Consider the following 115343-nt stretch of genomic DNA (forward strand, 5'->3'; position numbering starts at 1 on the left):
ACAAGCGTATGGCCCATGGCGAGACCCCACCCCAACCCCTCCCCTGAAGGGGAGGGGCTTGCGTTGGTTCGACGCAATGTCTCGCAGTCTAAAAGAAATGGCGTCAGTCCCCATTAGGAACCGACGCCTTTTTCACAGCCGGGTGATGCGCCTGTTACTTGCCGCCACGCTGACGGCACTGGTCATACTGACCCTTTTTGCAGATCGGATAGCTCTTGAGCGGCGCCGGGGCTGGATAGGCCTGGGACGGGCTTGGTGCCTGCTGGAACACGACCGGCGCGCCCGGGGCGGGCGGGGCGGCCATCGGCGGCTGGGCGGGCTGATAGCCACCGGCGGTCATCGTGCCGGCGGTCGCGGCGGCATTGGCCTGCATCGATCCCGACGTGTCGGTCTGGGTCTGCGTCGTGGTCGTATCGGTCGAGGCACCGGCCTGCATCCCCGCCTGGGCGGTGGTGTCGGTCTGGGTCTGCTGGGCGAGAGCGGGCGCCGCCATCAGAGCGGTGGCGGCCAGAAAAACGAGCTTCATGCGAATCTCCTGTTCAGAAGCGCAAGTGCGTTAGCGCGTGGGGCAGAACGTCCCATGCCGCACTTGGCTCCCTCGTTTCGCTTGCGACCCGATCCTGACAGGCTTTTCAGGATGTTGGCTCACCCCCCCGCGTCGAGCGAATAGCCCGCCGAGCGAACGGTCCGGATGATGTCGGGCCGGTCGCCGATATTGATCGCCTTGCGCAGGCGGCGGATATGCACGTCGACCGTCCGGCTCTCGATATCCGAGTCATGACCCCATACCGCGTCGAGCAGCCGCTCGCGCGAGAAGACCCAGCCCGGATGCTCCAGGAAATGCTTGAGCAGGCGGAATTCGGTCGGGCCGAGCGAGACGACTTCGCCGGCACGGCGGACCTTGTGGCCGACCGTATCCATCTCGATATCGGCATAGGTCAGCGCCTCGCCCGCCAGCGCCGGGCGGACACGGCGCAGCACCGCGCCGACACGCGCGACCAGTTCGCGCGGGGAGAAGGGCTTGGTGACATAATCGTCCGCGCCCGTCTCCAGCCCGCGCACCCGGTCCTCTTCCTCGCCGCGCGCGGTCAGCATGATGATCGGCACGTTCGCCGTCTCGGCCGAGCGGCGCAGGCGGCGGCAGACCTCGATGCCCGAAATCCCCTCGACCATCCAGTCGAGCAGGACGATGTCGGGCGTGCTCTCCCGCGCCAGCAGCAATGCCTCCTCGCCGTCGACCGTATGGGTGACGTCGAAATCCTCGCGCTTGAAATGGAAGACGAGCAGTTCCGCGAGCGCGGCGTCGTCCTCGACCAGCAACATCTTTACCCGTGCCATCGTGCCTGTTCCCTCAAGAAGGCCATGTGCCGCCGCGGTCCCGCTCACCCATCTGGGTGCCGGTGGCGGCGAAATAGACCATTTCCGCGACGTTCGTCGCATGGTCACCGATCCGTTCGAGATTCTTGGCGATGAACAGCAGGTGCGCGACCTGTCCGATCGTCTTGGGATTCTCGACCATATGGGTGACGAGCGTGCGGAAGATGGAATCGTAGAAATCGTCGAGCGCGTTATCGCTGTCGCGGACCCGGATTGCCGCCTCGGCATCGCGTGCGGCAAAGGCGTCGAGCACGTCATGCACCATCGCCGAGGCGATCTTGGCCATGGCGGGCAGGATCGAGACGGGCTCGATCCGGTCCTCGCTCTCGATCATCGGCACGCGCTTGGCGATGTTCTTGGCATAGTCGCCGATGCGCTCGACGACGCTGGCGATCTTCAGCGCCGCCACAACCTCGCGCAGGTCGTTGGCCATCGGCGCGCGCAGGGCGATGGTACGTACCGCCAGCCGCTCGACCTCCGCCTCGATCAGGTCGATCGCCTTGTCGTCCTCGCGAACCTTGCGCGCCAGTTCCAGGTCGGAGCGTTGCAGCGCCTTGATGGCGTTGGCGATCGCCTCCTCGGCCAATCCGCCCATCTGGCTGATCAGCCCGCGCAGGCGGCCGATATCGTTGTCGAAGGCTTTTACGGTGTGGTCCATGATCCTCGTCCTCAGCCGTAACGGCCGGTAATATAGTCCTTCGTCCGCTCTTCCTTCGGGTTGGTGAAGATGTCGGACGTCTTGCCGTACTCGACCAAGGTGCCGAGGTGGAAAAAGGCGGTACGCTGCGAGACGCGGGCGGCCTGCTGCATGTTGTGGGTGACGATCGCGATGGCGTAGCGGCCGCGCAGGTCGTGGATCAGCTCCTCGATCCGCGCGGTCGCGATCGGATCGAGCGCGCTGCACGGTTCGTCCATCAGGATGACCTCCGGGTCGACCGCGATGGCGCGCGCGATGCACAGCCGCTGCTGCTGGCCGCCCGACAGCGCGGTGCCGCTTTCCGACAGACGGTCCTTCACCTCGTTCCACAGGCCCGCACGGGTCAGCGAGCGCTCGACGATGGCGTCCATTTCGCTTCGCGACGTCGCCAGGCCATGGATGCGCGGGCCATAGGCGACATTCTCGTAGATCGACTTGGGGAAGGGATTGGGTTTCTGGAACACCATACCGACACGGGCGCGCAGCTGCACCACGTCCATCTCGGGCGCATAGATATCCTGCCCGTCCAGACGGACATCGCCGGTGACGCGCGCCGACGGGATGGTGTCGTTCATCCGGTTGAGCGTGCGCAGGAAGGTTGACTTGCCGCAGCCCGACGGGCCGATAAAGGCGATGACATGATCCATGTCGACATCGATCGAGATGTCGTGGATCGCCTGCTTGGCGCCGTAAGACACGCTGACGTTGCGCGCGGTTATCTTGGGGGTACTCACCAGCGTGTCTCGAACCGATTGCGGAGGTAGATGGCCAGCCCGTTCATCGCGAGCAGGAAGACGAGAAGGACGATGATCGCGGCCGAGGTCTTCTCGATGAAGCCGCGGTCGACCTGATCCGACCACAGGAAGATCTGGACCGGCAACACGGTCGCCGGATCGGTCAGCCCGCGCGGGGGCGCGGCGATGAAGGCGCGCATCCCGATCATCAACAGCGGCGCGGTCTCACCCAGCGCGCGGGCCATGCCGATGATCGTGCCGGTCAGGATGCCCGGCAGGGCGAGCGGCAGGACATGGTGGAAGATCACCTGCACCCGCGACGCACCGATGGCGAGCGCGGCATCGCGGATCGAGGGCGGCACCGCCTTGATCGCGTTGCGCCCCGCGATGACGATCACCGGCATGGTCATCAGCGCGAGCGTCAGGCCGCCGACCAGCGGGGCCGAGCGCGGCAGGCCGAAGGTGCCGAGGAACACCGCGAGCCCGAGAAGGCCGAAGATGATGGAGGGGACCGCCGCCAGATTGTTGATCGACACCTCGATCATGTCGGTCCAGCGGTTCTTCGGCGCGATCTCTTCGAGATAGAGGGCGGCCAGCACCCCGATGGGGAAGGCCAGCGCCAGCGTGACCAGCATGGTCAGCAGCGATCCCTTCGCCGCGCCCCAGATGCCGACCCGCGTCGGATCGGTGGCGTCGGCATCGCGCAGGAAGCCCATGTCCCAGCCGGTCGATAGAATGCCGCGCGCCTGCAACCGCGCGACGACGCGCTCGGCCTCGGGCGTGCCGATACCCTTGGCGGCGACGTCGTAGCGGCTGGCGACCGGTAGTTGGAAGTGGACGGTGCGACGGAGCAGGCCCGGGTCAGCCTTGATCGCGTCGCGCAAGACGAGCCAGGCGCCGGGCGACAGAAGGTCCGTTCCCATCGGGCCGAAGGCGGTCGTCGCGGCGGTATCGACGGCATTTTCCAGCCCGGCCCCGGCCAGCGCCAGATCGGCCCCGCGCCCCTTCAGCCGCGCGGGCTCGACCGGCAGTTCGGCGGCCGCGAGGTTGACCGGCATGGCCACGCGTGTCTCGGTAAAGCCGCGAAGTCCCTGCGCCAGCATGGTGATCAGCAGGAAGGCAAGGAATGCCGCCGACAGTGCGACCGCCGCCGCGCCCAGCCGTCGGAAGCGACGCTCGGCGGCATAGCGCCGACGCAGGCGACGGGCCATGGCGGGGCTGTTCCAGCCAGCGGCCGACGGCGGGGCGGGCGGCTTATTCATAGCTTTCCCGGTACCGCTTCACCACGTTGAGCGCGACGATGTTAAGCAACAGCGTGATGAGGAACAGGGTCAGGCCCAGCGCGAAGGCGGCCAGCGTCTTGGGGCTGTCGAACTCGGCCTCGCCGGTCAGCAGGTCGACGATCTGGCGCGTGACGGTGGTCGTGCTGGCAAAGGGATTGGCGGTCAGCGTGGCGACGCCGCTCGCCGCCATGACGACGATCATCGTCTCGCCGATCGCGCGGCTGACCGCCAACAGCACGCCGCCGACCACGCCGGGCAGGGCGGCGGGCAGCATGACGCGGGTGATCGTCTCGGACGGGGTGGCCCCCATCGCCAGGCTGCCGTCGCGCATCGAATTGGGTACGGCGGCTAGGCTGTCATCGGCCATGGACGAGACAAAGGGGATGATCATCACCCCCATCACCAGACCGGCGGCCAAAGCACTTTCGGATGACGCCCAGTCGATGCCGATCGAGACCGCGAACTGCCGGACGGCAGGGGCCACGGTCAGCGCGGCGAAATAACCATAGACGACGGTCGGAATGCCCGCGAGCACTTCCAGAACGGGCTTCATGATCCGGCGCGCGCGCGGGGCGGCATATTGGGTCAGATAGATGGCGCTCATCAGGCCGAACGGGATGGCGACCGCCATGGCGATGACCGCGCCGATGAAGAAGGTGCCCCAGAACAGCGGCACTGCGCCGAGCGATGCGCCGGGATGGCGCGGATCGATCGACTGGGGGCTCCAATGCGTGCCGAACAGGAAGTCGGTGACCGGCACGACCGAGAAGAACCGTCCCGCCTCATACAGCAGGGAGGCGACGATCCCGGCGGTGGTCAGGATCGCGATCAGCGACGCGCCCAGCAGCAGCCCGAGTACGACGCGCTCGATCCGGGTTCGTGCCGAAAATTCGGGGTGCACATGCAGATAGGCATAGGCCCCGCCCGCCAGCGCCAGCAACAGGACGATTGCTGTGGCGATCCAGTCGATCCGTGCCTGCGCGGCGTGATAGGCGGGCGAGAGCGTCCGTGACAGCGTATGGAAGGCACCTTGCGCCTGCCCGGCCGCCAGCGCCCGCGCCTCGGACAGGATCGCTGCCCGTTCGAAGCCGGGCGGGGGAAGCTGCGCGGCCGCCGGGGCATGGAGCACCATGTCGGTGACGAGCGCGGGGGAGGTGGCGGCCCAGATGGCGAGGAAGATCAGCGGGGGCGCGGCCGTCCATAGCGCGACATACCAGCCATAATGATGCGGCAGCGAACTGGCCCGCGTTCCCGACCGCCGCCGGAAACCGAGCGCATGCATCCGCGTCGAGGCCCAGGCGATGATGCCCAGCCCGACCGTCAGGACGAGAAGGACGACGCCGTTCATGACGGCAGGCTCGCGGGATCGAGCGTGATTTCGCGGGCAATGATCGCGCGCGACCGGGCCTGGATCGCTTCGGGCGAAGCGATCAGGCCGCGACGCACCAGCGGACCGTCCTTGCCCCAATTATCGGCATAAAGCCGCAGGAAGGCGCGCAGCCCCGGAATGGCATCGAGATGCGCCTTCTTTGCGTAGATATAGAGTGGGCGCGATCCCGGATAGCGGTCGGCGGCGATGGCGTCATAGGTCGGCTTCACGCCGTTGATCGTCACGCCGTCGACCGTCTGGCGATTTTCCTCGAGATAGGAATAGCCGAAGACGCCGAGCGCATCCGGATTGGCCTGAAGCTTCTGGACGATCAGATTGTCGTTCTCGCCCGCATCGATATAGGCGCCGTCTTCGCGGACGCGGGTGCAGAACAGGCGATGCGCTTCGGGATCGCGGGCCGCCAGCGCGGGCGCGCCCGGCTCGACCGCGTCGCATCCTTTGGCCAGGATCAGTTCTGCCAGCGCATCGCGCGTACCGCTGGTCGCGGGCGGGCCATAGACCTGGATGGGGATGGTGGGCAGCGCGGGATTGACGTCGGCCCAGGTGCGCGCGGCGTTGGGCTTGCCGCCGGGGTGCGCCGCGAGCGCGCGGTAGATGTCGACCGAGGTCAGCGCCATATGCGGTCCGCGCTTGGATTCGGCGAAGGCGATGCCGTCGATGCCGATCTGGATTTCCAGCAGCTCGGCCGCGCCATGTGCCGCACAGTCGCGATACTCGCTGGCCTTCATGCGGCGCGAGGCGTCTTCCAGATCGGGATGCCCCGCGCCGATCCCGGCGCAGAACAGCTTCATGCCCGCACCCGTGCCCGTCGATTCTATGACCGGCGCCTTGGCGTCGGGATCGGCCGCAACGAAGCGCTCGGCGATGATCGTGGTGAAGGGATAGACGGTCGACGAGCCCACGGCGGTAATCTGGTCCCGTACGCCCGCGCCGCCGCCATTGGCCTGATCGTGGCAGGCCGCCAGCGCGAACATCGCGGCGAGAAGGCAGGGCAGGCGCATCGAGATCCTTGGCAACACCGGAACGGGTGCGAACCGGCGCTGCCACGCTCGCCATACCTCCGTGTGACATTTTTATTGTACTTTTGTGACAGCGGTCTCGAAAGCGTTCTTTTCCGGTGGCTTCAATGCGGGCAGGCGGACCGTCACGGTCGTCCCGACGCCGACCTCGCTGACGATTTCCAGCTTTCCGCGATGCCGCTCGACGATGTGCTTCACGATGGCGAGGCCCAGGCCCGTGCCACCTATGCTGCGGCTGCGCCCCGAGTCGACGCGATAGAAACGCTCGGTCAGGCGCGGCAAATGGCTGGCGGCGATGCCTTCGCCCCGATCGGCGACGCTCAGGCGCAGCATCGGCCCGTCGCGATCCAGCCTGACCCGCACCGGTGTCTCGGCCTTTCCGTATTTCATCGCATTGCCGATCAGATTGTGCAGCATCTGCGACAATTGCGCCCGGTCACCCGCAACCGGCGGGAGGTCGTCGGCCAGTTCGCAGGCAATGTCGTCGGCCCTTGGCGAACCGGAGTCGAGGAACTCTTCCCACACCTGGTCGACCAGTTCGGCCATATCGACGGGCTGGGCGGGCAGGCGATATTTGTCCGCCTCGATCCGGCTGAGCGAGATCAGATCCTCGACCAGCCGCTGCATCCGCCGCGCCTCGTCGAACATCACCTTCAGGAAGCGCGCGCGAATTTCCGCATCCTCGCCTGCCTCGTCGCCCAGGGTTTCGATGAACCCCAGGATCGACGCCAGCGGCGTACGCAGCTCGTGGCTGGCATTGGCCACGAAGTCGACGCGCATCCGCTCGGCCGCGTCATGTGCGGTCTGGTCGATCAGGTGGACGATGCGCTGGCCGCTCGTGGTATCGGCGACGCGCATTTCCCAGCGCTGTTCGAGTGACCCGAGCCCGACAAGCGAGATTGGATGATCGGGATCGGTTGCGCCTTCCTTGGTCAGCAGCCGATCGGCGGCCGCCGGATGGCGGATGGCGATGCGGGCATCCTCGCCGACGATATGCGTGCCGAGCAGTCCGCGCGCCGAGCGATTGGCCAGGATCACACGTCCGCCCTCGATCAGCAGAACCGGCTCGATGATCGCATCCAACGCTTCTTCGAGCAAAGGGGAAAGCCCGTCATGACCCTCCTCGGCGGTGACATCGTCCCCGGCTTCGGTCGGCACGCCCTCACTGGCGACCAAGGCGGCCGCGATCCCGCCGACCAGCGCAATGATCGCGGGCGCGGGGCCTGCCGTCAGGAACACAACGGCGGCAGCCACCACGACCACGACGATGGCCCATAAAGTGCGAATGCCGAATCCCATGGCATGTCGATGTAGCGGCGCACGCGCGCGCTGTCTGCAACGCTGAGTGGCGGACCTGCCCGGACCCGTCTTCCAATTTTGGGAAGCGACTGCGGTCGCACAGGTTCTTGTGACAAGACGACGAATATGGGAGATCGCTTCGTCATGGACGATACGCCCTCCAAACCCGGCCCCGCATCCGACTCCGCGCCCGAAGCGCAGGCCGATGCGGCCGCCTCCAGCGTGACCAGCCGCCGGATGCTGATGCTGGGCGCGGTCGGGGCGAGCACGGTCATCGCCGTTCGCCCGGCGCTGGCCCAGACGACCGCCTCGGTGCTGAACTGTCAGATCCCGGTGCCCGGTCCGGGCGACGCGGGAAAATACATCGACCGGAACGGCAATGTCGTCAATCCCGGGCCACTGGGACCGTTGGGGGCGCTGTTCGGCGGGCCTTACCCGCCACCGTCGCGACCCTTTACCGGCGAGGAAGTGCGCAATGCGCTGTACAAGGGCATGTCGCTGCCCGGCACCACTTATTATTCCAATGACGCCTATCTCAAATATATCAGGAAGTTGAGCGGCGGCCAGAGTGGCTATACCTGTTTCCTGTCCGTCCAGAACCCCAGGACCTGATCCCGTGGCCGATCCGCGCTACCGCGCGGCGGCAGCGGCTTTGCTGATCGTCGAGCCGCTGGATATCTTCACGGCCGTTTTCCACCGTCCCTCCGGCGTCACCCATCTGCTGAACGAACCGGCGCCCCAGATATTGGAGGCCCTGGCCCGCGAACCTTTGGACAGGAATGCGCTGCTCGCCCGGCTGGCACGGAGTTACGATCTGGGTGACATAGACGGTACAGCGGTGATGGACGCCCGTCTGGGCGAATTGGAGGCGGCCGGATTGGTCGACCGGATGTGAGGCATCAGATCATCTTGCGGGTCGGGCCAGTCGGCTTCCGGGTGGGGTCCGACTGGCAGGCGCCGATCGCAGCGCTGGATGCGCTGTATCGCGACTATCCGCGATCCGGATTCGCCGACTACAACGTCCGGCTGGAGGCCGTATCGCCCTGGCGGCGCTGGGTGTGGCCATCCGTTCGGGTGGCTGGGGATTACTGGCTGGCTGACGCTTCGCCATTGCCGTTGACGCAAGGGCTGCTGGCAGCCGAGATGGGCATGAACCTGCAGGTGGCGCTCGGGCATCGTCGCCACCTGCTGCTCCATGCCGCCGTGGTCGCCCGTGGGGATCGGGCGATCCTCATGAGCGGCGTGTCGGGGGCGGGCAAGTCGACGTTGGCGTTGATGCTGTCGCAGCGGGGCTGGCGTTTCCTGGGCGACGAATTCGCGATGATCGATCCGGATACCGGGTTGGCATATCCCTTTCCCCGACCGGTCAGCCTGAAGAACGAGAGCCTTGCACTCATTCCCGAAGGCTATCGCGTCGGGCCTTTGCTCACGGGGACGCCTAAGGGCGATGTGCGCCATGTCGCGCCACCTGCGGCTGCCGTTGCGGCCATGGAAGAACCTGCACAGCCTGCGCTGCTGATCTTTCCGCGCTTCGGTTTTCCTTCTGCCCTGAGCGGCCTGGCACCGACCGAAACCTTCATGCGATTGACGCAAGCATCGACCAATTATGTCGCCATGGGGGAGACCGGGTTCCGGGCATTGACCCGGTTGCGGGCGCAGGTGCCGGCGGTGGCGCTCGATTATCCCGATGGCGAAGCGGGTGTCGCCGCCGTCGAAGCCCTTTGGGAGGCTCTGTGACGGCAGTCGATATGCTGGTCGCGCTGCTGCGTGATCCCGCGCAGGCGGCGATGGTCGATCTGGCGCATTGGACCGAGGTACTGGCCGTTGCGCGGGCGGAGACGCTGGCGGGAACCCTGGCGCATCGGCTGGACGGTATGCCGCTCCCCGATATGGTCGACGGGGCGCTGGCGGAGGCGCGCGTCGATGCCGCCGAAGCGCGACGGACGGCGCTGTGGGAGGCCAATCGCGTCGCACTGGCGCTGCGGCCGCTGGGGCACCCGGTCATCCTGCTGAAAGGCACCGCCTTCGCCGCCGCCGGGCTGGCAGCGGGGCAGGGGCGCGGCATCGGTGACTGCGACATCCTGCTGCCCAAGGCGCTGCTGGGCCATGCCGAAAAGCTGCTGATCGATGCCGGGTGGGAATGGATGAAGTCCGATCCCTATGACGATCTCTATTATCGCAAATGGATGCATGAGCTTCCCCCGCTGGTCCATGGCGAGCGGGGCCGGATGGTCGATGTGCATCACACCATCCTCCCGCCGACGGCGGGGCCGAAACCGGATGCGCAGGCACTGATCGCCGGTGCGGAGCCTTTGGACGGAGGTTTGGCGATATTGTGCCATACGGACATGATCGTCCACGCGGCGACGCATCTGTTTGCCGACGGCGAACTGGCCGGTGGGCTGCGCAACCTGTGGGATATCCATGCGCTGATCGAGGAGCGGGGCATGCAGGGGCTGGACGCGCGGGCGGCGCATCATGGCCTGTCGTCCGCCGTCGATCGCGCGTTGCGGTTGACCCATGCGCTTTATGGCACGTCCGTTCCGCCCAAGTGGCAAAGGCTGACCATGATCGATCGCCTTTACCGACGCCGCATGATTGCGCGCGACGGATGGGGGCGAGAGCGGCAAAAGGCGTTACGGATGGTCTTTTATATCCGCTCGCACCTTATTCGAATGCCGCTGCCGATGCTCATCCGGCATTTGTGGATCAAGTGGCGGAAGGGGAAAGCCGCGTCAGGGTCGGGATAAGCTCGCCATAGCTGTCGATGATGGCCCCTGCTCCCAACGCCTCGACCGGCTGGCTCAGGAACCCGAACGAGCAGGCGATCACCGGTAGCCCGGCCGCACGGGCGGCCTGAACGTCGAAGATCGAATCGCCGACAAATGCGGCAGTCCCGCCGCCGCACTGCTCGACCAGCGCCCGGATGGGCTTGGGTGACGGTTTTGCGACGCCCAGCGTATCGCCGCCGATGATCGACGCGAACCGATCGGTCAGACCCAGTTCGCCCAGGATGGATCGTGCAAAGCGTTCCAGCTTGTTGGTCATGATGCCGAGCGTCACGCCGCGCGCAGCCAGTTCGTCCAGCGCCTCGATCGCGCCGGGAAAGGGCACGGTATGCACCGCCAGATGGGCCTCGTAATGGTCGAGCAACAGGCGGTGCAGCCGATCCAGCGTCTCGGCATCATACCCGCCGGTCGCGTCCAGCCCGTGTTGCAACATCGCGCGGGCACCACCCCCGATCATCGGCTTGACTGCCTCGACGGTCAGCGGCGCACGTCCGATCGAGCCCAGTGCATGGTTGACGGCGGCGGTCAGGTCGCCGCTGGTATCCAAGAGCGTACCGTCCAGGTCGAAGCCGACAATGGAGAAGGGAAAACCATGCGATGAATTGGCGTCCATATTCGGTCCCGGTGCAGTCTCCAACTGGCCTTGACCGAAAATCCATGGCAGGCGCAACCGTCATGACGAGACCGATCGCCGCCATCATCCTCGCCGCGGGCAAGGGCACCCGCATGAAGTCGGACCTGCACAAGGTCCTCCACCCCATTGCCGGGCGGCCGATGCTGCTGCACCTGATCGACAGTGTGAAGGCCCTGTCGCCCGAACGCATGGTCGTGGTGACGGGCGCCGGGCGCGAACAGGTCGAGGCGGCGGTCGCCCCGCTGGGCGTCGCCACCGCGCTTCAGGCCGAGCAGCTGGGCACCGGCCATGCGGTCGCCCAGGCGCGCGAGGCGCTGGCCGATTTCGATGGCGACGTGCTGATCCTCTACGGCGACGTTCCTCTGGTCGAGGCGCGGACCATGCGCGCGATGATCGATCGGTTGGGCGAGGCCGACGCCCCTGCCGCTGTGGTGCTGGGTTTCCGTCCGGCCGATCCCGCCGCCTATGGCCGGGTGATCGCCGACCGGGGCGGGCGGATTGCTCGGATGGTGGAGTTCAAGGACGCCGATCCTGAAGAGCGCGCCGTAACCCTCTGCAATTCCGGTTTGATGGCGGTGCGGTCGAAGGATCTGTTCGGCCTGCTCGATCGGGTCGGGAACGACAATGCGGCGGGCGAATATTACCTGCCGGATATCGTGACGCTGGCGGCCGCCGATGGTCGCCATTCCGCCGTCATCGAGACCGGCGCGGGTGAGGTCGCAGGTGTGAACAGCCGCGGCGAACTGGCGGTGGTCGAGGGGGACTGGCAGGTTCGTCGCCGCGCCCGCGCCATGGCCGAGGGCGCGACCCTGATCGCGCCCGATACGGTCTGGTTCTCGCACGATACGCGGCTGGGCCGCGACGTGGTGGTCGAGCCGCATGTCGTGTTCGGCCCAGGGGTGCATGTGGCCGACGGCGTGACCATCCACGCCTTCAGCCATCTGGAGGGCGCGACGGTCGCCACCGGCGCGGATATCGGTCCCTATGCCCGGCTGCGCCCCGGTGCGGATGTGCGCGAGGGCGCACGGGTCGGCAATTTCGTCGAGATGAAGAAGGCCGTGCTTGGCCCCGGTGCCAAGGCCAATCACCTGACCTATCTCGGCGATGCCGAGGTGGGCGCGGGTGCGAATATCGGCGCGGGCACCATCACCTGCAATTACGACGGCTTCCTGAAGTATCGGACGGTGATCGGCGAGGGCGCTTTTATCGGCTCCAACTCGGCACTGGTTGCTCCCGTCACGATCGGCGCGGGCGCGATCGTCGGCGCGGGTTCGGTGGTGACGAGCGACGTGGAGGCCGATGCCCTCGCGCTCGTCCGTGCCGGGCGGCAGACCAAGGCGGGTTGGGCCAAGCGTTTCAGAGACATGATGACGGCCAAGAAGGCCGCGAAAAAGACTGGGGAGTAAGTAGCTTATGTGCGGTATCGTAGGAATCCTGGGCGGAGATGACGTTGCCGAGCGCCTGCTCGACGCGCTGCGTCGCCTGGAATATCGGGGCTATGACTCCGCGGGCATCGCGACGATCGACCATGGCGAGATCGAGCGCCGCCGCGCCTCGGGTAAGTTGGTCAATCTGGCCAGGGAACTGGCCGCGCATCCGCTGCCCGGCTCCATCGGTATCGCGCATACGCGCTGGGCAACCCATGGCGGTCCGACGACCAACAACGCGCACCCCCACGCCACCGATCATGTCGCGGTCGTCCACAACGGCATCATCGAGAATTTCAAGGCGTTGCGTGACGAACTGATCGGCCGGGGCCGGGTCTTTACCAGCGAAACCGATACCGAGGTGGTCGCCCATCTGGTCAGCGAGAAGGTCGAACAGGGACTCGATCCCGTCGCCGCCGTCCGAGAGGTGCTGCCGCGCCTGCACGGCGCCTTCGCGCTCGCTATCCTCTTCCGCGACCAGCCCGACATGCTGATCGGTGCGCGGCTCGGCTCGCCGCTGGTCGTCGGCTACGGCGATGACGAGACCTATCTCGGCTCCGACGCGCTGGCGCTGGCGCCGCTGACCCAGCGCATCGCCTATCTGGACGAAGGCGACTGGGTCGTCTGCACCCGCGAGGGCGCGCAGGTCTATGACCGTGACAACAACCCCGTCGACAGGCCCGTTACCCTGTCGGGCGTCACCGGCGCCCTGATCGACAAGGGCAATCACCGCCACTTCATGCAGAAGGAAATCTACGAGCAGCCGATCGTCGTCGCCCAGACGCTGCGCTCGTATCTGCAGCGGCTGGAGGGCAAGGTCGCACTGCCCATTCCCGACTTCGACCTGTCGGGTATCAAGCGCGTCACCATCGTCGCCTGCGGGACCAGCTTCTATGCCGGCATGGTCGCCAAATACTGGTTCGAGCAGTTTGCACGCGTGCCCGTCGACCTCGATGTCGCGTCCGAATTCCGCTACCGCGCGCCCGTCATGGAGCCGGGCGGATTGATGATCGTCATCAGCCAGTCCGGGGAAACCGCCGACACGCTTGCCGCGCTTCGCCATGCCAAGAATGAGGGGCAGACGATCGCAGCGGTGGTCAACGTGCCGACCAGCTCGATGGCGCGCGAGGCCGATCTGCTGCTGCCGACCCATGCCGGGCCGGAGATCGGCGTCGCCTCGACCAAGGCCTTTACCTGCCAGCTCAGCGTGCTGGCCGCGCTCGCTGCCAATCTGGCCAAGGCCAAGGGGCGGCTGTCGGCTGACGAGGAAAGGCAGATCGTCCGTCACCTGGCCGAGGCGCCTGCCGCGATCAACGGTGCGCTGGCCTATGACGAGGCGATCGAGAGCATGGCGGGTGCCGTCGCCGGCGCGCGCGACGTGCTTTATCTGGGCCGTGGCACCGACTATCCGCTGGCACTGGAAGGCGCGTTGAAGCTGAAGGAAATCAGCTATATCCACGCCGAAGGTTATGCGGCGGGCGAGATGAAACATGGTCCGATCGCGCTGATCGACGAGCATGTTCCCGTCATCGTCATCGCGCCGTCCGGCCCGTTGTTCGAAAAGACCGTCTCGAACATGCAGGAGGTTCAGGCGCGCGGTGGCAAGGTCATCCTGATCTCCGACTATGACGGGATCGAAGCGGCGGGGGACGGCTGCATCGCCACCATCACCATGCCCAAGGTCCACCCGCTGATCGCGCCGATCGTCTATGCGGTGCCGGTGCAACTGCTCGCCTATCATGTCGCAGTCGCAAAGGGCACCGATGTCGACCAGCCCCGCAATCTGGCAAAGAGCGTTACGGTCGAATAACTGACCATTTACGTCACTTTAAGCCTCTCTGGTTACCATCTGTCATTGTGTGAAGCAATGAAGACGGATGATAGCCGGATGCGTATTCTGATCGTCGATGACGAACCGGCGGTTCACGAGAGCTATGAGCTTTGCTTCTCGGAACGGAACGGAACGCTGGACGCGATGGCGGCCGAGCTGTTCGGTGAGGCAGCCGGAGAGGGCGACGACAATCTCGTCCTCGACCGGCATCATTGCCATCAAGGCCTGGAGGCGGTGGCCGCGGTCGAGCGAGCCAAGGCGGACGGTTCGCCGTTCGCGGTGGCGTTCATCGACATACGGATGCCGCCGGGCATCGACGGTCGCGAAACAGCACGACGTATCCGGGCGCTCGATCCCGAAATCCATATCGTCATCGTCACCGGATATTCCGATTTCTCTCCCGCCGAGATCGGCAAGGTGGCGGGGCCAGCCGACAAGATCTTCTACATCGCCAAGCCGTTCGAGGTGATCGAAGTCCAGCAGATGGCGCACGCGCTCTGTCGTCGCTGGGATAATGACCGCGAACTGGCGGCCGCCCGCGCGTTATTGGCTGCCCAGGTTGCGGCGCTGGAGGAAAAGACTGCCGAGCTGGAAGCGAATGAAAGCCGGGCGATGCACATCGCCATGCACGACGCCCTGACGGATGCGCCCAACCGCGTCGCGTTCCTGCGCGGCCTGACCGAGCGCGGGCGTCAGGGCGGTCCGTTCGTTACCGCCATGCTCGATCTCGACCGGTTCAAGCTGGTCAACGACACGCTTGGTCATCTTGCCGGGGACGAATTGATCCGCGAGGTTTGCGCGACGATCCAGGCCAACATGCCCGAGGGCGCGATGCTCGCCCGGCTGGGCGGCGACGAATTCGGAATCTTCTTCGATGCCGCGGACATTGATCTGGCCGTCGCCGCCTGTGACCGGATCGTGACCGCCTGCGCCTCGACTTTCAGCGTCTTCGGTCATGCGGTGCGTTGCGGCGCGTCGTGCGGCCTGGTGATGCGCCAGCCCGGCGGGGAACGCGACCCGACCGATCTCGTTCGCCAGGCCGACATGGCGCTGAACGAGGCCAAGCGTTCGGGGCGCGGCACCGTTCGGGTATTCGATGCCAGCATGGACGAAGGCATTCGCGTCCGCCGCGAGATCGAGGCAGGCTTGAGCCACGCCATCGCACGCGACGAACTCAGCCTGGCCTATCAGCCGATCGTCGGTCGGGGCAGCCTGGACATTGTCGGGTTCGAGGCATTGGTCCGCTGGAGCACGCCCGAACGCGGTGCGATCAGCCCGGCGATCTTCATCCCGCTGGCCGAGGAAAGCACCCTGATCCATGACCTGGGTGACTGGATCCTCGATCATGCACTGGCTGAGCTTCAGCATTGGCCGGGGCAATATGTCTCGGTGAATTTCAGCCCGATCCAGTTCCGCCGCTCGCATTTCGTCGGGCACGTGGTGGAGAGCGTACGCCGAGCGGGTGTCGAGCCCCAGCGGGTTCAGATCGAGATCACCGAGACGGCCATCTTCGACGATGCCGAACACGCCGCACAGACCCTTTGCGAACTGCGCGCGCTGGGCTTTCGTATCGCGCTCGACGACTTCGGCACGGGCTATTCCAGCCTCTACAATATCCGGAAATTCGCACTGGACTGCCTGAAGATCGACCGCAGCTTCATCGATGGCATGGGGCGCGAGCGCGAGTCCGCGGCGATCGTGCATTCGATCATCCATCTCGGTCGGGCATTGGGGCTGGGCGTGATCGCCGAGGGTGTCGAGACGGAGTCCCAGGCGCAAGCGCTGCGTGTTGCAGGTGCCAGCCATCTCCAGGGTTTTCTCTTCTCCAAGCCGGTTCCGGCGACAGAGGCGCGCAAACTGGCCGAAATGAAATTCATGACGCTGCAGGGCGAGGTCGAAGCAACGGCGCCGATGATGGCAGGCGCACGGCGCTGACGAAGCGAACCATGATGCGCTGGTGGCATGAACGGCGACGGCGGCCCCGATCGCTTCGTGAGACCATGGTGTCGCTTCTGACCCTGACCGGGATCGGCGGGGCGTTGGCGTTGGCCGTCCTGCTGACGCTGGTCATCTCGCCGGGCTTTGCCGAGCTGGAAGAGCGGGCGACGGATGGTTATCGCGGCCGGGCGCAGACGCTGTTGTCCGACTTCGCGGCGATAAACGAGGTCGCCGCGCGCGAACAGGCCAGTGCCGTTGCCTCGCACGGTATCGGGCCGACGGTGCCACCCCATGGCATCCTGTACCGGCGCGTGGCTGGCGAGGACGGCAACGTTCGGGGTCCTTCGACGAAAGAGGCGCGTCAGGCCGCTGCGGCACTGGATCGCCTGGAGCTTGAGGATCTGGTTAAACCAGGCGGCTCGACGCGTTTCTATCTCTCCGTCGACGGAAACATCCTGGCGGTGGGCGTGGCGGAAAGCCCGCAAGGCGATATCCAGGTCGCCGTGGCGCGGCGTCTGACCGGGCAGAATATATCCCGCCTGCTCGGGCGGCCAGTGACCCTTTCCAGCGGCGCGGTAGCCGGCAACGCGACCACCAGCCGCAGTACGCAGTTCATCGACATCGCCGTGCCCGTCTATGGACCCGAAGGGCGGCCGGTCGCCTCGGCCCGGTTCCAGGTTTCCCGCGAGGTCGTGCTGCTTGGGCGCCGCGTTCTCCTCCTGGCGGCGGCGGCATCGATCCTCTTGCTCGTGTTGCTTCTGCTGATGCTGCGCCGGGCGCTGGGGCGGTTCGTCCTCGTCCCGCTCGATCGGGTCGAGCGGCATATGCAGCGGGTCCAGGCATCGGGCGCGCTGCTGCCGTTCGAGGACGAGCAGAGCCCATGCGAAGAGTTCGGATCGCTCGGGCGCAACTTCAATGCGATGCTCAGCCAGTTGAAGGATTTGCGCGAACGCAATGAAATCCAGAGCTTCGCGCTTGGCCGTTCGGAAAGCGCCGTTGCGGTCCTGCACAATGTCCGCAACGCGCTGGCGCCTCTGGCAACGATCCTCAGTCACGGCGTCGGACAACAGGACAGCGCCCGTCGCGATCTGGTTGACCGGGCGCTTGCCGAACTGGCGCAGGGAGAGGCGGAGCCGGAAAGGCGCGCCAAGCTCGTCGCCTTCCTGTCGACCGCTTTCGACGCGGAGGCGCTGGCTCGCACCGAGGTCCGGCGGCAATTGGAAGTCGGGCGCGACGCGATGCGCCAGACGCTGGAGATCATCGGCGCGCAGCAGGCCCGGGCGCATGAGCGGCCCGCCCGCGAACGTTGCGACATCAGCGACATCGTGGCGCGCAACGCGACGATCGCACGCTACGCCCATGCCGTATCGATCAGCTTCACCTTTCCGGCGCACTCGGCCTATGTGGTGGCCAACCGCGTGATCCTGAGCCAGGTGATCGGCAACCTCTTTTCCAACGCGGTCGAAGCGATCGTTGCGACGGGGCGCGATCATGGTTCGATCACCGTCGACATTCCGCCGCCCAGCGAAGGACGGCTATCCGTCCGGATCATCGATGACGGCGAGGGGTTCGAGCCCGCCCAGGCGACGCGCCTGTTCCAGACCGGCTATTCGACCCGGACGGAGAAGTCCGGCGGGCTCGGACTGCATTGGTGCGCCAATTCCATGGCGGGGATGGGCGGAGCACTCGAACTGCGCAGCGCGGGCCGGGGCACCGGCGCGGTGGCGATCCTGACGCTCGACGCGGATGGGGAAGGGGAGCGTCAGGTCGAATTGGCGGCCTGATCGCGGGTCATAGCGGCAGTTCCGCCTGCGCCGGGCCGGACTGTACGCCGTCATCGTCGCGGGAAAGACCGGACAATGTCAGCCCCAGCAGACGGACGCCGAGCGCCACCGGCAGTTGCTGGTCCAACAGATCGAGCCCGACAGCCAGGAACTCGGCCCGGTCCTGGATCGGGTGATGCGCCGAGCGGGCTCGTGTGATGGTCCGGAAGTCGCTGTGGCGCAATTTCAATGTCACCGTGCGACCCGCAACGCCGCTCCGTTCGATCCGGGTCCAGGCGGCGTCGACCACGCGCTCCAGCGCGGCCCGCAGTCCGTCGCGATCAGACAAGTCGGACTCGAAGGTACGTTCGGCACCGACCGATTTGGCGATGCGATGGGCGCGAACCGGCCGGTGATCGATCCCGCGCGCGGCACCATAGAGGTAATCGGCGTGGCTGCCGAAATGGCGCTGCAGGAAATCCAGGGGTCGGTCGCGCAGATCCCGTCCGGTCAGGATACCCAGCGCCTCCATCTTGCCCGCCGTGACCGGGCCGACTCCGTGGAACCGCTTCACCGGCAACCCCGCGACAAAGGTCGCGCCGTGGGTCGGCGGGATGATGCATATGCCGTTGGGCTTGTTCTGGTCCGAAGCAAGCTTGGCGATGAACTTGTTGTAGCTGACCCCGGCCGAGGCGGTCAGCCCCGTCTCCGCGCGGATGGCTTCGCGAATGGCATTGGCGATGGCGGTGGCCGAGCCAAGTGCAGCCCGGTCTTCGGTGACGTCGAGATAGGCTTCGTCGAGCGACAGCGGCTCGATCAGTTCGGTATAGCGGGCGAAGATGGCGCGGATCTGTTGGGAAACCTCGCGATACACGTCGAACCGGGGCGGCACGAAGATCAGGTCCGGACACTTCCGCAAGGCCGTCACCGAAGGCATGGCCGACCGCACGCCGAACGTCCGCGCCTCATAGCTCGCCGCCGCCACGACACCCCTTGCGCGCGATCCACATACCGCGACCGGACGTCCGAGCAGGGCGGGATCGTCGCGCTGCTCGACCGAGGCGTAGAAGGCGTCCATGTCGACATGGATGATCTTGCGGTTGGCTGGCGCTTGCTCCTGCATGATAGGCTATCGATTACAACATCTTGGATTGTCGGGCCGTTGGCTCGCGTGGAGCGAGGCTCCCCTTTGGATTGCAGCATTGTGATTGCCCGACGATTGCTCCGAAGCTAGATGATGTGCAAGAACAAACCGCGAATTCGTATTCACATCGATATCGCCGAGGTCCAGACAGCGGAGGGCAGGCTCCAGCTATTCGTGACGATCGACCGGACCGGGAAGTTCGCCTTCGTCGAGCTGCATCAGGAAGTTGGCAAGATGATCGCAGCCCAGTTCCTGCGCAACCTGGTCTCAGCCATGCTCCACACCATTCATACCGTGCTGACGGACAATGGCATCCCGTTCACCAATCACGCCCATCACAAAAATAGATTGTGATACCACCGTCACCCAATCGTCATCGCCGTAACATCGCTTCGTAACAAACCCCGGCCACGGGAGCGGGAACGACCGGCGCCGGGGGGGTGTCGGCACGACCAAGCGCCCAGGGGAAGCAACATGCACGCCATTCGTTCCGGCATCCGCGGTCTCGCGGGGGCCTCTCTCATCGCATTGGGCTTTGCCGCAAGCCCTGCGCTCGCCGCCATGAGCGATGCGAGCGCGACGGCGGGCGCGCCCGCTGCGGGGCCGATCCTGTCGGGGCGCATCTATGACGCGAACGGCGTCGCGCTGCCCGGCGCACAGGTGGTGGTCGAGGGAACGGGGGCGCAAGCCACCACCAATCTCCAGGGCGAGTTCAGCATCGTCACGCCCGAAGCGGCTGGCGACATTACGCTGCTGGTTGATTATCTCGGTCGCCCGCCCGTCACCCGCATCGTGCCCGCGGCCGAGCGGGGTCGCCCGGTCTCGCTGACGCTGCCCGCCGCCAGCGGCGAGCCGGGCGATATCGTCGTCACCGGCGCCTCGCTGCTCGACAACACCGCGCGCGCACTCAACCAGCAGCGGACCGCCGACAACACCGTCACCATCATCTCGTCGGATGCGATCGGTCGCTTTCCCGATCCCAACATCGCCGAGGCGCTCCAGCGTGCCCCCGGCGTCGGCATCGAGCGCGACCAGGGCGAGGGACGCTATATCAACGTGCGCGGTGCGCCGAGCGAATGGTCGGCGGTGTCGGTCGACGGCATCCAGATCCCCTCGGTCGACCCGACGACGCGCGCGGTCGACCTGGATACGCTGCCGTCGGACATCGTCGCGAACCTGGAAGTCACCAAGTCGCTGCTGCCCTATCAGGATGCGGACTCGATCGCGGGCGCCGTCAACATCACCACCCGCTCGCCCTTCGACCGCAAGGGCTTTGCGCTGACCGGCATGGCGGGGGCCAGCTACAACCAGTACGGCAAAGGCCATGACTATCGCGGATCCGCTGCGGTCAGCGACACGTTCGGCCCGGACCGCCAGTTCGGCCTGCTCTTCTCGGGCAGCTATTCGATGACCCATCGCCGCCCCGACAATGTCGAGAACACCTGGAGCCAGACGCCCGCCGGGCTTCGGGTCACCGAGACGCTGTTCAAGGATTACGACACCAAGCGCCAGCGGATCGCAGGGACGGGCGCGTTCGAGTGGCGCCCGTCCGACCGGACCCATGCCTGGGTGCGCGGCACCTATGCCCGGTTCGAGGATGACGAATTCCGCGACCGGATCGGCATATTGTGGAGCGACGGCACGCTGCTGGCCGGATCGACCGACCGCACCGCGACGTACCGCAACACCCGTATCGAAAAGCAGGTCCGCCACCGCAAGCAGGTAAACGAGATCTGGTCGGCGACCGCTGGCATCGAGCAGCGGTTGGGCGAGGGCACGATCCGCGCGGACGTGGCCTATAGCGAAAGCTCGCAAACCTATCCGCGCCGGGACGAGCTGTTGTTCCGCTCCACGCTGCGGCCAACTTTGTCCTATGATTTCAGCGATGCCGACCTGCCCAGCTATTCGCTGTTCACGACCAAGGAGCATCTCCAGCTCGGCACCTATGGGTTCCGCGAGAACGCCTATCGGTCGAACACGACCAAGAATGACGAACTGACGCTGGCGGTGCGTTCGGACATGCCGCTGGGCGATTTCGTCACCGTTTCGGGCGGCGGCAAATATCGCGAGCGGCATATCAATGCCGATGAAGAGCGCTTCCGCGACCGCCGCGCCTCGGCCGCACCCTCGCAGAGCCTGGCGGGGCTGTTGTCCGACCAGGACTCGCGCAACTTCGGTTACGATCTGGGCAAGCGTTTCGACACCGGGCTGGCCGACGCCTATTTCGACGCGACCAAGGCCGCCTCGGAACGCCGCCTGCCGCAGTCGCTGACCGCCGACTACACCGCCGAGGAGAAGATTCTTGGCCTGTTCGGCATGGCGAAGTACGTCAAGGACGGCACGACCCTGATCGCGGGGTTGCGCGTCGAAACCACCGATTTCGAGAGTCAGGCGCCCAGCGTCTCGCGCACCGGCGCGGTGACGACGGCGCGCGGGCATAACGGCTATGCCGACTTCTTCCCCAACCTGACGCTGCGCCAAGCCTTCACGCCCAACCTGATCCTGCGCGGAGCGCTCAGTCGCGCGATCAACCGCCCCAATTTCCCGCAGATCGCGCCGCGCGTGCTGGAGACGTCCGAGGGCAATACGGTGCGTGTCGAGTTCGGCAATCCAGACCTGAAGCCGACCCTGTCGAACAATGTTGATGCGGGCCTGGAATATTACATCCGGCCGCTGGGCGTGATCTCGGTCAACGGCTTCTACAAGGACCTGTCCGACTATCGCTACACGCTGAACACGGTCGGCGTGTATAACGGCGTGGGCGGTGCGATCCTTAGCCGTCCGATCAATGCGCGCAAGGGCGAGCTGTACGGTGTCGAGCTGAACTGGCAGCAGCATCTGAACTTCCTGCCGGGCGTGCTGAGCGGCCTGGGCGTGTTCGCCAACTATACCTATACGCAAGGCCACGCGACGTTCGACGGGGCCTATGGCGGGCGCAGCCGCTTCGCGCTGCCGGGCCAGTCGACGCATATGTGGAACGCCAGCGTCTTCTACGAGCGCGGGCCGGTCAATGTCCGGGTCGCCTATACCAAGCGTTCGGACTATCTGGACGAGATCAACGCCGACAACCCCGCGCTCGACCTGTATTGGGAGGGTCGCGGCCAGCTCGACGTGACGGGCAGCGTGCAGCTGGCGCACGGCATCAACCTGTTCGCCGAGGGCAAGAACCTGACCAACACGCCGGGTGTGCGCTATTTCGGCGAACGGTTCCGGACCTATGAATATGAAAAATTCGGCTACACCCTGTTCGGGGGTGTGCGGGTCAAGCTGTAAGGATGGGGTAGGGGGGGGCTGGACGGGGCGCTTGCCGTCCGACCCCCGCCACGGCATTTGCGATTGCCGCGCCGCTTGTGCATGGCGCTAGGGACATGTCGCAAATACAGGCTGACGGACGGACCGATGCGGCCTGCCCATCCGGGGATGTAGAATGAAGATCGCTGTTTTCGGCCTCGGCTATGTCGGAATGTCCAATGCGGTGCTGCTCGCCCAGCATAACCGCGTCGTCGCGGTCGACATTTCGGCCGAGCGCGTGGCGATGGTCAATGCGCGTACCTCGCCGATCATCGATGCCGAATTGCAGGATTTCCTGACCGGCCGCACGCTGGACCTGACGGCGACGACCGACGCTCCGCACGCGCTGGCGGGCGCAGATTACGTGATCGTCGCCACGCCGACCAATTACGATGTCGACACCGACAGTTTCAATACCTCCTCGGTCGAGGCGGTCATCACCCTCGCCAAGACCCACGCGCCGCAAGCCACCGTGGTCGTCAAATCGACCATCCCGGTCGGCTTCATCGACGATGTTCGCGCGCGGCTGGACACGAGCCAAGTCGTCTTCAGTCCCGAATTCCTGCGCGAGGGCCGCGCGCTCTACGACAATCTCCACCCCTCCCGGATCATCGTCGGCGAACAGTCGGAGCGGGCGCGCATCTTTGCCGACCTGCTGGTCCAGGGCGCGGAGAAGCAGGACATTCCCGTTCTGTTCACCGGTACCCGCGAGGCCGAAGCGATCAAGCTGTTCGCCAACACCTATCTCGCGATGCGCGTCGCCTTCTTCAACGAACTCGACAGCTATGCGATCGCCGGCGACATGGACACGCGCCAGATCATCGAGGGCGTCGGCCTCGATCCGCGCATTGGCACGCACTACAACAATCCCAGCTTCGGTTATGGCGGCTATTGCCTGCCCAAGGACACCAAGCAGCTGCTCGCCAATTACACGAGCGTGCCGCAGAATCTGATCCGCGCGATCGTCGACGCCAATCGGACCCGCAAGGATTTCCTGGCCGACCGGATCATCGCCAAGAAGCCCAAACGCGTCGGCATCTTCCGCCTGACGATGAAGGCGGGTTCGGACAATTTCCGCCAGTCCTCTATCCAGGGCATCATGAAGCGGATCAAGGCCAAGGGGATCGAAGTCGTCGTCTTCGAGCCCAGCCTGGCCGAGGACAGCTTCTTCGGCTCGAAGGTCTACCGCGATCTCGCAGCATTCAAGCATGATAGCGACGTGATCATCGCCAACCGCAACGATGCTGAACTGGCCGATGTCGCGGAAAAGCTGTTCACCCGCGACATTTTCGGGTCGGACTGACCGATCGGCCCCCCGCGGAGCGGGCGGCCTTCCAATCGATACACTCCTCCCCTTCAGGGGTGGGGCGGTTCCACAAGCGTATCGCCCGGTAGAGAGGCCCCACCCCAACCCCTCCCTGAAGGGGAGGGGCGCAGCTTCGCTCACGCCCGGTTTTCCATCACCGACAGATCCGCACCCGCTCCCAGCCGCGATATTCGGTCCAGCAGTGGCGATAGGGGCGGTACGGCCGATGATAGGGCCGATATCCATAGCCCGCATCGCGCCAGCCATAGCCTCCCTCGTACCCACCCCAGCGCGGCGGGGGAGGGGGCGGTGCGGGCGGCGGCGGTGGCGGCGGAGGTCCCCAGCCCGGAGGCGGTGGAGGCGGGGGCGGACCCCATTCCTGCGCACTGGCATTGGCACTGAAGCCCAGCGTTGCGATCGCGAGCCCGGCGACAACAATACGCGTCACTTTCATGACTGGTCCCTCCATGCCCACCACCGGGCATGACACAGATTTATAACGACCTGTGCTTCAGGAGGCTGAACGCGGTTGTTCGCTGCCGTTCAGGAAGGGCTCGCCCAGCGTAACCGCTTACCCCGTCATTGCTTCGCTGCACTCGCATTGAATGCCTAAATTTCCAACGGATTTTGTCATCTGACGGCCGAAGGCGTTCTCTAGATGAAACCGGGAAAGACCTCGGCAAACGGCCGGGCCTGGGCGCGTTGCTCGTCTGTCGGTTCGGGGCCATCGGACACGGCATCCACATCATCCTGGATGCCCGGCCTGTCCGCGTGCCCCATGTCCCTATCCATGCCGTTCGATCCTGTGCTCTTCGCAGTCCTCAAAACAGTTTCCGCACCCCCACGCGGACCGAGCGGCCGAGCGGATCGATATAGGCGGGCTGGAAGCGGTTGGGGGTCTGGCCGTTGCGGTCGGTGACGTTGATTCGGTCGTTCAGCAGATTCTCGACCGCGAAATCGACATTCAGTCCCTTGGCCCAGGGTTTCTTGATGACCTTCTCCATGCGCACGAAGCTGTAGAGGACCAGCCAGGTCCGCCCCGAAAAGCGCAGGTCGGAGGCGGCGATGTCGCTGCGGATGCGGGTCGGCCCCTGCAGGCGACCGTAAACCCCCAGATTGAACAGGCCGTAGGAGAAATGGCCGTTCAGATCGACGTCCCAGCGCGGCCGCCCGCCCGTGCCGCTGAGCGTCGCGCCGTCGAGCAGGTCGACGGCCGGGCCGGGTCTTCGCAGGGTCAGCCGATCCTCCAGCCGGTAATTGGTCGTCGCCGACAGCCATAGGGAGGGGCGCGGCTTGGGTGGAGGGGGCGGGGGTGCGGCCTTGGCGTCCGTGCCGGGCGAGGGCGGGAGAGGGGGCGGCGGGGTCTTGCCCAATGTCAGTTGCGCGTTGATGGTCAGGCGCAGCTTGCGCTCGCGCTCGAACGCCAGGTTGACCGGGCGCAGGTCGACGCTGACCAACTGGCCGAGCGCATCGCGCACGAACAGATCGGGAAAGACCCGCTGGAACGCCGGGGTCGCCCCGCCCAGCGAGGCCGCCTGGTTGGCGATCCGCGTGTCGACATAATCGGTGCTGAGCCGGATCTCCTTGTCCTTGATCGGCTGAACCGCGATGCCCAGCGTCGTGACCCGCCGCTTTTCCGGCGCCAGGTCGGGATTGCCCCCGAAGATGGCGGTGACGAGCGTGCTGCGCCCGGTAACATAGTCGAAAAAGGGCGTGTTGGGCGTCGCTAGGACCGGCGCGACCAACTGGGTGACGGCGGGCGCGGCCTGCGCGACATTGATCGAGGCGTTGAGCTGGACCGGGCGGAACGGGGTCCAGTTCAGGCCGAGATTGGAGGTGTTCAGCCGTCCGAAGTCCGACACCTGCGACACGCCCGCCATGGCGTTCAGCTGCATCTCCCCCAGAAAACCCAGCGAGCCCTCGCGCGCCGAGGCGATCGGCACATTGGCGTTGACGCTGGCCCCGCGCATCGTGCGCCCGATCCCGTCGGTGGGGAGCGACAGGTTGGAGCGCGCTTCGCTGTCGATCCGCGAATAATCGGTGGTGACGGTCAGCATCGCCTCGCCCGCGGGCATGCGGACGAGGGGGCCGTTGGCGGTCGCCTTGACCCCGATCGTGTCGGACACCACCCGGCTGCGGTTCCGGTCGCGCCGCGCGGCGGTGACGGGATCGATCGCTGCCATAGGGTCGCCGCCCGCCGCGATCGACGCTTGAAGCGCCTCCAGCGGAACCCCGATCTCGGACGTGCTGCGCGACACCATCCGGTCGTAATTGCCGGTGATCGCCCAGCTCCAGCGCCGGACATCGCCGGTCAGCGTGCCGCCCGCGTGCAGCGCCATGCTGGTCGTCCGCTGGCGCAACACGCTGTCGGGCAGATAGCGATAGAGCAGCGTGTCGTTGGCGAAGGGGAAATTCCCCAGCCCACCGGGTACGCGCAGCAGCGCGGGAGCCAGACCGTTCAGCCCCCTGGTCTGGATCGCCTCCATCGAGACCATCAGCGAGCCCGACACCGTCTTGGTCAGCGGCGAGGCGATGCTCGCTTCGCTATGGATCGTGTCGGTGAGCGGCTGGAGCGTGCGATAGGGGCCGAGATCGGTGACCCCGGCCGGGCTGTTCCCATAAGCCGCGAGCGTCCCCCGCGCGGCCGGATCGACCGGCACGCCCGCCAGCGTGATGCTCCGACCCGCCAGCATATCGAGCCGCGGGTTCACGCTGGCGCCGTTCACCCCCGTCACATTGCCGGTGGTCGCGAACAGCGTGTCGGGATCGGGCACGATGGCGCGCTGGCTCTGCGACACCGGATTTTGCCGTAGATGCGAGACGTTGAAGCTCAGGCGGCGCGGCCCGTCGATCCGCGCCGAGGTGACTTCGCTATATCGGGTGCCGCCCCCGCCCTCGGTCGTCACGCCGGGCAGGAGATGGACCGTGACCGCGCGGAATGTCTTCTTGGTGATGAAGTTCATCACCCGGACATTGGGCGGATAGCCGAAGCGTGCCGCCTCCTGTTCGGGCAGGACCTCGATCCGCTCCATCGCCTCATAGGGCAGCGACTGGAACTCGGCGAAACCCGAGACGCGCCGCCCGTTGAGCAGCATCACCGGCTCGCCCCCGCCCGACGAACTGGTCAGTGCCTTCACCTTCTTCAGCAGATCGGCCAGGTTCGTCGCGCCCAGTGCCTCCAGCGCTTGGGCATCCAGCACCGCAACCGGCGCGACCGCGCCGATGACCGAGCCGGGGATGCGCTTGCCGGTGACGGTGACTTCGGGGGAGGGCGGTTCGGAGGGCGGGGCCTCCTGCGCGTAAATGCCAACCGGCATCGCCAGACCCAGGACGATCGCCGTCCACGCCGCACTCGTATGCAGGCGCGCCCTCCCCTTGAAACGCATCGTCAAGCCACTCCCATCGCCGACGTGAATTTTTTTATACTGTGGCGATCATGTCACAATTAAGGCTGAAAACGCGGCAAGTGCCGTGTTTCGGCAGGACTGAATTCCGAAAGAACAAAGACCTTCAATCGTGACGCCATAACTGACGACGAAATAGAGATTTTCCTCCGCATATTGATTGCATGGAAGGATCACGCCCCTAAAATGGCCGATAGGAAGAAGCGCCTGCGATGAGCATGAATGCCGCCGTCAGAGTGGGCGATCCGGTCGGCCACAGTGTCAGCCAGAGCCTGTTCGGCGAGGCACAGGCCGCGCGGGCGGCCTATGCCCCTCGGCGAATGCACCCCGCCGCCCGGCTATCGCAACGCTGCGCCCGAAGATTTGCAACGGCTGCGTGTGACGGAGGCCATGCTGGAACATCCATCGATCCTGCCACGGGCGTACCCATGGTCGCTTTCAAAGGCACGACGAGCGGCGCCGACTGGATGCGGAACTTTTATCAGGGGGCGGGCAATATGCCGCCATACGCGTGATCCATCTTCACCTTATGGACCAGGTGATCCTTGCGCTTCAGCTTGGACAGGGCGGTGTCGCATTGGATCTTGTCACGAACGGATGCGGATAGGGAGTGATGCGGCATCATGCGGTGATGATCTCGATCATACTGACAACGGGGTGTTCGGGAGAGGGTATGGCGAGCAATAAGGCCGGGGTCCAGCCCATGCTGGGGGCTGTGATGCACTCCAAACCGGACGAGGTCCGGCGGTTGGCGGAACAAGGCATTGGCCTGAACGAGCGCGACCCGGCTAATCAAAGCACGCCGATGATCGCGGCGGCCGAGACGATGCAATGGGGCATGGTCGAGGTGCTGATCGATCATGGCGCCGATATCTGGGCATATGATCAATTCGGCATCACCGCCGCCCAGCAGACCGAAACCAGTCGGGTCGTCCCCGGTTCGAACGAGGACCAGGCCCGGCTGCGCGTGATCGCCAAGCTGAAGGCCCGTGGCTATCCCTTTCCGCCGCCCAAGAGCGACGAGGTGCTGGAACTCGTCAGGAAAGGCCGCTGGCCACCGGCGGGAACGCGGTCATGAGCAGAATGCAGGGCGTGGATATCCTTTGCCCGAGGGAAGGTCCGACCGGTCAATGCTGGTGCTGACGGTGCCCCCCAATGTATCGGGGATCGCTCCCAATCATGTGGTGACTCGTGGAGCGCTGCCCGGTGAGGGACAAGGCCCCCCGATATTGCCTGTCGACATGGCTGCGCTCTAACCCCGGTTCCACGCCATGCTGGAGACGCTGCGGCCGACGTGAGGAAAGGCGAGCGCCGCCCCCGTGTCGGTCAAAGCTGTGGGGCAACCGGCTCGGCGACGAGCGGGGCGGGGCCGGAAATCAAGGCCGCGCGACGGCGCAGGACGCTGTGCATCACCCGGATATAATGGTCCGCGCCGTACTCGATGGTGAAGCGCCGCGCCTGATGCAGCGTGCGGCGGGCATCCTGGGTCCGGGGCTGGGCGGCTGCGATCGCGGCGGCAAAGCCTGCCTCGTCGCCGACCGGGACCAAAGTGCCCAGCGCGCCGTGCTGCAACAGCGCGCCCATCGAGCGGCTGCAATCGGTGGCGACGATGCCGATATTGGCGGCCAGCCCCTCCAGGATGACCGCGGGCACCCCCTCATAATGCGAGGATAGCAGCAGCGTGTCGTATCCTGACAGAAGTCCCGCCGGATTGGTGACATAGCCCCGGAAATCGACCCGGTCGCCGATCCCCAGCGAGGCAGCCAGCCCCTCCAGTGCCGCACGCTCCGGCCCCTCACCGAACACGGTCAGCGTGTCGTCGGGCGCGCTGCCACGGGCAAAACCGCGCAACATCAGCGCCAGGTTCTTCTGCGCCGCCAGCCGCGCTATGGTGACGAAGCGGCGGCCTGGGCCACCTGGTCGATCACTCGCCGGCTCGCGCAAGGACAGGATATGCCCCTCGGACAGGGCCGGGTCGGGGATGATCGCGACGCGCGCGGGCGACACGCCGACGCATTGCACGATCTCCGCGCGCATCGGCTTTTCCATGCCAACGAAATGGTCGATCGCCAGCCCCTGGATGCGCAGCCATATCCGGTAGAAGACCCGGTAAAGCCAGGACGCATCGACACGATCGAGATTGTTGCTGATCTTGGCGATGATCGGCGGACAATCGCGCCCCAGTATCAGCTTCAGCATAACCGCGACGACGGCATAGGTATTGCCCGCACAAAACAGGATGTCGGGGCGCAGTGCGCGCACGACGCGCGGCAGAGTGGCGATCATCCAGATCGTCTCCCAATGCGCGATCCCCGGCCAGCGCCGGCGGGGGCTGACGAAGTCCAGATCGGCACCGACATCACGGGTCATCGCGCCGTCGGCCCGCCCCAGGAACAGCGGCGCATCGACACCACTCTCCCGCCAGCGCCGCACCAGGCGCAACGCGATCCGCTCGACCCCGCCGGGCTCGAAACTATGCAGGAAGGTCAGGACGCGCAAAGCGCCTCACGCCCTGTACAAAACCGATATCGCCCGGAATTCCCGCCCATAATTCGGCCCCGATAGCATAACCTTCGGTAAAAACGATACCCTATCGTGACGTATTCGACATGGTCGGGGGCGCCAGATACCGCTCGCCTTGCATCCGGCAGGCGGCGGGAAGATCAGCCTGCCAAGCGCCGCACAAGCATAGCTCAGCGCTCGATACCCCATCCGCAATGATTTTTGCGATGAACGCCTTGAAAAGGTACAAATATCGTCAAGCGACAAATACCCTGTCATGCAGTCCCACCGGCATCCATTATGGTAAAAAGCTATATTGTTATGGCTCCGAATTTCCTCTGATATGGACATTGTTCAGATCGTCAGCATCCAGACTATACGTACGATGCGACGTCCCCTATGGGGCAGATGAGGGACAGCCTTTACAGGGGGAATAATATATATGCCGAAATGGAAAACGTTTTTCTTAGCCGGGAGTATAACATTAACTGCGATGCTCGCAGGATGCGGGGGTGAAGGGGGTTCGAACAACGGAAACATACCCGTAATAACCGTGCCCACACCCACTCCGACGCCAAGCGCCACATCGACACCGGCCCCGACCAACACGGTTCCGGTCGCCAATCCCGGCGCCAATCAGAATGTTCTGACCAAAACGTCCGTCACACTCGATGCCAGCGGCAGCGTCGATGCCAATGGCGACGCCTTGACGTATAAATGGGCACTCAAGTCGCGCCCGTCGGGCAGCGCCGCGGTCCTGTCGTCCGCGACGGACGCAAAGCCGACCTTCACGGCCGATGTCGCCGGGACCTATATCGCGACCTTGATCGTGAACGACGGCAAGGTCGACAGCGCGCCTGTCGATGTCACGATCACCGCAACCGTTGCCAATGCGGCACCCGTGGCCAATGCGGGACCGGATCAGAACGTCAAAAACGGCACGCTGGTCACGCTCGACGGCAGCGCCAGCAGCGATGCCAATGGCGATGCCCTCACTTATCAGTGGACCATGGATGCCCGTCCTTCGGGCAGCGCGGCGGTCCTGTCGTCCGCCACGGCCGCAAAGCCGACCTTCACGGCCGATGTCGCGGGCAATTATGTCCTGTCGCTGATCGTCAGCGACGGCGCGCTGAAAAGCGTGGCCGACAGCGTGACGATCACGTCGAGCCGGGCGAACGCCGCGCCGGTTGCCAATGCAGGAAAGGACCAGAATGTCCTGACCGGGGCGACGGTCACGCTGGACGGACGCGGCAGCAGCGACGCCAATGGCGACACGCTGAAATATGACTGGAACCTGACGTCAAAGCCTGCCGGAAGCAGCGCGGCCCTGTCGACGAACGCGCAGGCGGTCACCAACTTCGTCGCCGACAAGGCGGGGACCTATGTCGCCACGCTGGTCGTCAATGACGGCATTGTCGACAGTGCTCCCGTCACGGTGGCGATCACCGCGGTGGCGCCGACCCTGTCGCTGTACCGCGTCGACATCTTCTCCAATGAGCTGCTGAAGCTGCCTTATACCAGCTCCGCATCGATGCAGAAGTCGCAGACCTGCACGGGGTCGGGCTGCGCGACCACCGTCACCGTCGACAAGTTCCGGTTCGTTGCCAATGGCGGCAACTTCACCATCCAGAATCTGACGGCGGTCAACCTGACCACGGGTTCGAGGGTGGCGGCCTCCTTTGCAGGCCTGCAAAACGGCACGGTGATAGCGAACGGACAGACGGTCAATTTCAGCCTCGAGTCCGATTTCACAAGGGGGCAGAGCGTCAACCTGCGCTATGAGTTCACGATCAAGGAAACGGGTGACAAATTCTCCTATACGGTCGAGCTGAAGACCAACTGATCGCCGCAAGGCTATCGGATCAGGGCGGGGGTTACCCCGCCCTGACTTTATAGGGGCATGGGATCATCTCTGTCTCGCGCCGGAACGGTCCGGCGCTCGCCGGAACATCCCGAGCCGACCGGGGCGGAACCGCGCCTCTATCCGATTTCGACCATGCCTATGGGCCTGACGGGGAACAGGCGACGCGCAACCGCCCGCGCCATTTCTCCTTGCCTTTGCCCGTAAAGCGACCCACCCGCGCGTGGTATGAGCACGGGACAACAATGGGGACAGGCGCGGGGGCAGGGCGGCGTCCTGCTGGTGCTGACGCTGGTCGCGCTGGTGGTACGGGCGCGAACCTTTGGAAATCCGGTCATCGGCTTCGACGAGCAATTCTATCTGCTGGTCGGCGAGCGCATGCTCCACGGGGCTTGGCCCTATATCGATATTTTCGACCGCAAGCCGATCGGGCTGTTCCTGCTATATGCGGGGGCGCGGTGGCTGGGCGGCCTGTTCGGAGAGGCCGGGTTCCTCGCCTATAAGCTGGTCGCGACCGGCTTCGTCATCGCCACTGCCTTCGGCATCCAGCGGGTGGCGCGCCGCTTCACGGGGCCGGGCGCTGCGGTCGCGGCGGCGATCCTCTATATCCTCTGGCTGAACCTGATGGAGGGAGAAGGGGGACAGTCGCCCGTCTTCTACAACGCGCTGATGCTGATCGCCGCGAGCGCAGTTATGCGCGTGGTCGAGCGGCAGGGGCGGCTGTTACCGTGCGGCTTGGCGGCGATGGCGTCGGTCGGCGTCGCGCTCCAGATCAAATATTCGGTGCTGCCCGAGGGTGTCGTCTTTGGCTGCATCCTGTTGTGGCAGGGCTGGCGCGCGCGGGCGGCACCGGTGCGGCTGGTGGGTCTTGCGCTGATCTGGGTCTCGCTGGCCTTGCTGCCGACCCTGATGGCGTTTGGTGTCTACGCCGCAGCGGGACAGGGGCAAGCCTGGCTTTTCGCCAATTTCCTGTCGGTCGGTGGACAGGCGGCGCGGCCACTGGCCGACGAGTTGGAAGGGCTGGTGACCTGCCTTGGCATCTTGTCGCCGCTATTGCTGGTGATCGGCTTCGGGCGGCCGTGGCGGCATGTCCCGGCAGAGCAGCGCGAGGGGTTTCATTTCCTGCTCCTCTGGCTGGCGGTCGCGAGTGCGGCGGTGCTGCTCTATGGTCGCTTCGGCAGCCCGCATTATGCGCTGCCCATTATCTTACCCGCCGTGCTGGTCGCCGCGCCCGCGCTGGCCCGCTGGCGGCGCGGTGGGACGGTGGCGTTCGTCCTCGCGATCTTCGCGGCGGGGCAGATCGTGCTGGCGTTGAGCGAGCGGACCAAGGGCGGCGCGGCCGAGGCGAACGCGGTCGCTCAGGCCGCCACCCCGGCGCGCGGATGCCTCTATGTCTATGACGGCTATCCGGCGCTCTACATGCTGACGCATAGCTGCCTGCCTTCGAAATGGGTGTTCCCCGGCCATCTGAACACGCAGGACGAGGCCAGCCGCGCCGCGATCGGCGTTGATCCGGTCGCCGAGATCCGCCGTATCCTGGCGACGCGGCCCGGCGCGATTGTCGACGACTATCCCCGCTTCGCCTTCGGCAACCGCGCGACGCGGGCCGTGCTGCACGAGGTGCTGGCGCGCGACTATCATCTTGCGGCCTGTAGCCCCACTGGGCCGAGCCGTGTGCGGCTTGTCTATCGGCCGGGGCCAGGCAGGGTTCCGGATGATTGCCCAAGCGCCAGCACGCTGGCCGCGATCCCATAAAAAATCCCCGCCAGCGTGGCTGGCGGGGACAGGCATTGCATCGCGTCTCGGATCAGAAGTTCGTCGTGACCGAAAACTGGATGTAACGACCGTAGATGTCGTAGAAATTGACCGGCGAATTCTGCCAGCCGTTGATCGAATAGGTCAGGGCACCGCCCCGCGCCGGGATGATCGGCGGGTCCTTGTCCAGCAGGTTGTTGATCGTCACGCCCAGCGTCATCCGCTTGGCGATGTTCACGTTCGCCGCCAGGTCGAAATAGCTATAATTGGGGATACGTGCGAACGTCTTCTGGGCCTGGGTGCGCAGCGTGCCGCTCTCGGTGGCCGAGATATAGCGCCAGTTCAGCGAGAGCTGGAACAGGCCTTCCGCGCCCGTAAAGGTGCCGCGCAGATTGTGACGCCACTTCGGAATGGGGTTGCCCACGCCGTCACCGAAATAGCCGACACTGCCCGACTGGTTGGCGACCGACGCCGCGCTGGTCACGAGACCGCCGTTGAAGTCGGTGGCGAAGGTGCCCGAGGCGACCGGCAGGTCATAATGCGCCTGGAAGTCATAGCCGGTCGTGCCGGTCTGGTTCGGCACGTTGAGCACCATCGAGCTGACGAAGCCTGAATTCGGGTTGTTGATGCTGCCGAACAGCTTGCCTTGGCCATTGCGTACGAACTGCTGACACGAGATCCTGTTCAGTTCGGTGGGGTCCTTGGCATAGCCGAGGCAGTTGGCATAGACGCTGTCCTGGTCCAGATCGACGATCTGGTTGGTGTAGCGGATCTCGTAATGATCCACCGAGAAGCTGAACCGCGGCAGGAAGCGCGGGGTCAGCACCAGGCCATAGGTCAGGGTGTTGGCGGTCTGCGGCCCCAGCTTGGGGTCCACCGCGCCGAAGCGGTAGATACAGCCTTCCTGCGGACAGTTCAGGTCGGCGCTGCCATAGGTCGATGGCTGGAAACCGGGCTGCAACGCGCAGATTTCCTTGCTGGCGACCGGGGCACCCCCGTTCGGATTGGCGCCGCAGGGGTCACGGAAGTTGATGTTGCGGCCGTAGTTGATGTTCGATGTCGCCTCGAAGACATTGGGTGCGCGCGAGGCGAAGTTGCGCGCCACGCGGAACCGGATATCGCGCGTGGGTGCCCAGGTGCCCTCCAGCTTCCAGGTGCTGAAGAAGGTCCGCGACGACGTGCTGTAGTTCGACGCGCGATACCCACCGCTGAAGCCCAGCAAATGGGTCCAGGACTGGTCCTGGACCAGGGGCAGCTGGATTTCAGTCGCCAGTTCCTTGGCCGTCTGCGTCCCCCGTGCCGAGGAGGAGGGGTTGGGTGTGTTCTGGATGATGCTGTTATAGGCGGCGCTGGTGAAGTTGGTGGCGATGTCACGCCGGATTTCCGCACCAAAGCTCACCTGCATGCCGTCGGTCGCGAGCGGTGAGCGGATACCGTAATGGCCGAGATCACCGCTGATATTGGCCTGGCCGTCCAGGAAATAGCGGACGTTCCGGGTGGGACCGTTCGGTGCCCACTGGAAGATATAGTTGTAGGAGGCCCGATCGCTGTTGCCACCCTGGAAGATGTCCAGCGGCACGCAGTTCGGATCGGTGCCGTTGACCTTCGACACGCAGGTCGGCACGCCGTTCACGTTGACGACGTTCAGCGCTTTGGCGATGTTGTCGAGCGAGGGGTCCCAGTTGCGGTTGATCGCGCTCTTGAGCAGCGCCTTGGCCCAGACGCCACCGACGTCATAATGCCAGGCTCCGCCAAAATCGCCCCGCACGCCCAGGGCTGCACGGTTGTAGAACTGCTGGTAATCGATGGTCTGGGTCGGCAGCTTCGCAAAGCGATAGCCGAAGTCGATCGGGACGGTCGCCGAAGTACCCGCTGCAGCGCCGCAAAGGGTCTGCGCCTGCTGGGCCGACATCAGCGGGTTGTTGCAGTTCAGCTGATACCCGCCATCACGCGCCTGGATTGGCGCGGTTGCCGGGCTGTAGGTGCCCTGGCTGCGGTTCTTGGTGTACATGTAGCTGCCGTACAGCTCGGCCCAGTCCGTCGCCTTGAACGACAGGAAGCCGCCCGCATTGTACCGTTCGTTGCCGCGCAGCATCTGGTAGCTGCTGTCCATCCGGTTCTGGCGATCGGTCGTCGCGTCTTGGGTGTTGTTGAAGGGCCGGAAGGTGCGGCTGCCGTCACGCGCATTGGTGAACATGGCACCGTCGTTCAACCGCTGGATCACGCCGTTGGGCGAATAGAGCGTGGTGTCGCAGCTCAGCGCGCCGTCGATACCGGCCTGAAGCAGGTGACAGGCCTGGGTCGAGCGCGACGTGTAGGGCAGGTTGTCGGTGTGGCGATAGCTGAAATAGCCCGACAGCGACAGTCGGTCGTCGAACAGGCGCGTGCCCGCCGTGACGTTGATGGTCGCGCGCCCCCCGTCATTGGTCATGCCCAGCGGATAGGCGAAGCCGCGCGACTGCGCGGTGTCGGTCACGATGTTGCGACGGTTGAGGTGATTGAAGAAGCCGTAATTGGCGTCGACCTGCACCCCCTCGAAATTCTTCTTCAGAACGAAATTGACCACGCCGGTCAGTGCGTCGGGGCCGTAAACGGCCGCGGCCCCTCCGGTCAGGACATCGACGCGCTGGATGAGCGCGGGCGGGATCGTGTTGATGTCGGCGGAGACCTGACCGCCCAGGCGCATGCCGTCGAGCAGGATCAGCGCCGCGCCGCCGGAACCACCGATATTGCGCAGGTTGATGCGTCCGGTGCCGTTGCCTTCGTCATCGGCCTGGGGCGCGTAGGGCACGACCTGCGGCAGGCGGTTCAGCACGTCCTCGACGTTGACCGCACCGCTTAACTTGATCTCCTGCGCGGAGACGGCCTGGATCGGCGCGGCCGAGGCGAGGTTCGGATTGACGATGCGCGAGCCGGTGACGACGACGTCACCCGATGCCGTATCGGCGCCCTGGGCCTGACCGCGGGCATCCGACTCAATATCCTCGCGCTCCGCATTCTTGCGGCTCTCGCTTTTGGCGGCGTCGTCCGTCGATTGCTGCGTCTGCCCCTGGTTCGACTGCGCCGCGGCCGGGACGGTGCAGATCGCCATCACTGCACTGGTGGCGAACAAAAATCCTATATTTTTCATGTACTCCCCCTTGATAAACTTGATGATTGCGCTCCGCTCGTTCAGCCGGATCGGCTTATCTTTGCCGATGTCATCGGCCGCCAATTCTGGTGAACTCACTTGACGATATTGACGGATTTACCGCCTCCCCCCCCTCAGGATAGCGAGCACGCTTGTTTAACGCTTTTACTCTAAGGGTCATGCTTGCAAGAACAGGGCATGATTTTCAATGGTACACTACCTTTGAAGGCTCACAAGAACCTGTGGCGCCACATAAAATATTGAGAAGTAATGATTTAAAAATTAAGAGAAGATGAAATACTTATTGGTACTCGAATTGATCGTCAATTGGTATGATCATAAACGGCGTTCCATTTGGGCAGATGACGGTTACGCCTGGATGATCGGACAGGGGCGTGCCCCGCGGGATGGTGCAGCTTTGGCGGCGTACCCGCACCGATCTTCCGGCCAGGCCGGGATGGTCAGGCTGCCATGGCTGGCAGCGAGACGGCTGGATCATCGCCCAATCGCGCGACACTCTCCAGCATCAGGGAGCGGCTCCGCTGGACTGCCCATTCATCGTTCTGCTCGAGCAGTAAGGCGCCGACGAGGCGTGTAACGGCCTCCTCGTCGGGAAAGATGCCGACCACGCCGGTGCGCCGCTTGATCCCAAAGTTCAGACGTTCGAGCGGATTGGTCAAGTGCAGCTTGATGCGATGCTGCGGTGGGAACGACATGTAGACCAGCACGTCCCGCCCGCCGTCGCCGTTCACACCAATCGCGATGGTGATCGCCACCAAGATGATGCGGCCCGCTTGCCGCACCTTCAGGTACGTTGCGTCCACCCAAACATAGGCCAGTCGCCCTTGATGGGCCGGTCGAGGAACGCCGGCAGTAACTGCCCTTTCGCAAGCGTGGTATGCGCAGTTCGACCGTACCGGCGCGGGTTTTCCGGTCGCGCGCCCAGTAGCCATTCCGATCCGCGAGACGATCTGCTCTTCTTGCCGGAGCCTGCACCGGTCAGGCCGCCGACGTCCATGCCCATCAAATGTTGCGCGGCAAAGCCGTTATCTTGCGCAGAAAATCTGCATCCGCGCTCTTTTCCAACAGCGCCTGCAGGTTCATCGCATCGTCGGTCATCGGAATCTCCGTCGATTGAGTGTCGCAACTCGAACCTGTTCCAAGACCGCAGATGGCCGCCCTGCAGTTACATCGCCCCACGGAGCATGACCGATAGGGCCGATCGACGCGTTGATCGAAATTAATATCCTTTTATGGAACCATTCTTAGAAGGGGCGCGGGATGATGATTTGATGCGCTTCCGATCCTTCGGTGCCGCTGCCCTTTTATTGCTCCTGTGTCTGCCCGCCATGGTCCGGGGAGAGGCACGCAGCGATCCGTGGGCAGCATGGCAATGGGCCAGCTTCACGCGGCTTGGCGATGCGGTGCGCCTGCCGCACATCACCGCGACGGCAGTCGTGCGCGCCAGCGACGGGACCATGTGGATCGGCACGCGCGGCGGTCTGATCCGCTATGACGGGCAGCGTGTCCGTAGCTTCAAGGCCTTGTCGAGCGATCCCTTTTCGCTGCCGGATAATTATGTCCGCTCGCTTTTGGCGCTGCCCGATGGCGGGCTGTTGATCGGCACCAATGTCGGAGGCCTGGCGCGTTACGAACCGGCAAGCGATCGATTTATCCGGCTGAAGGCCCGGAATGGACCGACCGGCAGCCGCATTTTCGGCTTTACCCCGGATGGATCGGGCGGGGCCTATATCGCGTCGGACGGGGGCGTTCATCACTTTATCGCCAAGGCGGATCAACTCGACGCCATGGCAGGCTTGGCGATTCGGTCGCCCGACGGCCGGCGAGAGGGCGCGTTCGCGGTGTATCGCGATGCGGATGGCACGCTTTGGGCGGGGTGCGAGGGCGGACTGTGGGTGCGACCTGCCGGGGCCGGGCGGTTCCAGGCGACATCGCTCGTGGATGCCGCGGACAGCCGTGACATCTGGTCAATCCTGCGCGATCGGCACGGGCGGCTATGGGTCGGGACAGGTTCGGACGGCGTCTACCTGTCGCATGATCGGGGCGTTACGCCACGTTTTTCACAAATCCCTGTATTGCGCGGTTCCGCCCCCCTGATCGGGCACCGAACGATCAGGGCGATCGCCGAAGACGAACGGGGGCGACTGTGGGTTGGCACCGATGGCATGGGGATCGTGCTGATCGATCCCAGCAATCATTTCTCGGTGACGGCGATCCGGCATCTGGGCGCAAACCCGATGTCCCTGCCGGGTGATACGGTGCGCGCACTGGCGCTGGACGGGGCGGGGGGCGTCTGGGCCGCGACGGAAATGGGCGCGGCGCGGACGCAGGGGCTGGGCGGTGGAACGCTGCGTATCGGATCGGCGATGCCTGATCCGCGCATGTCGCTGTCGGACGACAATGTTCGTGGGATCATGGTCGACCGGCATGATCAGGTCTGGCTGGGTCTGAGCAACGGGACCGTGGACGCGCTCGACCGAAAGGCGGGGCGGGTTCGTCGGCTGACCCTGAACGGTGAGCATGGCGGGCAGGATATCAAGGCGCTGCTGGAGTCGTCGGACGGCACTATCCTGGTCGGCGCGCGCGGGGTCGTCGCGATCGATCCGCGCAGCCTGTCCCAGCATGCATTGACCGTGAACGGGCTCGGCGACCTTCCGGTCATCTCGCTGGCCGAGACGCCCGATGTCCTGTTGATCGGCACCTACAAGGGCCTGTTCGTTCGACGGCGCAGCGACGGACAGGTGCGGGTGTTCGAACATGATGCCGCCGACCCGCACAGCCTGCCCAACAACGAAGTCATCAATATCGTCACACGGCCCGACGGCAGCGTGCTGGTGGCCACTCCCGGCGGTATCGGTCATCTCGATCTGCCAAGGGGCAAGTTCACCAATTTTTCCAGCCGGTCGCCCAGGCCGGGCAGCTTGCCGCAGGACTATGCCGGTTCGATCATTCCGGCCGGGCGCGAGATATGGGTGGGAACCTATGGCGGCGTAGCCCTTGGCCAGGCGGCGGCAGGTGGCTGGCGTTTCCGTGCGATTGGGGAAGCGCAGGGGCTGGCAGGGGACAATGTCGCGTCCCTTGTCCTCGACGCCCGGCAACGTCCCTGGGTCGCGAGTGCCGGGGGTATCTCGGTCATCGATCCGGCGAGCCGCAATGTGCGGGTCATGAGCCAGCGCGATGGATTGAGCGCCACGGCGTTCAACCAGCGGGCGGCGGCGCGCATGGCGGACGGGTCGCTGCTGTTCGGTGCTCCCGATGGGCTGATCGTCTTGCAACCCGATATCCTGCTGGGGCGGCTGAGCCGTGCCCGTCCGGGGCCGTTGATCGTCAGTTCGGCGGATATCGACGGCCATGCGCTGGCCGTGGACTCGGCCGTCAAGGCGCTGACGCTGCGCTGGGGCAAGGACGGGCGGACCCTGCGGATCGGCTTTGCGCTGGCCGATTACGATGCGCCCGAGACGATCCGCTACGGCTATCGGTTGGATGGGTTCGACGAGACGTGGATGATGGTGCCTGCGGGCACGCCTGCCAGCGCGACCTATACGAACCTTCCGGCCGGCACCTATAGCCTGGAACTCCGGGCCTATGTTCCGGGCTTGGGCGCACGGATCGTCGAGCGTCGCGTCGAGATCACCGTCGATCCGCAATGGTATGAAAGCTGGTTCGGACGGATCGGGCTGGCCATGCTGTTCGCATTGTTGCTGGGGGCGACCTTCTGGCTCATCACCACGGTCGTCCGCCGTCGCGCGCGAATGCTGGAGGCCATGGTCGAGGAGCGGACGAGCGCGCTGCGTACCGCCAATGAACAGCTCGACCGCCTGGCCAGCACCGATCCGCTGACCGGACTGGCCAATCGCCGGACCCTGATGGTCGCGCTGCAGGATGCACGTGACCAGGCGATTGCACAGGATCATCGCTTTACCTTCGCACTGATCGATATCGATCATTTCAAGCGCATCAATGACGGTTATGGCCATGGCGCGGGCGACGAAGTGCTGGTGCGGATGGCGGCTCGCCTCCTGAAGGGCGTAAAGTCGAACGATGTCGTCGCTCGCTATGGCGGCGAGGAAATCGCGATCCTTTTTCCCGGCGCAACGCTTGATGGCGCGATGGGCATCGTCGAGCGCTTGCGGCGGGAGATCGCCAGCACCCCGCTCCTGGTCGGCAGCCAGGCGATCACCGTCACGTTCAGCGCTGGCGTGACGGAGTGGCGTCCTTGCGAAGACGTGGCGGCCATGATCCGTCGCGCCGACGCTGCGCTCTACGAAGCAAAGCGCAGCGGACGGGACCGGGTCGCGCGGGCGGCCTGATCCGGAACCCGTGCAGGCCTGTCAGCATTGGATGACCATGACGACGAACGATAGCGCCGACACCACCCCATCGCTCGTCTGGAGCGGTCGTCTGGTCCGGCGAGGCGGTGCCTTTGTGCTGGAAGGTGATGACGGCAAGCATCTGGAACTGCGCCTGATGCGCGTTCCCATCGACCATGTCGGCAAGTCGGTGGCCGTGACCGGCCACCTGCTGACCCCGGATGTGATGGAGGTCGACGGCGTCCGGGCCGCGTGACCGGGCTTAATGCGCCTTCTTGCTGGGGATCAGGTGCAGCACGCCGACGATGACTGCGCCGATGACGAGGCCGACAATGGCCGAGCCGATTGCGCCGACCAGCCACTCGGCCACCGCACCGCCGACGGGCAGCGCCTCGCCCGCATGATGCGCGGTGCCGTGGATCAGATGGGGCAGGGTGGTCAGCCCGAATTCCTCCATGCCGTGGACGATGATCCCGCCACCGACCCAGACCATTGCGGCGGTGCCGACGATCGCCAGCACGCGCAGGACGACCGGCATCGCTTTGACCAGGCCACGCCCGACCGCCTGCGCGGTCGCATTGTCGCGACGGGCCAGATGCAGGCCGATATCGTCCATTTTCACAATGGCGGCGACCACGCCGTACACGCCCACCGTGATCGCGATGCCGACGAGCGCCAGGGCGATGGCCTGGGTACCGATCGACAGGTCGGGCAGTTCCGACAGGGCGATCGCCATGATCTCCGCCGACAGGATCAGGTCGGTTCGGATCGCGCCGGATACCTGGCGCTCCTCCAGCTGCCTGGCGTCGACCGGCGTGGCGTCCTCCGCCTGGGCATGATGGCCGGTCAGTGTTTCGAGGATCTTCTCGCTCGCCTCGAAGCACAGGAACGCGCCGCCCGCCATCAGGATCGGGGTGATCGCCCAGGGGGCGAAAGCGCTGAGCAGCAAGGCGGCGGGCAGCAGGAAGATCAGCTTGTTGCGCAGCGAACCCAGCGCGATCTTGCCGATGATCGGCAACTCACGTTGCGGGGCCAGCCCGACGACATAGCGCGGGGTGACGGCGGTATCGTCGATGACCACGCCCGCCGCCTTCGCGCCCGCCCGCGCCGACGCGCCCGCGACATCGTCCAACGATGCCGCCGCCAGCTTGGCGATCGCCGCGACGTCGTCCAGCAATGCGACCAGACCACCTGCCATCGACCCGTATCTCCCTAAACCCTGTTGGTCCGTGCCTAGAGGCTCCGCTTAGCCGATGCACGGGAAAATGACGGGGACGTCATGTCATCCATGCCGTATCGCGCCAGACCTCGCGCAGATGGCCAAGCAATGCGGGTACGGCCATGGGCACCCCCGCCGCCGCATGGACCGCCCAGATCCCGACCGCTGCCGAGCCTTCGTGGCCGGGCAGAACGCGGCTCAGCCGTCCATCCGCCAAGGCGTCGCCGACGTCCCATAGCGAGCGAAGCGCGATCCCCGCACCGCCAAGGACCAGTTCGCGAACCACTTCACTGGACGCAGTTTCGACACGGCTCTCGCCGTTCACCGTCGCGCCCGTCAGTCGCCAGGGAAACTGGCCCTGGGCGGCCAGCAGCGCATGGTCGGCAAGATCCGCAATGCTTCCGGGCGTCCCGGCTCTGGCGAGATAGGCCGGGCTGGCGCACAGAACCCGCCGGTTGTCGGCCAGTCGGTGGGCCGCCAATCCGGAAGGCGGCGTCGCGGTGATCCGGATCGCCAGATCGATACCGCCGTCGATCATGTCGATGAAAGTGTCGGTCAGATCGAGCCGAAGCCGTATTGCCGGATAGCGATCGAGGAACGGGGTCAGATATGGCGCGATCCACATTCGACCGAACGACGTCGGCGCACTCACGCGAAGCGGACCGGCGGGGTCGCCGTCATGCTGCGTCACCCGAGCCTCGGCCGCGCGAAGCCCGGCAATTAGCGGCGCGACCTCCGCATGAAAGGCCGCCCCGGCCGTGGTCGGGGCCAGACGGCGGGTCGTACGGTGCAGCAGCCGCACCCCCAAACGGCTCTCCAGCCGGGCGATCCGCTTCGACGCCATGGCAGGCGACAGGCGCCACAGACGCGCCGCACCCGCCAGGCTGCCCTCGCGAACGACGTCGACGAACAACGCGATATCGGGGTCCATTCGTTCCTCCAGCGATCGACAGCTGTTCGATTATCTGACTACCGGAGTAAATGGCGATGCCCTATCATGCCGGTCATAAGGCAAGAGGAGAGTTTCGATGCTTCAGGAGAGCCGCATGATCGACCGCCATGGACTGTCCGTCGCGCCTGCTCTCGTCCGTTTCCTGGAGGACCATGCCCTGCCCGGCAGCGGCGTCGATCCGGATCGTTTCTGGGCCGGGATGGCCGATATCGTCACCCGCCTTGCCCCCGAGAACGACGCCCTGCTGCGCCGTCGCGACGCGCTGCAGGTGCAGATCGATCACTGGTATCGACAAGGCGGCGCACGCGATGGAGCGGCGCAGCGGGCCTTCCTGACCGGGATCGGCTATCTGGTTCCCGAGCCCGCGCCCTTTACCATCGCGCCGAACGATGTGGACGAGGAGGTCGCGTCGCGCGCCGGGCCGCAGCTGGTCGTGCCGATGCTCAATGCGCGCTTCCTTCTCAATGCCGCCAATGCCCGCTGGGGCAGCCTGTACGACGCGCTTTATGGCACCGATGCCATCGCGCCGGTTTCGGGCGCGACCGGCTATGACCCGGAGCGCGGGGCGGCGGTGATCCGTTGGGCGCGGGGATTTCTCGACGAGGCGCTGCCGATTGCCGGTGGCTGGAACGACGTGCCCGACCTTGCCACGGCCGTCGAGCGGCTCGAAGATCCGTCGCTGTTCCGGGGGCGGAGCGAGAAGGGCTGGCTGTTCCGCCATCACGGTTTGCACATCGAGGTCGTGGTCGATCCCGCTCACCCCATCGGTCGCACCGACGCGGCCGGGATCGCGGACATCGTGCTGGAGTCGGCACTGACCACCATCTGCGACCTGGAAGACTCGATCGCGGCGGTGGATGCCGAGGACAAGGTCGCTGGCTATGCCAACTGGCTCGGCCTGATCGACGGCACGCTGTCGGCACAGGTCGAAAAGGGCGGTCGCTCCATCACGCGAACACTGGCGGCCGACCGCCAATATCGCGCGCCCGACGGCACCGCCTTCGCGCTGCCCGGACGCAGCCTGTTGTTCGTGCGCAATGTCGGCCATCTGATGACCACGCCCGCGATCCGGCTGGCGGACGGTCGCGAAGCGCCCGAGGGCATCCTCGACGCGATCGTCACCAGCCTGATCGCGGCACGGCGGGAAGGCTCGATCTATATCGTCAAGCCCAAGATGCACGGGCCGGAGGAAGCCGCTTTTGCCGACCGCCTGTTCGACGCGGTCGAGGACATGCTGGGCCTTGCCCGGCATCGCATCAAGATCGGTGTGATGGACGAGGAGCGGCGCACATCGGCCAATCTGGCCGCCTGTATCCATGTCGTGAAAGACCGGATCGTCTTTATCAATACGGGCTTTCTCGACCGTACTGGCGATGAAATCCATACCGCGATGCTGGGCGGCCCGGTGGTGCGAAAGGCAGCGATGAAGGAATGCGACTGGATCGCGGCCTATGAGGATCGCAACGTCCAGATCGGGCTGGCCTGCGGTTTTTCGGGCCGCGCGCAGATCGGCAAGGGCATGTGGGCGGCCCCAGACCGGATGGCCGACATGCTCGCGCAAAAGGGTGCGCATCCGCGATCGGGCGCCTCGACCGCCTGGGTGCCATCGCCGACCGCGGCTACCCTGCATGCCACCCATTATCACCGGATCGACGTCGCCGCCCGTCAGGCCGCAAGGGCCGCCGAGCCTGTCGCATCGCTCGAACGGCTGCTCACGCCGCCTATTGCCAAGGCACCCGACTGGTCGGCCGAAGAGGTCGCGGCCGAACTCGACAATAATGCGCAAGGGCTGCTCGGCTATGTCGTGCGATGGATCGATCAGGGAGTGGGGTGTTCCAAGGTCCCCGACATCCACGATATCGGCCTGATGGAGGACCGGGCGACGCTGCGCATCTCGTCGCAGCATATCGCCAACTGGCTGCATCACGGCATCGTCACCGCCGATCAGGTCGAGGAAGCACTGGCGCGCATGGCGGCCAAGGTCGATGCGCAGAATGCGGGCGATCCGCTCTACCGGCCGATGACGAAGGACGGCCTGGCGATGCAGGCGGCCCGCGCGCTGATCTTCGAGGGGGTGGCGCAACCCAATGGCTATACCGAGCCGCTGCTCCACCGCTATCGTGCGAAGGCCAAGTCAAAGGAGACGGCCTGATGCCGCTTCACGCGTTGGAAGATCGTCACCCCGTCGTCCACGATACCGCCTGGATCGCCCCCTCGGCCGACGTCATCGGCGAGGTCGTGCTGGGCGAACAGGTCAGCCTGTGGTTCGGGGCGGTGATCCGCGCCGATAACGGCCCGGTCCAGGTCGGCGCGCGGACGAATATCCAGGACGGCGCGGTCCTTCATTCGGATCCCGGCAGCCCGCTGACCATCGGGGCGGATTGTACCGTCGGGCACCGGGCGATCCTGCACGGCTGCACCGTCGGTGAGGGGTGTCTGATCGGCATGGGGGCTATCGTGCTGAACGATGCGGTGATCGGGGCGGGGTCACTGGTCGGCGCAGGCGCGCTGGTCACGGAGGGAAAGGCGTTTCCACCCGGCAGCCTGATCGTCGGTGCGCCAGCGCGCGCCGTCCAAGCGCTGGATCCCGACCAGATCGCGCGGCTGCGTGCCTCCGCCACCGGCTATGCCGAACGCGGTCGGCTTTATGCCGCAGGGCTGACGCGGCTGGACGCGGATCGGCCGGGCGAAGACGTTGACGCGCGGACGGGACCTGCCTAGCCAAAGGGGGTGACGCCGCCCACCATCCTGATCGTCGAGGACGATCCCGCCCTTCGGACCCTGACCGCACGCGCGCTTCAGGAGAACGGTTTCGCCGTGAAGCTGGCCAATGCCGCGCCGGAAATGTGGCAGGCGCTGGAGGTCGGGCAGATCGACCTGATCCTGCTCGACATCATGCTGCCCGGGACCAGCGGCATCGACCTGTGCCGCCAGGTGCGCCAGAAAAGCGCGGTTCCCATCATCTTCATCAGCGCCAAGGGCAGCGAGGTCGACCGGGTCGTCGGGCTTGAACTGGGCGCGGACGATTATCTGGCCAAGCCCTTCGGGACCCGCGAGCTGGTCGCGCGCATCCGCGCCGTCCTGCGTCGCGGTGGGCTGGAGAACACGCCGGGCGAGCGCGAGGCCGGGATATTGGGCTTTGACGGCTGGACCGCGAACCTTCCGCGCCGCGAGCTGATGTCGCCCTCGGGCGCGCAGGTCGAGTTGACGGGGGCGGAATTCGACCTGCTCGTCGCCTTTCTGGACAATGCGCAGCGCGTCGTCGCGCGCGAACGGCTGATTGAATTGTCGCGGGCGCGGATCGGGGACAGCCCCGACCGCAGCATCGACGTGCTGGTCAGCCGCCTGCGCCGGAAGCTGTCGGGGGCGGGCGGGGCCGCACCGATCGTCACGGTGCGTGGCGTCGGCTATATGCTGAACGTGCCGGTAGAGCGGCGGTGATCCGCCCTTCGGTCGGCCTGCTCGGGCGGATCGTCGCGATCCTGCTGCTGGCGGTCACGATCGAGTTCGCGGTTTCGACCTATCTCTACGAACGCGCCAGCCATGTCCTGGTACGTGACGACGAAGCCCGGCGTCTGGCCGGGCATCTGATCGTCGCCCGTCGCGTCCTGAACGAACGGCCAGCTGGCGAACGCCCCGAGGTGGCGGGTGAGTTGACCACCGATCGCTATATCGTCAGCTGGTCGTCCTCCGCGCCACCGCGGCCGAAGATCGCCCCGGCGATGGACAGTATGCAGCGCCAGATCGTCGACTGGGAGCCGTCGCTGGCGGCAACCGACATCCATTTGCGGCTGACTTCGCCTGGGCGGACCTCGGTCGTGTCGGGTGATCTGCGACTGGATGACGGATCGCTGCTCAGCTTTCGGATGCGCGAGGGTGTCCGGACACTCGATCTCGCACTCGGTCGGGTGTTGCTCGCGCTGATCCCGGCGATCGCGCTGATGCTGCTCAGCGGTGCGCTGATCGGGCGTATCCTGCACCCCTTGCGGATGCTGGCGCGCGCCGCCGACAAGCTGGGTCGGGGGCAAGGCGGGCAGGGGGCGGCGCTGATCGTGCCGGAGCGCGGGCCGGGCGAGGTTCGCCACGTGACCCGAGCCTTCAACCGGATGCAGGCGCGCATCGGACGACTGATCGACGAACGCACCCGCGCGCTGGCGGCGGTCGGGCATGACCTTCGCACCCCGCTGGCCCGCCTGCGCCTGCGTGCGGACTCGATCCGCGACGACGAGGTGCGCGAGGCGATCGGCACGGACATCGAGGAGATGGAGGCGATGGTCTCCTCGCTCCTCGCCTTTCTGGGCGGGGACGGGGATGTCGAGCAGCCCGAGCTGACCGACCTGGCGATCCTGTGCGCCAATCTGGCCGACGACGCCGCCGATCATGGCCGCGACGTCCGTTATGTCGGGCCGGACCATTTCGATTGCCGCCTGCGCCGTTTCGGCATGAAGCGCGCCCTGACCAACCTGGTCGAGAATGCGCTGCATTATGGCGAGCACGCGGTCATCACCTTGCGCGCCGATCCGGGTGATGATGTTCGCATCCGGGTCGAGGACGACGGACCCGGCATTCCCGACGAATCGCTGGAACTGGTGCTGGAGCCATTTGTGCGGCTGGACACCGCGCGTCGCCGCGACACGGTGGGATTTGGTCTAGGATTGTCGATCGTCGCCCGCGTGGTCGCCGCCGAGGGCGGCGAGCTGACCCTCGCCAACCGGCCCGAAGGCGGGCTTTGCGCAGAAATTCGCCTCCCGCATTGCCGGACATGATTTGTCACGCACTCGCTGCACGGCAGCAAAGAAGAGGGCGTATATCCTGAACCAAGAGGCACGGTCGGTCCCCATCAAGCGGGGCGGCCTTCCTCTGACGAGTTCAGGCAAGTTCAGTCGGGAGAATGACCGATGACGATGGAGTTCGATTTGACCGCACTGGAATTGCAGGGCGCCCTGCTGGTGCTCGCGGTGATCATCACCTTCGCCGCGATCGAGGGCTGGAAGGCCCGCTAGCCCGCTTTACCGGTTTCGCAAGGGCTCCTCTGCCGTCCCCTCCGGCATGGGCCTGACCGGAAAGGAGCAGGCGGCCCGGCTCAGCGCCAGGTCGCCTGCTCTACGATTTCCAGCCGACCGCGGATTGTGTTGACCAACTGGCTCGCCGAATAGGGCTTGGTCAGCAACGCCGCATCCATATTCGCCGCCTCGGCCGCCATGCCGCCGTCACCTGTCGCAAAGATGATCGACAGGGTCGGCCGCAACTGCCGTGCCCGTCCCGCCAGTTCCACGCCTGACTCGCCCGGCAGGTTCAGGTCCGTCACCAGAACATCGATCTGCGCCGTCTGAAGCGCGGTCATCGCTTCCTCGGCCGTGACAGCGTGAACCACCACGAAGCCCGCATCCTGAAGCGTCTCGGCCGTGTTGGCGCGGATCAGGTCATCATCCTCGACCAGCAGGATCGTACGGCCATCGTGCAGGGGCTGCGCGGCCGGCTCGTTCGTCGCCTGCGCCTCCCGCGACGCCACGGAAATCTCGGCCTTCGGCATCTGACGCTGCCGCTGATTGGCGAGCACATGCCGGAACTTCCGGGCGAGCGCCTCGCGGGTATAGGGCTTGGACAGCAGCTCGACACCCTTGTCCAGCCGCCCGCCATGGACGATCGAATTCTCGGTATAGCCCGAGGTAAAGAGGACCGCGATGTCGGGGAGGCGCTCGCGGGCCTTGCGGGCCAGTTCCGGACTCTTCAGCGTGCCGGGCATCACGACGTCGGTGAACAGGATGTCGATCGGAATGCCGCTTTCGATGACGCTGAGCGCGCTTTGCGCATCGACTGCCTTCAGGACCCGGTAGCCCAGGTCGGACAGCAGCTCGACGACGGTGGCGCGCACCTCGGCATCGTCCTCGACGACCAGCACGGTTTCGGTGCCGCCGGTGACGGGGCCGGTGTCGACCGCGACCTCGACGTCTTCGGCCTCCATCGCACGCGGCAGATAGAGCTTGATCGTGGTGCCGTGGCCGACCTCGGAATAGATTTTCACATGGCCGCCCGACTGTTTGACGAAGCCATAGACCATCGACAGGCCCAGACCCGATCCCTTGCCCTCGCTCTTGGTCGAGAAGAAGGGTTCGAAGACCTTCTGGATGATATCAGCGGACATGCCGCTGCCGGTGTCGGACACGGCGAGCATGACATATTGGCCCGGCGTCACTTCGTCATGGGTGCGAGCATAATCGTCGTCGAGATGGGCGTTGCCGAGCTCGATGGTCAGCCTGCCCTGGCCGTCCATCGCATCGCGCGCATTGATCGCCAGGTTCAACAGCGCATTCTCGATCTGGGCCGGATCGATGAAGGTGTTCCACAGCCCGCCACCGACGATGGTCTCGATCTCCACGCCCTCGCCGATCGCGCGGCGGAGCATGTCGTCCATGCCCTGGACGAAGCGGGTAACGTTGACGACCTTCGGCTCCAGCGCCTGGCGCCGCCCGAAGGCGAGAAGTTGCGAGGCCAGCTTCGAGCCGCGCGACACGCCCGCCATGGCATTGGCGACCCGCTGTTCGGCGCGACTGTTGCCCGCAACGTCCTTGCCCAGCAGCTGGAGATTGCCCGACACGACCTGAAGCAGGTTGTTGAAGTCGTGTGCGACCCCGCCGGTCAGCTTGCCGATCGTCTCCATCTTCTGCGCCTGGGCGAGCTTCATCTCGGCCTGACGCCGCTCCGCGATCTCCTCGATCACACGGGTTTCCAGCGTCTCGTTCAGCTGGCGAAGTTGGGCTTCGGCTCGCTCGCGGTGATGGACCTGACGGGCAAGCAGGGTGGCCTGATCGCGCAGGGCCTGTTCGGCGGCCCGCTGGTCGGTGATGTCGGTATGGACGCCGACCCATTCGATCAACTCGCCATCGGCGGCAATGATCGGCAGCCCCCGGATCGCGAACGTCCGCCACTCCCCGTCATGGCGACGGACGCGATGTTCGTGGATGAACATCCCCTTGGCGGCAACCGCCTCGTTCCACGCTACGACCGAGGCGGCGGCGTCGTCCGGGTGGACCGCATTCGACCAGCCGAAGCCCTGATATTCGTCGAACGTCTGTCCGGTGATCGCAGCCCAGCCGGGCTGTTCGCCGAGCATGCGACCATCGGCGCTATTGGTCCACAGCACACCATGCACCGCGTCCATCGCCGCGCGGAACCGCCGGTTGCTACGCTCGATCTCCTCGGCATAGCGGGCGCGCTCGTCGATGTCGAAGACCAGGATATGGAAACCCATCACCTCGCCATTGTCGTCGCGGCGCGGGAGGTAGCGGGTTTCGGCCCGGCGTCGGCTGCCGTCGCGGTGATGCAGGTGGACATCGGCGACGATGGCCTCCCCGGCCAGCGCCCGTTCGATCAACGGGCGACGCTCGGCATAATCCTCTTCGGTCAGTACGTCGCTGAGCCGCTGGCCCAGCATACCTTCCGGATCGGTGCCCAGAAACACGCGGTAATAGTCATTGGCGAAGCGATAGCGTTCGTCGCGATCGACAAAGGCAACCAGCACGGGCAGTGAGTCCGTGATGATGCGCAGTTCCGCCTCGCTCTCCGCCAGCCGTCGTTCGGCTGCCACACGGCCTGTATTCTCGACGACGGTGCACATCACGCCGCCGACCTTGCCGCATTCGAGGTAGACGGGGGTATAATAGAGGTCGAACACGACCTCCTCCTCGACGCCCGCGCGCGTGACGACCAGCGCCTGGTCGCGATAGGCAATGTCCTCTCCGCGAAAGCCACGGTCCAGGATGTCGCGGTTCCAGTCCCAGATCTCGGGCCATATGTCCGGAACCAGCCCGCCAAACGCCTCCGGGTGGCGAGGCCCGGCGATGCTGCGATAGGCATCGTTATAGATCATGACATGATCCGGCCCCCACATCAGGACCTTCGCGATCGGTGAATGGACGATATTGGCGACCGTCGTACGCAGCACGGTCGGCCAGTGGCCGATCGCCCCCAGCGGGCTTGTCGACCAGTCGCTCTCCCGCACGCGCTGGCCGCATTCGCCACCGCCGACCAGCCATGTGCCCACATCCGATATCGGTCCGTCGGTCCGCATCCGCTCGATCGCGGCGAGCAGCAGTGCCTGTTCGTCGGGAAAATCTCCCGCATCCACGGCTTCGGCGACATATCGTTCGAGCTGGGGCGGCAGCGACAGCATTCGCGACAGGGGAGTCATCATGGATTGACGCATGGGTAAGCCGTACGGTCAAGTCAATTGGCGACGACGCCGATCGCGTTGATTTGTATCACTTTGCCTATCATGGCGGTCATGACTGCGGGGTATAGGGCTGGGGATGGTGCGGCTCGAGGATCAGGGTCGATCTTTCGACCCGCCAGCTTTTCAAGCGCGACAGGAAGTTCATGCCCAACACATCGGTTTCGCCGAACGCGGGCGAGACGACCACCGGCACCTTGTCCGCGCGGATGGTGCCGATGCGCAGCGAGTCGACGCGCGCCGTCTCCGCCCGGATCATGCCATTGGCGGTGTTGAGCACGACCGGAAAGGCGGGCATGGTGGGTTCCAGGCCAGCCGCCCGTGCCGTTGCACTGGACAGGGCGGTCAGCGTCGCGCCACTATCGACCAGCATCCGCCGGTTGATGCCGTTCACGGTGACGCGTGCCCAGAAATGACCGTCCGGCGCCATGCGGATCCGAACCGTGTCGCCGACGACGCTCTGGTCCTGCAAATTCAGGATCTGCATCGCGCGCTGGATATAGGGATCGAATTGCTGGCGTTGTTGCAGCAGGACGAACACCAAGCCGCCCAGCAAGAGCCAGGACAGCAGGCTGATCGCTACCCGCAATATCGGCACGCGGCGCGCGATGATCCCCGCCAGCACCACGGCAAGGACGACGGCCAGCAGGGGTAGGGGGACGCCCAGATCGGCAAACATTGCAGTTCCATTCCTTCGTCCCCTCCATATGGGAAGGACCAAGGCCGGGAGATAGGGGCGCCCGTCTTTACCGTTGCTGACCGTGCGGGATCAGCTCTGTTCGGTCATTCCCACTTCGGCTGCGCTGAACCGGCGGCCGCCATACCACCGGCGAAAACTACCATCGGGTTGGCGGAAATAACGGGAGCCTTCATGAAGAACTGGTGAGCCCAAAGACCGATAGGCTGCCCAGATTCCATAGACCATGGCAACCAGCGCCAGGACCTTGATCCACTCCATCGACTCGCCCTTTTTCTGTTATCTGTCGAGGCTCGCTGTTGTCGTGGTCAATATCAAGCAAATACGTCGCTGCATCGCAGTAGGTTTATGCTGCGATGCCGTGGTCAATCGCCCATGGGGCGGCTGAGCCAGGGAGAATTCTTCCAGCCGAAGCGGCTTGGCCGTTCTGCCGCTTGGGTGATGCCGATCCGCGGCGCGACGACGACCGGCGCAGCGTTCGGCGTTCCGGTCAGCGCGAATGGTGCTTCCAAAAGCGACGCGCCATCCAGCCTGAGGTCTATACCAAGCGCGCTGCACAATTTGCCTGGCCCCGAACAAAGCTGCTTCGTGGCAGGCCGAGAACCACGCCGTCCGTACATGACGTCCAAGCCATGTAGGGGCTCCAACGCGCGGATCAGGACCGCGCTGCCCGAAGCACCGCATACGACATTCAGGCAATGATGGAGCCCATAGATCCGGTAGACATAAGCGTGGCCGACCGGTCCGAACATCGCCGCATTCCGCGCCGTTCGCCCCGCAAAGCTGTGCGAGGCGGGGTCGGCGGTATCATAGGCTTCCGTCTCGACGATCATCCCGCCCACGCCATCGACGGTCAGCATCACGCCGATGAGGGCGCGCGCCACGTCTTCCACGTCGTGTTGGTAAAAGCCGAGGGGAAGCGGTGTCATTTCTCTCCAGCGCGCAAACCGTACCAGAGCGGCTCCTTCGCCAGCAACTCGCTGAGCCGCAGTACTGCCCCATCACGAACGATGGCCGTATCGCGCCAGTCGATGACGCCGCCGTCATCCATCAGCGGCTCCAGCCGCAGACCAAAGACGCAGGTCAGGACAGCGTCGTCATGCCGCCGCTCGAAGGCGATGACCCGGTCGCGACCATGCCCGGTGACGGTGAGCGGATGATAGGTGCCGTGCGTGAACAGGTCGGGATGCTGGCGGCGCAGGCCTAGCAGATCGGCGATGAGCTTCTGTTTCGGCGCGTCCCCCTCGGTCAATGCCGCCGCGCGCGCGCGGTAGTCGACGGGGCGGCGATTGTCGGGGTCGACCAGGCTGAGGTCGGCGAACTCGGTCCCCTGATAACAGTCCGGCACACCCGGTACGGTATAGCGCAGCGCGACTTGGACGAGCGAATTCGCACCGGCGGCCGGACCGATGCGACGGAGAAGTACGGTCATTCCCTCTCGGAAAGCCATCCCTTCGTCGCCGTCGATCAACGTCTTCGCCAGCTGGTTGCAGCGCGCCTCATAGTCGGTGTCGGGGGCTTCCCAGGACGAACGGAGCTTGGCCTCACGCAGCGCCTTTTCCTGCCACGCGGCGATCCGCTCGGCAAAGTCGCCCAGTTGGTCCGGATCAGGCCAGGCCCCGACCAGCGTCTGGATCAGCATGTACCAGTCGGCCGGATCGACCCCTTCAGCGAGGTCCAGCGTCTGCATCCGCCACGCCTCGACCTGACGTCGCCAATCCTCCGGCATCGCGCTCAGGACCGCCAGCCGGGCGCGGACATCCTCGCCGCGCTTATGGTCATGGGTAGCGGTGGTCAGCATCGCCAGCGGAAAGCGCTCGGCGCGGCCCTTCATCCGGTCATGAAAGGCTACGATCGGCAGGCTGAACCGGCCCGCATCGAAGCCGACATCGTTTCGCGAGAGCAGGGTCGCATGGCGATAAAAGGCGGTATCCTCAACCGCCTTGGCCGCGATGGGGGCTGAAAGCTGCTGAAAACGCCTGACCGCTTCGCTCCGCGCTTCCCGGTCGCCGGGGCCGGAACCCGCCAGCCATTCCAGTATCTGATCGACGACGAAGGCCTCGCCCGGCGGCAGCAGCGGCTCGACTCGATTGCGCGCCATCTGGCGGATGGCTTCGTCCGACGAAGGCGCATCGGGGCCATAGGTTCGATAGACCGGAAAGACCCAGAGCAGACGCTCGATCGCCCGGCGCAGCATCGGGGTGGTGATCGCCCCCTCCAAATCCACGGTGGCGGCGGTCAGCGCCGCAAAGGCCGCGACACACTGGTCCAGCTGTCCGGCGAACTGCCAGGCAAGCAGGTCCTGCCGCGCCTGAAGCTCTTCGGGTGCGAACTGGTCCGAACGGCCGCTCAACTGTGCCCAGAGTTCGGCAAGCGGCCTTGTGCCCTCGGGCGCATGGAGCAGAGCTGATACCTCCTCCATGAAGTCGTAACCGCTGGTGCCGTCGACACCCCAATCCTCCCCCATCGGCTCATCCGCGGCCAGGATCTTTTCGACGACGATATAGGCGCGGTTGCCATCTTCGCGCGCCATCGCGTCGAAGCGCGCGCGCAGCTTGCGGCAATAACCGATCGGGTCGGTCAGTCCGTCGACATGGTCGATCCGGACGCCATCGATCAGCCCTTGCTCGTAAAGCCGGAAATAAAGGGCATGGGTTTCCTCGAAGACCTGATCGTCCTCGACGCGCAGGCCCGCCAGATCGTTGATCGTGAAGAAGCGCCGCCAGTTGAGTTCGTCATTCGACACCCGCCACGACGCCAGGCGATAGTGCTGGCGGTCCAGCAAAGCCGCAAGCTGCTGCGTTTCGGCCCCATCCTGGTCCTCATCACGGACCGGCAGGCGATGCTCGCCATAGGCCACGATCTCGGCGCGGCCGTCACGACGTTCGACGACGATCTGGCCGTCCGCCAGCACCTTGTTCAACGGGTCGCCCAGGATCGGCAGGACGAGCCTGCGCGACCAGTCGATATCGAAAAAGCGTGCGAAGCGGCTGGCCTCGCCTTTGGCCAGCACGTCGTTCCACCAGCCATTGCCGCCGCCCGCCACGCCCATATGGTTGGGTACGATGTCGATGATCACGCCCATGCCGCGTGTCCGGGCGGCCTCGGCAAGGGACCGGAAAGCTTCTTCGCCGCCCAGTTCCGGGTTGATCCGTGTCGGGTCGATCACGTCGTATCCGTGCATCGAGCCAGCCGCCGCCGTCGTGATCGGGGAGGCATAGACATGGCTGATCCCAAGCTGGTCCAGATACGGCAGCAGGGCTTCCGCTCGGGCGAAGGGAAAATCCTTATGAAACTGAAAGCGATAGGTGGCGCGCGGCGTCATGGGCGACGTCCTTCGATAAAGGGGGGTCAGCGGGCGTTGAGAACGGCGATGCGCGCCGCGACCTCGGGCGTGGCGAGCGATCGATCGAGCGTATCGGCCAGGCGACGACGCCAATTCGGGTGCTCGTCGATGGTGCCGGGGAGATTGGGCTGCTCGTCCAGTCCCAGCAGATCCTCGACGGGTATGATCGCCAGCGGACACGGCGTGCCCGCGACGGCGGCGATGGCGGCATCGACCACGGTGGCGGGTTCGTCCGGCTTCGGGGCACCGTTGCCCACCGCCTGCCACAGCGCCGTCCGTTCCCGAGCGCGGTTGGCGCTATCCTCTGGCGAGACAGGCCGCCCGGCGATGCGGGCGCGCCATTCCAGATCGCGGCCCTTCCACCAACCGGCGATGGTCGGGATATCATGGGTCGCGGTCATCGCGATTGCCTGCTCGCTCCAGGTATCGGGCGGAAGGAATGCGCCGTCCGCATTCCGCTCGAACGGCAGGACGCGCATCCCGAGCATCCCGACCTTTGCCATGGTATCGCGAAAGCCGGGCGGCACGGTGCCGAGGTCTTCCCCGATCACGATCGCCCCTCGCCCCTGATTGGCGCGCTGCGCCTCGATCCGCAGGATGCGCAGCATGTCCGCAAAGGGCATGGCCAGATAGGCGCCCTGATCGGCCGGAGCGCCGTCCGGCACGACCCAGAGGCGGCACAGCCCAAGCGCATGGTCTATCCGTATCCCGCCCGCATGCGCGAAGACAGCGCGTAGCGTATCGATGAACGGCGCGAAGCCTTGCCGTCGCAGCGCGAACGGCGACAGGGCGGTGATACCCCAATTCTGTCCATCGGGACCGAGCGGATCGGGCGGGGCACCGATCGACAGCCCGGTCAGCAACTCGCCGCGTCTGTTCCAGCCGTCCGCGCCGTTCATGGCGACGCCGATGGCCAGGTCGGCGATCAGCCCGATCCCCATGCCATTGTCCCGTGCCGTGTCCGCCGCATCGCGAAGCGCTTGGTCGGCCCACCATTGGGCAAAGGCGTAGAAGCGGATGGAGTCTTCGCGTTCGGCGGCGAAACGGGCGACCGCTTCGCTCGCCGGGTCACGATACTCTTCCGGCCAGTCGGGCCAGCCGCTCGCCCGGTCCCGGGCATGGAAATAGGCGTGCAGCGCATCGAACCGCGCCTGCGCCTCCAGCCGTTCGCCGGCCTCCTGCCGCCAGCGCTCGAAGGCTTGGCTTTGCTCATCGTCAAGTTGATCGTAAACGATACGAAGGTCCCGCATCCGGTCCGGTGCGGCACTGGGCCAGTCGATCAAGGCAGGGGAGGCAGCCACTGGCTCGCCAGCAGGGGCCAGCCAGACATTGCGGAACAAGCGGCTGGACGGGGCATAGGGGCTGAAGCGTCCGGCGTCGGCGGGAAACAGCGCGTGGACGGGGCTGATCGCCAGAGCGGCGGCACCGGCTCGGCCCAGCGCTTTGGCGGCGCTGGCTAGGCTGGCGAAGTCGCCAAAGGCACCGGCTCCTTCCCGCAATGATGGGATCTGGACGGCGCTGCCCCAATGCTTTCCCGGCGGTGGGGTCGGGCAGCGCGGCGGTGCGATAGCGACCGTCCATTGCCGCTCGCCCTGTTCCAGTCGGTGATAACCCGGCTGGTTAATGGCGGGCAGCATCCGGCCCCGGATCGTGATCGAGGCCGTTTGGCCGCCTTCCAGGACCAGTAGCGCGGTGCCGTCACGGCAGGTGTCGGGAAGGGGGACTTCCTCGCCCAGTTCACCCGAGACGAACACCGTCTCGCCGACATCGGTGTCGAGCCGATCCAGGATCGCCGCCAGCGCCTCGTCGGAGACGGTCTGGTCGCGCCCCTGGGCGTCCTGCCACCGGCGAGACAATCCGGCGGCCTCGGCACGGGCGTGGAGATCGCTCATTCGGCGATCCATGCGGCGAAGCGATCGCCTTCCCGGTAGATCAACTGGCCTTCCTCTCCCACGATCGCCTCGGGTGCATCGCCCAGGTCAATCAGGATGGTCAGCGCCGCACCATCGGCCATGCGCCAGCGCGCCTTGACCCGTCCGGGTCCAGTCACATCGGCCGCCAGCCCCACCGTCCCCTTCAGGCGAGGCATGATATGCACGTGCCTCAGCGCCAGCAGGTCGCGATATAGGGCACGCCACTCCCCGGCCTGGGGACCAGGCTTGGGAATCGATGCGTCGAAGGTGCTGCGGGCATTGGGGTCGGGAATGCCTTTACGTGCTTCCTCGTCGGCAAAGGCGTCGAACTTGGCAAACTCGCGGCGCCGCCCTTCGCGAACCGCATCGGCCAATTCGTCATGGAAGTCGGTGAAGAACAGGAAGGGACTTTCACTCCCTTCGTCCTCGCCCATGAACAGAAGCGGGATTTGGGGACCGAGCAGCAGCAGCGCAGTCGCCGCGCGGAGCCGCTCGCGATCGGTCAGCCGGACCAGCCGCTCGCCCATGGCGCGATTGCCGACCTGATCGTGGTTCTGTAGAAAAGCGACAAAGGCCGTGCTGGGCAGATCCCCCGACGGCTTGCCCCGCGGCTTGCCGTCATGATTGGGCGAGCCTTCGCCCTGATAGATGAAGCCTTCCTTCAGGCAGCGTGCCAGCCGCTCTGCCGCATTATCGGCGAAGTCGCCATAATAGGCGCTGGTCTCGCCGGTCAGCAGAACGTGCAGGACATTGTGGAAGTCATCGTTCCACTGGGCGTCATAGCAACCGGCGCGCAGGCGATCGGTGTCGTTCTTCTCATTCTCCAGCACCAGATGGACATGCCGTTCGGGCAGGGCGGCGCGGATCTCGTGCGCCATACGGTCGAGAAAGCCGTCATTTTCTATGGCATGAACCGCGTCGAAGCGCAGTCCGTCGATGCGATAATCGCCGAGCCACATCAGCGCATTGTCGACGAAGAAGCGATGCACCGGATCGGCGTCCACCGCCACCGCGCCGCCCCAGGGCGTGTCGACCTCCTTGTGGAAGAAGGCGCTGGCATAGGCGTTCAGGTAATTCCCGTCCGGCCCGAAATGATTATATACCACGTCGAGAAAGACCGAGAGGCTCAGCCCATGCGCGGTGTCGACCAGCGTCTTCAACTCGGCAGGCGAGCCGTAAGGCTCGGCGACGGCATAGGGCAGGACGCCGTCATAGCCCCAGTTGCGGGTGCCGCCGAATGCGTTGACCGGCATCAGTTCGATCGCGGTGATCCCCGAGGCCGCGATGGCGGGCAGCTTCCGTCGGATGCCCTCGAAGCCACCCAGCGTCCCGGGATGGACTTCGAGCAGCACCGTTTCCTCCCACGGCCGACCGCGCCATTCGGTGGCGCTCCAGGCAAAGGCGGGGTCGACCACCACGCTCCAGCCATGGACACCGCCCGCCTGGAGCCGGGCGGCGGGGTCCGGCACAGCCAGATCCTTGTCCAGGCGGAAGCGATATCGGGTCCCCGCAGGCGCGGGAGCCGTGGCGGAAAACCACCCCTCCCCATCGCGATCCATGGTTACCGAAGGCGCGCCATCAATCTCCAGCGTCACCGCGTCACGATCCGGCGCCCAGAGGCGGAACATCGTATCCGCGCCCTCGCGCAACTCAGGACCCCAACGCGTCATGCCTCGACCGAGTCCCGCCAGGTGATGAGCACCGCACTCTGCGGCCCGACTTCGTAGCTGTCTTCGATCTCGACCTCGCCCTGTTCGGGCTTGGCGCTGTCGATCAGGACGGTGCGGGCGACATGCGGCGGGGGCAGGGTGAAGGTGATCGGATCGGGCGAGGCATTGAGCAGCAGCGACACCGCTTCAACGCCGCCATCCCCCGTCGCACTCGCCCGCCGCATCATCAGCGCGCGCCCCTCGGGATTGTCCCAATCCTCGGGGCTGAGTTGCTGGCCGCGTTCGTCCCACCATTCGATATCGTTGATGCCATGGCCGGGCGTGTCCTGCCCATAGAGGAAGCTGGGCGAGCGCAGGACGGGATAGCGGCGGCGCAATTCGGCCAGTCGCGCGGTGAAGGCGATCATGCCTTCGCCCTCGTCCGATGCGGCGGCCTTCCAGTCGAGCCAGCTGATCTCGTTATCCTGGCAATAGGCGTTGTTGTTGCCATGCTGCGTACGGCCGAACTCGTCGCCCGCCACGATCATGGGCGTGCCCAGCGAGGCGAGCAGGGTCGTCATCATCGAGCGCATCACACGGCCACGGGCCGCATTGATCCCCTCGTCATCGGTCGGACCCTCGGCCCCCCAGTTGCGGGAATAATTCTCCGAATGGCCGTCGCGATTGTCTTCCTTGTTCGCCTCGTTGTGACGCTGCTCGTACATTACGGTATCGGCCAGGGTGAAGCCGTCATGGGCGGCGAGCAGGTTCAGGCTGGCCCAGGGACGCCGCGCGCGACGGTCGAACAGGTCGCCCGAGCCCGACAGCCGCGCCGCCAGATCGCCGCGCTGCCCGGGATCACCGCGCCAGAACTTGCGCACCGTGTCGCGGTACTTGTCGTTCCACTCCGAGAAACCCGGGGGAAAATTGCCGAGCTGATAGCCGCCCGGCCCGACATCCCATGGCTCGGTCAGCAGCTTGAGCCGGCCGAGCACCGGATCCTGCCGCAGCACGTCGAAGAACGCCGCGCCCGGATCGAATCCCGTCGCTTCGCGCCCCAGCGTCAGGCCAAGGTCGAAGCGGAAGCCGTCGATCCCGAAGCTCGTCGCCCAATAGCGCAGCGAGTCCGTCACCATCTGGATGACCCGCGCTTTGGACAGGTTCAGCGTGTTACCGGTGCCGGTATCATTGATCGTATAGCGCGGCTGGTCCTGGACCAGTCGGTAATAGCTGGCATTGTCCAGCCCGCGCCACGACAGGGTCGGGCCTTTCTCCGACCCCTCGCAGGTATGGTTGTAGACGACGTCGAGCATCACCTCGATTCCCGCCTTGTGCAGCTTGTGGACCGCGCGGCGCAGTTCGTCCTGGGTGTCGGTAGCGAAATAGGCCTGTTCGGGCGCGAAGAAGCCGAGGGTGTTATAGCCCCAGTAATTGCGCAGACCCTTTTCCTGCAGGAAACGGTCCTGCGTGAAACTGTGGATCGGCAGCAGCTCGATGGCGGTGACGCCGATTCGCTTCAGATGCTTGATGACCGCTGGATGGCCAAGCCCCGCATAGGTGCCCCGCTCACGCGGAGGAACCAGTTCCATCAGCTTGGTCAGGCCCTTCACATGGGCTTCGTAGATGACCGTTTCCGACCAGGGTGTGTTCGGCTTCACGTCACGCGACCAGTCGAAATGATCGTCGACCACTACCGCCTTTGGCATGGCGGCGGCGCTGTCGCGTTTGTCGAAGCTCAAATCCTCTTTCTTCGACCGGATCTGATAGCCATGGAGTGCGTCGGTCCACTTGATCTCGCCGTGAAGCTTACGGGCATAGGGGTCGAGCAGCAGCTTGTTGGGGTTGAAGCGGTGCCCGGCCTCCGGCTCGTAACGACCATGCGCGCGGTAGCCGTAGAGCAGACCCGGCCCAACATCGGGCAGATAGCCATGCCATACCTCATCCGTGCATTCGGGCAGCGTGTAGCGCTTCAGCTCACGCTTGCCTTGCGGATCGAATATGCACAGCTCGATGCGATCGGCATTGGCGGAAAAGACGGCAAAATTCACCCCTTCGCCGTCAAAGCTGGCGCCCAGCGGATAGGCGGAGCCGGGCAGGATCTGGTCGGGCAAATCGGTCAAAGGGACTCTCCGGCAAAAGTCGAACGACTATGCGTGTGGCTGTTTCGTTGGGGTTCGGAAGCCATGGCCCGGTGGCGTTCCGCGAACGGACGCCACCGGGCCATGGGTCATGCGGACTTGGCGCGGGGTTTTCGAGCTGCCTTGGGCTTCGGCTCCGCCGCGATGGTGTGCGGCGCAGCGTCCGCCTTTTTCCGCTGCGTGGCTGGTTGGGCCGAAGTGGCTGGATCTTCCGGGGCAGCCTCGATCAGCTCGCGCTCGGCCCGTTCCCAATGGTCGCGGTCGCGGCCATGCGGTTCGCCTTCCGATTGCCAGATGCCATATGCACGCTGCCGAAGCTGTTCTTCCCGGTCGTTCATCGCCACCTCCCTATTGCAACCCGCAATTTGTGATCGCGAGCGTAACGATCCGATCGGCCATAACGCTCCCCGAAAATCGCGTTGATGCGGATCAATTGCCCGTCGGCGATTTCGCCTTCACCTGTTCGGGCGGTGTTACCGCCGACAGGGTCTGGCGCTGGCTTTCGGGATCGATCCGGCGCGTGCGCGTGAAGGGCGGCAATTCGACGCGTCCCCCGGTCTTCATCGCAGTCACGATTCCCTCGATGACCCGCAGGTCGGACAATCCTTCTTCAGCGTCCGGCTCGGGATCGCGATCGTTCAGGATGCAGTCGGAGAAATAGCGCATTTCGCCGCCAAATTGGTCGGTATGCTTGAACGTCTCGTGGCTCTGTTTGTCGCCGATGGTCAGGTTCTGTTCGATCCCCGACTGGAAGCCATAGGCGGGACTCATATGGATCGAGCCCTTCATGCCCGCGACGATCAGGCTGTCGATATTGTTCATGGCATAGCTGACCGTGAAGCTGGCCAGCTTGTCGCCCGGCATGCGCAGCACGACCGCGAAGGTATCGTCCAGATCACCCAGGCCCGCGCTCGGTTGGCGCGTGGCGACGGCACTCTCGACGGCGACTGGTTCGGCCCCGAACAGATAGCGGATGGCATTGATGGGGTAGGGGGCCATGTCGAACAGTGGCCCGGCTTCCAGCCCATGCTTGGCCCGGTGATTGTCGGGGTCGAGCTTCTGCCCGAAACAGGATGTGAAGCCGACCAGTTCGCCCAGTTCGCCGTTGCGGATCTTCTCGATCGCATCGAGCGTGCCCGGCTCGAAATGCAGGCGATAGGCCGTCATCAGCTTGGCCTTGGAACGCCGCTCGGCATCCTGGATCGCGCGCGCCTTCTCGCTCGAAATCTCCAGCGGCTTTTCGCACAGGACATGGATACCGGCGTCGAGCGCCGGAATGGCGAATTCCGCATGGCGCCAGTTGGGCGTGCCGAGATAGATGGCATCACACACGCCAGCGCTCAGCAGCTTGTCGAATTCATTATAGGAATAGACATGCTCGACGCCGTATTTCTCGGCCAGAAGCCTGCCCTTTTCCGCATCGCCGGTGACGATCGCGGTCAGCTCCGAATTGCCGGTGTGCTTGATGCCGGGCAGCATCGCCGACTGGGTGATATCGCCCGCGCCGACGACCGCATAGCGAACCTTCTTCGAACCGAAACCGAATGCCGATGCCAGGCTCATGGCCATTCTCCCAAATCTTGAAACGCCAAATCTCGTAACGGCTGCTGCAACGCGCCAATTCCGGGAAGGTCCCACGGAGATTAAATGGTTCTGGCGAGTTTTCATGCGCCTAACCTGTATCAACGGAGACGCTCCCTCGTGACTTTACCCGATCAGCATCCCGAGCCTCTTCGTGACGCCGACGGGTTTCTGGACCTCGAAAACTATGCTGCGCTGGGCGACGGGCGCAGCGTCGCGCTGAGCGGCGCGGACGGGGCGATCGACTGGTGGTGCGTGCCGAACATGGACTCCGCGCCCCTGTTCGATCGACTGCTGGACGGGGAGCGCGGCGGCACCTTCGCGATCACGCCGGTCGAGCCGTTTACCGTCGAGCGGCGCTATCGCCGGGACAGCAATGTGCTCGAGACGATCTTCATCACAGCGAGCGGCCGGGCCAAGCTGGTCGAATCGCTCAACAGCGGCCCGGCGGGGCGGCTACCCTGGGCGGAGCTGGCCCGGCGGGTGGAGGGGCTGGACGGTTTTGTCCGCTTCGCCATCACCCTGCGCTTCAGCCGCCGCGCGGATACGGTCAGCCCCTATTTCGCGCCTGCGGGTGGCCATAACGTCTTTCACGTCGACCGGGTGCTGGGCGTGTTCCGCCATTGCGGCGGCGTGACGATCGATACGGTCGAGGATGGCCTCGTCACCGGCACGGCGGCAGTGGGGCCGGGGGATCGCGCGCGGATCGCCATCATCGCGGGCGAGGACGAGCCGCTGGTCTGCCAGGATATCGAGCAGATCGACGCCCGGATCGACCTGTCGGATTTCGAATGGCGGCAATGGACGCAAGGGCTGAAGGTGCCGGAGATGCACCGTGACCGCATCCTGCGCAGCGCACTGGCGCTCAAGCTGCTGCTCTATTCACCCACGGGCGCGATCACGGCGGCGGCGACGACCTCGCTGCCGGAGGGGATCGGCGGCGAGAAGAATTACGACTATCGCTACGCCTGGGTCCGCGACGCGGGCTATACGATCAAGGCGTTCCTGCGCATCGGGGCGCATGGCGAGGCAAAGGCGGCCTTTACCTGGTTGCTCAAGCGGCTGGGTGAGGGGGATCCGCAGGTATGCTATACGCTGGACGGTCGCCCGGTCCCGGCGGAACGCGAGATCGCCGTCAGCGGCTATCGACATTCCAAACCCGTGCGCGTCGGCAATCTGGCGGGGGGGCAGCACCAGCACGGCATCTACGGCGATATTTTCGAGACGGCGAGCCGCTTCGTCGCGTGTGGCAACTTCCTCGACACCTCCAGCGCCGAGACCCTGTCGCATCTGGCGGATGCGTGTGCCGATCGCTGGCGGTTACCCGATGCAGGCATCTGGGAATTGCCCGAGGAACGGCACTACACCATGTCCAAGATCAGCTGCTGGCAGGCGCTGGCCCGTGCGGTCGAACTGGCGGACGAGGGACAGATACCGACAACCTGCCGCGACCGCTGGGCGCGCGAGCGCGATCGGATCGAGGCGTGGATCGGCGAGCACTGCTGGTCGGAGAAGCGCGGCGCTTACCTGATGCACCCCGGCAGCGATGCGCTGGACGCCAGTCTGGCGCTGGCAGTGCGGTTTCGGTTCGACGGACAGGATCGGCTGGCGCGCACGCTCGATGCACTCGACAAGGAGCTGGCGGCGGGGGCCTTCCACTATCGATATTCGGGCGTGTACAAGGAGGAGGGCTGTTTCCTGGCCTGCACCTTCTGGATGATCGAGGCCCGTGCGATCCTCGGTCAGCGCGAGGCGGCCCAGGCTGCGTTCGACGCCGCGACGGAGGCGTTGGATAGCCACGGGGCCGGGCTTTATGCCGAGATGATCGACCCGAAGACCGGGCATTATCTGGGTAACATGCCCCAGGGTCTGACCCATCTTGCGGTCATCCAGGCCGCCGCAACCCTGGCTGGCGAGCAGTTGTGATGATTGGCAGACGCGGCTTGCACTGAAGATGGCCCGCCATTGACCGTCGTGGTCGCAGATTTCCGTCCTCACCTTGCTGCGCAAACCCTGTAAACCGCAGGGATTTGCGCAGCAAATTGGTCAGCGGTCCGACTGTCGCACCTGTTTAATCCAGGTCGTTCTCGCTGACGACGACCAATGACTGCTGCATGTCGCGACCGAGCGCAGCCAGCGCCGCTTCAAGAATATCGTCGGAATAACGCTCGAACAGCTCGACCGCATCGCCCTCGGGCACGTCTCCGCTCAGCGCCTCCAGCATGTCATACTGGACCGCGAACTGATATTCATCTCCGTCCAGTTCCCCGACGAACTCGACCCGCCGGTCGGAGACATTGTCCTCGACCGTACCACTTACGACCGTCAGCGTTTCTTCCGCCATGGCATTCCTTCCCAAAAGTTGCTGCGTCGGGGACGCCGCAAACCGCGTTGGGTTCCCTGTGGTGCGGCTTATTTAACCCGCCGCCAACGCTGTTCGCGGCAACCCAGGCTGCCGAGGAGGCATCCCTCACCGACCAGCGTGCGGGCGTCGATCTGAGTAATCGTGCCCTGAACTTCGCGGCCGATATCGGGGACGTAGACGGTGCCCGACCAGCGGCCCGGCTCCTCCTCCTCGAAATCGCTGAACAGCTGCGTACCGATCAATCGCGGCGAGCCGCCCCGCGCGGCGTCCATCTTGGCCTGCTCGCTGGCCCACACGACCGTTCCGCACATCAGTTCGGCATCGGCGCCGCGTCCGCAGGGGGCAAAACGAACCTGCACGGTGTTCGACGGATTGGCCCAGGTGCCGGCGGGAACCCGCGCATCCGCCGAACCCGCTGTCATCCCGCCCATGACGGCGGCCACGATACCCGTCGCTCGCAAAAGACCTATGCTCATTGCTTGTCCTATCCCGATACAAGTCACTGTCGGAACGGGAATATGGGAAGCCGCCTGTACGAAAGCAAAACGGCCGACGGGTTGCCCCGCCGGCCGTTTAACCAAACCAGGCCCGATCGTGTTACGACGCGCGCTTGGCGAGTTCCTTGTTGATGCCCAGCGCCGCCAGCGTGGCGACTGCACCCGACAGCAGATAGGCGCCAACCGCGACCAGTCCGAAATGGCTCGACAGCAGCAGAGCGGCGAGGGGCGCGAAGCCCGCCCCGATCAGCCAGGCTAGGTCGGAGGTGATCGCCGCCCCCGTATAGCGACGCAGCGACGAAAAGCCCGAGTTGATCGCACCCGACGACTGGCCAAAGCCCAGTCCCAGCAGCAGGAAGCCCAGCACGATGTAGATCGTCTCGCCCGTGCCGCCCTGGTCCAGCAAGGTCGGAGCGAAACCTGCAAAGGCCGCAATGGCGGCGGCCGACAGGCCCAGGAGCGTGCGACGACCGACCCGGTCGGCGATCTTGCCCGACGCCAGGATCGCGATCACGCCGACGATGCTGCCCAGGATCTCGATCATCATGAAGTCCTGCGGGCGTTCCTTGTTGAACAGCACGACCCAGGACAGCGGGAACACGGTCACGATGTGGAACATCGCAAAGCTGGCGAGTGGCGCAAAGGCGCCTAGGATGACCGTGCGGCCTTCGGTGCTTAGCGTCTCACCGACCGGCGCGGGCTGAAGCTCGCGGCTTTCAAACAGGCGCTGGAACTCCGGGGTCGCGACGATGCGCAGACGGGCGAAGAGCGCCACCACGTTGATTGCGAACGCCACGAAGAACGGATAGCGCCAGCCCCAGTCGAGGAAGTCGGCGGTGCTCAGCGTCGTCAGGAAGAAGGCGAACAGGCCGTTGGCGACCAGCAGGCCGAGCGGCGCGCCCAGCTGCGGGATCATCGCATACCAGCCGCGACGACGCTCCGGCGCGTTCAGCGACAGGAGAGAGGGCAGGCCGTCCCAGGCGCCGCCCAGCGCCAGACCCTGCATGATACGGAAGATGCCGAGCAGCACGGCGGCCGAAGTGCCGATCTGCGCGTAGCCGGGCAGGAAGGCGATCGCCATGGTCGAACCACCGAGCAGGAACAGCGCGATTGTCAGCTTCACGCCGCGACCCAGATTGCGGTCGACCGCCATGAAGATGAAGGTGCCGATCGGACGTGCGATAAACGCCAGCGAGAACAGCGCGAACGAATAGAGTGTGCCGGTCAGTGCATCCACATAGGGAAAGATCAGCGACGGGAACACCAGCACCGAAGCGATGGCGTACACGAAGAAGTCGAAGAACTCCGACGTGCGCCCGATGATGACGCCGATGGCGATATCGCCCGGCGCGACGTGGTGCGGATCGCGGGCATTGACCAACTGCGCGTCCCGCTCAAGGGGCGTCGAGGTCGATGCGGTTAACTCTGCGCTCATCGGCTGCCAGTCCTGACTTCTTCCAAGTTACGGAGGCGGGCCGGTTGCGGTGCAAAAAGACCGCGCACGACCGCCATTCTGCTGCGCCTATGCCTCTTTCGGTGGCCGGGGGGGATTGGACAAACTGTCCAATGTGCGCAGGTGCAGCAAAGGCGTAGCGGCGCTCCCCATATGTCTCATTCGTCGAGCCTTGCGCGCCTGCGCCCTCTTCGCTGGGCCGCCTTGCCCCTCCTGGCCATGCTGGGGGGATGCGACGCGGTCGTGCTCAACCCTGCCGGTGACGTCGCCGTGCAGCAACGCGATCTGGTGCTGATCGCGACGGCCCTGATGCTGCTCATCATCATTCCGGTGATGGCGCTGACGGTGCTGTTCGCGTGGCGCTATCGCAAGAGCAATACCGAAGCCGAATATGATCCCGAGTTCGACCATTCGACGATGCTCGAACTGGTGATCTGGTCGGCGCCGCTGCTCATCATCATCTGCCTGGGTGCAGTAACCTGGACGAGCACCCATCTGCTCGACCCGTATCGCCCGATCGAGCGGACTGCACCGGGCCAGCCTGTTGCGGCCGGGGTCAAGCCGCTCGAGGTCCAGGTCGTTGCGCTCGACTGGAAATGGCTGTTCATCTATCCCGAACAGGGCATCGCCACGGTCAACGAACTGGCGCTGCCGGTCGACCGGCCCGTCGAGTTCCGTCTGACCGGCACGTCGGTGATGAACGCCTTTTACGTGCCCGCCATGGCCGGCATGATCTACACCATGCCCGGCATGGAGACGAAGCTGCACGCGGTCCTGAACCGCGAGGGCACGTTCAAGGGCCTTTCGTCGCACTATAGCGGCGCGGGCTTCTCGGGCATGCACTTCCCGGTCTATGCGCTGCAGTCGAACGGCTTCGACCAGTGGGTCGAGAAGGTCCGCACGTCGCAGGCCGGGCAGGGCAAGGGCAAAGGCGAGCTGACCCGCGCGGCCTTCCTCACCATCGAGAAGCCGAGTGAGTATGTCCCTGCGATGTACTACAGCGGGGTTCAGCGCGGCCTGTTCGACCGCGTCGTCAACCGCTGTGTTGCGGACAATACCCCGTGCATGTCGGATGTGATGATGCACGACCGCATGACCGGTGGCGGCGATCCGCACAAGATGAAGGTCGGCGAGGGCAATCCGCCCGTCAACAACACCGGCCCGATGCACGGGGATCGGACCAAGGGTGCGCTGGAAAAGTCGCCCGAGGAAATCGAAGTCTCGCCGCACCAGAGCCTGGAGCCGACTCCGTCGAACGGCGCGCAGGATGCCGGTGAGATGAAGAACCGCCGCATGTCCTTCCTTTCCATCCCGCAGACCCCCGGCCCGCAGACCTCTGGTCATGCCGGTGCGGGTCGCGGCTGAGGCACGCCATCATGGAAAACATCATAAAGACCATCTTCGGACGGCTATCGATCGAATCGCTGCCGATCCACGAGCCGATCGTCGTCGGCACCTTCCTGGGTGTCGCGGTCGGCGGCATCGCGGTGCTGGCGCTGATCACCAAGTTCAAGCTGTGGGGCTATCTCTGGAAGGAGTGGTTCACCACCGTCGATCACAAGCGTATCGGGATCATGTACATGATCCTGGGCATCGTGATGCTGCTGCGCGGCTTTGCCGATGCGCTGATGATGCGCGGGCAGCAGGCGATCGCGTTCGGCGACAACCAGGGCTTCCTGAACTCGCATCACTACGACCAGGTGTTCACCGCCCACGGCGTCATCATGATCTTCTTCGTGGCGATGCCGATCATCACCGGCCTGATGAACTATGTGGTGCCGCTCCAGATCGGTGCGCGCGACGTGTCCTTCCCGTATCTCAATAACTTGAGCTTCTGGATGACGGCGGGCGGCGTCGTGCTGGTCATGGCCTCGCTGTTCATCGGCGAGTTCGCGCGGACCGGCTGGCTGGCCTTCCCGCCCTTGTCGGAGCTGGACTTCAGTCCTGACGTGGGCGTCGACTATTATATCTGGGCGCTACAGGTGGCCGGTGTCGGCACGACCCTGTCGGGCATCAACCTGATCGCGACCATCATCAAGATGCGTGCGCCGGGCATGACCATGATGAAGCTGCCGGTGTTCTGCTGGACCTCGCTGTGCGCGAACGTCCTGATCGTCGCCAGCTTCCCCGTGCTGACGGCTACGCTCGTCCTGCTCTCGCTCGACCGTTATGTCGGCACCAACTTCTTCACGAACAATCTCGGCGGCAACCCGATGATGTACGTGAACCTGATCTGGATCTGGGGTCACCCGGAGGTGTACATCCTGATCCTGCCGCTGTTCGGCGTGTTCTCGGAAGTCACCTCGACCTTCTCGGGCAAGCGTCTGTTCGGCTATACCTCGATGGTCTACGCCACGATCGTCATCACGATCCTGTCGTACCTTGTCTGGCTCCACCACTTCTTCACCATGGGTTCGGGCGCCAGTGTCAACTCGTTCTTCGGCATCACCACCATGGTGATCTCGATCCCGACGGGGGCGAAGATCTTCAACTGGCTGTTCACCATGTACAAGGGACGCATCCGGTTCGAGCTGCCGATGATGTGGACCATCGCGTTCATGCTGACCTTCTCGATCGGCGGCATGACCGGCGTCCTGCTGGCCGTTCCGCCCGCCGACTTCGTGCTGCACAACTCGCTGTTCCTGATCGCGCACTTCCACAACGTCATCATCGGCGGCGTGCTGTTCGGGGCCTTTGCCGCGATCAACTACTGGTGGCCCAAGGCCTTCGGGTTCAAGCTCAACCAGTTCTGGGGCAAGGTGTCGTTCTGGCTGTGGGTCATCGGCTTCTGGGTCGCCTTCACGCCGCTCTACATCATGGGCCTGATGGGCGTGACGCGTCGCCTGCATCACTTCGACGATCCGTCGCTGCAAATCTACTTCGTCGTCGCCCTGCTCGGTGCGCTGATGATCGCGGGCGGCATCGGGGCCTTCCTGGTTCAGATCGGCGTGTCGATCTGGAAGAAGGAAGAGCTGCGCGACGTGACGGGCGATCCCTGGGACGGCCGTACGCTGGAATGGGCGACCTCGTCGCCGCCGCCGGACTATAACTTCGCGTTCACGCCCGTCATCCATGAGTTGGATGCCTGGTATGACATGAAGGACAAGAAGGCGCAGGCGCCGACCGAGGGCTATCGCCCGATCCACATGCCCAAGAACACGGGCACCGGCGTCATCATCGCCGGCCTGTCGACCGCCTTCGGCTTCGGCATGATCTGGTACATGTGGTGGTTGGCCGCGATCGCGCTGGTGGGTGTCGTCGTCGTCGCCATCTGGCACACGTTCAACTATGACCGCGATTTCTACATTCCCGTGGAAGAAGTCGTGGCTACGGAAAGCGAGCGGCGCCGTCTGCTCGGGCAGGGAGCCTGATCCATGTCGACCGACGTTCTGAGCGCCGATCCGGCCAAGAACCCGACCTATTATCTGGTCGAGGACGAGGATCATCACCACGAATCCGGTGGCTCGACCGCCATCGGTTTCTGGATGTACCTGATGAGCGACTGCCTCATCTTCGCCATCCTGTTCGCCACTTACGGTGTGCTGGGCACCAGCTATGCCGGTGGGCCGACCCCGCGGGAGATCTTCGAGCTTCCGCTGGTCGCGCTCAACACCTCGATGCTGCTGCTGTCGTCGATCACCTATGGCTTCGCCATGATCGCGATGGAGAAGAACCAGAAGTCGAACACGCTGATCTGGCTGGGCATCACCGGCCTGTTCGGTCTGGCCTTCCTGTCGATCGAGCTCTACGAATTCGCCAACCTCATCCATGAGGGCGCGGGTCCGCAGCGCTCGGCCTTCCTGTCGTCCTTCTTTACGCTGGTTGGCACGCACGGCCTGCACGTCACCTTCGGTTCGATCTGGCTGGTCACGCTGATGGTGCAGGTCGGCCGCTTCGGCCTGATCGAGGCGAACAAGCGCCGCCTGATGTGCCTGTCGATGTTCTGGCATTTCCTGGATGTCGTCTGGATCGGCGTCTTCACCTTTGTCTATCTGCTGGGAGTTCTCCGTTGAGCGCTCATCCTCCCCATGGTCATGGCGATCACGCCAATCTGGACCATGATCTTCATTCGCATGGCGACACCCATGGCCATGGTTCGCTCAAGGGCTACATGATCGGCTTCGTGCTGTCGGTGATCCTGACGGCCATCCCGTTCTGGGCGGTCATGACCGGCGCGCTGGGCGATACCCAGACGACCGCGCTGGTCATCATGGGCCTGGCCTTCGTCCAGATCGTGGTCCACATGATCTACTTCCTCCACATGAACACCAAGTCGGAGGGTGGCTGGACGATGATGGCGCTGGTGTTTACTGCCGTGCTGGTCGTCATCACGCTGAGCGGATCGATCTGGGTCATGTATCACATGAACACCAACATGATGCCGGACATGGCCGCCCAGATGGGCGGCGGCATGTAATGGCTGAGGCTGGCGTGAGCGGCGGGCGGCCCGGCCGTTCGCCACTGACGCTGGCGATCCTGACCGCGATCGGCGTGGCGCTGATCGCGGCCTTTTTTTCGCTCGGCCTGTGGCAGTTGCAGCGCCGGGTCTGGAAGCTCAACCTGATCGCGACGGTGGAGGCGAGGCTCCATGCCCCTCCCGTCGCGGCTCCCCCCACGGCCGGCGCTTCCGATGCCTATACCCGCGTGACGGCCGAGGGGCGTTTTCGCAACGACCGCGAAACCTATGTCCAGGCCGTAACCGAACGAGGGCCGGGTTTCTGGGTATTGACGCCGCTGGTCGGCCCCCGCTTTACTGTGCTGGTCAATCGCGGCTTCGTGCCCGCCGAAAAGCGGGCCGATCACAGCCGCCCTGCCGGCCCCATTCGCATCACCGGGCTGATCCGCGTTACCGAGCCGGGTGGGGCGTTCCTTCGGACGAACGATCCGGTCGCCGATCGCTGGTACTCGCGCGATGTCGCCGCCATTGCCAAGGCGAGGCGGCTTGGCACGGTCAGCCCGTATTTCATCGACGCGGACAGGACACCCAATCCCGGCGGCTATCCGGTCGGCGGGCTGACCGTCGTGGCATTCCGCAACAGCCATCTTTCCTATGCCCTGACGTGGTTTGCGCTGGCGATCCTGACGGCGGTGGGCATCGTCATTCTCTGGCGGCGGGGCCGGGAATGACCGCGGGCGATCCGCCCTTCCTGCCCTTCACCATGCGCCCGCGTGAACCCGATGCGGCCGCCGGCACCGCCAATATGCGTCAGCTTATCCACCTGCGCTGGATGGCGGTGGCGGGGCAGCTGGTGACGATCCTGTTCGTCAACCGCGTCATGGGGGTCCAGCTGCCCATCCCGGCAATGATGGGCGTGCTGGTGATGGCGGCCGCGATCAACCTGCTGAGCCATTTCCGGCTGCGCTTCCACCGCATCACGAATACAGAGCTGCTCTTCGCATTGATGTTCGACGTCGGCACGCTGACGCTTCAGCTGTTTCTGGCGGGGGGCGCGACCAATCCGTTCATTTCGCTTTATCTGATCCAGGTCGTGCTGGGCGCTGTGCTGTTGGAGACGTGGTCGGCCTGGGCGCTGGCGGGGATCACCGGCCTCTGCTTCGGGTTGCTGTCACTCCATCACCGACCGCTCGCCTTTCCGCCATGGCTGTTCGGCGACATTGCCGGGCTGCATACGCTGGGTAACTGGCTGGGCTTTGCGCTGGTCACGGGGCTGCTGATCCTGTTCGTGACCCGCATCAGCCACAATATGCGCCTGAGCGCTGCGCGATTGGCGGACCTTCGCCAGCAAGCGTCGGAGGAGGAGCATATCGTCCGCATGGGGCTGCTCGCCTCAGGCGCGGCGCACGAGTTGGGTACGCCGCTGGCCAGCCTGTCGGTGATCCTGAGCGACTGGCGGCGGGTGCCCAAGTTGCGCGACGATGCCGAACTGATGGGCGAGATTGCCGAGATGCAGGCCGAGGTGCAGCGCTGCAAGGCGATCGTAACCCGCATCCTGCAATCGGCGGGTGAGCCGCGCGGGGAGGCGGCCGAACTGTCTGAGGTCGGTCGCTTCATCGACGCCATCGTTGACGAATGGCGACAGAGCCATGCCCAGGTTGCGCTCGATTATCGGCGCACCGATGACGATGCCGCGATCGTTTCCGATCCCGCCATAAAACAGGCAGTCTGGAACGTTCTCGACAATGCAGCCGAAGCTTCGCCGCATTGGGTCGGCCTGACCGTCGCGCGCGAGGGCGGGGCGGTGGCGGTGCGCGTCACCGATCACGGGCCGGGCTTTACTGCGACGACATTGTCGCAAGTCGGTCGTCCGCAACAATCGACCAAGGGCGAGGGGCACGGCGTCGGCCTGTTCCTCGTCGCCAGCGTCGTCCGCAAACTGGGCGGTCGGGTCGAGGCGGCGAACCGCGTCGAGGGTGGCGCTGCCGTTACGCTCACCCTACCTTTAAGCATGATCGGCGTATCGGATCGGGAGTAGAGATGGACGAAGACCGTTCATTGGTGATCATCGAGGATGACGATACCTTCGCACGTACCCTGCAGCGTTCGTTCGAGCGGCGTGGCTATCGGGTGTGGGTGGCCGCCAACCCCGATGCGCTGTGTGAGGTGCTGGCCGAAACCACGCCGCGCTACGCCGTCGTCGACCTGAAACTGGGGCAGGCATCGGGCCTGGCTTGTGTGCAGACGCTGCACGCGCATGATCCGGAAATGCTGATCGTCGTGCTGACCGGCTTTGCAAGCATCGCGACGGCGGTCGAGGCCATCAAGCTCGGTGCGTGCCACTATCTGGCCAAACCGTCCAACACCGACGACATCGAGGCGGCGTTTCACAAGGCGGGCGGCGATGCCACGACCGCGATTACCGACCGGCCCAGTTCGATCAAGACGCTGGAGTGGGAGCGGATCAACGAAACCCTGGCAGAGACGAATTTCAACATATCGGAAACCGCCAGGCGTCTGGGTATGCACCGTCGCACCCTTGCGAGGAAACTGGAAAAGCGCCACGTCCCCTGACGTGGCGCTTGCCCCCGGTCAACGGCGCTTTTCGGCCGCGATCCAGTCCGCGATCTTCTTTTCCAGCACCGGCATCGGCAGCGCGCCGGTGTCGAGCACCTCGGCATGGAAGCGGCGGGGATCGAATTTCGAACCCAGCTCGGCCTTGGCCTGCGCCTTCAACCGGCTGATCGTCAGCTGGCCGATCTTATAGGCCAGCGCCTGGCCCGGAATGGCGATATAGCGTTCGACCTCGGCGGTCGCGTCGGTGCGCGCCATGGGCGAGTTGGCGAGCATATAGTCGATCGCCTGGTCGCGGGTCCAACCCTTGGCATGGATGCCGGTGTCGACGACCAGTCGCATGGCGCGCAACATCTCGTCGTTCAGGCCACCCATTCGCTGATAGGGGTCGGTTTCCATGCCCAGTTCGGGCCACAGCGTCTCGGCATAGAGCGCCCAGCCCTCGGCATAGGCGGTGTTGCCGCCGAAACGCATGAAGGCGGGTAGCGCCGCATTTTCCTGCGCCAGGCTGATCTGGAAGTGATGCCCCGGCACAGCTTCGTGCAGATAGAGCGTTTCCATCTCCCACATGTAACGGGAGGGGAGGTCATAAGTGTTGTAGTAGAAGACGCCGGGCCGTGTCCCATCCGGCGTGCCGCCCTGGTAAGAGCCACCGGCATCGGTCTTTTCCTTGAAGGCCGGAACTGGCCGGATTTCGAGCGGCGTTTTGGGAATCAGCGAGAATTGCTCGCGGATGCGCGCATCGACACGGCGGCCGATCGCCTCATAGCCCTCGCGCAATTGGCTGGCGCTCTTGGGCGCGAATTGCGGATCGGTGCGCAGGAAGGTGAAGAATTCGGGCAGGCTGCCCTTGAAGCCGACCGCCTGCTTTTGCACCTCCATCGCCTTCAGGATGCGCGCGACCTCTGACAGGCCAAGCTGATGCACGTCCTCGGCCTTGAGGGGCAGGGTGGTGTTCTGTTCGATCAGATAGGCATAGAGCGTGTCGCCGCCCGGCATCCCCGAAAGCCCGACCGTATCGCGCGCCACCGGCAGATAGGTCTCGGCCAGGAATGTCCGCATCCGCTGCTCGGCGGGCACGATGACGTCGCGAATCTGCGCGGCATAGGCCGCCTTCAACCGTGCCTGCTCGGCCGCCGGGACGGTGGCGGGGAAATTCAGGACGGGGCCGTAGAAGGTCGACTTGTCGACCGGCACGTTCAACAGATTGTCGAACTGGGCGATCATGTTGCGCACGACCAGCTTGGGCTGGACGATGCCGCTCGTCATGCCCTGGCGGAAGCGGGTGATCGCTTCGTCCAGCAGACGGGCATATTCCACGTTGCGCTTCAGGTTGTTTTCATAGTCAGTTACCGTGTTGAACGGTGCGGCACCCTGGCCTGAGGCGAATTCGGGGTAAAAGGTCTGGATGCCATAGAAGTGGTCCATCGGCCGGACGATCGTCAGTGCGACGATGGCGGGATCGAAGCCTTTCAGGGTCGTCTCGCCCTGCTGCTTGAAGACATCATAGGCAACCTGATTGGTCGGGGTCAGCCTGGCCCGGTCGATCCGGCCCAGGGCCTTGAGATCCTTTTCGGTCGCCGCCCGCTCCGCCGCGATATAGGCATCGGAAAAGAAATCGCCGATCCGGTCGGCCCGGCGCATGTCGCCGCGGAAGATGCCGCTGATCGGATTGCGCGCGAGGCTCGCTTCGTCGCTGTCATGGAAAAGCTGCTTGAGCCGGGCGTCCTCCTTGCCCTCTCCGGGTTGGGGCGCCGCGATGGGGGTGGCCTGGGCAGAGACGGTGGTGGGCGCGCTCAGCGAGAGGGCGGCTAGGACGATGGCGAGGGAGGAAGAGCGCAAGCGGATATCCCGGTGAGAGCGATGAGACGATCTTGGTAGAAAGCCCCGTTCGCACCCGCAAGCCGCTGCCGCATCAGCCCGAAAAAGAAGCGCCCCGCGATCGCCATGGGATCGCGGGGCGCCATCTGCCCAGCCTGAAGGCGCGAGCTTAGACCGAGGTCTTGCTCGTCGCCGCCTTGGCGGCGGCCGAACCGGCATTGCTGGCGGCCTTTACGACGTCGTCGAACAGCGACTTGGCGCGGTCCTTGGCAGCGTCCTTGGTCAGGCCGGCGTCTTCCAGTTCGCGCAGGCCCGTCTCGCGAGCCGCCTGCGTCGCCTGGCGAACCGTCTCGCCCAGCTTCTTGCCGAGCGGGGTAAGCAGTTCCTTTTCACGCGCCGACCGGGGGATCAGCGCCCCTGCGATGACGCCGATGACCAGTCCGCCGACGAGAATGCCGAGCGGGTTGGACTCGATCGTACGGGCGGTCTTGTGCGCCAGCTCGCCCGCTTTGTCCTTGGACGTGTGGAGCGCGGCCGCGGCCTTGTCCTTCGCGTCGTGATAGGCCTGCGACGCGGTTTCGCGCGTGTGGTCGATCTTTTCGCGGAGGGCGGTCTGCTGATCCTGGTGGGTTTCGGTGGTCATTGCGAACATCCTTCTGGGCCGTGTCGCGAGGGGGTGCCCCCCCGCGAACCAAATCAGCGCTTGCGCTTGAACAGGCGGGCGATCCGCCGACGATTGAGGAGAAGGCCTATGACAGCCACACCGCCCGCAACGGCGGCAGGGTTGCTTTTGGCGGACTCGAGGCCACATTTGGCAGCCGTGACGCCCGCCTCGCGCGCCTGTGCTGCCAGTGCCTGGGGCTCCAGTCTGGCCTGAATGCGCGATGCGGTGCCGTTCAGTCGTTCGCGTGCCTCGGCCGCGCGGATTTCCGCTTCTGCGACGGTCATGCGCCATCTCCGGACAAACGGGACTTGCCCATCATCGCCAATATACCGGCAATGATGACGACCACGCCGACGACGATCAGCGTCGCTGCGAACGGACCGACTGCCGGTGTCAGCGCGAAGATCAGGCCGACCAGCAGCGCGATCAGTGCTGAGAGGCCCAGCACCGCCGCTACCCCGAAGAAGATCGCCGCACTTCGAAATCGTCCGATCTTGTCGGTAGCGCGCGCCTTTGCCAGATCGATCTCGGCGGTGATGAACGATCGCCCATCATCGACGAGCTGCGACATCAGCGAGGTCAGCGTCTCCGGTTCGGGCGACACCGCCGTCCGCAGGGTTTCGACGACGCGGGTCACGCGGAGGCGTCAACCGACTGGCGGGTTTCGACACCCGACTGGACGATGCGAGCCAGCGCAAAGCCGAGCGCGGCGGCAATACCGATCGCCACGGCCGGGCTCTTGGTCACGAAGGCGCGGGCGTCATCGAGCAGTTCCTCGACATCCTTGTCCTTGATCGCACCCGACAGCGAGGTCACCGTGTCCGCAGCCGAACGGGCATATTGGCCATATTGGTTGCCCAGCTTCTCATCGACTTGACCGGCCGCGTCGTTCAGCAACTGCGCGACCTGATCGAGCGCCGATCCGGCCTTTGCCTTGCCATCCCCGGTCAATGCCTGAATCTTGTCGACGGCCTGCTGCTGGAACTTGGTGGCTCCCTCCTTCACCTGATGCTTGGCGTCGGCCAGACCGGCCTTGGCCTTCGAAGCGTCGGTATCCGACGCCAGCGGTGCGTTCGGGGCGGCCACTTCGGGCGCCACCGCGATGTTGGCGCCGAAACCGGGCGTCGCGGTATCAGCGGCGGGGAAGGTGCTGTCGGTGTCAGCCATCGGAAAACCCTTTCGTTACGGCCCGGACGAACGGGCGCTTTGCCTCTTAACCCCGGCGATGGAAGCGCGGTTCCATGCTTTTAGCGCAATTGCCCTTCGCACAGTCACACGATAGAGCCGCGCCGAGACCACTAGGCTGATGTAGGAGCATCGTTACGTGACCGCAATCATCGACATCCACGCGCGTCAAATCCTGGACAGCCGGGGCAATCCCACCGTCGAAGTCGACGTTCTACTGGAAGACGGCAGCTTCGGCCGGGCCGCCGTTCCCTCGGGCGCATCGACCGGCGCCCATGAAGCCGTCGAGAAGCGCGATGGCGACAAGAGCCGCTGGATGGGCAAGGGCGTCGAAGCCGCCGTCGAAGCGGTCAATGACGAAATCACCGATGCGATCCTGGGCATGGATGCCGAGGACCAGGCCGATCTTGACCGCGCCATGATCGAGCTGGACGGCACCGAGAACAAGGGCCGTCTAGGCGCCAACGCGATCCTGGGCGTCAGCCTGGCGGCCGCCAAGGCCGCGTCGGAAGCGCGCGGCCTGCCGCTCTACAAGTATGTCGGTGGCGTCTCGGCGCATCTGCTGCCGGTGCCGATGATGAACATCATCAATGGCGGCGAACACGCTGATAACCCGATCGATTTCCAAGAATTCATGATCATGCCGGTCGGCGCGGCAAACATCATGGAGGCGGTTCGCTGCGGCTCGGAAATCTTCCACACGCTGAAGAAGGCACTGCACGACAAGGGTCTGGCGACCGGCGTGGGCGACGAGGGCGGCTTTGCGCCCAACATCGCCTCGACCACCGAAGCGCTGGACTTCATCATGGCGTCGGTCGAGAAGGCCGGGTACAAGCCGGGCGACGACGTGATGATCGCGCTCGACTGCGCCGCCACCGAGTTCTTCAAGGATGGCAAGTACAATATATCGGGCGAGGGCAAGATCCTGTCGAGCCATGAGATGGCCGAGTATCTCGCCAACCTGACCCGCCAGTACCCGATCCTGTCGATCGAGGACGGCATGGCCGAGGACGACTGGGAGGGCTGGAAGGCGCTGACCGATTTGATCGGCGACAAGGTGCAGCTGGTCGGCGACGATCTGTTCGTCACCAACCCCAAGCGCCTGAAGAAGGGCATTGACGGCGGCTATGCCAATTCACTGCTGGTGAAGGTCAACCAGATCGGCACGCTGACCGAGACGCTGGAAGCCGTGTCGTTGGCGCAGCGTTCGCGCTACACCGCCGTCATGTCGCACCGTTCGGGCGAGACCGAGGACGCGACCATCGCCGACCTGGCGGTCGCCACCAACTGCGGCCAGATCAAGACGGGCAGCCTCGCGCGCTCGGACCGGCTCGCCAAGTACAACCAGCTGATCCGCATTGAGGAAGAGCTGGGTGACTCGGCGCGCTATGCCGGTCGCGATATTCTGATCCGCGCTTGAAATCGGAGGGCGTCGGTAACATTATGGCCGCTGTGACCAAGAAACCGTCGCCTTTCATCCGGACCATGCGGCGGGCCGCGCTGCCCGCCCTTGGTCTGACGATCGTTGCCTTTTTCGGCGCCTATGCGGTGCTGGGGCGCAACGGTCTGCTCGCTTATGGCGAATATCAGCGCCAGCTGGTCAAGCGCGAGCATGACTATGCCGCACTCGACAAGCGACGGACGGTGCTGAAGAACCGGGTCGCGCTGCTCGATCCCGATCATGCCAACCCGGACATGGTCGACGAGATGGTGCGCAAGGAACTGAACGTCGCCCACCCGGACGAGGTCATCGTCCCCCTGAAATAAGAAAGGGCGGCCCGGAAAGGCCGCCCTTTTCGTATCACCGACCCAGGAAGGTCAGCAGGTCGCTGGTCAGCCGATCGCCGTGCGTGACGTTCAGCCCGTGGGGTGCGCCGTCATATTCGACAAGCTGCGAATGCGCGATCCCCGCTGCCGCCGCACGACCCGCCGCATCGATCGGGACGGTCTGATCGCCGGTGCCGTGAACGATCAGCGTCGGCACGCGGAAGGCGGACAGGTCGGGACGGAAGTCCGTCTGGCTGAACGACTCGGCGCAGGCGAGGGTCGGCTTGAGCCCCGCCTGCATCGCCACGCCCGTCGCCCAGTCGAGCACGTCGTCGCTGACCGGGCTGCTGATGAAACCGACGCCGAAGAATTGCTTGAAGAAGGTGTGGCGAAGGAAGTTGGCGCGGTCGTCGCGCAGGCTCTGGCCGATCTCGTCGAACACCGACTGGTCGGTGCCATGGGGGTTGTCGTCGGTCTTGAGCATATAGGGCACGACCGACGCGATCAGCCCGGCCGCGATCACGCCCTTGCCGTCATGGCGGCTCATATAGCGCGCGACTTCACCGCCACCCATCGAGAAGCCGATGACGGCCGCCTCCTGTGCGCCCGTCGCCTCCAGCACGTCGGCGAGATCATCGGACAGCGTGTCATAATCATAACCCGACCAGGGCTGGCCCGACCGTCCGAAACCACGTCGATCATAGGCAATGGCGCGGAACCCTGCCTCGGCCAGCGCCATCATCTGGGTGTCCCACATGTCCGACGACAGCGGCCAGCCATGGAGCAGCACGACGGGACGGCCTTCGCCCCAGTCCTTGACATAGATATCCGTTCCGTCGCGGGTTTTTACATAAGGCATCGTCGGCTCCTTCGTCTGGGGCGATATGACGGGACGTGAACGGGTCGATGGGACGGCCGTTCCGTATCCCCGGCGATTGCACAGCATCGGGGGAGTCCAACAATTTCGTTGCTTTCCATGGCGACGATCGGCTGGGTAATAAAGCCATGGTCCCGCATTGCTTTAGTTACGTGATGACGTCACATTCGTGTCATTCGCGATTGAGACGGAGTGTGACGGATGCGGGGATGGCGTGGACTATTGGCGGGCACGATGCTGGCCGGACAGCTTGTGGCGGGGGCTGCCATGGCGCAGACCAGCGCGATGACCGAGAATGATCCCTATATCTGGCTGGAGGACAAGGACGGACCCAAGGCGCTTGCCTGGGTCGAGGCCGAGAATGCCAAGACCCTGCCGCGCCTTCAGAACGACCCGCGCTATCAGACCTTTTATTCCGAAGCGCTCGCCATCGCCTCGGCCAAGGATCGCATTCCGATGCCGGGCCAGATCTATGGCCGGATCGTCAATTTCTGGCGCGATGCCGATCATCCGCAGGGGCTATGGCGCTGGACGACCGAGGCCGACTACGCCTCCGCCAACCCCAAATGGACAACGCTGCTCGACCTCGACGCACTCAGCAAGGCGGAGGGCAAGAAATGGGTCTGGAAAGGCCTGTCCTGTCTCAGCCCCGAGGACCGGCTATGCCTGATCGCCCTGTCGGAGGGCGGCGAGGACGCGATAGAATATCGCGAATTCGATCTCGAAACCGGGCAGTTCGTGCCGAACGGTTTTCGTCTCTCCACCTCGAAGCAGGGGGCGGCCTGGCTTGACAAGGATACGCTGCTGGTCAGTCGTGACTGGGGGCAGGGGACGCTCACCAAGTCGAGCTATCCCTTTGTCGTGAAAATGGTGAAGCGCGGAACACCGCTGGATCAGGCAACCGAGATTTTCCGTGGCGGGCCGACTGACGAACTGGGCACCTATGCCAGCGTCCTGACCGATGCAAAGGGCAACCGGGCCGTCGTGATCGAGCGGCGGCAGACCTTCTTCGGCGGCAGCAAGCTGTTCTGGACGCCCAAGGGCGGGGCCAAGCCGATCGCCATGCCCGCACGTGCCTTTCCGGCCGGGCTGGTCGATGGCCGGGTGATCTTCCAGACGAGCGACGCCTGGGGCCAGCATCCGGCGGGATCGGTAGTCTGGGCGCCGCTGTCCGAACTGGAAGCGGGGCAAATTACGCCGCGCGCACTCTTCACGCCGACTGACCGTCAGGCGGTGGAGGGCGTTTCGACCACAAAGGATCGCGTGGTCGTCACCTATATCGACAATGTCCGGGGCCGGGCCAGCATCTTTGCTCCGACCGGCAGTGGCTGGACCGCCAGCGCCGTGCAGGTGCCCGACAATATGGCGGTCGATGTGGTCAGCACCAGCGACCGGTCGAATACCGTCTATCTGTCTACCTCGGGCTTCACGACGCCGACCGTGCTATCACGCTTCGACGCTGGCCGCCCGACCGCGCCGCAGGTGCTGAAGACACTGCCCGCTCGCTTCGACGCGACCGGCACGACGGTCCATCAATATGAGGCGACCTCGACCGACGGCACCAAGATCCCCTATTTCGTGGTCCTGCCCAAGGGCGCGAAGCTCGACGGGACGACGCCGACGCTAATGACGGCCTATGGCGGCTTCGAGATTGCCCGGCTGCCCTATTATCTCGGCTCGACCGGCAAGATCTGGACCGAGCGGGGCGGGGCGTTCGTGCTCGCCAATATCCGGGGAGGTGGCGAGTTCGGGCCGAAATGGCATGATGCAGGCCGCAAGACCAAGCGGCAGATCATCTATGACGATTTCGCCTCGGTGGCGAAGGACCTCTTCACGCGGCACATCACCAATCCGCAGAAGCTGGGCATCTATGGCGGCTCGAACGGTGGCCTGCTGATGGGGGTCGAGCTGACCCAGCATCCCGAGCTTTGGAAGGCGGTGACGATCCAGGTCCCGCTGCTCGACATGGTCCGCTATCAGAAGATCGCGGCGGGTGATTCGTGGAAGGACGAATATGGCTCGATCGACGTGCCCGAAGAGGCTGCGTTCCTGCGCAAGATTTCGCCCTATGCCAATATCCGCAAGGGTGTAGCCTATCCTGAACCCTATATCTGGACCACCACCAAGGACGATCGGGTCGGGCCGCAGCATGCGCGCAAGTTTGCCGCCCGCCTTTCCGAATATGGCATACCCTATCTTTTTTACGAGGATACGGCCGGTGGCCACTCCGGGGATGCCGACATTGCGCAAGGTGCGCGACTGAGCGCGCAGCAGATGGTATATTTCGCCCAGAAGCTGATGGACGCTCCCAGGCGATAGACGGAGGGGCCGGGCGTATCGCACGCCCGGCCTTTCCATGGCCCTATGCGGCAATTATGCTCTTGCTGCACCGCGACAGGATCGGCAAATGCAGGAGATGACCGATATGACGACGACCGAGCGCCGTCCGGCTGAACCGGCGGCAGGCGCTCCCGCCATCATCTTCGAAGCGATCGTCAAGATGCAGGCGGTGTCCGCCATGTACAATCGCGGGGAAGTGGTGCTGGCGCCCCATGTAATCTTCACCCGGCACGACGAACTTTACGTCGATGCGACGACGATCGAGCGGGACGGCAAGCCGCCGCGCGAGGAAAAGATGGGCACGTTCAAGCTCGCCGGGCTTGGCGCGCTGCGCCTCACGCCCCGGCGGTTCGCCGCCAGCGCCCTGTTCGAGCGCGATGCCGAGAAATATCAGGGTGCTGCCCTGATGATGGTCGAGCCAGGCTGATCCCGGAAGGGTCAGGCACCGTGCTGGCGATGAAGCGCGGTGCCTGACATGCGCCTCAGCGGCAGCGGACCTGGTTCTGCTCGATCGAGCGACCGGCCAAGGCACCGCCAGCCGCACCGAGCAGCGTCGCGATCGTACTGCTGCGCCCACCGACCAGATTGCCCAGGACGCCGCCTGCCGCGCCGCCGATGATCAGGCCGGTCGTGCCGTCTGAGCGACGGCAATAATAGCGGCCATCGGTTCCCGCATAGACGCGATCCTGCGGTTGCAGCACCCGCTCGCGATATTGCGAGCCATCGCGATAGTCGCCGACTGGATCGTAATAAGGTTCGGCATTGCGGTCATAGCCATCGGCCGGAACCGGCGGTGCGACCCGATAGCCACCGGGGCCAGGTGGTGGCGGGGCCGGGCGATAGCCGCCATCGTCATAGCCGCCCTGGTTCCGCTCGGACTGGTACAGGTCCACCTCCTGACGATAGATCTGATATTCCCGATCAAAACGTGCCTGCGCCGCCCGGAACCGCGCATCCTGCGCGGCGGTCTGTGCCGTCGCCGGGATGGCCGTTGCGGTAACGGCGGTGGTGATCGCCAAAATGGCCAGACGACGAAAGCCCATCTTTCCTATCCCTCCATACCCCGACAGTCGGGGAAGGCGACCGATACGGTCCCGAAAGAATATGGTTCCTGAACGGCGGTCCAAGTCGGATCGAAATCCGTTCCTTCCCTGCAAGGGGAGGGGTATAGCAGGTTGTAGGTTAGCCCGATCTCTCCAACGGGACACCCCTTCGTCAGGATTTCGGCCTGCCACCTTCGCTGCGAGGAGAGGAAGGTGGAAGCTTTCACCCCTTGGTGACGAAACTGTCCATTACCCGCTTGCGTCCGGCCTGCTCGAAATCGATTTCCAGCTTGTTACCCTCGATCGCCGCGATCGCGCCATAACCGAACTTCTGGTGGAATACGCGCTCTCCGACATTCAGGTCGTCGCGCCCCTTCTGACCCAGTCCGACGGAGGGCGAACGCGATTCGACGATCCGAGCGGGACGGGCGGGGGCCGCATTCTGCCCCGTCGCCGCCCGTTGCCAGCCCGGCCCGCGCCCGGTGCCGCGCCCGACATTGGCGAACGGATCGGCATGTTCGGACCAGTTGGCCCGCCACAGGCTTTCACCGCCGGTCATGCTCGTCTCGCTCTCGATATGCTCGGGCGGCAATTCACCGACGAAGCGGCTCGGCAGGCTGGACGTCCACTGCCCATAGATGCGGCGGTTGGCCGCATGGAGGATCACCGCCTTGCGCCGTGCGCGGGTGATCGCGACATAGGCGAGCCGCCGTTCCTCCTCCAGGCTGCGCGTGCCGCCCTCGTCGATCGCACGCTGCGACGGAAACAGGCCTTCTTCCCAGCCCGCCAGGAACACCGTATCGAACTCCAGCCCCTTGGCGGCATGGATCGTCATGATCGTCACCTCGGGCTCACGCTGGTCGCCATCGCGGTCCATGACCAGCGAGACATGCTCCAGGAACGCGCCGAGCGACTCGTAATCCTCCATCGCGCGGACGAGTTCGGACAGGTTCTCCAGCCGCCCGGCCGCCTCGGCTGATTTCTCGTTCTGGTACATGGCCGTATAGCCGCTCTCGTCCAGCAACTGCCGCGCCAGCTCCGGATGCGCCAGGTCTCGCGCCATGTCGCGCCAACGGGCGATGTCGCCGATCAGATTGCCCAGGCTCCGCCGGGCCTGCGGGGTCAGTTCATCGGTGTCGAGGATACGTGCCGAGGCGATCGTCAGCGGCAGTCCTTCAGCCCGCGCCAGTTGATGGATCTTGGCCAGCGCCTTGTCACCCAGCCCGCGCTTGGGAACATTGACGATCCGCTCGAATGCCAGATCGTCCGATGGCTGGTTGACGATGCGCAGGTAAGCGAGCGCATCGCGGATTTCGGCCCGCTCATAGAAGCGGAAGCCGCCGACGATCCGATAGGGCAGGCCGATCGCGATGAAGCGATCCTCGAATTCGCGGGTCTGGTGCGAGGCGCGGACGAGAATGGCGATATTGTCATAGGACGTACCCGACCGTCGCGCGGCTTCGATCTCCTCGCCGACCCGCCGTGCTTCCTCCGGGCCGTCCCAGACCCCCAGCACCTGAACCTTCTCGCCGACGTCCAGTTCGGTCCACAACGTCTTGCCGAGCCGCCCGCCATTGTTGGCGATCACGCCCGACGCGGCGCCCAGGATATGCGGGGTCGAGCGGTAATTCTGTTCCAGCCGGATGACCTTGGCACCAGGAAAATCCCGTTCGAAGCGCAGGATATTCTCTACCTGCGCGCCACGCCAGGAATAGATGGACTGGTCGTCGTCACCGACACAGGCGATATTCTTGCGCGCCTGGGCGAGCAGCCGCAGCCAGAGGTACTGGACGCTGTTGGTATCCTGATACTCGTCCACCATGATATAGCGAAAACGCTGCTGATACTGGTCCAGCACGTCGCGGTGCGTCTTCAGGATGGTCAGCATGTGGAGCAGCAAGTCGCCGAAGTCACAGGCGTTCACGCTGCGCAGCCGGTCCTGATATTGGCGATACAGCTCGGCGCCCTGGCCATTGGAGTAACGCTCGGCCTCGCCCGCGTCGATATCGCCGGGGACCAGGCCTTTGTTCTTCCACTCGTCGATCAGGCCACCCAAAGCGCGCGCCGGAAAGCGCTTCTCATCAATGTCCGCTGCGACGATAAGCTGCTTGAGCAGCCGTAGCTGATCGTCGGTGTCGAGGATGGTGAAATTGGACTGTAGCCCGACCAGTTCGGCATGGCGACGCAGCATCTTGGCGCCGATCGCGTGGAAGGTGCCCAGCCATGGCATCCCCTCCACCGCATCGCCGACCAGCCGCCCGACGCGCTCGCGCATTTCGCGCGCAGCCTTGTTGGTGAAGGTGACCGACAGGATCTCCGACGGCCAGGCCTTGCGCGTGTAGAGAAGGTGCGCCAGCCGTGCGGTCAGCGCCGCCGTCTTGCCCGTTCCTGCGCCCGCCAGCACCAGTACCGGCCCATCGGTGGTCAACACCGCCTCACGCTGCGCGGGATTCAACGTCCGAAGATAGGGATAGTCGGCCAGCGAAGCGGCGGGATCGGTGGGAGGCACGGTCATCGCGAACAGTTAGGGAACGTTTGCGGCGGGGGCAACCACCCGTGATTTCGGCTTGGCCCTGTTTCATCGCGGGATGCGTCATCGTGCCGTCTTTTGTGCCACGCGAAAGCGACACGTCCGTCATACCGATCTCGATCTACGCCGCAATGCCGACATCACACGCTGCCGTCGGGAGATGATGATGGACGCAGCGACGAGAAGGTCGCGGCGTTGCCAACCGCTGCCCCGGTCGCGCTGGCCAGCAAGGACTAAAAGCGTGAACGGCACTCGACCGGGCGGCTCGATCCACCGCCCGGTCGCGTTCCGATGGGAGACAGCGTGGCCCCGAAGAGACCGGGCCGCCGTCATGAAAATGTCACCGGAAAGGCGCAACGCGATTGGCCATGACATCCTATGCGCTCGCCGGTGGCCAATCCGAATCCCGCGTTTGCGGGCCGCGCCTCGATGCCGGGCTCCATCCGATGGGCCGCTGGGTGTTTACGGCCCTGCTGGTCGGTGGCCTTGCCTATGCCGGCTATAGCATTGCGGTCGACACCGCCCGCGTTGGTGAGCCGATGGCGATGGGCGTGTTCGCTTTTCTGGGGCTGGCGCTGCTGATCGCGCTGGGCTTCGAATTCGTGAACGGCTTCCACGATACCGCGAATGCCGTCGCGACCGTCATCTACACCCATTCGATGCCCGCGCCGCTGGCCGTTGTCTGGTCCGGTTTCTTCAATTTTCTGGGCGTTCTAAGCTCCACCGGGGCCGTCGCCTATTCGATCATCACGCTGTTGCCCATCGACCTGATGCTGCATGTCGGCTCGGCCGGCGGGTTCGCGATGATCTTCGCGCTGCTGCTGGCAGCCGTCCTCTGGAACCTGGCGACCTGGGCCGTCGGGCTGCCCAATTCGTCGAGCCATGCATTGATCGGCTCGATCCTGGGCGTGGGGCTCGCCAATCAGCTGCTGTCCAGCATTCCCGGCACGTCCGGCGTCGATATGGCGCAGGTTTGGAAGGTCTTGTCCGCGCTGCTGTTCAGCCCGCTGATCGGGTTTGCCGGTGCGCTGATGCTGCTGCTCGTCATGAAGCGCTTCCTGCGCGACAAGCGACTTTACCGCGAGCCGGAGGGCGACACGCCGCCGCCACGCGGCATCCGTGCGCTCCTGATCTTTACCTGCACGGCGGTCAGCTTCGCGCACGGCGGCAATGACGGACAGAAGGGCATGGGGCTGATCATGCTGATCCTGATCGGTTGCGCGCCGACCGCCTATGCACTGAACCGCACGCTGCCCGAGAGCGCCATGCCCGCCTTCGTACGCAGCGCCCAGGTCGCCGCGACCGCCTATGCCGCGCACGGTGAACAGGGCACCATTTCGGTCGATCAGGCGCGCGCAGACGTCGTCGACGGCGTCCGGAAAAAGGCGATCGATACGCCCAAGGTCTATGCGGGCCTGTCCGAACTGTCCCGCGACATTGGCGAGCGGATCGGCAATTATGGCACGTTCAGCCGCGTTCCCGCCGCCGTCGTGCCCAATCTGCGCAACGACATGTATCTGGTCCTCGACACCACCCGCATGGTGACGAAGAGCGAGACGGCCAAGCAGCGCTTCACCGCCGCCGAGATCGAGTCGCTGAACAGCTATGCCGGGTCGCTGGAGCGGGGCACCCGCTATATCCCGCTATGGGTGAAGGTCACGGTCGCCCTGGCGCTGGGCCTGGGCACGATGGTCGGCTGGCGACGCATCGTCGTGACGGTCGGCGAGCGCATCGGCAAGACGCACCTGACCTATGGCATGGGTGCCGCGGCCGAGCTGATGACGGCCGCCACGATCTTCGGTGCGGAATATATCGGCCGTCCGGTGTCGACCACCCATATCCTGACCTCCGGCGTTGCCGGGGCGTCCGTTGCCAATGGGGCGGGCCTTCAGTTCCGGACGATCCGCAACATGCTGCTCGCCTGGGTCCTGACGCTGCCGGCCGCGATGCTGCTGTCGGGCACCCTCTATTGGCTGCTGCTGCAACTAGCGCGCGTGCTGGCGGGATAAGCGGATAAGGCTTTACGCCGGGCGTCCGCTTCTGCACGAGCGAGGCATGACCCATGCCTCGCCTCCGTCGCACCGCCATATCCTGCTGGCCAGCCTGACCGGCACGGCTGTAGAGTTCTACGATTTCTATATCTATGCCACGGCGGCGGCTTTGGTGTTCGGGCCGCTATTCTTTCCGGCTTCCTCGGCGACGGCGCAGTTGCTGTTGTCCTATGCCAGCTTCGGCCTCGCCTTTGTGGCCCGACCGGTGGGTGCCATCGCCTTCGGCCATTTCGGCGACCGGGTGGGGCGGAAATCGACCCTGGTGGTCAGCCTGATGCTGATGGGCGGATCGACCGTCGCCATCGCCTTCCTGCCGACCTATGCGCAGGCCGGATGGATCGCGCCGCTGCTGCTGTGCATCGCGCGACTGGGGCAGGGGCTTGGGCTTGGCGGCGAATGGGGCGGAGCCGCCTTGCTCGCCGTGGAAAATGCCCCGCCGGGCAAGCGCAACACCTGGGGCATGTTCCCGCCGCTCGGCGCGCCGGTCGGCTTCATTCTGGCCAACGGCTTTTTCCTGATCCTTGGCCTGATCCTGACCGACGAACAATTCCGCGCCTGGGGCTGGCGCCTGCCGTTCCTGGCGAGCGCGGTATTGGTGCTGCTGGGCCTGTGGGTCCGCCTGCGCCTGACCGAGACGCTCGATTTTGCCGAAGCCAAGAAGGCCGAGGCGTTGCCACGCGTGCCGATCGCGACGCTGCTCCAGGGGCATGGCCGCGCGCTGCTGGCCGGGACGGGCGGGGTGGTGGCCTGTTTCGCGATCTTCTACCTCGCAACCGCCTTTGCGCTCGGGCATGGAACGACAGTGCTCGGTTACCCGCGCGAGGCGTTTTTGGGCATCCAGCTGGTTGCGATCCTGTTCCTGGCGCTCGGCGTCGTCGTCGCCAGCGTAATGGCCGACCGGCATGGTGCGCCCTTCATGCTGCGGCTGGGCTTTGCGGGCTGCGTCTTGGTCGGGATCGCGATGGGGCCGATGCTGGGATCGGGGTCGCTCGCGATCGTCTTCGTATGGCTGGCGGCGGCGCTGTTCGTCATGGGCTTTGCATACGGCCCGCTCGGCGGCTGGCTACCCGCGCTGTTTCCGGCCGGGGTGCGCTATACCGGCGTGTCGATGACGTTCAACCTGGGCGGGATCATCGGCGGCGCCCTCGCCCCGATCGCGGCGCAGGCGTTGACCGAGCGCGGCGGGCTGAACTTCGTCGGCGGCTATCTGGTCGCCGCCGGTCTGCTCAGCCTCGCCGGGCTCGCCCTGATGCGCGGGCGCGGTGCCTATCAGGCCTGACGGAGCAGGGTCAGCCGCGCCTTGCCGTGAACGCGCGAGGCGTCGACGGTGAAGCCCGCAATCTCGACGTCTTCCTGCTTGGCCGTCTCGATGCTGACCCAGGTGCCGGCACCCACCCAGCCGAGCCGGGCCAGCTTGTCGAGCGCGACGCTGCCCGCACCCGTCGCATAGGGCGGATCCATCAGGATCAGATCGAGCGGCGCGCGCGCAGGCCCCAACGCCATCACCGACGAGGCGCGGACATCGCCCTTGGCCTCCAGTCTGGCGAGATTGGCCCGCAGCGCGTCTAGTGCAGCGCGGTCCTGCTCGACGAACAGACAGGACGCCGCCCCGCGCGACAGCGCCTCGATTCCCAGCGCACCCGATCCGGCGAAGAAATCGCCGACCGCCAGCCCCTCGAAATCGCCCAGCCGGGCCGTCAGCATCGAGAACAAGGCCTCGCGCGTCCGGTCGGCTGTGGGGCGGGTCACGTCACCCTTGGGCGCGACAAGCGGGCGTCCGCGCCATTGTCCGGCGATCACGCGCATCAGCGGTACCCTCCTGGCCGACCGGGACGCGAGCCGCCACCGTTCGGGCGTCCTCCGCCACGCGAGTCCGGCCGCGACGGGCCACCGGAACGACCGGACGAACCCTGTGGGCCGCGCGACGGACGGGCGGTGCGATCGCCGCGATCGTCGAAGCGCGGCTGGCGCTGCCCCCCGGGACCCGAGCGTTCTCCGCTGGCTGGCTTGGCAAAGGGCTTGGAGTCGCCGCGCGAACGGTCAAAGCGCGCGCCGTCCCGTGGCGGACGGTCGCCCCGGTCTTCCGAGCGCGATGGCCGCTGTCCACCGGATCCGTAGCGTTCGCCGGGGGCACCGTTGCCGAAAGGCCTGGCATCGCGACGCGATCGATCGGAACGCCCACCCTCACGGGCGGGCCGCTCGGCCCGGTCATCAAAACGTGCCGGCCGCTGGCCGCTGGTGCCCGGCCGTTCGCCCGTCGGGGATTTCGCAAAGGGTTTGGAACCCGATCGCGGCCGATCGGAGCGAACACCGTCACGCGCAGGGCGTTCGGCACGATCGTCGAAGCGGGATGAGCGCTGCCCACCAAAGCCGGGACGTTCGTTCGTCGGCGCCTTGCCATAGGGCTTCGCGCCTTCGCGCGGTCGGTCGGTTCGGACGCCTTCACGGGCTGGACGATCGCCCCTGCCATAGGCCGATGACGGACGCCCTTCGTCACGGCGGCTCCGTTCACCGGACCCCATCCGCTCCTGCGCCCGTGGGCGGTCGCTTGCTCCACCACGAGCCTCGCCCGACCCGGCGCGAGCCGGGCGTTCACCCGCAGCGCGCGTCGGCGGCGTGCGAAAGCCGGGCTTGATCTTCGCAGGCTTGATTGCATCGGCGGGGATGCCGCCTTCCAGCGATCGCCGGAACTCGACGATATCGGCACCCCGTACCTCACCGATGTCACCCACCGGCAATTCGTCCAGCACGAAGGGACCGTAGCGCAGACGGATCAACCGGCTGACCTGCAACCCCAGATGCTCGAGCACGCGGCGAACTTCGCGGTTCTTGCCCTCGCGCAGCGTCATCTCGATCCAGACGTTCGCACCGGTCCGCCGCTCGAGATTGGCATCGATCTGGCCATAGCGGATGCCGTCGATCTCGATCCCGTGGATCAGCTCTTCCAGCTGGGCCTGGGTGATGTCGCCGTAGGCGCGGGCGCGATAGGTGCGCTCGACGCCGGTCGCGGGCAGTTCCAGCTGGCGCTTGAACCCGCCATCGGTGGTCAGCAGCAACAGCCCCTCGGTATTCAGGTCGAGCCGTCCGACCGGCACCAGACGCGGCAATCCCTCGGGCAGGCGGTCATAGATGGTCGGCCGTCCGGCGGGATCATGCTCGGTGACAAGCAGCCCGGTTGGCTTGTGATACAGGAACAGGCGTGTCGGCTCGGGCGCCGCGACGGGTTCGCCATCCACGGTCACGCCATCGAGCGACGACAAAAGCGTCGCAGGGGTGTCGATGGTCACGCCGTTCAGGGCGATCCGGCCCTCGGCGATCATCCGCTCGACCTCGCGGCGCGACGCGACTCCTGCCCGCGCGAGCAGCTTTGCTATACGTTGATCTGATGTCATGATCCACGCTGATACAGAGGGTGTCGACCAAAGGAAATTAATTGCGTCGTTTCCGGCGGACAAAGCGTTACGCGAGCGAGCGGGACAGCAGGACAGGCCGATAGAGGGATGAGATTGTTCGGGCGCAAGAAACGACAGCTGGTCAAACTGCTCGTCGTCGAGGACGAGCCGCTGGTCGCGTTCGATACCGAACACGTCCTGACCGATGCCGGGTACGAGGTGGTCGCCACCATCGACCGGGTCAGCAAGGCCGTCACCCTGATCGATGGCGGTGCCGGGATCGATCTGGTCCTGGCGGATGTCCGGCTGGCGGACGGCAGCGGCGTCGATGTTGCACGGGCCGCCCATGCCCGCGACATTCCCGTCCTGTTCATCACCGGCACGCCGCCCGATGGCGTCGAGCAACTCGCCGAAGGTCTGTTGATGAAGCCCTATGGTTCGCGCGAGCTGCTGGGTGCGATCGATGCGATCGAGGAGCGCCGTGCAGGCAAGGCGCCGGGCCGCCTGCCATCGGGCTTTCGTCTTTTCGCCCGAACCGGATCGTCCGGCCCCGTTGCCCCTGATGGCCAAGCCTTATAGGGTCCCCGCTTTCCGATAGGGTGAGCGGGTCTATGGCGAGTGCGCGTTGGTTGGACGGAGTGCGGCCTTATGTCGAGCCAGCACCGCTGGCCTCGCTTGCGCTCGGCATATCGTCGGCCTTTCCGCTGACCATGATCAACGCCACGCTGGCCAGCCGCTTGGCGGAAGCGGGGATCGAGAAGAAGAGCGTCACCGCCTTTGCGCTCGTCATCCTGGCCTATAATCTGAAATGGCTCTGGGCCTGGATCGTCGAGGGGGTGAAGATCCCCGTTCTCCACCGGCTGGGCCAGCGTGTCTCGTGGCTGCTGGTCGTGGCAGGCCTGGTCTGTGCGGCGGCGATTGGTCTGGGCCTGGCCGATCCACGCGTGTCGCTGGCGCAGACGGCGATGGCGGCCCTGGCGCTGGGGGGTGCGGGGGCAACCTTCGACATCGTGATCGACGCCTATCGCATCGAATTGCTGGAGCCGCGCCAACTGGGCGTGGGGGCGGGCATGGGCCAATATGGCTGGCGGATCGGCTCGGCGCTGGTCGCCTCCCTCTCGCTGGTCATCGCGACCCGTGCGGGGTGGAGCGTGGCCTATATGGTCAGTTGCGCCTTTGCGCTGCCCGCCGTGCTGACCGCGCTCTTCATGGGCGAGCCGAAGCGCCATAACGAAATCACCGCCACGCGCCCGGCCGAGGGGATTGTCCGCGCGGTCGTCGGCCCCTTTGCCGAGTTTTTCCGTCGTCAGGGCGCGCTCGTCATCCTGGCCTTCATCCTGGTCCACAAGATCGGCGATACGCTCGCCAACCTGACCTTCCGCCTGCTGTTCAACGACCTGGGGTTCAGCAAGGACGAGATCGCGCTGTACGACGTCGGTGTCGGCTTCTGGGCATTGCTGATCGGCGTCTTCGTCGGCGGCGTCCTCTACGCACGGCTGGGCATGAAGCGATCGGTGCTCATCAGCCTGATCCTGATGGCCGTCTCCAACCTGTCCTTTGCGGGCCTGGCCGCACTGGGCCATTCCAACTGGGGCATGGCGGGCGCGATCGGGTTCGAGAATTTCTCCAGCGGGATCGGCGGGGTTACCGTCGTCGCCTATTTCTCCGCGCTGACCGACCTGCGCTTCACCGCCGCGCAATATGCGCTGATCTCGGCGGCGGCGAGCGTGGTCGGGCGTATCCTGAGCGGTACGACGGCCGGGGCGCTGGTCGAGCAGTTCGGTTATGTCGACTTCTATCTGCTGACCACGGTCGTCGCGGTGCCGGGTGTCCTGCTGTTCTGGTGGATGGCGCGGTCGGGCCTGGTCGATCGCTCGATCGGCAGCGCAGGCGTCGCCGGAGAGGGCGACGCCCGTCATGAGGCACCAGTCAGTAACTGATCGGCCGCCCCTCGTCCGCGAAGGCCGCCGCGACGGCGGCGGCGCTCGCCAGGACGCTGTCGACCCGCCGAACGCCGAGCAGATCGGTCATCAAGAAATGCGCCTTTTGCGGTGCCGTTTCCATCTGGGACAGGATGGTCATCAGCGCCGCCTCGGCCGCCGTCATCCGCGCGCAGCAACACGGCGCGATGGCGATCTGGCCCGAGGCATGGGCGGCCAGATCGGCCATCAGCGTCCGCATCAGGATCAGCGGGCGCCGGAAGTCCTGCCCGAACATGGTGAACAGTGTGTGCGACGCGCGGGCATCCGCCAGCCCATGTGCGCCCATCCGACGTATCGCGAACAGGGCAATCCGGGCGTGGGGGCAGGCCGGCAGCATGTGAGGCAGAGCTGCGGCAAGGGTGGTGGTTTCGGCCATCGGCGAGGGACTCCGTGATTACGGTCCCCATGCTATACGGTCGCTATTGATAGTCAATCGCAAATAAGGAAGGTGGTGCCGTCGCCTCGTCGCATCATTGCGGCGTCTCGTCATTCTCGGCGAGGACCTGTCCGGCCAGGTATAGTGAACCAGCGATCAGGACATGCGCCGGGGTGTCGAGCCGTTCGGTGATAAGGGCGAGCGCTTGGGAAGGATGACCGGCCGAAATTGCCTTCAGTCCCAGGGCGCGAGCCTGTTCCGCCAAGTTGTCGGGTGCGTGACACACGTGATCGGGTACGGGCACGGTGACGATCAGGTCGACCATGCTGCCCAGCTTTTCCAGGACCGGCCCGGCCTCCTTGTTCGCCAGCATCCCAAGAACGAGTGCGCTTGGCCCCTCGGAACGCCAGGCCGCCATGGTCCGCGCCACCGGTGTTGCAGCGGAAGGATTATGCGCGCCGTCCAGCCAGCATTGGGTTTCAACGGGGAGCACCTGCGTCAGCGGCCCACGCCCCAGACGTTGCATCCGGGCGGGCCATCGGGCGCCGGTCGCCGCCTGCTTGAGAGCCTCATCCGAGACGGTCAGGGCCTGCTGATGCCGTAGCATCGCCACCGCCAGCGCCAGGTTGCGGGACTGGTGTCCCCCTGTCAGGCCCGGCCGGGGAAGGGTAAGTTCGCCTTGCTCGTCCCGATAGGACACGCCGCTACGCGTCGACGTGCTCGACCAGGCCTGTCCCCGCGCGAAGACAGGTGCCCCGGCGGCCGTCGCAACGTCGGCGATCGCATCTCGCAGGGGGCGGGCATAATCCATGGTCACCAGCGGTGTGCCCCGCTTGGCGATTCCCGCCTTTTCGCGCGCGATGTCGGTCAGCTTGCGGCCCAGAAACGCCTCATGATCGATGCCCAGTGCCGCGATGCCACAGACGGCGGGCGGCGGCAGGATATTGGTCGCGTCCAACCGGCCGCCGAGGCCCACCTCAACGATCGTCGCGGCGGCAGGATTGCGCGCGAAGGATAGAAAAGCGGCTGCCGTCGTCACCTCGAAGAAGCTGGCGCCGATCCCCTCGGCATGACCCAGGATCTCGTCGAGCACCGTCGCCAGCGCATCATCCTCGATCAAGCGGCCGTTCAGGCGGATACGCTCGTTGAAGCGGACGAGGTGCGGGCTGGAATAGACATGCACATTTTGTCCCGACGCCTCGACCGCCGCGCGCAGAAAGGCGCAGGTCGAGCCCTTGCCGTTCGTTCCCGCGACGTGGAAGACTGGCGGCAGATGATGCTGCGGATCGCCCAGCCGTCCGAGCAGGGTCGTGATCCGCTCCAGCCCCAATATATCCGCGCCGGGGGACAGACTCCATAGCCGGTCTAGCTGCGCCTGGACGGCCGGATGGTCGGAACGGGCATGGTCGGGCATCGGCCGGTCTCTTGGAAAGCGGATATGAAAAGAGGCGGACCTCTCGGCCCGCCCCTCTAATGCGATCGATGGGAAAAGGCGACGGCTCAGGCGGCCTGACGCGATCCAGTCAGATAGCCGATCACGGTTGCCAGACGCTCACGCAGGTCGCGGCGATGGACGACCATGTCGAGCATCCCGTGATCCAGATAATATTCCGACGTCTGGAAATCGTCGGGCAGCTTTTCGCGGATCGTACTCTCGATCACGCGGCGGCCGGCAAAGGCGAGCATCGCCTTGGGCTCAGCGATCTGGACGTCGCCCAGCATCGCATAGGCCGCCATCACGCCGCCCGAGGTCGGATCGGTCAGCACGACGATATAGGGCAGACCCGCATCATGCAGCATCTGGATCGCCACCGTGGTACGCGGCATCTGCATCAGGCTGAGAATGCCTTCCTGCATGCGTGCGCCGCCCGAGGCGGTGAAGATCACATAGGGGCAATGGTCCGCGATCGCAGCCTCGACACCGCGTACGAACGCCTCGCCGACCGCCAGGCCCATCGATCCGCCCATGAAGGCGAAGTCCTGCACGCCGACCACGACCTTATGGCCGAGGATCGTGCCGCGCGCATTGACCAGCGCGTCGGTTTCGGCGGCACTGGTCCGCGCCGCCTTCAGGCGATCGGCATAGCGCTTGGAGTCGCGGAACTTCAGCGGATCCTCGGGCACCTTGGGCGCGGGCAGTTCGTTGCAGCTGCCTTCGTCCAGCAGATGACGGAAACGCGCCTTCGGCCCGATGCGGTCGTGATGGTCGCATTTCGGGCAGACGTTCAGATTGTCTTCCAGCTCCTTGGTGAAGACCATCTGCCCGCACCCCTTGCACTTGTGCCAGAGATGATCGGGCGTCTCCTTCTTGACGACGAAGGGGATGACGTTGCGGACGCTGTTGAGCCAGCTCATGCGAGTTCCTTGCGTGCATCGGCCAGTGCCGACGACAGGGTTTCAATATAGGCGCGGACCGGGGCGGGGGCGTTCGCCCCATGCTCCCCCACCAGGTCGACGATCGCCGAGCCGACGACGACGCCGTCCGCCACGCGACCGATCGCCGCAGCTTGTTCCGGCGTACGGACGCCGAAGCCGACCGCGACCGGCAAATGGGTCGCCGCCTTCAGTCGCGCGACCGCATCCTCGATCGAGGCTTGCGCCGCCTGCTGCTGGCCGGTGATGCCCGCGACGGAGACATAATAGAGGAAACCGTCGGCGCCCGTCAAAATCGTCGGCAACCGCACGGCATCGCTGGTCGGGGTCGCCAGCCGGATCGAGGCGATGCCCTTGCCGCGTAGCGCGACACCCAGTGCATCGTCTTCCTCGGCAGGCACATCGACACAGATCACGCCGTCGACCCCCGCTTGCGCCGCCGCATCGGCGAACCATTCAGGCCCGCGCACCGTCATCGGGTTGGCATAGCCCATCAGGACCAGCGGGACATGGGGATGGCGCGCGCGAAAGGCCGTGGCGATCGCCAGCACGTCGGCAGTGCGGGTCCCAGCACCCAGGCTGCGGATATTGGCCTTCTGGATCGCCGGGCCATCGGCCATCGGATCGGTGAAGGGCATACCCAGTTCGACGAGGTCCGCCCCCCCCTCGACCAGCGCGTCGAGGATCGCAGCAGTGTCGCCCGGCGTCGGATCGCCTGCCGTCACGAAGGTGACGAGCGCGGCGCGGCCCGCATCGGCGCAGGCCGCAAAAGTATCGGCGATCCGGCTCACATCTTGGCTCCCAGCGCGTCGGCGACGGTGAAGATGTCCTTGTCGCCACGACCCGAAATATTGACGAGCACGATTTGGTCCCGGTCCATCAGCGGCGCACGCCGGATCAGCCCGACCAGCGCGTGGCTGCATTCCAGCGCCGGGATGATCCCCTCTACCTTGCAGCACAGCTGAAACGCATCAAGTGCCTCGGTATCGGTCACGCCTTCATAGACGACGCGACCGGTATCGTTCAGCCAGCTATGCTCAGGCCCGATCCCCGGATAGTCGAGCCCGGCCGAGATCGAATGCGCCTCGGCAATCTGCCCGTCCTCGTCCTGCAACAGATAGGTCTTGTTGCCATGAAGGATGCCGGGCTTGCCGCCGGTCAGGCTGGCGGCGTGCTGGGTGGTGTTGAGGCCGTGTCCGGCCGCCTCGATGCCCAGCATCGCGACCTCGGCATCGTCCAGGAACGGGTGGAAGAGCCCGATGGCGTTCGACCCGCCGCCGACCGACGCGATCAGCAGGTCGGGCAGGCGCCCCTCGGCTTCCAGGATCTGCGCCTTCGACTCGGTGCCGATCACCGACTGGAAGTCGCGGACCATCTCGGGATAAGGATGCGGGCCTGCCGCGGTGCCGATGATGTAGAAGGTGTCGTGGACATTGGCGACCCAGTCGCGCAGCGCCTCGTTCATCGCATCCTTCAGGGTCTGCGCACCCGACGTGACCGGGCGGACTTCCGCCCCGAGCAGCTTCATGCGGAATACATTTGGCGCCTGACGCTCGATATCGCGCGCGCCCATGAAGATGGTGCAGGGCAGGCCGAAGCGCGCCGCGACGGTGGCGGTCGCCACGCCATGCTGACCCGCGCCCGTCTCGGCGATGATCCGCGTCTTGCCCATCCGCTTGGCGAGCAGGATCTGGCCGATGCAGTTGTTGATCTTGTGCGCGCCGGTGTGGTTCAGCTCTTCGCGCTTGAAATAGACCTTCGGCCCCTTGCCCTCGGGCGCGCTCGCACGAAGCGTCTCGGTCATGCGCTCGGCATAGTACATCGGGCTGGGGCGGCCGACATAATGGGTCATCAGATCGTCGAACTCGGCCTTGAAAGCCGGATCGACTTGCGCGGCGCGATACTCACGCTCCAGATCGAGGATCAGCGGCATCAGCGTTTCGGCGACGTAGCGCCCGCCGAAATCGCCAAAATGGCCGCGCTCGTCGGGCTGGGCACGGAAGGAATTGGGGGCGTTCATCTCGTTTCCCTTGGGCGTTTGCGGAGCGAACCCTGCAAACGATCCTGTCACTGATTTGTCGCAACGGCTTTAAGGAAGCCTGCGATCTTGTCCATATCCTTGACACCGGGCGCACTCTCGACGCCAGAGGACACATCGACCAAGGGGGCGCCGGTGCGGCGGATTGCCTCGGCGACGTTCCCTGCATCCAGTCCGCCGGACAGAGCCCAGCGCAGTGGATGACGAACGCCGTCCAGCAGGCTCCAGTCGAAGCGCAGCCCCATGCCGCCGGGCAGCGATGCGTCGTCCGGGGTCTTGGCATCGTACAGGATCAGGCTGGCGGCACCCGCATAGTCGCGCGCTTTCTCAACATCGCCGCGCAGCTTGATCGCGACCGCCGCCCAGACTTCCCGGTCGAATTTCGATCGGATCGCGGCCACGCGCGCAGGTGCGGTGCGATGAAGCTGGATCGCGTCGAGCATTCCGGCACGGACTGCCGCCTCGAGCAACTGGTCATCGGGATCGACGAAGACGCCGACCCGCTGGACATGATCGGGCACCCGTCCCGCCAGTCCCGCCGCGACGTCGAAGGTCAGATGCCGGGGCGAGGCGGGAAAGAAGACGAAGCCGACATGGCTCGCCCCGCCGCCCAGCGCGGCGTCGAGCGTGGCGGGCGACGTCAGTCCGCAGATCTTGGCAGTGGTGGTCATGATCGTTTCCCGAATGGGAGGGCTCGAAAAACGTCTTATAGCGTGGCGGCGATCGCACGGGCAGCGGCGTCAGGATCCGTCGCCTGGGTGATCGGACGGCCGATGACCAGGATCGAGGCACCTGCATCGACCGCCGCGCGCGGGGTGACGACACGCTTCTGGTCGCCGATCACACCGTCGGCCGGACGCACGCCCGGCACGACGAAAAAGCCCTTGGGCCATGCCTTTTTGACCGCCGCGACCTCTTCGCCCGAACACACGATGCCGTCCACGCCCGCCTCCGCCGCCAGGTCGGCCAGACGGCGGACATGATCCGCCGGAGAACCGACGACGCCGGTTTCCGACAGGTCGCTCGCGTCCAGGCTGGTCAGCATGGTGACGGCGATGACCTTCGTGCCGGTCGGTGCTGCCGCCTTGGCATCCTCCAGCATGGCGCGGCCGCCGCTGGCATGGACGGTCAGGATGGCGGGGGCGAGCGGGCCGAGCGACTGGACGGCCTTGGCCACGGTGTTCGGGATGTCGTGCAGCTTGAGGTCCAGGAAGATGGGCAGGCCGATATGCGCCATCTCGCGCACCCCGGTCGCGCCGTGCGCGCAGAAGAATTCCAGTCCCAGCTTCAGCCCGCCGACATGATGGCGAACCTTCTGCGCCAGCGCCTGTGCGCGAGCGAGATCGGGGGTGTCGATGGCGACGTAGATGCGATTGCTCATGAAGGGATCAGACCGTCGGCTGGGTGTTGGAGGTAACAGTAGGGATCGGGGCGACGTAGACGCTGGTCTCGGCCGATACGGCGGCCAGCGAACGCTCGGCGGCGCTCAATCGCTGGCGCAGCCTCCAGCGCGCGGCATGCTGCCAGATCAGTGTCGGCACCAGCCCCAGCAGAAAGGTCAGGAACAGCAGCAGCGGCAGGTTCACGTCCGCGACCAGTCCGCCGACCAGCCGGATGGGCACGGTCGTCCAGTTCCCCAGCGTGAAGGCCGCGGCCAGAAAGGCCAGCAGGCACCAGAAGAGCATTTTCAGGAACTGCATGGGTTTCTCCGCATCACCGGGTTCGCCGCCGACCTGACGAGACGGCGAAACCTCGCTTGGCGATGCGGTCTAGCCGCGTTGACCCTGCATGACCAGCCTTCAGCCGATCTCCCGGCGAAGCGAGGCGATCAGGGGCGCGATGGAGGTCAGCCGCTCCTCTTCCTCGTCGAGTATGGCGAGGAAAGCCCGCCGCTTGAAGGCTGCCACCGCGCCGGGTTTCAGCCGGATCGTCGAGGGCAGAGTGGAGACGGCAATGTCGATCATCCGTTCCGCGCCGTGCAGCCGCCCCCAAAGATAGTCGTTCTCCCGGTAGCTGCGGCTGAAAAACGCGCCGAAGGTCAGGAACTGGATACCCTTCAATGTCGCTTCCGCTCCCCCGGCCCGGATGGCGGTAGCATCGTCGGGTGAGATGCGGTCGACCTTGATCGGGTCGAACTCGTCCAGCCCCTCGCCCTGGAGCAGCGGCAGTGTCGCCACGTCGAAATAGGGAAAGCCCAGATAGGTCAGCAGCAAGGTGCGCCGCGCCGTACGAGGCAGTCCCGAAAAGGCAGCGGCCAGCCGGGCGTCGGTTTCGCCGTCCAGTCGGATCAGATCGAGCCTGGCCTCCAGTCGATCGAGCATCGGGCCGCCATCGTCGCGAACGGCGCGGATATCATCCGCCCAGTCCGCGAGACCAATGCCGCTCTGACGTTCCAGAAACTCCGCCAGCGATTCGTAGATGGCGTCGCGGACGGATGCGAGTTCCGCCTCGCTATGATCCGCTTCCAGTTCGGTCAGCCGCCGGGCGAGCAACCGAAGGCGACGGATACGATAACCGAGGTCGAAGGCGCGGAGGAACGTCCGCGCGCCGTTGCTCGATCCGCCTGTGAAGTTGATCGCCTCGCCACCGACATGGCGGGCCGCCACGGTTCGCTCGATCATCGCGCGAAGGCGGTGGCGGTTCGGCTGGCCATCGTCGCCCATGGCTTCCGTCAGGATCGCCGCCATAGCATCGATGACGTTGGCGAGCTTCAGATGGCCATAGGCGGCATAGCTGAACCCCGCCTTCGCGGCAGCCGCTGCCTGGGCGCGTACCCGCCAGGACGCCAGTCGCGCGGCAGTCGGACGGTCGAGGAAGAAGGTGCCGCCGAACAGCTGCTCGATCTCCTGCTCGACCTCCTCGCGAATGGCGGCCAGGATGGCCTGCATACGGTCGATCCGGCCGGAGCGGGCGGCGATTGCCTCCAGATTGTCGCGGATCGGCTGCTGCCGGGGCAGTTCGCTGATCGCACCGATGATCGTCTGGAAAAACCCTGGATGGCCGCCGCCGCCGGGCAGGCGGAAATGCATTCCGGGAAACGGGTCGATATAGACGAAGCGACGGTCGACCTGTCGCCGGGCGGGTCGGCGGCCAAGGGCATCGATAGCGGGGCGGAAGGGGGCGTTGACCAGCACTGATCCGTCGATCAGCACCGCCTTGTCCGCCGCTCCCGCCGCATGATGGCGCGGCAGCACGCGGCGTAGAAATTCATCGCGTTCGGGCCATTCCTGCTCGCGCGCCGCGAGAACCCGGTCCAACTCGGCCACCGTGAAGGGGGGAAAGGCACCGGGGAAACTGGATGTAGCCCTGGCTGCGAAGACCAGCTCCGGGATCGCAGCCAGCTTGCCGCCGCCGGTGTCGGTAAAGTCGACAACCATGCGGTGCTCGGTCTCGACCACCTCGCCCGGCGAATGAAGCCGCAACCGCTGTGGCTGGCCGGTAAAGTCCGTGACGGTGACGAAAAGGTCGAGCGGCTGGCCCGGCGGTATCAGTCGTTTGCCCACCGGACCGTTGGCCATACGGTCGAATGCCTCGAGGAGCCGTCCGGTAAAGGCATCGGCGGCGAAGGGCGGCTCGAACCAGCGCGAGCGGATCAGATGGCCGAGCTTGGAGCGCACCTCCTCGCGCGTGTCCTCGTCCAGTGCGGCGATCTTCTCGCCACTGCGCCCCGCCGCCATCCAGGCGATGGGCAGTGCCCACATTTTGGAAAAGCGCGAGGTCGGCGCCGCTTCCGGGGCGATCAGCGACTCGATATCGGCCGCCTCCAGCCAAAGGTCGGTCAGCGGGTCGAGGGACTGGCCGGTCGATATGGCATGGCCCAGGAATATGCCGTTGATTCCACCCGCGCTGGCGCCTGCGATGATGTCGGCCAGGATGCGGACGCGTACGCCGCCACGCTCCGCCATCTCGTCGAGCAGGTCGTGATAGACCGCATCGACCGCCGACGCCGGTGGATCGCCCTCATGCGAGGCGCGGCTGGCACGCACGACCCGCCAGATTTCCTTGGTGATGCCGTGCATGTAGACGGCCAGGCTGATCCCGCCATAGCAGACCAGCGCCAGCCGCAGCTCCTTTTCGCGCATCAGCGGGGACCGATCATGGCCCAGATGGGCAGATGGTCGGAGGCGCGTCGCGACATTGGGGTCGCATGGACTCCACATGCGCCGATCCTCAGCTCGGGCGACACCATGATCCGGTCGAGACGCCCGATCGGCCGCCTTGCATGAAAGCTCGGCCCCGTCTCCGCGATGGCGAAATCGCGGGTGAAGTCCTTCAGGCACCCCGCCGCGCGGGTCCATTCGTTCAGGTCGCCCATCATGACGGTCGGATGCCGATGCACGCAACTCGTCAGATGCGCCAGGATCGCCGCCGCCTGCCGACGCCGCCAGAGACCCGACAGGTCGAGGTGCATGCCCACCACCCGGATCACCCCGGCCCTGGTCTGCACATCAGCCATGACCGCGCCGCGCGGTTCGAGCGAGGGCAGGTGGATCGCCTCGAAATCCAGGACCTGCGTGTTCTTGCGCACTAGAATGGTATTGCCATGCCAACCCATCGAGCGGGCTTTCATGCCATAGACGATGGGCTTCCAGTCACTATGCTCGTCGAGCAGATGAAGCGGGATCACCCCTTCGCGTTCGCCGAAGCGGCGATCCGCCTCCTGCAGGGCGATCACATCGGCATCGACTTCACGCAGGACGTCCAGGATGCGATCGGGATTGCGCCGCCGGTCGGCGCCGATCCCTTTCCGGATATTGTAGCTGGCGACCTTGATCATTCCGCCACTGTAACGCAGCGACGGGATTTTGGTGCCAACTCCTGATACATGGAAAATGGTGCCGGATGAGGGGATCGAACCCCCGACCTTCGGTTTACAAAACCGAGCGAACGGTTCCGATCAGGAGTGAAGCAGGCCGATAAGCCTAGCCAAACCTCCGATCTGTTCCGGTTTAGTGCCGCCATTTCGTCGTCCGAAGGTGCTCCCTGCACCTAGGAGCAAAGGTTGCCCGCCCCGCGCCAACGGGACGGGCTGCCACGACGCGAGGAGGCGCGAAGTGACGAACTATTGTAACACATTATCGGTCGAGCCGCACAAGCTGGTCGGCGACAAATACAGCCCCAATCTCCGGCACTGGCTGAACCGCAACCGGCGTACCTATCGATCCTATCCGCTCGTCTATCAGTGGGAGGACGGTGGCCGGTATATCGGCTGGCTGGATGACGATGATGTCGGCTACTTCACAGGCACCAGGTTGATGGGCGCTCTGTCCGGTGGTGGCATGGGCAAGATATTCGCGCATGTCCCGTCATGGGCTGCGCAGCTGACCGAGGTTGAAGGTTTCTGGCAGCGATATGTCGACCAAGGTCGGTGCGCGATCGATCCCGAGCATAAGACCAGCTTCATTGGTGATGATACGCGCTGGCAGGTCGAAGGCGACACCCGCAATTGCCTGTGGTGCGGCAACTGCACTCAGGCGCTCCATCGCTGGACCGAGCAGGTCGAGCGCTCTGCATGGAAAGACGCCGCCCGCCTCAACAAGGGGCAAGCAGCATGAGCGCGAGCGTTCCGGCAAATCAGCGCACCGTGGGTGACCTGATCGAGGAATACGAGGTCAAAGCCGCCGGTGTCGAAGACGCCATCAAGGCGTTCGAGGCGGCACATGACGCGCTCCAAATGGCTGGCACCGTTCAGGGGTGCTATGTCGAGCCGATCGGCAGCAAGTCGTATCTGCACGCCAGCAGCATTCGCAAGAACCTGCTCTCGTCAGCCTGGAAGGCAATCTACAATAGGCTCGATATCGGCCGTGTCGCCAGTGCCAAGGACAAGCAGCTATTCGAGCGGACAATCGCCGATCCGCCGCCTCTGACCATGGACACGGCTAAGGCGACTTTTGGGGACTATCTGATCCGACCACGCTATCACATCCTCCGGGGTCTGGCCGAAGCGTTCGCGGATCTTGATCCTGCATACAAGTCGCACGCGAAGGTTCGGGTTGGTGTAAGGGGCCTTCCCAAGCGGATAATTTTGTCGGGCTGGGGTGACTATAGCTCTGGCTACGGCGTCGATCGCTTTGAGAATGTGGTCAACGCGCTGGCCACTTATCAGGGCCTGCCGCATATCACTTGGGGTGAAATTCGCGACGTGGCACGTACTGGCGACACGGCCATGCCCGATCGCGGGTTGACGGTCCGCCGCTTTCAGAACGGCAACTGTCATGTAATCTTTGACAGTTGGGCGCTGGTCGATATCAATCGTGCTCTTGGCGAGTTCTACGGCGAGGTACTGCCCGACGCTGAGGAAGAAGGCGTCAAGCCGTCTGCCAGCACCGCAGTAGCCAAAGATCTCCAGTTTTACTGGACGCCAGAAGAGGTGGTCGAGGAGGCGCTTGAGTACGCCAGTGTTTGGAATAGCAACAGCTACTCCGGCCAGCGTCCGCCACTCCGCGTGCTTGAGCCATCTTGCGGTGATGGGCGCATTCTGGATGGCATTCGCAGTCGTGGCTATCAGGCGCTCGGCATCGAATATCATCCCGGTCGGGCCTCACAGGCACGCGCGAAGGGGCACAGCGTCGTCACGGCCAATTTTCTTGAGCAGACACCGACGCCCGAGTTCGACCGAGTGGTCATGAACCCACCATTCTACGGCCGCCATTACGCGCACCATGTAAGGCATGCTTACAGGTTCCTGAAGCCAGGCGGCACGCTGGTATCGATCCTGCCCGCGACGGCGCACTACGATCACGGCGAACTCGAGGGGGAATGGCGGGATCTGCCGGTTGGCAGTTTCTCTGCAGCCGGAACCAACGTGCCGACTGGGCTCCTACGCATGAGGAAGGCAGCATGACCGACCTGACCGAGCGGCTGCGGAAGCGTATCGCGGAGGCGTCAAAGCTTCCTTGGCATCTGATGAATAAGGGCTTCGGGCGCGATAATTCTCCGACGATCTATGGGGCGGATGAAGACCTGCGCTTTATAGCGCGCTTCCGAGACGGCCCTTGCTTTCACACCGCTACCCCTGATCTAGCCAACGCCAAGCTGGCGGTGGATGCCGTCAACACCCTCCCCGACCTTCTCGCCACCCTCGAAACCCTCACGCAGGAAAACGCGCGGCTGAGGGAGGCGTTGGGTCGGGTAGTTTCTGTAGATCAGGAACGCCACTGGACCGCGACAAAGGAAAATCCCGAAACCCATTGGGAGATAATGGACGGTCAGTGCGCCCGTATCGCCCGCAAAGCCCTCGGAGGCGGCGATGAGTAACCGAGACGAAGGGCGCGAGCATTACGCGAACAGCGACGATAGCACTCGGTTATGGTTCGAGCGGCAATGGGCGATCTGGCCTGAGCGCGCGGACGAACGGTTCACGACCAACATGTCCTTTCACTACGGCGGGGTATGCGCCTTTCGCGAGGCTAATGGCTGCGACCCTGTGATGAGTAAGGACTTTGCCAGCCATGTTGCATGGCATGACCGGCACTCGGGAGGTGGCGATGCCAATTAGGCCTGAAAACCGGGCGCGTTATCCCAAGACGTGGAAGGCGATGGTCGCGTCGGCACGCGAGCGCAGCGGTGATCGTTGTGAATGCGATGGGCGTTGTGGCTTAGACCACGAGGGCGGGAGATGCGGCGCCGTCAATCATCAGCCGCATCCTGTAACGGGGTCCAAGGTCGTCCTGACCCTAGCTCACGAACATGGCGTGCCGCTGGAAGAAACCAGCATCGAACGCATGTTTCACGCCTGCCAGCAATGCCATAACCGCTACGACGCGCCAATGCGCCGGGCAGGCATCCAGCAACGCGCGAAAGCCGCGATGGCTATAGCCGATATGTTCGGAGATCGTCCATGACCAACACCGACGCGAAGATCATGCGGGAGGCGGGGAGCGAGCCTGATGCATACGGCCGCACTGGCGAAAAGGAACATTGCTGGGTCTGCGATGGAAAAGGCGTCGACTTTGGTACGACGTGCCTGACTTGCGGCGGCTTTGGCTGGTTTCGACAACAGGAGATACGCCCATGACCGACCCCACCGAAATCGCGCGCGTCGCGGCTGGGCTGACGAGGGCGCAGAGGGAGGCCATTGAGGGGGCGTCAGACATGATGTCGAACCATGGCGGCTATGCATTCATGACGGTCGACGTGACTGGCGATCCATGGCCAGAAGGTGTGGCGCAGTTCCTGACACTGAAGTCGGATCGTCTCACACCCCTCGGCCTCGCCGTCCGCGACCACATCCTGCGGGAGAAGAGCGGTGGGTAGCATCACGGTGAACGGGGTCCGCATGGATCATGTGCGTCGCTGTCACTGTGGTCGGAAGCCGACGATCAGGACTGGCTATGAGGGGTATGACGACGGCACCGGACCATTCATCATCCTGTGCGATCACGGCACCCCGTTAGCCGATCAGCCGAAAGACTGCCTGCACCTTACCCTCTCCAGAAGCTGGACCAAGACGCGCGCCACAACCAACTGGAACCGGCTGATTAGGGAGCATGGCCATGACTGACGTGAAGGTCGAGCAGTGCGACCGAGTGTTGGGGCTGCATTTCATCCCGCGCAACTCAGTCGCGGGCCAAGATAGCGAAGGCGTCCTAGCAGGAAAGTATGATGACGCCGAAGCTATTGTTCTAGTCGCCCGCCACCGCCAAGCAGCCGAGAAGGCGACGCGGGAGCGGGATGCGGGGATTGCGGAGGCACACCGGCAAGCGCGGTTGGAAGCTGCCAAGAACGCCCTTAGCCGGAAGGTGAAAGCCGAAGCACGGGATCATGAAAGCATGGCGATCGAAGCCCTCCATATCGCCACCGCCATCAGGAGCCAGAACGATGACCGATAACCCGCTGGTCGAGGCTGTGGCGGTCGCTATCAGCGGTCAAGACGCAGCCAGTTGGCAAGCATTGCCAGAGGATGATCGCCAGCGTCTATATGGCGGCGGCAAATGGCATGATAGCGGCTATACTCGCGACGATTATCGCCACGCCGCCTGAATATAATGCACTTATTGCCACCGCAGCATGCTATGCTCATCGCCGCACAGCTAAGCGCAATGCCCCTTCGTTTAATGGTAGGACAACGGACTTTGAATCCGTGAATGCTGGTTCGATCCCAGCAGGGGCATCCAAACAGTTGAGGGTGACACCGTAGCGCCACCCTCAACCGTCACTCCACCCGCAAATTCAAGCGCCGCTCCACCTCATCCTGCGCCGCCTGACGCAAAACATCGACGGCCACCTGCTTCGTCAACGGGTTCTTATTCGAGACGACCGCCTTCGCGATGGCTGGCAGGACGATGCGCTTCAGCGCGAAGTTCGCTATTGCGCCGATCGGGAGTTTCATGCGGTGGGTTCCTTTGTGCTGGACGGGTCAGAGGCAGTGCCAGCCGGTTCGGGCTGGCGGTTCGTAGGGATACGCAGGATGCCGATTAGGCCGCCCGTGATGGTGCCCAGACCGAAGGCCTCGCCAACCGAGACGCCGCGCCCGGCCGCGATCAATGCCGATATGAAGACGACGACCAGCGCCCCGAGCGTCGCGAGGTAGGCGACGAGCTGTTCACGGGGGGTCATGCCGCCAAGCCCACCCGGTTGGCGAGCCACCCGAACACGAAGTCCTCATTTGCACTGCGCTGCCGGGCCAGCTCCAGATAGCGCGCGCCTTGTGACGAGTTCAGCCCCTTCAGCAGCACGTCTTCCGCAGCCTGCCGACCGCGCACAGCGATCAGCCGACCGAGCGCACCGACAGTGGCGGGGCCGATGGCTCCATCTTCCACCACGTCAGCATAGTCGCGTCCCTGTCGGTTGAGCGCGTTGAGCCATTGCTGGAGCCAGCGCCGGGGCCATGTATCGCCCATGTTCACGCCGGTATCAAACAGCTCTTCCGCGACGCGGGGGCTGATCTCCGCAACCTTGGCGAACCCAGGCTTCACGAAATACTGCTCGCGATAAATGCGTACGGCTTCCGAGCGCGGCATAGCCTTCATCGAGCCGTTGTAGCCGTTGGCGCGTGCTACCGCTGCCGTGATGCCCCACATCGTCTCGCCGCCAGCATCGGACGGGTGATTGCTGTAGCCGCCTTCCTTGCCGATCGTCGCGTCAATGATCTGGTCTACGGTCATATCTTGCCCCTGCTCTGAAGGTGTGCCGATGCATCAGCGACCGCCTGCGCATTGCGCTGATCATGCCGCAGCTTGCGCCAGCCAAAGCCGACCCAGGCCATGAGCGCGCCATAAGTCAGGAGTGTCGTAGCCCACCCCTCGAAAGGGCTACCATGGCTCTGCCAGATGACGGGGATCGTCAGAAAGCTGCCTGCCCCCGCAAAGCCCAAGCCGCTCCGCTCAAGTGCATTGAGCAGGTGACGAAGCCGCGTGATCAGGATGACGACGACGACTGTCAGCAAGAGACGACCGAGCGAATTTACGAGGTCCCAGATCATGCGGCTTCCTCCGCGCCAAACACCTTCTCGAGGCGCTTTTTGATCCCGCGAATAATCACCGGGACGAAGGCGTTTGCACCCGTCGCTCCGATATATGTGAAGAAGCAAATAGCCCTGAGATTATCGATCTTGATGCCCGCCAGATCGCCCACGAGGTAGGGTACGCCAAAAGCGGCAAAGCTCGACCCGACGACCAGCGTCATAATAATTTCGGACCACCGCATGGTGCGCCAGGGCATGAACGACAGCGCCGTAACAGCGCCGGAAAGCGCCGCCATGGCAATGTACATCGCACGGTGGTCATTCTGGTCAATCACGAAGACGCCTCAGCATTCCCGCGACAAAGCCGTTGGGTGCTGCGGCCCATACGACGAAGGCGGCCCCACAGACCCAACAAGCGATCACCACAGCCATTTCCTCCAAGCGTCGATAGTGCGAGCAGTGCCAGCAGCTGTATGACGAGGGAGGCGTCCAGCATCGGCTTGTAATCCAGATATTCGAGGCCGTTAGCCCACGCGACCGACAGCATCGTCAGCTGCGCGAACCACAGGCCCCAGATGAGAGGCGACCACCACATAAGGCGGCAGCGGATGCCGACCGCGATCATGCAGAGCAGGTCAGCCAGCGCCCACATGTCCTCATGGCGGACCGGGATATCCCAGCCCCTCGCCTCGCCTGAGCCATAGACGAGGTAGGCCGGGGATAGCGGCGCGTAGATCCAGAAGCTGGCGAAAAGCAGCCAGTTGATGCCGACCGCCAAGCTCGCGAACCGCAGCTCTTCGCGCTCTTCACGCGCCAGGCAAGCGGCCATGGTGACCGCTGCACAGGATGCACCAAAGAGCGCGAGAGATAGCATTACGGCAGCTTCGGCTTCGGGCCGGGCTGGGTAGGATTCGTCGTCCCACCGCCACCACTGAGCGGCTGCACGATCGCGTCGTCATCGCCCGCGTCCAGCACGCCGTCACGGCATTCATCCCGGAATCGCTCACGCAGTCGCTCGCGCTTCGCTTCGTCCGTCTCGGTGGCGATTTGCTCCGCCAGATGCTGGCAGTGCTGCGGATGGTCCATTTTCATTCTCCTAGCTGGGTAGCGCCCAGCCGTCGCATCAGGAAGCCGAAATATTCAAGGTAACGGTTTGACCAATTCTGAACATTGAGGATAACTCGTTGTCAGAAATGATTGGCCCCAGCATAATGTAGCCGCTTCGGCTCATAGGCTCTTGTCCAACGTTCAGATAAACGACAATACCGTGAACTTGTTGAGGAACCCCCTCTGTAAATTCAGTTTCTATGACTGGATCAATCCGGCCGACAGTTGCGACTATATTCATTGCTTGCTCCTATCAAACGATTTTGACCCGCCAACGTACGCGTGCCCCGGCAGGGGCAGCCGTACCAAAGCGAATATTCGCGCTGGTTGGCGTTGGGTTGTCCATGCCAACGGACGTCGCCCAATTTGGCGCTAAGAGGTCAGTTACGACTTCGTAACCGTACTGAGCCGAAACAGCATAGGAGATCGACACTTCCGTAGCTCCAGATGCCACGGTGGCAACACCTTCTGCGAACCACGTCACACCATCCATGCTGTCGAGGTAGATATAGCGGTGCCTGCCGAAAAAGCCGAGCGTATCGAATACCGGCGTATTGTGTCGGCGGTTCCTATTTCCAGCATTTAGCGTGATGTTCTCAACCACTGAAGCCATATCAACAAATTCGCAGCCGTCTAAGGCTATGAATTGCTTTGTCGAATCGCGTCCCCACATGGAAATAGCGCCGCGCATGAAGGTGGTATTGCTAACCTTGAGAGAGCACCCCTCGTTCGCGCCCTCTCCGAGCTTGCGCTTCATGTCGATCGGATAGGTCACATCCTCAAAGAAGCATTCATCAATCGAAAAACCTGCTATCGTACCGTGAATGCCGCCGTCATTCGGACTTTCAAGCTGGATGCCACTGGTGTCGATTGGACCACCTGGCACGGGGTTGTCTGCCGATTTCCAGCCCAGAAAGTGCGTTCGCCCGAAAATGTGGAAATTCCAGAATGGCGCGGACCGATTGGCTTCGCGGTAAATATGGATGCAGGCTGGTATCGCACCGCTTACCGGCTGCTTTCCAATGTAAAACTGGCACGCGTTGATAAAAAAGTGATCTTCGTTCTCATCGGCTTCCCAATGCAGGATGATGTCCAGCGCAAAGTTGTTAACGTTCACGAAGACGTGATCGAACGATGTCCACTGAACCCAGTTCGTTCGGATCCCGTCAATAACGGCGCCGGGACCGGCGCTGAATGGACCGACGTCGAGTTCTGACAGTACAGCATTGTCGCAATGTTCGAGATACAGACAGGATTGAGAATAAAGCCCGTCCGGTTTAATGCCAATGCCATGCAGGCGCGGGAATAGCACTTTCCCATCTGCCGTCCTAATAGGTCGCCCATCGGCTTCATGCCCGACAATCGTTGCAGTGCCGAGAACGATTTTCGCGCCTTGCCGACCTGACAACATTGAGGCAGATTTTCCCTCGCCGATGATCGTGGCAAAGTGACTTGTCACGCGCAAATCCTGGGAAAACACAAAGGAACCACGTGGGACATTTAGCGTCCGGCCTTCGCGCTCGTTCAGCCATGCGAACGCGGCCAGCATTGCCGCCGTGCTATCCGAACCATCACCTTTCGCACCGAAATGCGTTACATCGGTGACGCGCTCATCTTTCTCAAACCAGGCACCGTTGCGGGACTGCCGACGCCAACGCGTGGCAACGAAAGGGCCGGGGCCGGTCAGCCGATTGTAACGACCGCCGCCGATACCCTTCGTATCGTAACCACCGGTCTCGATAGCGTCATAGGCTTGCCCGACGATCGTCCGAGATAGCCTGTCGAAAGTAGGCACGTAGAGCGACGTATCCTGAACGGCAGCTGCTTGGCTGGCGGGAATATTGTTCAGCGCGACCACATCGACATCGTTGACGTCTGCGCTGAAATCGCCCTGCACCAAGGTATAGGTGCTGGGATTTGTTGTGTCTGCGCGGATGAAACTTGCGTTCGTTGGGTCAGCAGCCTTGAATGCGGGAAGCGATGGGTACGTGCTGTTGGCGGGGCCGGTGGGGCCTTCAAAGCTATTCGGCACCGCCATCGTCGGGTTGCCACCGCTATCGAAGCCGAGCAGCTTATTCTGCCGCTGATCAGCCGGGGGGAGCGTCCCGCCGTCCTCGTTCACCGGAACGATTAGCGCGCGCTGTTTCAGCTGAAGCGTGTCCACCATCGTGATATTCGTACGGCTGATCTCGACCGCGCCCGTCATCACGCGGATGTTGTATTTGCCGTCACCGATGTAGAACGCAAAATAGCCCAGCTGATCGGTGAGGATCGGTTGCGAAAGCGGCGTCGTGCCTGCCTCATCCGCAAAGATCGTCGCCAGCGCGGGCGTGTCCGTATCTGCCGTGTAAACGGTGACCTGAGCGCCATAGATGGGCTTGCCGTCGACCTGGCTGGAGACGGTGTTGTCGTACTTCAGCATCAGGCGCCGCTTTCACGATAGATGTTGATGGGCACCGTGACCGACTGGCTAAGGCCGTTGCTATCGGTGACGGTGCAGGTGGCCGATCCGTCAATTTCACCAGCGATCGCCGGAGGGTTCCCGCCGAATGAGGTAGCGGCAGACGTAGGGCTGTTGACGAAGATGCCGCTGCTCGGCATCCACGAATAGGTATAGGGGGCCGTGCCGCCCTCCACCGCGACCTGCACCGTGTTGGTGTAGATCGGTCCGGTTCGGTTCATGCCGAAGCCGCTGGCGCTATCGGGGGACGCGGACAGACGAAGGCCGCGCCGGTAGAACTGCGACAGGCCATTGACTGTGCGGATCATCATGCGGTCGACCGACATCAGCGCGCCATCCGACTTGCGGGCGCGCACTTCCGTTGCGGTGCGCAGTGTCGCGGTATCGCGCAGCCGCAGCGTCACGAGAGGATAATCCAGATATCGCCTGGCTGGCTGGTCGGGTCAGCAGCCCCCGCCGCAGTCACGAAGATGCGCCCCGAAGTGAAAGCGGCAGTCGTGTGGTAGACATGCGGACCAGCCCCCTGGCGTACCAAATTGCCAGTCATTTGGTCAGCGCCTTCGGTGCCAACGGCCTTTAGCGCAGTACGCGCGTCAGCGATCGTGTTAGATGCGAAGAACGTGCCAAGCGTGCGACTGAACGCAGCGCGAAGCTGCGCCATGATCTCGCGGCCCATGTTGTTGAGGTTGCCCGGCGGGCAGTTCTCACCAATGAACACGGACCCTACGGTCGTGTTCTGGCTCGCATCTGTGTTCCAATCGCTGAAGGCCAACGCGTATCTCCGTTTCGTCTGGGGAAACGGCTGCGCGAGCGCTGGGCCTGTGTCGGTTTACTTACAGGATGTTGGGGCGGGGCGCAAGGATTAGTGGGTTTCCCGTAGGGCTGGAATGGGGTAGGATGAGGGTATGACAATGATGCGCGACGCAATGCTGATAGCTCTGCTCGGCTTCTCTATAGGTGGCTGCGCTGATCGGTCAGCCACTGACGAACAAAATGCTTTTGAAACATATGTCGCGAAGCATCAGATTGGACAATCTGTCGACCAATGGATTGAAACAAAAAGCGTTGTGACGGGGCAGTGGGATAGGACTGCTTTGGTGTTCGGCTACATCAACGATGATCTATCCGAATGCCAAAAAGCCTTATCTGGCTTTAAGCAAGCGAACCCAGCACGCGAGTATAGGTGCGCCCCAGCGCAAATTTTGCCGAAATGACATGGATAAACGCAATCCAGATCATGGGCAGCGTCATGATTGGCAATTTTCTGCTGTTTTCGCTGGATCGGTATAGTGCATGGAAAAAGTCACGGCATATCGTGACGGCAAGTCGGGATTGGCGTGGACGCTATGTACCAGACCTAAAAATTAAGCGGCTTGAACGCTGCGTAGTTCTGTCTGTTGTGTCTATCTGCATTTTCTGCGCCATCTACGGATATATAGCGATTGACGCGATGATCACTGCCCAGCACCAGCACGGTTGACGCTGTTCGTCGCAAACCCGTTGAACATCATCCCCAGCCGCTTCGGCCGCGACGCTTCGACCAGCGCCTGCCAATCGACATAACGTCCCATTACATCATCAAGAGACGACAACGCGGCGCGTGGGTTGGTGTCGAACAGCAACGGCGCCAGCGCTTCCGCCTTAGCCTCAGCCTGCTTCCCCATCCCGAGCGCCAGACGATCGCGCGCCCACGTACCAGCAACTCGGGCGGCAGTACCCGGTAGCGATGCCCCGCCAGTCGCTAGTGCGGCACCTGCGTGCAGCGAGCCTTCCAGCAGCGGATTGGTCGAGAAATTGGCATCCGCAATCTGATTACGGGCGGTGCGCGAGTTGCCGAGAATTGCGTTCGTCGTCTGCTGCAAGCCGCCCTCAATGTCGCGGGTACGCAGGAGGCGCGGCACGTTCGCATTGCTGTCGTACAGCGTATCAAGCCGCGCTCGCATGGCAGGCGTGCCCAGCGTAGCCTCAAACGGGTTGGCATTGTCACGCATACCAGCAGCGCGTTTCAGAAGCGAGTCTTGAAAGCCAAGCCGCATTTGGCCAAGGTGCTCTGGCGTCTGCCGCCCGACCTGCACCGCAAGCTGATCGGTGGGGAGCGTATAAGCATCCTGCCCACGGATGAGTGCGTCACGCGACGCGACCGGCCCCTGATACACGCCTCGCGCCTGAGCATAGGTGGGGTTCAGGCGGTCCAACTCCGACAGCAGATTGTTCTTGACGCCGTTCTGCGCCCGGCCCGCCTCATCAAGGACCAGCCGGTTGGTGATCGGGTTGCGGTATTGCTCCAGCACGTCGTCCATGCCGCGCTTCACATAGTCGAGCGTCTGCGTGGTGTACCCAGGCTGACGCATGGCTTCCCCGGCGCGCGGGGCGGCATTGAACAACGCCTCTGCCTGCCGCAGGCCTTCACGGGCGTTTGCGACACGGGTGCGAACGCTGTCCAAGCTCCCCGCCGGGCTATCGCGTGCCTCGCGATACGCCGCCTGCGCCGCGTCAAGGTCAGCGCGGGCGCGGGCAACGGCGTCGATCTGCTGCGTCGGAACGGGGTTCAGCCGCACGGTGCCGTCCGCCTCCTGAACGAACCCCATTTCCACCGGGTTGCGGCGCTCATTGGCAGCGATCGTGCGGGCGCGACCGGTTGCACTACGCCCGAACGGCGTGTTCAGCAGGCTCTCCAGCTCCGGCGTCGACGTGACCGGCTGGCGGTATGCCTGCTCGTACAGCGGAGCCGCTGCCGCCTGTGCCTGGCGGGTCAGGTCGTCGCTCATCTGCGGGATGTTGGCGGACGGCCCTAAGTCGCGCTCCACCGAGCTGACGAAACGGTCATACTGCCCCCGGTTACGCGGGATCAGCGCGTCTTCCGCGATCTGGGAAGCAGCAGGCGAGCGACGAACCGCAGCACCGCCAAGTTCGCGCAAGGCGGGGTTGGTGTCGACCAGCGACATAGGAATGCCGAGGTCAACAGCTTCCGTCAGTGGCGTGCGGATGTTGTCCGCGCCAATACGGTTGATTGTGT

At 64.7% G+C, this 115343-nt stretch carries 106 protein-coding genes, 1 tRNA gene and 2 pseudogenes (1 of these 109 running past the window's edge); 47 read left to right on the forward strand and 62 right to left on the reverse strand.

From position 1 onward, the window contains the following. Window positions 1-154 precede the first annotated feature (154 nt). The 8 genes from SP5_RS11570 to SP5_RS11605 all read right to left on the reverse strand — a co-directional run bounded on the left by SP5_RS11570 (window position 155) and on the right by SP5_RS11605 (window position 7799). Entirely contained in the window at window positions 155-526 is a 372-nt protein-coding gene (locus tag SP5_RS11570) for a hypothetical protein (protein ID WP_042488712.1), read from the reverse strand. A 119-nt stretch (window positions 527-645) separates the two neighbouring features. Further along, window positions 646-1338, reverse strand: coding sequence for a phosphate regulon transcriptional regulator PhoB (phoB, locus tag SP5_RS11575; RefSeq protein WP_042488715.1), 693 nt, complete (start codon window positions 1336-1338; stop codon window positions 646-648). A gap of 13 nt (window positions 1339-1351) precedes the next feature. Next, on the reverse strand, window positions 1352-2038 hold the full coding sequence (gene phoU, locus SP5_RS11580) for a phosphate signaling complex protein PhoU (RefSeq protein WP_042488972.1): 687 nt from the start codon (window positions 2036-2038) through the stop codon (window positions 1352-1354). A gap of 8 nt (window positions 2039-2046) precedes the next feature. Beyond that, on the reverse strand, window positions 2047-2811 hold the full coding sequence (pstB, locus tag SP5_RS11585) for a phosphate ABC transporter ATP-binding protein PstB (RefSeq protein ID WP_042488975.1): 765 nt from the start codon (window positions 2809-2811) through the stop codon (window positions 2047-2049). Beyond that, on the reverse strand, window positions 2805-4070 hold the full coding sequence (pstA, locus tag SP5_RS19655) for a phosphate ABC transporter permease PstA (RefSeq protein WP_042488716.1): 1266 nt from the start codon (window positions 4068-4070) through the stop codon (window positions 2805-2807). Before pstA ends, pstB begins: the two co-directional genes overlap by 7 nt. After that, window positions 4063-5439 (reverse strand): phosphate ABC transporter permease subunit PstC, encoded by a 1377-nt coding sequence (pstC, locus tag SP5_RS11595; RefSeq protein ID WP_042488719.1) that lies wholly within the window; start codon window positions 5437-5439, stop codon window positions 4063-4065. Before pstC ends, pstA begins: the two co-directional genes overlap by 8 nt. Next, window positions 5436-6482: a substrate-binding domain-containing protein gene (locus SP5_RS11600; RefSeq protein WP_042488721.1), complete on the reverse strand. Its 1047-nt coding sequence runs from the start codon at window positions 6480-6482 to the stop codon at window positions 5436-5438. Before SP5_RS11600 ends, pstC begins: the two co-directional genes overlap by 4 nt. Before the next feature lie 72 nt (window positions 6483-6554). Then, window positions 6555-7799, reverse strand: coding sequence for a sensor histidine kinase (locus SP5_RS11605; protein WP_052811515.1), 1245 nt, complete (start codon window positions 7797-7799; stop codon window positions 6555-6557). 144 nt (window positions 7800-7943) lie between these two features. On the opposite strand from SP5_RS11605, the gene SP5_RS11610 reads away from it, so the two are divergent. From SP5_RS11610 to SP5_RS11625, 4 genes are read left to right on the forward strand one after another with little or no spacing between them, the layout of a single operon-like run. Next, window positions 7944-8411, forward strand: coding sequence for a hypothetical protein (locus SP5_RS11610; protein ID WP_042488724.1), 468 nt, complete (start codon window positions 7944-7946; stop codon window positions 8409-8411). A 4-nt stretch (window positions 8412-8415) separates the two neighbouring features. Beyond that, window positions 8416-8694, forward strand: coding sequence for an HPr-rel-A system PqqD family peptide chaperone (locus SP5_RS11615; protein WP_042488727.1), 279 nt, complete (start codon window positions 8416-8418; stop codon window positions 8692-8694). After that, the gene (locus tag SP5_RS11620; protein WP_042488730.1) at window positions 8691-9536 is read left to right on the forward strand and encodes an HprK-related kinase A; all 846 of its coding nucleotides are present in this window, start codon (window positions 8691-8693) and stop codon (window positions 9534-9536) included. The genes SP5_RS11615 and SP5_RS11620 overlap by 4 nt, the downstream gene beginning before the upstream one ends. Before the next feature lie 11 nt (window positions 9537-9547). Then, window positions 9548-10549, forward strand: a complete 1002-nt coding sequence (locus SP5_RS11625) for a nucleotidyltransferase family protein (RefSeq protein WP_052811516.1) — start codon at window positions 9548-9550, stop codon at window positions 10547-10549. On the opposite strand, the gene SP5_RS11630 is transcribed toward SP5_RS11625, so the two are convergent. Then, window positions 10509-11201 (reverse strand): HAD-IA family hydrolase, encoded by a 693-nt coding sequence (locus SP5_RS11630; protein WP_042488732.1) that lies wholly within the window; start codon window positions 11199-11201, stop codon window positions 10509-10511. The two genes, SP5_RS11625 and SP5_RS11630, sit on opposite strands and share 41 nt — an antisense overlap. A 62-nt stretch (window positions 11202-11263) precedes the next feature. Between SP5_RS11630 and glmU the strand changes: the two genes are divergently transcribed. The 4 genes from glmU (at window position 11264) to SP5_RS11650 (ending at window position 18202) form a co-directional block, all read left to right on the forward strand. Continuing rightward, entirely contained in the window at window positions 11264-12628 is a 1365-nt protein-coding gene (glmU, locus tag SP5_RS11635) for a bifunctional UDP-N-acetylglucosamine diphosphorylase/glucosamine-1-phosphate N-acetyltransferase GlmU (protein WP_042488734.1), read from the forward strand. Window positions 12629-12635: 7 nt separating this feature from the next. Then, entirely contained in the window at window positions 12636-14459 is a 1824-nt protein-coding gene (glmS, locus tag SP5_RS11640; protein ID WP_042488739.1) for a glutamine--fructose-6-phosphate transaminase (isomerizing), read from the forward strand. 78 nt (window positions 14460-14537) lie between these two features. Further along, window positions 14538-16415: a putative bifunctional diguanylate cyclase/phosphodiesterase gene (locus SP5_RS11645; RefSeq protein ID WP_042488985.1), complete on the forward strand. Its 1878-nt coding sequence runs from the start codon at window positions 14538-14540 to the stop codon at window positions 16413-16415. Window positions 16416-16480: 65 nt separating this feature from the next. Beyond that, on the forward strand, window positions 16481-18202 hold the full coding sequence (locus SP5_RS11650; protein WP_052811517.1) for a sensor histidine kinase: 1722 nt from the start codon (window positions 16481-16483) through the stop codon (window positions 18200-18202). A 7-nt stretch (window positions 18203-18209) separates the two neighbouring features. On the opposite strand, the gene dinB is transcribed toward SP5_RS11650, so the two are convergent. Then, window positions 18210-19304, reverse strand: a complete 1095-nt coding sequence (gene dinB / locus SP5_RS11655; RefSeq protein WP_042488745.1) for a DNA polymerase IV — start codon at window positions 19302-19304, stop codon at window positions 18210-18212. 144 nt (window positions 19305-19448) lie between these two features. Between dinB and SP5_RS11660 the strand changes: the two are divergent. The 3 genes and pseudogenes from SP5_RS11660 to SP5_RS11670 form a co-directional block, all read left to right on the forward strand. Then, window positions 19449-19667: pseudogene (locus tag SP5_RS11660) on the forward strand (IS481 family transposase); the annotation flags it as partial. A 132-nt stretch (window positions 19668-19799) separates the two neighbouring features. Then, window positions 19800-22598, forward strand: coding sequence for a TonB-dependent receptor (locus SP5_RS11665; protein WP_217995697.1), 2799 nt, complete (start codon window positions 19800-19802; stop codon window positions 22596-22598). Window positions 22599-22752: 154 nt separating this feature from the next. Next, entirely contained in the window at window positions 22753-23919 is a 1167-nt protein-coding gene (locus SP5_RS11670; RefSeq protein ID WP_042488751.1) for a nucleotide sugar dehydrogenase, read from the forward strand. A gap of 157 nt (window positions 23920-24076) precedes the next feature. On the opposite strand, the gene SP5_RS18795 is transcribed toward SP5_RS11670, so the two are convergent. Both SP5_RS18795 and SP5_RS11675 read right to left on the reverse strand, forming a co-directional pair. Beyond that, on the reverse strand, window positions 24077-24370 hold the full coding sequence (locus tag SP5_RS18795; protein WP_167334705.1) for a hypothetical protein: 294 nt from the start codon (window positions 24368-24370) through the stop codon (window positions 24077-24079). Window positions 24371-24743: 373 nt separating this feature from the next. Further along, the gene (locus SP5_RS11675) at window positions 24744-27308 is read right to left on the reverse strand and encodes a TonB-dependent receptor domain-containing protein (protein ID WP_052811518.1); all 2565 of its coding nucleotides are present in this window, start codon (window positions 27306-27308) and stop codon (window positions 24744-24746) included. 230 nt (window positions 27309-27538) lie between these two features. Here SP5_RS11675 and SP5_RS19145 point away from each other — a divergent pair, with 230 nt between their 5' ends. Further along, window positions 27539-27841 carry a hypothetical protein gene (locus SP5_RS19145; protein WP_157013693.1) on the forward strand — a complete coding sequence of 101 codons (303 nt, stop codon included), beginning with the start codon at window positions 27539-27541 and terminating at the stop codon, window positions 27839-27841. Window positions 27842-27999: 158 nt separating this feature from the next. Further along, window positions 28000-28404: an ankyrin repeat domain-containing protein gene (locus SP5_RS11680; RefSeq protein ID WP_042488754.1), complete on the forward strand. Its 405-nt coding sequence runs from the start codon at window positions 28000-28002 to the stop codon at window positions 28402-28404. A gap of 248 nt (window positions 28405-28652) precedes the next feature. Here the strand turns inward: SP5_RS11680 and SP5_RS11685 are convergent, their stop codons facing one another. Beyond that, window positions 28653-29825, reverse strand: a complete 1173-nt coding sequence (locus SP5_RS11685) for a glycosyltransferase (protein WP_042488757.1) — start codon at window positions 29823-29825, stop codon at window positions 28653-28655. A gap of 556 nt (window positions 29826-30381) precedes the next feature. Here SP5_RS11685 and SP5_RS11690 point away from each other — a divergent pair. Both SP5_RS11690 and SP5_RS11695 read left to right on the forward strand, forming a co-directional pair. Further along, window positions 30382-31671: a PKD domain-containing protein gene (locus SP5_RS11690; protein ID WP_052811519.1), complete on the forward strand. Its 1290-nt coding sequence runs from the start codon at window positions 30382-30384 to the stop codon at window positions 31669-31671. A gap of 246 nt (window positions 31672-31917) precedes the next feature. Beyond that, window positions 31918-33444 (forward strand): glycosyltransferase family protein, encoded by a 1527-nt coding sequence (locus SP5_RS11695; protein WP_052811520.1) that lies wholly within the window; start codon window positions 31918-31920, stop codon window positions 33442-33444. A 52-nt stretch (window positions 33445-33496) separates the two neighbouring features. Here the strand turns inward: SP5_RS11695 and SP5_RS11700 are convergent, their stop codons facing one another. Together SP5_RS11700 and SP5_RS18800 are read right to left on the reverse strand one after the other, a co-directional pair. After that, on the reverse strand, window positions 33497-36574 hold the full coding sequence (locus SP5_RS11700) for a TonB-dependent receptor domain-containing protein (protein ID WP_157013694.1): 3078 nt from the start codon (window positions 36572-36574) through the stop codon (window positions 33497-33499). Between the two features lie 461 nt (window positions 36575-37035). Further along, window positions 37036-37693: pseudogene (locus SP5_RS18800) on the reverse strand (transposase). A gap of 209 nt (window positions 37694-37902) precedes the next feature. Between SP5_RS18800 and SP5_RS11710 the strand changes: the two are divergent. Together SP5_RS11710 and SP5_RS11715 are read left to right on the forward strand one after the other, a co-directional pair. Continuing rightward, on the forward strand, window positions 37903-40905 hold the full coding sequence (locus tag SP5_RS11710; protein WP_167334706.1) for a ligand-binding sensor domain-containing diguanylate cyclase: 3003 nt from the start codon (window positions 37903-37905) through the stop codon (window positions 40903-40905). A gap of 37 nt (window positions 40906-40942) precedes the next feature. Next, entirely contained in the window at window positions 40943-41161 is a 219-nt protein-coding gene (locus SP5_RS11715) for a DUF5818 domain-containing protein (protein ID WP_042489002.1), read from the forward strand. 6 nt (window positions 41162-41167) lie between these two features. Here the strand turns inward: SP5_RS11715 and SP5_RS11720 are convergent, their stop codons facing one another. Both SP5_RS11720 and SP5_RS11725 read right to left on the reverse strand, forming a co-directional pair. Continuing rightward, window positions 41168-42103, reverse strand: coding sequence for a DUF808 domain-containing protein (locus SP5_RS11720; protein WP_042488767.1), 936 nt, complete (start codon window positions 42101-42103; stop codon window positions 41168-41170). Window positions 42104-42182: 79 nt separating this feature from the next. Next, window positions 42183-43055, reverse strand: a complete 873-nt coding sequence (locus SP5_RS11725; protein ID WP_042488769.1) for a LysR family transcriptional regulator — start codon at window positions 43053-43055, stop codon at window positions 42183-42185. A 115-nt stretch (window positions 43056-43170) separates the two neighbouring features. Between SP5_RS11725 and SP5_RS11730 the strand changes: the two genes are divergently transcribed. The 4 genes from SP5_RS11730 to SP5_RS11745 are packed head-to-tail and all read left to right on the forward strand — an operon-like array spanning window position 43171 to window position 47842. After that, on the forward strand, window positions 43171-45228 hold the full coding sequence (locus tag SP5_RS11730; RefSeq protein ID WP_174435538.1) for a malate synthase G: 2058 nt from the start codon (window positions 43171-43173) through the stop codon (window positions 45226-45228). Next, window positions 45228-45797 (forward strand): gamma carbonic anhydrase family protein, encoded by a 570-nt coding sequence (locus tag SP5_RS11735; protein WP_042488776.1) that lies wholly within the window; start codon window positions 45228-45230, stop codon window positions 45795-45797. The genes SP5_RS11730 and SP5_RS11735 overlap by 1 nt, the downstream gene beginning before the upstream one ends. Before the next feature lie 9 nt (window positions 45798-45806). Continuing rightward, window positions 45807-46517 carry a response regulator gene (locus tag SP5_RS11740; protein ID WP_042488779.1) on the forward strand — a complete coding sequence of 237 codons (711 nt, stop codon included), beginning with the start codon at window positions 45807-45809 and terminating at the stop codon, window positions 46515-46517. Then, window positions 46514-47842: an ATP-binding protein gene (locus SP5_RS11745; protein WP_042488781.1), complete on the forward strand. Its 1329-nt coding sequence runs from the start codon at window positions 46514-46516 to the stop codon at window positions 47840-47842. The genes SP5_RS11740 and SP5_RS11745 overlap by 4 nt, the downstream gene beginning before the upstream one ends. Window positions 47843-48159: 317 nt before the next feature. Here the strand turns inward: SP5_RS11745 and SP5_RS11750 are convergent, their stop codons facing one another. The 10 genes from SP5_RS11750 to SP5_RS11790 form a co-directional block, all read right to left on the reverse strand. Then, window positions 48160-51270 (reverse strand): PAS domain-containing protein, encoded by a 3111-nt coding sequence (locus tag SP5_RS11750; protein ID WP_245613474.1) that lies wholly within the window; start codon window positions 51268-51270, stop codon window positions 48160-48162. Window positions 51271-51358: 88 nt separating this feature from the next. After that, window positions 51359-51985, reverse strand: coding sequence for a retropepsin-like aspartic protease family protein (locus SP5_RS11755; RefSeq protein WP_042488783.1), 627 nt, complete (start codon window positions 51983-51985; stop codon window positions 51359-51361). A 90-nt stretch (window positions 51986-52075) separates the two neighbouring features. Further along, on the reverse strand, window positions 52076-52264 hold the full coding sequence (locus SP5_RS19150) for a hypothetical protein (RefSeq protein ID WP_076710189.1): 189 nt from the start codon (window positions 52262-52264) through the stop codon (window positions 52076-52078). A gap of 104 nt (window positions 52265-52368) precedes the next feature. Continuing rightward, a complete protein-coding gene (locus SP5_RS11760) occupies window positions 52369-52932 on the reverse strand; it encodes a DNA-3-methyladenine glycosylase (protein WP_042488786.1) in 564 nt (187 codons plus the stop codon). Continuing rightward, window positions 52929-55328 (reverse strand): malto-oligosyltrehalose synthase, encoded by a 2400-nt coding sequence (gene treY / locus SP5_RS11765; protein WP_042488789.1) that lies wholly within the window; start codon window positions 55326-55328, stop codon window positions 52929-52931. The genes SP5_RS11760 and treY overlap by 4 nt, the downstream gene beginning before the upstream one ends. 26 nt (window positions 55329-55354) lie before the next feature. Beyond that, window positions 55355-57241: a 4-alpha-glucanotransferase gene (gene malQ, locus SP5_RS11770; protein ID WP_042488790.1), complete on the reverse strand. Its 1887-nt coding sequence runs from the start codon at window positions 57239-57241 to the stop codon at window positions 55355-55357. Beyond that, a complete protein-coding gene (gene treZ / locus SP5_RS11775) occupies window positions 57238-58932 on the reverse strand; it encodes a malto-oligosyltrehalose trehalohydrolase (protein WP_042488793.1) in 1695 nt (564 codons plus the stop codon). Before treZ ends, malQ begins: the two co-directional genes overlap by 4 nt. Further along, window positions 58929-61031: a glycogen debranching protein GlgX gene (gene glgX / locus SP5_RS11780; protein ID WP_042488796.1), complete on the reverse strand. Its 2103-nt coding sequence runs from the start codon at window positions 61029-61031 to the stop codon at window positions 58929-58931. Before glgX ends, treZ begins: the two co-directional genes overlap by 4 nt. A gap of 107 nt (window positions 61032-61138) precedes the next feature. After that, window positions 61139-61387, reverse strand: coding sequence for a DUF2934 domain-containing protein (locus SP5_RS11785; RefSeq protein WP_042488799.1), 249 nt, complete (start codon window positions 61385-61387; stop codon window positions 61139-61141). Window positions 61388-61478: 91 nt separating this feature from the next. Next, window positions 61479-62612, reverse strand: coding sequence for a Gfo/Idh/MocA family protein (locus tag SP5_RS11790; RefSeq protein WP_042489008.1), 1134 nt, complete (start codon window positions 62610-62612; stop codon window positions 61479-61481). Between the two features lie 138 nt (window positions 62613-62750). Between SP5_RS11790 and SP5_RS11795 the strand changes: the two genes are divergently transcribed. Then, on the forward strand, window positions 62751-64556 hold the full coding sequence (locus tag SP5_RS11795) for a glycoside hydrolase family 15 protein (protein WP_042488802.1): 1806 nt from the start codon (window positions 62751-62753) through the stop codon (window positions 64554-64556). Between the two features lie 145 nt (window positions 64557-64701). On the opposite strand, the gene SP5_RS11800 is transcribed toward SP5_RS11795, so the two are convergent. From SP5_RS11800 to SP5_RS11810, 3 genes are all read right to left on the reverse strand, one after another. Further along, entirely contained in the window at window positions 64702-64974 is a 273-nt protein-coding gene (locus tag SP5_RS11800; RefSeq protein WP_042488805.1) for a DUF1488 family protein, read from the reverse strand. Between the two features lie 68 nt (window positions 64975-65042). Continuing rightward, a complete protein-coding gene (locus SP5_RS11805) occupies window positions 65043-65471 on the reverse strand; it encodes a DUF2147 domain-containing protein (protein ID WP_083748136.1) in 429 nt (142 codons plus the stop codon). Between the two features lie 121 nt (window positions 65472-65592). Beyond that, window positions 65593-66927: an MFS transporter gene (locus SP5_RS11810; RefSeq protein WP_042488808.1), complete on the reverse strand. Its 1335-nt coding sequence runs from the start codon at window positions 66925-66927 to the stop codon at window positions 65593-65595. Window positions 66928-67098: 171 nt separating this feature from the next. Between SP5_RS11810 and cyoA the strand changes: the two genes are divergently transcribed. The 7 genes from cyoA to SP5_RS11845 are packed head-to-tail and all read left to right on the forward strand — an operon-like array spanning window position 67099 to window position 73915. Then, entirely contained in the window at window positions 67099-68310 is a 1212-nt protein-coding gene (gene cyoA / locus SP5_RS11815; protein WP_042488811.1) for a ubiquinol oxidase subunit II, read from the forward strand. Between the two features lie 11 nt (window positions 68311-68321). Beyond that, window positions 68322-70316: a cytochrome o ubiquinol oxidase subunit I gene (gene cyoB / locus SP5_RS11820; protein WP_042488812.1), complete on the forward strand. Its 1995-nt coding sequence runs from the start codon at window positions 68322-68324 to the stop codon at window positions 70314-70316. A gap of 3 nt (window positions 70317-70319) precedes the next feature. Beyond that, window positions 70320-70958 (forward strand): cytochrome o ubiquinol oxidase subunit III, encoded by a 639-nt coding sequence (gene cyoC, locus SP5_RS11825; protein WP_007403230.1) that lies wholly within the window; start codon window positions 70320-70322, stop codon window positions 70956-70958. Continuing rightward, window positions 70955-71362: a cytochrome o ubiquinol oxidase subunit IV gene (cyoD, locus tag SP5_RS11830; protein ID WP_042488814.1), complete on the forward strand. Its 408-nt coding sequence runs from the start codon at window positions 70955-70957 to the stop codon at window positions 71360-71362. Before cyoC ends, cyoD begins: the two co-directional genes overlap by 4 nt. Further along, complete coding sequence (locus tag SP5_RS11835) at window positions 71362-72072, forward strand: SURF1 family protein (protein WP_042488817.1); 711 nt, start codon at window positions 71362-71364, stop codon at window positions 72070-72072. The genes cyoD and SP5_RS11835 overlap by 1 nt, the downstream gene beginning before the upstream one ends. Beyond that, on the forward strand, window positions 72069-73379 hold the full coding sequence (locus SP5_RS11840) for an ATP-binding protein (RefSeq protein ID WP_042488819.1): 1311 nt from the start codon (window positions 72069-72071) through the stop codon (window positions 73377-73379). The genes SP5_RS11835 and SP5_RS11840 overlap by 4 nt, the downstream gene beginning before the upstream one ends. 2 nt (window positions 73380-73381) lie before the next feature. Then, complete coding sequence (locus tag SP5_RS11845; RefSeq protein WP_042488821.1) at window positions 73382-73915, forward strand: response regulator transcription factor; 534 nt, start codon at window positions 73382-73384, stop codon at window positions 73913-73915. Between the two features lie 18 nt (window positions 73916-73933). Here the strand turns inward: SP5_RS11845 and SP5_RS11850 are convergent, their stop codons facing one another. The 5 genes from SP5_RS11850 to SP5_RS11870 form a co-directional block, all read right to left on the reverse strand. Next, window positions 73934-75757: a DUF885 domain-containing protein gene (locus SP5_RS11850; RefSeq protein ID WP_042488824.1), complete on the reverse strand. Its 1824-nt coding sequence runs from the start codon at window positions 75755-75757 to the stop codon at window positions 73934-73936. A 148-nt stretch (window positions 75758-75905) separates the two neighbouring features. Then, a complete protein-coding gene (locus tag SP5_RS11855; RefSeq protein ID WP_245613476.1) occupies window positions 75906-76379 on the reverse strand; it encodes a hypothetical protein in 474 nt (157 codons plus the stop codon). Window positions 76380-76432: 53 nt separating this feature from the next. Then, complete coding sequence (locus SP5_RS11860) at window positions 76433-76684, reverse strand: hypothetical protein (protein ID WP_042488829.1); 252 nt, start codon at window positions 76682-76684, stop codon at window positions 76433-76435. Continuing rightward, window positions 76681-77037, reverse strand: a complete 357-nt coding sequence (locus SP5_RS11865; RefSeq protein ID WP_042488831.1) for a phage holin family protein — start codon at window positions 77035-77037, stop codon at window positions 76681-76683. The genes SP5_RS11860 and SP5_RS11865 overlap by 4 nt, the downstream gene beginning before the upstream one ends. Next, complete coding sequence (locus SP5_RS11870) at window positions 77034-77567, reverse strand: hypothetical protein (RefSeq protein ID WP_157013695.1); 534 nt, start codon at window positions 77565-77567, stop codon at window positions 77034-77036. Before SP5_RS11870 ends, SP5_RS11865 begins: the two co-directional genes overlap by 4 nt. 157 nt (window positions 77568-77724) lie before the next feature. On the opposite strand from SP5_RS11870, the gene eno reads away from it, so the two are divergent. Together eno and SP5_RS11880 are read left to right on the forward strand one after the other, a co-directional pair. Continuing rightward, window positions 77725-79005, forward strand: coding sequence for a phosphopyruvate hydratase (gene eno, locus SP5_RS11875; protein ID WP_042488834.1), 1281 nt, complete (start codon window positions 77725-77727; stop codon window positions 79003-79005). A gap of 65 nt (window positions 79006-79070) precedes the next feature. Then, window positions 79071-79352 carry an FtsB family cell division protein gene (locus SP5_RS11880; RefSeq protein ID WP_089413591.1) on the forward strand — a complete coding sequence of 94 codons (282 nt, stop codon included), beginning with the start codon at window positions 79071-79073 and terminating at the stop codon, window positions 79350-79352. Between the two features lie 34 nt (window positions 79353-79386). Here SP5_RS11880 and SP5_RS11885 read toward each other — a convergent pair whose 3' ends face one another. Continuing rightward, window positions 79387-80211 carry an alpha/beta fold hydrolase gene (locus tag SP5_RS11885; protein ID WP_042488838.1) on the reverse strand — a complete coding sequence of 275 codons (825 nt, stop codon included), beginning with the start codon at window positions 80209-80211 and terminating at the stop codon, window positions 79387-79389. Window positions 80212-80430: 219 nt separating this feature from the next. Between SP5_RS11885 and SP5_RS11890 the strand changes: the two genes are divergently transcribed. Both SP5_RS11890 and SP5_RS11895 read left to right on the forward strand, forming a co-directional pair. After that, complete coding sequence (locus SP5_RS11890; RefSeq protein ID WP_042488841.1) at window positions 80431-82548, forward strand: prolyl oligopeptidase family serine peptidase; 2118 nt, start codon at window positions 80431-80433, stop codon at window positions 82546-82548. A gap of 88 nt (window positions 82549-82636) precedes the next feature. Continuing rightward, window positions 82637-82996, forward strand: coding sequence for a hypothetical protein (locus tag SP5_RS11895; protein ID WP_409660610.1), 360 nt, complete (start codon window positions 82637-82639; stop codon window positions 82994-82996). A 55-nt stretch (window positions 82997-83051) separates the two neighbouring features. On the opposite strand, the gene SP5_RS11900 is transcribed toward SP5_RS11895, so the two are convergent. Then, entirely contained in the window at window positions 83052-83612 is a 561-nt protein-coding gene (locus tag SP5_RS11900; protein WP_042488847.1) for a glycine zipper 2TM domain-containing protein, read from the reverse strand. A gap of 223 nt (window positions 83613-83835) precedes the next feature. Next, window positions 83836-86127, reverse strand: a complete 2292-nt coding sequence (locus SP5_RS11905) for an ATP-dependent helicase (protein ID WP_042488851.1) — start codon at window positions 86125-86127, stop codon at window positions 83836-83838. Window positions 86128-86510: 383 nt separating this feature from the next. On the opposite strand from SP5_RS11905, the gene SP5_RS11910 reads away from it, so the two are divergent. Further along, the gene (locus tag SP5_RS11910) at window positions 86511-88151 is read left to right on the forward strand and encodes an inorganic phosphate transporter (protein WP_042488855.1); all 1641 of its coding nucleotides are present in this window, start codon (window positions 86511-86513) and stop codon (window positions 88149-88151) included. Between the two features lie 46 nt (window positions 88152-88197). Continuing rightward, window positions 88198-89472 (forward strand): MFS transporter, encoded by a 1275-nt coding sequence (locus SP5_RS11915; protein WP_042488858.1) that lies wholly within the window; start codon window positions 88198-88200, stop codon window positions 89470-89472. Here the strand turns inward: SP5_RS11915 and rsmD are convergent. After that, a complete protein-coding gene (rsmD, locus tag SP5_RS11920) occupies window positions 89463-89999 on the reverse strand; it encodes a 16S rRNA (guanine(966)-N(2))-methyltransferase RsmD (RefSeq protein WP_042488861.1) in 537 nt (178 codons plus the stop codon). The two genes, SP5_RS11915 and rsmD, sit on opposite strands and share 10 nt — an antisense overlap. Further along, window positions 89999-91585 carry a pseudouridine synthase gene (locus tag SP5_RS19785; RefSeq protein ID WP_084220669.1) on the reverse strand — a complete coding sequence of 529 codons (1587 nt, stop codon included), beginning with the start codon at window positions 91583-91585 and terminating at the stop codon, window positions 89999-90001. Before SP5_RS19785 ends, rsmD begins: the two co-directional genes overlap by 1 nt. A gap of 108 nt (window positions 91586-91693) precedes the next feature. Between SP5_RS19785 and SP5_RS11930 the strand changes: the two genes are divergently transcribed. Together SP5_RS11930 and SP5_RS11935 are read left to right on the forward strand one after the other, a co-directional pair. Further along, window positions 91694-92164: a response regulator gene (locus tag SP5_RS11930; RefSeq protein ID WP_042488863.1), complete on the forward strand. Its 471-nt coding sequence runs from the start codon at window positions 91694-91696 to the stop codon at window positions 92162-92164. Between the two features lie 32 nt (window positions 92165-92196). After that, complete coding sequence (locus SP5_RS11935) at window positions 92197-93525, forward strand: AmpG family muropeptide MFS transporter (RefSeq protein WP_042488865.1); 1329 nt, start codon at window positions 92197-92199, stop codon at window positions 93523-93525. Here the strand turns inward: SP5_RS11935 and SP5_RS11940 are convergent. From SP5_RS11940 to SP5_RS11985, 10 genes are all read right to left on the reverse strand, one after another. Further along, window positions 93515-93943: a DUF6628 family protein gene (locus SP5_RS11940; protein WP_042488866.1), complete on the reverse strand. Its 429-nt coding sequence runs from the start codon at window positions 93941-93943 to the stop codon at window positions 93515-93517. The two genes, SP5_RS11935 and SP5_RS11940, sit on opposite strands and share 11 nt — an antisense overlap. A 94-nt stretch (window positions 93944-94037) precedes the next feature. Beyond that, complete coding sequence (locus SP5_RS11945; RefSeq protein ID WP_042488868.1) at window positions 94038-95357, reverse strand: bifunctional folylpolyglutamate synthase/dihydrofolate synthase; 1320 nt, start codon at window positions 95355-95357, stop codon at window positions 94038-94040. A gap of 86 nt (window positions 95358-95443) precedes the next feature. Further along, entirely contained in the window at window positions 95444-96298 is an 855-nt protein-coding gene (gene accD, locus SP5_RS11950) for an acetyl-CoA carboxylase, carboxyltransferase subunit beta (protein WP_042488870.1), read from the reverse strand. After that, window positions 96295-97107: a tryptophan synthase subunit alpha gene (gene trpA, locus SP5_RS11955; RefSeq protein WP_042488872.1), complete on the reverse strand. Its 813-nt coding sequence runs from the start codon at window positions 97105-97107 to the stop codon at window positions 96295-96297. The genes accD and trpA overlap by 4 nt, the downstream gene beginning before the upstream one ends. Next, complete coding sequence (gene trpB / locus SP5_RS11960) at window positions 97104-98336, reverse strand: tryptophan synthase subunit beta (RefSeq protein ID WP_042488874.1); 1233 nt, start codon at window positions 98334-98336, stop codon at window positions 97104-97106. Before trpB ends, trpA begins: the two co-directional genes overlap by 4 nt. Before the next feature lie 47 nt (window positions 98337-98383). Then, entirely contained in the window at window positions 98384-99025 is a 642-nt protein-coding gene (locus SP5_RS11965) for a phosphoribosylanthranilate isomerase (RefSeq protein WP_042488876.1), read from the reverse strand. Window positions 99026-99060: 35 nt separating this feature from the next. Then, window positions 99061-99735 (reverse strand): orotidine-5'-phosphate decarboxylase, encoded by a 675-nt coding sequence (gene pyrF / locus SP5_RS11970; protein WP_042488878.1) that lies wholly within the window; start codon window positions 99733-99735, stop codon window positions 99061-99063. A gap of 7 nt (window positions 99736-99742) precedes the next feature. After that, complete coding sequence (locus tag SP5_RS11975) at window positions 99743-100054, reverse strand: lipopolysaccharide assembly protein LapA domain-containing protein (RefSeq protein ID WP_042488881.1); 312 nt, start codon at window positions 100052-100054, stop codon at window positions 99743-99745. Between the two features lie 99 nt (window positions 100055-100153). Continuing rightward, window positions 100154-102436, reverse strand: coding sequence for a patatin-like protein (locus SP5_RS11980; RefSeq protein ID WP_042488884.1), 2283 nt, complete (start codon window positions 102434-102436; stop codon window positions 100154-100156). Beyond that, window positions 102436-103131: an endonuclease/exonuclease/phosphatase family protein gene (locus SP5_RS11985; protein ID WP_042488887.1), complete on the reverse strand. Its 696-nt coding sequence runs from the start codon at window positions 103129-103131 to the stop codon at window positions 102436-102438. The genes SP5_RS11980 and SP5_RS11985 overlap by 1 nt, the downstream gene beginning before the upstream one ends. A 277-nt stretch (window positions 103132-103408) precedes the next feature. Between SP5_RS11985 and SP5_RS11995 the strand changes: the two genes are divergently transcribed. From SP5_RS11995 to SP5_RS12020, 9 genes are all read left to right on the forward strand, one after another. Then, window positions 103409-103909 carry a hypothetical protein gene (locus tag SP5_RS11995; RefSeq protein WP_042488890.1) on the forward strand — a complete coding sequence of 167 codons (501 nt, stop codon included), beginning with the start codon at window positions 103409-103411 and terminating at the stop codon, window positions 103907-103909. Next, the gene (locus tag SP5_RS12000) at window positions 103906-105198 is read left to right on the forward strand and encodes a class I SAM-dependent methyltransferase (RefSeq protein ID WP_042488893.1); all 1293 of its coding nucleotides are present in this window, start codon (window positions 103906-103908) and stop codon (window positions 105196-105198) included. The genes SP5_RS11995 and SP5_RS12000 overlap by 4 nt, the downstream gene beginning before the upstream one ends. Next, entirely contained in the window at window positions 105195-105611 is a 417-nt protein-coding gene (locus SP5_RS12005) for a hypothetical protein (RefSeq protein ID WP_042488895.1), read from the forward strand. Before SP5_RS12000 ends, SP5_RS12005 begins: the two co-directional genes overlap by 4 nt. A 194-nt stretch (window positions 105612-105805) precedes the next feature. Continuing rightward, window positions 105806-106198, forward strand: a complete 393-nt coding sequence (locus tag SP5_RS19160) for a hypothetical protein (RefSeq protein ID WP_167334707.1) — start codon at window positions 105806-105808, stop codon at window positions 106196-106198. Next, on the forward strand, window positions 106195-106371 hold the full coding sequence (locus SP5_RS19165; RefSeq protein WP_157013697.1) for a hypothetical protein: 177 nt from the start codon (window positions 106195-106197) through the stop codon (window positions 106369-106371). The genes SP5_RS19160 and SP5_RS19165 overlap by 4 nt, the downstream gene beginning before the upstream one ends. Further along, window positions 106368-106610, forward strand: a complete 243-nt coding sequence (locus SP5_RS12010; protein WP_042488897.1) for a hypothetical protein — start codon at window positions 106368-106370, stop codon at window positions 106608-106610. Before SP5_RS19165 ends, SP5_RS12010 begins: the two co-directional genes overlap by 4 nt. Window positions 106611-106849: 239 nt before the next feature. Continuing rightward, a complete protein-coding gene (locus SP5_RS12015; protein WP_157013698.1) occupies window positions 106850-107185 on the forward strand; it encodes a hypothetical protein in 336 nt (111 codons plus the stop codon). After that, window positions 107175-107336: a hypothetical protein gene (locus SP5_RS19170; protein ID WP_157013699.1), complete on the forward strand. Its 162-nt coding sequence runs from the start codon at window positions 107175-107177 to the stop codon at window positions 107334-107336. Before SP5_RS12015 ends, SP5_RS19170 begins: the two co-directional genes overlap by 11 nt. A gap of 60 nt (window positions 107337-107396) precedes the next feature. Continuing rightward, window positions 107397-107470: transfer RNA gene (locus SP5_RS12020), tRNA-Gln, on the forward strand. Window positions 107471-107508: 38 nt separating this feature from the next. Here SP5_RS12020 and SP5_RS19175 read toward each other — a convergent pair. The 11 genes from SP5_RS19175 to SP5_RS12065 are packed head-to-tail and all read right to left on the reverse strand — an operon-like array spanning window position 107509 to window position 113099. Beyond that, window positions 107509-107685: a hypothetical protein gene (locus SP5_RS19175; RefSeq protein WP_157013700.1), complete on the reverse strand. Its 177-nt coding sequence runs from the start codon at window positions 107683-107685 to the stop codon at window positions 107509-107511. Further along, on the reverse strand, window positions 107682-107912 hold the full coding sequence (locus SP5_RS12025) for a hypothetical protein (protein ID WP_042488901.1): 231 nt from the start codon (window positions 107910-107912) through the stop codon (window positions 107682-107684). The genes SP5_RS19175 and SP5_RS12025 overlap by 4 nt, the downstream gene beginning before the upstream one ends. Further along, the gene (locus tag SP5_RS12030) at window positions 107909-108460 is read right to left on the reverse strand and encodes a glycoside hydrolase family 108 protein (protein ID WP_042488902.1); all 552 of its coding nucleotides are present in this window, start codon (window positions 108458-108460) and stop codon (window positions 107909-107911) included. The genes SP5_RS12025 and SP5_RS12030 overlap by 4 nt, the downstream gene beginning before the upstream one ends. Next, window positions 108457-108777 (reverse strand): hypothetical protein, encoded by a 321-nt coding sequence (locus SP5_RS12035; RefSeq protein ID WP_042488907.1) that lies wholly within the window; start codon window positions 108775-108777, stop codon window positions 108457-108459. The genes SP5_RS12030 and SP5_RS12035 overlap by 4 nt, the downstream gene beginning before the upstream one ends. Continuing rightward, window positions 108774-109055 carry a hypothetical protein gene (locus SP5_RS12040; RefSeq protein WP_167334708.1) on the reverse strand — a complete coding sequence of 94 codons (282 nt, stop codon included), beginning with the start codon at window positions 109053-109055 and terminating at the stop codon, window positions 108774-108776. Before SP5_RS12040 ends, SP5_RS12035 begins: the two co-directional genes overlap by 4 nt. 35 nt (window positions 109056-109090) lie before the next feature. Then, window positions 109091-109588 carry a hypothetical protein gene (locus tag SP5_RS12045; RefSeq protein WP_042488912.1) on the reverse strand — a complete coding sequence of 166 codons (498 nt, stop codon included), beginning with the start codon at window positions 109586-109588 and terminating at the stop codon, window positions 109091-109093. A gap of 44 nt (window positions 109589-109632) precedes the next feature. Beyond that, window positions 109633-109845, reverse strand: a complete 213-nt coding sequence (locus tag SP5_RS12050; protein WP_042488914.1) for a hypothetical protein — start codon at window positions 109843-109845, stop codon at window positions 109633-109635. 37 nt (window positions 109846-109882) lie between these two features. Then, on the reverse strand, window positions 109883-110107 hold the full coding sequence (locus SP5_RS19180) for a hypothetical protein (RefSeq protein WP_157013702.1): 225 nt from the start codon (window positions 110105-110107) through the stop codon (window positions 109883-109885). A gap of 12 nt (window positions 110108-110119) precedes the next feature. After that, window positions 110120-112288 (reverse strand): pectate lyase family protein, encoded by a 2169-nt coding sequence (locus tag SP5_RS18540; RefSeq protein ID WP_052811524.1) that lies wholly within the window; start codon window positions 112286-112288, stop codon window positions 110120-110122. Continuing rightward, window positions 112288-112731: a hypothetical protein gene (locus SP5_RS12060; RefSeq protein WP_042488917.1), complete on the reverse strand. Its 444-nt coding sequence runs from the start codon at window positions 112729-112731 to the stop codon at window positions 112288-112290. Before SP5_RS12060 ends, SP5_RS18540 begins: the two co-directional genes overlap by 1 nt. After that, entirely contained in the window at window positions 112728-113099 is a 372-nt protein-coding gene (locus tag SP5_RS12065; RefSeq protein ID WP_042488920.1) for a hypothetical protein, read from the reverse strand. Before SP5_RS12065 ends, SP5_RS12060 begins: the two co-directional genes overlap by 4 nt. Window positions 113100-113238: 139 nt before the next feature. On the opposite strand from SP5_RS12065, the gene SP5_RS19185 reads away from it, so the two are divergent. Further along, window positions 113239-113541, forward strand: a complete 303-nt coding sequence (locus tag SP5_RS19185; RefSeq protein ID WP_157013703.1) for a hypothetical protein — start codon at window positions 113239-113241, stop codon at window positions 113539-113541. Window positions 113542-113781: 240 nt separating this feature from the next. Here the strand turns inward: SP5_RS19185 and SP5_RS12070 are convergent, their stop codons facing one another. Beyond that, window positions 113782-115343, reverse strand: the 3' portion of a protein-coding gene (locus SP5_RS12070; protein WP_042488923.1) for a hypothetical protein. It continues 1525 nt past the right edge of the window; the window shows 1562 of its 3087 coding nt (coding positions 1526-3087); its start codon lies beyond the right edge, outside the window — the gene reads right to left on this strand; its stop codon occupies window positions 113782-113784.

The organism is Sphingomonas parapaucimobilis NBRC 15100 (assembly GCF_000787715.1).
Taxonomy (GTDB): Bacteria; Pseudomonadota; Alphaproteobacteria; order Sphingomonadales; family Sphingomonadaceae; genus Sphingomonas; species Sphingomonas parapaucimobilis.

Coding starts and splice junctions, on each gene's coding strand:
- SP5_RS11890 (WP_042488841.1), top strand. CDS start 80,431: ATGCGGGGATGGCGTGGACTATTGGCGGGCACGATGCTGGCCGGACAG.
- SP5_RS11695 (WP_052811520.1), top strand. CDS start 31,918: ATGAGCACGGGACAACAATGGGGACAGGCGCGGGGGCAGGGCGGCGTC.
- SP5_RS11785 (WP_042488799.1), bottom strand. CDS start 61,387: ATGAACGACCGGGAAGAACAGCTTCGGCAGCGTGCATATGGCATCTGG.
- treZ (WP_042488793.1), bottom strand. CDS start 58,932: ATGACGCGTTGGGGTCCTGAGTTGCGCGAGGGCGCGGATACGATGTTC.
- SP5_RS11945 (WP_042488868.1), bottom strand. CDS start 95,357: ATGCCCGACCATGCCCGTTCCGACCATCCGGCCGTCCAGGCGCAGCTA.
- SP5_RS19180 (WP_157013702.1), bottom strand. CDS start 110,107: ATGAATATAGTCGCAACTGTCGGCCGGATTGATCCAGTCATAGAAACT.
- cyoB (WP_042488812.1), top strand. CDS start 68,322: ATGGAAAACATCATAAAGACCATCTTCGGACGGCTATCGATCGAATCG.
- SP5_RS11625 (WP_052811516.1), top strand. CDS start 9,548: ATGCTGGTCGCGCTGCTGCGTGATCCCGCGCAGGCGGCGATGGTCGAT.
- malQ (WP_042488790.1), bottom strand. CDS start 57,241: ATGAGCGATCTCCACGCCCGTGCCGAGGCCGCCGGATTGTCTCGCCGG.
- SP5_RS11885 (WP_042488838.1), bottom strand. CDS start 80,211: ATGCCTTATGTAAAAACCCGCGACGGAACGGATATCTATGTCAAGGAC.
- SP5_RS12010 (WP_042488897.1), top strand. CDS start 106,368: ATGACCGACCCCACCGAAATCGCGCGCGTCGCGGCTGGGCTGACGAGG.
- SP5_RS12035 (WP_042488907.1), bottom strand. CDS start 108,777: ATGATCTGGGACCTCGTAAATTCGCTCGGTCGTCTCTTGCTGACAGTC.
- SP5_RS19175 (WP_157013700.1), bottom strand. CDS start 107,685: ATGAAACTCCCGATCGGCGCAATAGCGAACTTCGCGCTGAAGCGCATC.
- SP5_RS12015 (WP_157013698.1), top strand. CDS start 106,850: ATGACTGACGTGAAGGTCGAGCAGTGCGACCGAGTGTTGGGGCTGCAT.
- SP5_RS11915 (WP_042488858.1), top strand. CDS start 88,198: ATGACCCATGCCTCGCCTCCGTCGCACCGCCATATCCTGCTGGCCAGC.
- SP5_RS11985 (WP_042488887.1), bottom strand. CDS start 103,131: ATGATCAAGGTCGCCAGCTACAATATCCGGAAAGGGATCGGCGCCGAC.
- glmS (WP_042488739.1), top strand. CDS start 12,636: ATGTGCGGTATCGTAGGAATCCTGGGCGGAGATGACGTTGCCGAGCGC.
- treY (WP_042488789.1), bottom strand. CDS start 55,328: ATGACGCCGCGCGCCACCTATCGCTTTCAGTTTCATAAGGATTTTCCC.
- SP5_RS11670 (WP_042488751.1), top strand. CDS start 22,753: ATGAAGATCGCTGTTTTCGGCCTCGGCTATGTCGGAATGTCCAATGCG.
- SP5_RS19170 (WP_157013699.1), top strand. CDS start 107,175: ATGACCGATAACCCGCTGGTCGAGGCTGTGGCGGTCGCTATCAGCGGT.
- SP5_RS11730 (WP_174435538.1), top strand. CDS start 43,171: ATGATCGACCGCCATGGACTGTCCGTCGCGCCTGCTCTCGTCCGTTTC.
- SP5_RS19185 (WP_157013703.1), top strand. CDS start 113,239: ATGATGCGCGACGCAATGCTGATAGCTCTGCTCGGCTTCTCTATAGGT.
- SP5_RS11975 (WP_042488881.1), bottom strand. CDS start 100,054: ATGCAGTTCCTGAAAATGCTCTTCTGGTGCCTGCTGGCCTTTCTGGCC.
- SP5_RS12000 (WP_042488893.1), top strand. CDS start 103,906: ATGAGCGCGAGCGTTCCGGCAAATCAGCGCACCGTGGGTGACCTGATC.
- rsmD (WP_042488861.1), bottom strand. CDS start 89,999: ATGCGCGTGATCGCCGGACAATGGCGCGGACGCCCGCTTGTCGCGCCC.
- SP5_RS11645 (WP_042488985.1), top strand. CDS start 14,538: ATGCGTATTCTGATCGTCGATGACGAACCGGCGGTTCACGAGAGCTAT.
- SP5_RS11570 (WP_042488712.1), bottom strand. CDS start 526: ATGAAGCTCGTTTTTCTGGCCGCCACCGCTCTGATGGCGGCGCCCGCT.
- pstA (WP_042488716.1), bottom strand. CDS start 4,070: ATGAATAAGCCGCCCGCCCCGCCGTCGGCCGCTGGCTGGAACAGCCCC.
- SP5_RS11910 (WP_042488855.1), top strand. CDS start 86,511: ATGACATCCTATGCGCTCGCCGGTGGCCAATCCGAATCCCGCGTTTGC.
- dinB (WP_042488745.1), bottom strand. CDS start 19,304: ATGCAGGAGCAAGCGCCAGCCAACCGCAAGATCATCCATGTCGACATG.
- SP5_RS19785 (WP_084220669.1), bottom strand. CDS start 91,585: ATGACATCAGATCAACGTATAGCAAAGCTGCTCGCGCGGGCAGGAGTC.
- SP5_RS11790 (WP_042489008.1), bottom strand. CDS start 62,612: ATGAGCCTGGCATCGGCATTCGGTTTCGGTTCGAAGAAGGTTCGCTAT.
- SP5_RS11935 (WP_042488865.1), top strand. CDS start 92,197: ATGGCGAGTGCGCGTTGGTTGGACGGAGTGCGGCCTTATGTCGAGCCA.
- SP5_RS12005 (WP_042488895.1), top strand. CDS start 105,195: ATGACCGACCTGACCGAGCGGCTGCGGAAGCGTATCGCGGAGGCGTCA.
- SP5_RS18540 (WP_052811524.1), bottom strand. CDS start 112,288: ATGCTGAAGTACGACAACACCGTCTCCAGCCAGGTCGACGGCAAGCCC.
- SP5_RS11880 (WP_089413591.1), top strand. CDS start 79,071: ATGCGGCGGGCCGCGCTGCCCGCCCTTGGTCTGACGATCGTTGCCTTT.
- SP5_RS12040 (WP_167334708.1), bottom strand. CDS start 109,055: ATGGCGGCGCTTTCCGGCGCTGTTACGGCGCTGTCGTTCATGCCCTGG.
- SP5_RS11930 (WP_042488863.1), top strand. CDS start 91,694: ATGAGATTGTTCGGGCGCAAGAAACGACAGCTGGTCAAACTGCTCGTC.
- pyrF (WP_042488878.1), bottom strand. CDS start 99,735: ATGAGCAATCGCATCTACGTCGCCATCGACACCCCCGATCTCGCTCGC.
- SP5_RS11605 (WP_052811515.1), bottom strand. CDS start 7,799: ATGGGATTCGGCATTCGCACTTTATGGGCCATCGTCGTGGTCGTGGTG.
- SP5_RS19160 (WP_167334707.1), top strand. CDS start 105,806: ATGTTGCATGGCATGACCGGCACTCGGGAGGTGGCGATGCCAATTAGG.
- SP5_RS11860 (WP_042488829.1), bottom strand. CDS start 76,684: ATGACCGTCGCAGAAGCGGAAATCCGCGCGGCCGAGGCACGCGAACGA.
- SP5_RS11735 (WP_042488776.1), top strand. CDS start 45,228: ATGCCGCTTCACGCGTTGGAAGATCGTCACCCCGTCGTCCACGATACC.
- SP5_RS11750 (WP_245613474.1), bottom strand. CDS start 51,270: ATGATGACTCCCCTGTCGCGAATGCTGTCGCTGCCGCCCCAGCTCGAA.
- glmU (WP_042488734.1), top strand. CDS start 11,264: ATGACGAGACCGATCGCCGCCATCATCCTCGCCGCGGGCAAGGGCACC.
- cyoC (WP_007403230.1), top strand. CDS start 70,320: ATGTCGACCGACGTTCTGAGCGCCGATCCGGCCAAGAACCCGACCTAT.
- SP5_RS11895 (WP_409660610.1), top strand. CDS start 82,637: ATGCAGGAGATGACCGATATGACGACGACCGAGCGCCGTCCGGCTGAA.
- SP5_RS11905 (WP_042488851.1), bottom strand. CDS start 86,127: ATGACCGTGCCTCCCACCGATCCCGCCGCTTCGCTGGCCGACTATCCC.
- SP5_RS11980 (WP_042488884.1), bottom strand. CDS start 102,436: ATGCGCGAAAAGGAGCTGCGGCTGGCGCTGGTCTGCTATGGCGGGATC.
- SP5_RS11965 (WP_042488876.1), bottom strand. CDS start 99,025: ATGACCACCACTGCCAAGATCTGCGGACTGACGTCGCCCGCCACGCTC.
- SP5_RS11755 (WP_042488783.1), bottom strand. CDS start 51,985: ATGTTTGCCGATCTGGGCGTCCCCCTACCCCTGCTGGCCGTCGTCCTT.
- pstC (WP_042488719.1), bottom strand. CDS start 5,439: ATGAACGGCGTCGTCCTTCTCGTCCTGACGGTCGGGCTGGGCATCATC.
- SP5_RS11840 (WP_042488819.1), top strand. CDS start 72,069: ATGACCGCGGGCGATCCGCCCTTCCTGCCCTTCACCATGCGCCCGCGT.
- SP5_RS11760 (WP_042488786.1), bottom strand. CDS start 52,932: ATGACACCGCTTCCCCTCGGCTTTTACCAACACGACGTGGAAGACGTG.
- SP5_RS11845 (WP_042488821.1), top strand. CDS start 73,382: ATGGACGAAGACCGTTCATTGGTGATCATCGAGGATGACGATACCTTC.
- SP5_RS11680 (WP_042488754.1), top strand. CDS start 28,000: ATGGCGAGCAATAAGGCCGGGGTCCAGCCCATGCTGGGGGCTGTGATG.
- SP5_RS11940 (WP_042488866.1), bottom strand. CDS start 93,943: ATGGCCGAAACCACCACCCTTGCCGCAGCTCTGCCTCACATGCTGCCG.
- SP5_RS11870 (WP_157013695.1), bottom strand. CDS start 77,567: ATGGCTGACACCGACAGCACCTTCCCCGCCGCTGATACCGCGACGCCC.
- SP5_RS11700 (WP_157013694.1), bottom strand. CDS start 36,574: ATGAAAAATATAGGATTTTTGTTCGCCACCAGTGCAGTGATGGCGATC.
- SP5_RS11675 (WP_052811518.1), bottom strand. CDS start 27,308: ATGCGTTTCAAGGGGAGGGCGCGCCTGCATACGAGTGCGGCGTGGACG.
- SP5_RS19165 (WP_157013697.1), top strand. CDS start 106,195: ATGACCAACACCGACGCGAAGATCATGCGGGAGGCGGGGAGCGAGCCT.
- SP5_RS19145 (WP_157013693.1), top strand. CDS start 27,539: ATGAGCATGAATGCCGCCGTCAGAGTGGGCGATCCGGTCGGCCACAGT.
- SP5_RS11805 (WP_083748136.1), bottom strand. CDS start 65,471: ATGAGCATAGGTCTTTTGCGAGCGACGGGTATCGTGGCCGCCGTCATG.
- SP5_RS12030 (WP_042488902.1), bottom strand. CDS start 108,460: ATGACCGTAGACCAGATCATTGACGCGACGATCGGCAAGGAAGGCGGC.
- accD (WP_042488870.1), bottom strand. CDS start 96,298: ATGAGCTGGCTCAACAGCGTCCGCAACGTCATCCCCTTCGTCGTCAAG.
- phoB (WP_042488715.1), bottom strand. CDS start 1,338: ATGGCACGGGTAAAGATGTTGCTGGTCGAGGACGACGCCGCGCTCGCG.
- trpB (WP_042488874.1), bottom strand. CDS start 98,336: ATGAACGCCCCCAATTCCTTCCGTGCCCAGCCCGACGAGCGCGGCCAT.
- SP5_RS12050 (WP_042488914.1), bottom strand. CDS start 109,845: ATGGACCATCCGCAGCACTGCCAGCATCTGGCGGAGCAAATCGCCACC.
- SP5_RS11610 (WP_042488724.1), top strand. CDS start 7,944: ATGGACGATACGCCCTCCAAACCCGGCCCCGCATCCGACTCCGCGCCC.
- SP5_RS19150 (WP_076710189.1), bottom strand. CDS start 52,264: ATGGAGTGGATCAAGGTCCTGGCGCTGGTTGCCATGGTCTATGGAATC.
- SP5_RS11810 (WP_042488808.1), bottom strand. CDS start 66,927: ATGAGCGCAGAGTTAACCGCATCGACCTCGACGCCCCTTGAGCGGGAC.
- SP5_RS11630 (WP_042488732.1), bottom strand. CDS start 11,201: ATGGACGCCAATTCATCGCATGGTTTTCCCTTCTCCATTGTCGGCTTC.
- SP5_RS11855 (WP_245613476.1), bottom strand. CDS start 76,379: ATGACCACCGAAACCCACCAGGATCAGCAGACCGCCCTCCGCGAAAAG.
- SP5_RS11665 (WP_217995697.1), top strand. CDS start 19,800: ATGCACGCCATTCGTTCCGGCATCCGCGGTCTCGCGGGGGCCTCTCTC.
- cyoA (WP_042488811.1), top strand. CDS start 67,099: ATGTCTCATTCGTCGAGCCTTGCGCGCCTGCGCCCTCTTCGCTGGGCC.
- SP5_RS12025 (WP_042488901.1), bottom strand. CDS start 107,912: ATGACCCCCCGTGAACAGCTCGTCGCCTACCTCGCGACGCTCGGGGCG.
- SP5_RS12045 (WP_042488912.1), bottom strand. CDS start 109,588: ATGGCCGCTTGCCTGGCGCGTGAAGAGCGCGAAGAGCTGCGGTTCGCG.
- SP5_RS11650 (WP_052811517.1), top strand. CDS start 16,481: ATGGTGTCGCTTCTGACCCTGACCGGGATCGGCGGGGCGTTGGCGTTG.
- SP5_RS11725 (WP_042488769.1), bottom strand. CDS start 43,055: ATGGACCCCGATATCGCGTTGTTCGTCGACGTCGTTCGCGAGGGCAGC.
- SP5_RS11835 (WP_042488817.1), top strand. CDS start 71,362: ATGGCTGAGGCTGGCGTGAGCGGCGGGCGGCCCGGCCGTTCGCCACTG.
- SP5_RS11600 (WP_042488721.1), bottom strand. CDS start 6,482: ATGCGCCTGCCCTGCCTTCTCGCCGCGATGTTCGCGCTGGCGGCCTGC.
- SP5_RS11715 (WP_042489002.1), top strand. CDS start 40,943: ATGACGACGAACGATAGCGCCGACACCACCCCATCGCTCGTCTGGAGC.
- SP5_RS11900 (WP_042488847.1), bottom strand. CDS start 83,612: ATGGGCTTTCGTCGTCTGGCCATTTTGGCGATCACCACCGCCGTTACC.
- SP5_RS11800 (WP_042488805.1), bottom strand. CDS start 64,974: ATGGCGGAAGAAACGCTGACGGTCGTAAGTGGTACGGTCGAGGACAAT.
- SP5_RS11720 (WP_042488767.1), bottom strand. CDS start 42,103: ATGGCAGGTGGTCTGGTCGCATTGCTGGACGACGTCGCGGCGATCGCC.